107 protein-coding genes, 3 tRNA genes and 2 pseudogenes (1 of these 112 cut by a window edge) are annotated in these 106,126 nt (G+C 71.3%); 66 read left to right on the top strand and 46 right to left on the bottom strand.

Annotation, left to right across the window (positions count from 1 at the left end; translation table 11 throughout):
- Both AB0N27_RS18610 and AB0N27_RS18605 read right to left on the bottom strand, forming a co-directional pair.
- Positions 1 to 184: hypothetical protein (locus AB0N27_RS18610; protein ID WP_364370583.1), on the bottom strand; the 184-nt coding region annotated here is incomplete at its 3' end.
- A 482-nt stretch (positions 185 to 666) separates the two neighbouring features.
- Positions 667 to 921, bottom strand: a complete 255-nt coding sequence (locus tag AB0N27_RS18605; protein WP_364370580.1) for a hypothetical protein — start codon at positions 919 to 921, stop codon at positions 667 to 669.
- A gap of 120 nt (positions 922 to 1,041) precedes the next feature.
- On the opposite strand from AB0N27_RS18605, the gene AB0N27_RS18600 reads away from it, so the two are divergent.
- The 6 genes from AB0N27_RS18600 to AB0N27_RS18575 all read left to right on the top strand — a co-directional run bounded on the left by AB0N27_RS18600 (position 1,042) and on the right by AB0N27_RS18575 (position 6,422).
- On the top strand, positions 1,042 to 1,506 hold the full coding sequence (locus AB0N27_RS18600) for a PRC-barrel domain-containing protein (protein WP_364370577.1): 465 nt from the start codon (positions 1,042 to 1,044) through the stop codon (positions 1,504 to 1,506).
- A 273-nt stretch (positions 1,507 to 1,779) separates the two neighbouring features.
- Positions 1,780 to 2,838 carry a tryptophan--tRNA ligase gene (gene trpS, locus AB0N27_RS18595; RefSeq protein ID WP_364370574.1) on the top strand — a complete coding sequence of 353 codons (1,059 nt, stop codon included), beginning with the start codon at positions 1,780 to 1,782 and terminating at the stop codon, positions 2,836 to 2,838.
- Positions 2,839 to 2,893: 55 nt separating this feature from the next.
- Positions 2,894 to 4,105 (top strand): low temperature requirement protein A, encoded by a 1,212-nt coding sequence (locus AB0N27_RS18590; RefSeq protein WP_364370571.1) that lies wholly within the window; start codon positions 2,894 to 2,896, stop codon positions 4,103 to 4,105.
- Positions 4,106 to 4,203: 98 nt separating this feature from the next.
- Positions 4,204 to 4,548 (top strand): YciI family protein, encoded by a 345-nt coding sequence (locus AB0N27_RS18585; protein WP_364370850.1) that lies wholly within the window; start codon positions 4,204 to 4,206, stop codon positions 4,546 to 4,548.
- Between the two features lie 32 nt (positions 4,549 to 4,580).
- Positions 4,581 to 5,804: a sigma-70 family RNA polymerase sigma factor gene (locus tag AB0N27_RS18580; protein WP_364370568.1), complete on the top strand. Its 1,224-nt coding sequence runs from the start codon at positions 4,581 to 4,583 to the stop codon at positions 5,802 to 5,804.
- Positions 5,805 to 5,831: 27 nt separating this feature from the next.
- Positions 5,832 to 6,422, top strand: coding sequence for an HAD-IA family hydrolase (locus AB0N27_RS18575; protein ID WP_364370565.1), 591 nt, complete (start codon positions 5,832 to 5,834; stop codon positions 6,420 to 6,422).
- 4 nt (positions 6,423 to 6,426) lie between these two features.
- Here AB0N27_RS18575 and AB0N27_RS18570 read toward each other — a convergent pair whose 3' ends face one another.
- The 4 genes from AB0N27_RS18570 to AB0N27_RS18555 all read right to left on the bottom strand — a co-directional run bounded on the left by AB0N27_RS18570 (position 6,427) and on the right by AB0N27_RS18555 (position 12,162).
- Positions 6,427 to 7,398, bottom strand: coding sequence for an NADP-dependent oxidoreductase (locus AB0N27_RS18570; protein WP_364370562.1), 972 nt, complete (start codon positions 7,396 to 7,398; stop codon positions 6,427 to 6,429).
- Between the two features lie 102 nt (positions 7,399 to 7,500).
- Positions 7,501 to 8,568, bottom strand: a complete 1,068-nt coding sequence (locus AB0N27_RS18565) for a DUF916 domain-containing protein (protein WP_364370559.1) — start codon at positions 8,566 to 8,568, stop codon at positions 7,501 to 7,503.
- A gap of 91 nt (positions 8,569 to 8,659) precedes the next feature.
- Positions 8,660 to 10,639 (bottom strand): metallophosphoesterase family protein, encoded by a 1,980-nt coding sequence (locus AB0N27_RS18560; RefSeq protein WP_364370556.1) that lies wholly within the window; start codon positions 10,637 to 10,639, stop codon positions 8,660 to 8,662.
- Between the two features lie 143 nt (positions 10,640 to 10,782).
- Complete coding sequence (locus tag AB0N27_RS18555) at positions 10,783 to 12,162, bottom strand: HupE/UreJ family protein (RefSeq protein ID WP_364370553.1); 1,380 nt, start codon at positions 12,160 to 12,162, stop codon at positions 10,783 to 10,785.
- 21 nt (positions 12,163 to 12,183) lie between these two features.
- Here AB0N27_RS18555 and AB0N27_RS18550 point away from each other — a divergent pair, with 21 nt between their 5' ends.
- On the top strand, positions 12,184 to 12,846 hold the full coding sequence (locus AB0N27_RS18550) for a hypothetical protein (RefSeq protein WP_364370550.1): 663 nt from the start codon (positions 12,184 to 12,186) through the stop codon (positions 12,844 to 12,846).
- A 272-nt stretch (positions 12,847 to 13,118) separates the two neighbouring features.
- Entirely contained in the window at positions 13,119 to 14,351 is a 1,233-nt protein-coding gene (locus AB0N27_RS18545; RefSeq protein WP_364370547.1) for a GH25 family lysozyme, read from the top strand.
- A gap of 48 nt (positions 14,352 to 14,399) precedes the next feature.
- On the opposite strand, the gene AB0N27_RS18540 is transcribed toward AB0N27_RS18545, so the two are convergent.
- The gene (locus tag AB0N27_RS18540; RefSeq protein WP_364370544.1) at positions 14,400 to 14,978 is read right to left on the bottom strand and encodes a DUF3455 domain-containing protein; all 579 of its coding nucleotides are present in this window, start codon (positions 14,976 to 14,978) and stop codon (positions 14,400 to 14,402) included.
- Positions 14,979 to 15,393: 415 nt separating this feature from the next.
- On the opposite strand from AB0N27_RS18540, the gene AB0N27_RS18535 reads away from it, so the two are divergent.
- Positions 15,394 to 16,506 carry a ricin-type beta-trefoil lectin domain protein gene (locus tag AB0N27_RS18535; protein WP_364370541.1) on the top strand — a complete coding sequence of 371 codons (1,113 nt, stop codon included), beginning with the start codon at positions 15,394 to 15,396 and terminating at the stop codon, positions 16,504 to 16,506.
- Positions 16,507 to 16,549: 43 nt separating this feature from the next.
- On the opposite strand, the gene AB0N27_RS18530 is transcribed toward AB0N27_RS18535, so the two are convergent.
- Both AB0N27_RS18530 and AB0N27_RS18525 read right to left on the bottom strand, forming a co-directional pair.
- Positions 16,550 to 17,206, bottom strand: a complete 657-nt coding sequence (locus AB0N27_RS18530) for a GyrI-like domain-containing protein (protein ID WP_364370538.1) — start codon at positions 17,204 to 17,206, stop codon at positions 16,550 to 16,552.
- A gap of 7 nt (positions 17,207 to 17,213) precedes the next feature.
- Complete coding sequence (locus AB0N27_RS18525) at positions 17,214 to 17,633, bottom strand: VOC family protein (protein ID WP_364370535.1); 420 nt, start codon at positions 17,631 to 17,633, stop codon at positions 17,214 to 17,216.
- 160 nt (positions 17,634 to 17,793) lie between these two features.
- On the opposite strand from AB0N27_RS18525, the gene AB0N27_RS18520 reads away from it, so the two are divergent.
- Positions 17,794 to 18,534 (top strand): DUF1963 domain-containing protein, encoded by a 741-nt coding sequence (locus AB0N27_RS18520; RefSeq protein ID WP_364370532.1) that lies wholly within the window; start codon positions 17,794 to 17,796, stop codon positions 18,532 to 18,534.
- Between the two features lie 201 nt (positions 18,535 to 18,735).
- Here the strand turns inward: AB0N27_RS18520 and AB0N27_RS18515 are convergent, their stop codons facing one another.
- The 3 genes from AB0N27_RS18515 to AB0N27_RS18505 form a co-directional block, all read right to left on the bottom strand.
- Positions 18,736 to 19,230 (bottom strand): hypothetical protein, encoded by a 495-nt coding sequence (locus AB0N27_RS18515; RefSeq protein WP_364370529.1) that lies wholly within the window; start codon positions 19,228 to 19,230, stop codon positions 18,736 to 18,738.
- A gap of 187 nt (positions 19,231 to 19,417) precedes the next feature.
- Positions 19,418 to 19,490: transfer RNA gene (locus tag AB0N27_RS18510), tRNA-Arg, on the bottom strand.
- Positions 19,491 to 19,525: 35 nt separating this feature from the next.
- A tRNA-Ser gene (locus AB0N27_RS18505) sits at positions 19,526 to 19,616 on the bottom strand.
- A gap of 850 nt (positions 19,617 to 20,466) precedes the next feature.
- On the opposite strand from AB0N27_RS18505, the gene AB0N27_RS18500 reads away from it, so the two are divergent.
- Complete coding sequence (locus AB0N27_RS18500) at positions 20,467 to 21,108, top strand: hypothetical protein (RefSeq protein WP_364370526.1); 642 nt, start codon at positions 20,467 to 20,469, stop codon at positions 21,106 to 21,108.
- On the opposite strand, the gene AB0N27_RS18495 is transcribed toward AB0N27_RS18500, so the two are convergent.
- Positions 21,069 to 21,839, bottom strand: coding sequence for a CPBP family intramembrane glutamic endopeptidase (locus AB0N27_RS18495; RefSeq protein WP_357987744.1), 771 nt, complete (start codon positions 21,837 to 21,839; stop codon positions 21,069 to 21,071). The two genes, AB0N27_RS18500 and AB0N27_RS18495, sit on opposite strands and share 40 nt — an antisense overlap.
- Positions 21,840 to 21,985: 146 nt before the next feature.
- Here AB0N27_RS18495 and AB0N27_RS18490 point away from each other — a divergent pair, with 146 nt between their 5' ends.
- Positions 21,986 to 23,101 (top strand): globin domain-containing protein, encoded by a 1,116-nt coding sequence (locus tag AB0N27_RS18490; protein ID WP_364370521.1) that lies wholly within the window; start codon positions 21,986 to 21,988, stop codon positions 23,099 to 23,101.
- Positions 23,102 to 23,170: 69 nt separating this feature from the next.
- On the opposite strand, the gene AB0N27_RS18485 is transcribed toward AB0N27_RS18490, so the two are convergent.
- A complete protein-coding gene (locus tag AB0N27_RS18485) occupies positions 23,171 to 24,700 on the bottom strand; it encodes a peptide deformylase (protein WP_364370518.1) in 1,530 nt (509 codons plus the stop codon).
- A 314-nt stretch (positions 24,701 to 25,014) separates the two neighbouring features.
- On the opposite strand from AB0N27_RS18485, the gene AB0N27_RS18480 reads away from it, so the two are divergent.
- Complete coding sequence (locus AB0N27_RS18480) at positions 25,015 to 25,797, top strand: IucA/IucC family C-terminal-domain containing protein (RefSeq protein ID WP_364370515.1); 783 nt, start codon at positions 25,015 to 25,017, stop codon at positions 25,795 to 25,797.
- A 7-nt stretch (positions 25,798 to 25,804) separates the two neighbouring features.
- Here AB0N27_RS18480 and AB0N27_RS18475 read toward each other — a convergent pair whose 3' ends face one another.
- A complete protein-coding gene (locus AB0N27_RS18475) occupies positions 25,805 to 27,640 on the bottom strand; it encodes a hypothetical protein (RefSeq protein ID WP_364370512.1) in 1,836 nt (611 codons plus the stop codon).
- A gap of 212 nt (positions 27,641 to 27,852) precedes the next feature.
- Here AB0N27_RS18475 and AB0N27_RS18470 point away from each other — a divergent pair, with 212 nt between their 5' ends.
- Positions 27,853 to 28,563, top strand: coding sequence for a class I SAM-dependent methyltransferase (locus tag AB0N27_RS18470; protein ID WP_364370509.1), 711 nt, complete (start codon positions 27,853 to 27,855; stop codon positions 28,561 to 28,563).
- Between the two features lie 63 nt (positions 28,564 to 28,626).
- Here AB0N27_RS18470 and AB0N27_RS18465 read toward each other — a convergent pair whose 3' ends face one another.
- A complete protein-coding gene (locus AB0N27_RS18465) occupies positions 28,627 to 29,169 on the bottom strand; it encodes a YbhB/YbcL family Raf kinase inhibitor-like protein (RefSeq protein WP_357987758.1) in 543 nt (180 codons plus the stop codon).
- A 144-nt stretch (positions 29,170 to 29,313) separates the two neighbouring features.
- Here AB0N27_RS18465 and AB0N27_RS18460 point away from each other — a divergent pair, with 144 nt between their 5' ends.
- The gene (locus AB0N27_RS18460) at positions 29,314 to 29,463 is read left to right on the top strand and encodes a hypothetical protein (RefSeq protein WP_364370504.1); all 150 of its coding nucleotides are present in this window, start codon (positions 29,314 to 29,316) and stop codon (positions 29,461 to 29,463) included.
- A 1-nt stretch (position 29,464) separates the two neighbouring features.
- Here the strand turns inward: AB0N27_RS18460 and AB0N27_RS18455 are convergent, their stop codons facing one another.
- Together AB0N27_RS18455 and AB0N27_RS18450 are read right to left on the bottom strand one after the other, a co-directional pair.
- Positions 29,465 to 30,121, bottom strand: a complete 657-nt coding sequence (locus tag AB0N27_RS18455) for an HAD family hydrolase (RefSeq protein WP_364370501.1) — start codon at positions 30,119 to 30,121, stop codon at positions 29,465 to 29,467.
- A 16-nt stretch (positions 30,122 to 30,137) separates the two neighbouring features.
- A tRNA-Ser gene (locus tag AB0N27_RS18450) sits at positions 30,138 to 30,224 on the bottom strand.
- A 162-nt stretch (positions 30,225 to 30,386) separates the two neighbouring features.
- Between AB0N27_RS18450 and AB0N27_RS18445 the strand changes: the two genes are divergently transcribed.
- On the top strand, positions 30,387 to 31,364 hold the full coding sequence (locus AB0N27_RS18445) for an NAD(P)H-quinone oxidoreductase (RefSeq protein WP_364370498.1): 978 nt from the start codon (positions 30,387 to 30,389) through the stop codon (positions 31,362 to 31,364).
- Here AB0N27_RS18445 and soxR read toward each other — a convergent pair.
- Positions 31,347 to 31,805, bottom strand: coding sequence for a redox-sensitive transcriptional activator SoxR (gene soxR / locus AB0N27_RS18440; RefSeq protein ID WP_364370495.1), 459 nt, complete (start codon positions 31,803 to 31,805; stop codon positions 31,347 to 31,349). The two genes, AB0N27_RS18445 and soxR, sit on opposite strands and share 18 nt — an antisense overlap.
- 47 nt (positions 31,806 to 31,852) lie before the next feature.
- Between soxR and AB0N27_RS18435 the strand changes: the two genes are divergently transcribed.
- On the top strand, positions 31,853 to 32,548 hold the full coding sequence (locus tag AB0N27_RS18435) for a transketolase (RefSeq protein ID WP_364370492.1): 696 nt from the start codon (positions 31,853 to 31,855) through the stop codon (positions 32,546 to 32,548).
- 5 nt (positions 32,549 to 32,553) lie between these two features.
- A complete protein-coding gene (locus AB0N27_RS18430; RefSeq protein WP_364370847.1) occupies positions 32,554 to 33,447 on the top strand; it encodes a transketolase in 894 nt (297 codons plus the stop codon).
- Here AB0N27_RS18430 and AB0N27_RS18425 read toward each other — a convergent pair.
- Positions 33,433 to 34,140 carry a glycosyltransferase family 2 protein gene (locus AB0N27_RS18425; RefSeq protein WP_139587811.1) on the bottom strand — a complete coding sequence of 236 codons (708 nt, stop codon included), beginning with the start codon at positions 34,138 to 34,140 and terminating at the stop codon, positions 33,433 to 33,435. The genes AB0N27_RS18430 and AB0N27_RS18425 overlap by 15 nt on opposite strands.
- Positions 34,141 to 34,264: 124 nt before the next feature.
- Between AB0N27_RS18425 and AB0N27_RS18420 the strand changes: the two genes are divergently transcribed.
- Complete coding sequence (locus AB0N27_RS18420; RefSeq protein ID WP_364370488.1) at positions 34,265 to 36,418, top strand: glycosyltransferase family 39 protein; 2,154 nt, start codon at positions 34,265 to 34,267, stop codon at positions 36,416 to 36,418.
- Between the two features lie 164 nt (positions 36,419 to 36,582).
- Positions 36,583 to 38,184 carry a ricin-type beta-trefoil lectin domain protein gene (locus AB0N27_RS18415; protein WP_364370485.1) on the top strand — a complete coding sequence of 534 codons (1,602 nt, stop codon included), beginning with the start codon at positions 36,583 to 36,585 and terminating at the stop codon, positions 38,182 to 38,184.
- A 40-nt stretch (positions 38,185 to 38,224) separates the two neighbouring features.
- On the opposite strand, the pseudogene AB0N27_RS18410 reads toward AB0N27_RS18415, so the two are convergent.
- The 6 genes and pseudogenes from AB0N27_RS18410 to AB0N27_RS18385 form a co-directional block, all read right to left on the bottom strand.
- Positions 38,225 to 38,825: pseudogene (locus AB0N27_RS18410) on the bottom strand (hypothetical protein).
- A gap of 56 nt (positions 38,826 to 38,881) precedes the next feature.
- Positions 38,882 to 40,276 carry a HAMP domain-containing sensor histidine kinase gene (locus AB0N27_RS18405; RefSeq protein ID WP_364370482.1) on the bottom strand — a complete coding sequence of 465 codons (1,395 nt, stop codon included), beginning with the start codon at positions 40,274 to 40,276 and terminating at the stop codon, positions 38,882 to 38,884.
- Positions 40,277 to 40,400: 124 nt separating this feature from the next.
- Positions 40,401 to 41,093 (bottom strand): response regulator transcription factor, encoded by a 693-nt coding sequence (locus tag AB0N27_RS18400; RefSeq protein ID WP_364370479.1) that lies wholly within the window; start codon positions 41,091 to 41,093, stop codon positions 40,401 to 40,403.
- Positions 41,094 to 41,171: 78 nt separating this feature from the next.
- Positions 41,172 to 41,684: a hypothetical protein gene (locus AB0N27_RS18395; RefSeq protein ID WP_364370844.1), complete on the bottom strand. Its 513-nt coding sequence runs from the start codon at positions 41,682 to 41,684 to the stop codon at positions 41,172 to 41,174.
- A gap of 112 nt (positions 41,685 to 41,796) precedes the next feature.
- Positions 41,797 to 42,804 carry a phosphotransferase gene (locus AB0N27_RS18390; protein ID WP_364370476.1) on the bottom strand — a complete coding sequence of 336 codons (1,008 nt, stop codon included), beginning with the start codon at positions 42,802 to 42,804 and terminating at the stop codon, positions 41,797 to 41,799.
- A 46-nt stretch (positions 42,805 to 42,850) separates the two neighbouring features.
- The gene (locus AB0N27_RS18385; protein ID WP_364370473.1) at positions 42,851 to 44,023 is read right to left on the bottom strand and encodes an acetyl-CoA C-acyltransferase; all 1,173 of its coding nucleotides are present in this window, start codon (positions 44,021 to 44,023) and stop codon (positions 42,851 to 42,853) included.
- A 79-nt stretch (positions 44,024 to 44,102) separates the two neighbouring features.
- Between AB0N27_RS18385 and AB0N27_RS18380 the strand changes: the two genes are divergently transcribed.
- Positions 44,103 to 44,531: a PH domain-containing protein gene (locus tag AB0N27_RS18380; RefSeq protein ID WP_364370470.1), complete on the top strand. Its 429-nt coding sequence runs from the start codon at positions 44,103 to 44,105 to the stop codon at positions 44,529 to 44,531.
- Positions 44,532 to 44,535: 4 nt separating this feature from the next.
- On the opposite strand, the gene AB0N27_RS18375 is transcribed toward AB0N27_RS18380, so the two are convergent.
- Together AB0N27_RS18375 and AB0N27_RS18370 are read right to left on the bottom strand one after the other, a co-directional pair.
- A complete protein-coding gene (locus AB0N27_RS18375; RefSeq protein ID WP_364370467.1) occupies positions 44,536 to 45,447 on the bottom strand; it encodes a rhomboid family intramembrane serine protease in 912 nt (303 codons plus the stop codon).
- A 94-nt stretch (positions 45,448 to 45,541) separates the two neighbouring features.
- A complete protein-coding gene (locus AB0N27_RS18370) occupies positions 45,542 to 46,072 on the bottom strand; it encodes a peptidylprolyl isomerase (RefSeq protein ID WP_364370464.1) in 531 nt (176 codons plus the stop codon).
- Between the two features lie 84 nt (positions 46,073 to 46,156).
- Here AB0N27_RS18370 and AB0N27_RS18365 point away from each other — a divergent pair, with 84 nt between their 5' ends.
- A complete protein-coding gene (locus AB0N27_RS18365) occupies positions 46,157 to 46,924 on the top strand; it encodes a hypothetical protein (RefSeq protein ID WP_364370461.1) in 768 nt (255 codons plus the stop codon).
- Positions 46,925 to 46,988: 64 nt separating this feature from the next.
- On the opposite strand, the gene corA is transcribed toward AB0N27_RS18365, so the two are convergent.
- The 4 genes from corA to AB0N27_RS18345 all read right to left on the bottom strand — a co-directional run bounded on the left by corA (position 46,989) and on the right by AB0N27_RS18345 (position 50,581).
- A complete protein-coding gene (corA, locus tag AB0N27_RS18360) occupies positions 46,989 to 48,137 on the bottom strand; it encodes a magnesium/cobalt transporter CorA (RefSeq protein ID WP_364370458.1) in 1,149 nt (382 codons plus the stop codon).
- Between the two features lie 310 nt (positions 48,138 to 48,447).
- Entirely contained in the window at positions 48,448 to 49,542 is a 1,095-nt protein-coding gene (locus AB0N27_RS18355; RefSeq protein ID WP_364370454.1) for a PLP-dependent aminotransferase family protein, read from the bottom strand.
- Positions 49,543 to 49,648: 106 nt separating this feature from the next.
- A complete protein-coding gene (locus AB0N27_RS18350; RefSeq protein ID WP_364370451.1) occupies positions 49,649 to 50,107 on the bottom strand; it encodes an ester cyclase in 459 nt (152 codons plus the stop codon).
- Between the two features lie 81 nt (positions 50,108 to 50,188).
- On the bottom strand, positions 50,189 to 50,581 hold the full coding sequence (locus AB0N27_RS18345; protein WP_364370448.1) for a CBS domain-containing protein: 393 nt from the start codon (positions 50,579 to 50,581) through the stop codon (positions 50,189 to 50,191).
- Positions 50,582 to 50,696: 115 nt separating this feature from the next.
- Between AB0N27_RS18345 and AB0N27_RS18340 the strand changes: the two genes are divergently transcribed.
- The 5 genes from AB0N27_RS18340 (at position 50,697) to AB0N27_RS18320 (ending at position 54,472) form a co-directional block, all read left to right on the top strand.
- Positions 50,697 to 51,146 carry an NUDIX domain-containing protein gene (locus AB0N27_RS18340; RefSeq protein ID WP_364370445.1) on the top strand — a complete coding sequence of 150 codons (450 nt, stop codon included), beginning with the start codon at positions 50,697 to 50,699 and terminating at the stop codon, positions 51,144 to 51,146.
- Positions 51,143 to 51,910: a hypothetical protein gene (locus AB0N27_RS18335; RefSeq protein WP_364370442.1), complete on the top strand. Its 768-nt coding sequence runs from the start codon at positions 51,143 to 51,145 to the stop codon at positions 51,908 to 51,910. Before AB0N27_RS18340 ends, AB0N27_RS18335 begins: the two co-directional genes overlap by 4 nt.
- Positions 51,911 to 51,988: 78 nt before the next feature.
- The gene (locus AB0N27_RS18330) at positions 51,989 to 52,720 is read left to right on the top strand and encodes a phosphocholine cytidylyltransferase family protein (protein WP_364370439.1); all 732 of its coding nucleotides are present in this window, start codon (positions 51,989 to 51,991) and stop codon (positions 52,718 to 52,720) included.
- Positions 52,708 to 53,775, top strand: coding sequence for an iron-containing alcohol dehydrogenase family protein (locus AB0N27_RS18325; RefSeq protein WP_364370437.1), 1,068 nt, complete (start codon positions 52,708 to 52,710; stop codon positions 53,773 to 53,775). Before AB0N27_RS18330 ends, AB0N27_RS18325 begins: the two co-directional genes overlap by 13 nt.
- A complete protein-coding gene (locus AB0N27_RS18320; protein WP_364370435.1) occupies positions 53,750 to 54,472 on the top strand; it encodes a CDP-alcohol phosphatidyltransferase family protein in 723 nt (240 codons plus the stop codon). The genes AB0N27_RS18325 and AB0N27_RS18320 overlap by 26 nt, the downstream gene beginning before the upstream one ends.
- 293 nt (positions 54,473 to 54,765) lie before the next feature.
- Here the strand turns inward: AB0N27_RS18320 and AB0N27_RS18315 are convergent, their stop codons facing one another.
- A complete protein-coding gene (locus AB0N27_RS18315; protein ID WP_364370433.1) occupies positions 54,766 to 56,034 on the bottom strand; it encodes a glycosyltransferase in 1,269 nt (422 codons plus the stop codon).
- 80 nt (positions 56,035 to 56,114) lie between these two features.
- On the opposite strand from AB0N27_RS18315, the gene AB0N27_RS18310 reads away from it, so the two are divergent.
- The 14 genes from AB0N27_RS18310 (at position 56,115) to AB0N27_RS18245 (ending at position 73,533) form a co-directional block, all read left to right on the top strand.
- A complete protein-coding gene (locus tag AB0N27_RS18310) occupies positions 56,115 to 56,975 on the top strand; it encodes a DNA-formamidopyrimidine glycosylase family protein (RefSeq protein WP_364370430.1) in 861 nt (286 codons plus the stop codon).
- 264 nt (positions 56,976 to 57,239) lie between these two features.
- Positions 57,240 to 58,811 (top strand): sugar transferase, encoded by a 1,572-nt coding sequence (locus AB0N27_RS18305; protein ID WP_364370841.1) that lies wholly within the window; start codon positions 57,240 to 57,242, stop codon positions 58,809 to 58,811.
- A 38-nt stretch (positions 58,812 to 58,849) separates the two neighbouring features.
- Positions 58,850 to 60,076, top strand: coding sequence for a histidine kinase (locus AB0N27_RS18300; RefSeq protein WP_364370427.1), 1,227 nt, complete (start codon positions 58,850 to 58,852; stop codon positions 60,074 to 60,076).
- The gene (locus tag AB0N27_RS18295; RefSeq protein ID WP_364370424.1) at positions 60,073 to 60,831 is read left to right on the top strand and encodes a LytTR family DNA-binding domain-containing protein; all 759 of its coding nucleotides are present in this window, start codon (positions 60,073 to 60,075) and stop codon (positions 60,829 to 60,831) included. The genes AB0N27_RS18300 and AB0N27_RS18295 overlap by 4 nt, the downstream gene beginning before the upstream one ends.
- A 65-nt stretch (positions 60,832 to 60,896) precedes the next feature.
- Positions 60,897 to 61,559, top strand: a complete 663-nt coding sequence (locus AB0N27_RS18290) for a DUF5701 family protein (RefSeq protein WP_364370421.1) — start codon at positions 60,897 to 60,899, stop codon at positions 61,557 to 61,559.
- A gap of 142 nt (positions 61,560 to 61,701) precedes the next feature.
- Entirely contained in the window at positions 61,702 to 63,777 is a 2,076-nt protein-coding gene (locus AB0N27_RS18285; RefSeq protein WP_364370419.1) for a carboxypeptidase regulatory-like domain-containing protein, read from the top strand.
- A 167-nt stretch (positions 63,778 to 63,944) separates the two neighbouring features.
- Positions 63,945 to 64,622: a response regulator transcription factor gene (locus AB0N27_RS18280; protein WP_364370415.1), complete on the top strand. Its 678-nt coding sequence runs from the start codon at positions 63,945 to 63,947 to the stop codon at positions 64,620 to 64,622.
- Complete coding sequence (locus AB0N27_RS18275; RefSeq protein ID WP_364370412.1) at positions 64,619 to 65,692, top strand: HAMP domain-containing sensor histidine kinase; 1,074 nt, start codon at positions 64,619 to 64,621, stop codon at positions 65,690 to 65,692. The genes AB0N27_RS18280 and AB0N27_RS18275 overlap by 4 nt, the downstream gene beginning before the upstream one ends.
- A complete protein-coding gene (locus AB0N27_RS18270) occupies positions 65,689 to 67,434 on the top strand; it encodes a DUF4153 domain-containing protein (RefSeq protein WP_364370409.1) in 1,746 nt (581 codons plus the stop codon). The genes AB0N27_RS18275 and AB0N27_RS18270 overlap by 4 nt, the downstream gene beginning before the upstream one ends.
- Positions 67,435 to 67,484: 50 nt before the next feature.
- Entirely contained in the window at positions 67,485 to 67,892 is a 408-nt protein-coding gene (locus AB0N27_RS18265; protein WP_364370838.1) for a hypothetical protein, read from the top strand.
- A 1-nt stretch (position 67,893) separates the two neighbouring features.
- A complete protein-coding gene (locus tag AB0N27_RS18260; protein WP_364370406.1) occupies positions 67,894 to 69,534 on the top strand; it encodes a cation acetate symporter in 1,641 nt (546 codons plus the stop codon).
- A 158-nt stretch (positions 69,535 to 69,692) separates the two neighbouring features.
- A complete protein-coding gene (locus AB0N27_RS18255) occupies positions 69,693 to 70,850 on the top strand; it encodes a hypothetical protein (protein WP_364370403.1) in 1,158 nt (385 codons plus the stop codon).
- A gap of 251 nt (positions 70,851 to 71,101) precedes the next feature.
- The gene (locus AB0N27_RS18250; protein WP_364370400.1) at positions 71,102 to 71,866 is read left to right on the top strand and encodes an ABC transporter ATP-binding protein; all 765 of its coding nucleotides are present in this window, start codon (positions 71,102 to 71,104) and stop codon (positions 71,864 to 71,866) included.
- A complete protein-coding gene (locus AB0N27_RS18245) occupies positions 71,851 to 73,533 on the top strand; it encodes an ABC transporter permease (protein WP_364370397.1) in 1,683 nt (560 codons plus the stop codon). Before AB0N27_RS18250 ends, AB0N27_RS18245 begins: the two co-directional genes overlap by 16 nt.
- Here AB0N27_RS18245 and AB0N27_RS18240 read toward each other — a convergent pair whose 3' ends face one another.
- Entirely contained in the window at positions 73,534 to 73,740 is a 207-nt protein-coding gene (locus tag AB0N27_RS18240) for a DUF397 domain-containing protein (protein WP_364370394.1), read from the bottom strand. It lies immediately after the preceding gene.
- Complete coding sequence (locus tag AB0N27_RS18235; RefSeq protein ID WP_364370391.1) at positions 73,737 to 74,522, bottom strand: helix-turn-helix transcriptional regulator; 786 nt, start codon at positions 74,520 to 74,522, stop codon at positions 73,737 to 73,739. Before AB0N27_RS18235 ends, AB0N27_RS18240 begins: the two co-directional genes overlap by 4 nt.
- Before the next feature lie 561 nt (positions 74,523 to 75,083).
- Between AB0N27_RS18235 and AB0N27_RS18230 the strand changes: the two genes are divergently transcribed.
- From AB0N27_RS18230 to AB0N27_RS18175, 12 genes are all read left to right on the top strand, one after another.
- Entirely contained in the window at positions 75,084 to 75,836 is a 753-nt protein-coding gene (locus AB0N27_RS18230; RefSeq protein WP_364370835.1) for a flavin reductase family protein, read from the top strand.
- 170 nt (positions 75,837 to 76,006) lie between these two features.
- Positions 76,007 to 76,372, top strand: a complete 366-nt coding sequence (locus tag AB0N27_RS18225; protein ID WP_364370388.1) for a DUF485 domain-containing protein — start codon at positions 76,007 to 76,009, stop codon at positions 76,370 to 76,372.
- The gene (locus AB0N27_RS18220; RefSeq protein WP_364370385.1) at positions 76,350 to 78,041 is read left to right on the top strand and encodes a cation acetate symporter; all 1,692 of its coding nucleotides are present in this window, start codon (positions 76,350 to 76,352) and stop codon (positions 78,039 to 78,041) included. The genes AB0N27_RS18225 and AB0N27_RS18220 overlap by 23 nt, the downstream gene beginning before the upstream one ends.
- A gap of 79 nt (positions 78,042 to 78,120) precedes the next feature.
- Positions 78,121 to 79,098, top strand: a complete 978-nt coding sequence (locus AB0N27_RS18215; protein WP_364370382.1) for an NAD-dependent epimerase/dehydratase family protein — start codon at positions 78,121 to 78,123, stop codon at positions 79,096 to 79,098.
- A 66-nt stretch (positions 79,099 to 79,164) separates the two neighbouring features.
- A complete protein-coding gene (locus tag AB0N27_RS18210) occupies positions 79,165 to 80,391 on the top strand; it encodes an LCP family protein (RefSeq protein ID WP_364370379.1) in 1,227 nt (408 codons plus the stop codon).
- Positions 80,392 to 80,540: 149 nt separating this feature from the next.
- A complete protein-coding gene (locus AB0N27_RS18205) occupies positions 80,541 to 81,806 on the top strand; it encodes an LCP family protein (RefSeq protein WP_364370376.1) in 1,266 nt (421 codons plus the stop codon).
- A 202-nt stretch (positions 81,807 to 82,008) separates the two neighbouring features.
- The gene (locus AB0N27_RS18200) at positions 82,009 to 82,944 is read left to right on the top strand and encodes an LCP family protein (RefSeq protein ID WP_364370832.1); all 936 of its coding nucleotides are present in this window, start codon (positions 82,009 to 82,011) and stop codon (positions 82,942 to 82,944) included.
- Positions 82,945 to 83,002: 58 nt separating this feature from the next.
- The gene (locus AB0N27_RS18195; RefSeq protein ID WP_364370373.1) at positions 83,003 to 83,338 is read left to right on the top strand and encodes a rhodanese-like domain-containing protein; all 336 of its coding nucleotides are present in this window, start codon (positions 83,003 to 83,005) and stop codon (positions 83,336 to 83,338) included.
- Between the two features lie 10 nt (positions 83,339 to 83,348).
- Entirely contained in the window at positions 83,349 to 84,137 is a 789-nt protein-coding gene (locus AB0N27_RS18190; protein WP_364370370.1) for a glycerophosphodiester phosphodiesterase family protein, read from the top strand.
- Positions 84,138 to 84,192: 55 nt separating this feature from the next.
- On the top strand, positions 84,193 to 85,647 hold the full coding sequence (locus AB0N27_RS18185) for a PAS domain-containing sensor histidine kinase (RefSeq protein WP_364370367.1): 1,455 nt from the start codon (positions 84,193 to 84,195) through the stop codon (positions 85,645 to 85,647).
- 61 nt (positions 85,648 to 85,708) lie between these two features.
- On the top strand, positions 85,709 to 86,125 hold the full coding sequence (locus AB0N27_RS18180) for an ATP-binding protein (protein WP_364370829.1): 417 nt from the start codon (positions 85,709 to 85,711) through the stop codon (positions 86,123 to 86,125).
- A 61-nt stretch (positions 86,126 to 86,186) separates the two neighbouring features.
- Complete coding sequence (locus AB0N27_RS18175) at positions 86,187 to 87,068, top strand: DUF5926 family protein (protein ID WP_364370364.1); 882 nt, start codon at positions 86,187 to 86,189, stop codon at positions 87,066 to 87,068.
- A gap of 6 nt (positions 87,069 to 87,074) precedes the next feature.
- Here the strand turns inward: AB0N27_RS18175 and AB0N27_RS18170 are convergent, their stop codons facing one another.
- Entirely contained in the window at positions 87,075 to 88,292 is a 1,218-nt protein-coding gene (locus AB0N27_RS18170) for an arginine deiminase (protein WP_364370361.1), read from the bottom strand.
- A 167-nt stretch (positions 88,293 to 88,459) separates the two neighbouring features.
- Between AB0N27_RS18170 and AB0N27_RS18165 the strand changes: the two genes are divergently transcribed.
- The 5 genes from AB0N27_RS18165 to pheA all read left to right on the top strand — a co-directional run bounded on the left by AB0N27_RS18165 (position 88,460) and on the right by pheA (position 91,900).
- Entirely contained in the window at positions 88,460 to 89,200 is a 741-nt protein-coding gene (locus AB0N27_RS18165; RefSeq protein ID WP_364370358.1) for a hypothetical protein, read from the top strand.
- A 169-nt stretch (positions 89,201 to 89,369) separates the two neighbouring features.
- Positions 89,370 to 89,828, top strand: a complete 459-nt coding sequence (locus AB0N27_RS18160; RefSeq protein ID WP_364370356.1) for a hypothetical protein — start codon at positions 89,370 to 89,372, stop codon at positions 89,826 to 89,828.
- A gap of 75 nt (positions 89,829 to 89,903) precedes the next feature.
- Positions 89,904 to 90,293 (top strand): ACT domain-containing protein, encoded by a 390-nt coding sequence (locus AB0N27_RS18155; RefSeq protein ID WP_364370354.1) that lies wholly within the window; start codon positions 89,904 to 89,906, stop codon positions 90,291 to 90,293.
- A 130-nt stretch (positions 90,294 to 90,423) separates the two neighbouring features.
- Positions 90,424 to 90,933: a hypothetical protein gene (locus AB0N27_RS18150; RefSeq protein WP_364370826.1), complete on the top strand. Its 510-nt coding sequence runs from the start codon at positions 90,424 to 90,426 to the stop codon at positions 90,931 to 90,933.
- 10 nt (positions 90,934 to 90,943) lie between these two features.
- Positions 90,944 to 91,900, top strand: a complete 957-nt coding sequence (gene pheA, locus AB0N27_RS18145; protein ID WP_364370351.1) for a prephenate dehydratase — start codon at positions 90,944 to 90,946, stop codon at positions 91,898 to 91,900.
- A gap of 54 nt (positions 91,901 to 91,954) precedes the next feature.
- On the opposite strand, the gene AB0N27_RS18140 is transcribed toward pheA, so the two are convergent.
- The 3 genes from AB0N27_RS18140 to AB0N27_RS18130 all read right to left on the bottom strand — a co-directional run bounded on the left by AB0N27_RS18140 (position 91,955) and on the right by AB0N27_RS18130 (position 93,713).
- On the bottom strand, positions 91,955 to 92,677 hold the full coding sequence (locus AB0N27_RS18140; protein ID WP_030487734.1) for an AIM24 family protein: 723 nt from the start codon (positions 92,675 to 92,677) through the stop codon (positions 91,955 to 91,957).
- Positions 92,678 to 92,779: 102 nt separating this feature from the next.
- On the bottom strand, positions 92,780 to 93,127 hold the full coding sequence (locus AB0N27_RS18135; RefSeq protein ID WP_364370823.1) for a metallopeptidase family protein: 348 nt from the start codon (positions 93,125 to 93,127) through the stop codon (positions 92,780 to 92,782).
- A gap of 154 nt (positions 93,128 to 93,281) precedes the next feature.
- Positions 93,282 to 93,713, bottom strand: coding sequence for an OsmC family protein (locus AB0N27_RS18130; protein WP_364370347.1), 432 nt, complete (start codon positions 93,711 to 93,713; stop codon positions 93,282 to 93,284).
- Positions 93,714 to 93,844: 131 nt separating this feature from the next.
- On the opposite strand from AB0N27_RS18130, the gene AB0N27_RS18125 reads away from it, so the two are divergent.
- The 3 genes from AB0N27_RS18125 to AB0N27_RS18115 all read left to right on the top strand — a co-directional run bounded on the left by AB0N27_RS18125 (position 93,845) and on the right by AB0N27_RS18115 (position 96,440).
- Positions 93,845 to 94,567 carry a hypothetical protein gene (locus AB0N27_RS18125; protein WP_364370344.1) on the top strand — a complete coding sequence of 241 codons (723 nt, stop codon included), beginning with the start codon at positions 93,845 to 93,847 and terminating at the stop codon, positions 94,565 to 94,567.
- A gap of 239 nt (positions 94,568 to 94,806) precedes the next feature.
- A complete protein-coding gene (locus AB0N27_RS18120) occupies positions 94,807 to 95,628 on the top strand; it encodes an HAD family hydrolase (RefSeq protein WP_364370340.1) in 822 nt (273 codons plus the stop codon).
- Positions 95,628 to 96,440 (top strand): HAD family hydrolase, encoded by an 813-nt coding sequence (locus tag AB0N27_RS18115; protein ID WP_364370337.1) that lies wholly within the window; start codon positions 95,628 to 95,630, stop codon positions 96,438 to 96,440. The genes AB0N27_RS18120 and AB0N27_RS18115 overlap by 1 nt, the downstream gene beginning before the upstream one ends.
- A gap of 9 nt (positions 96,441 to 96,449) precedes the next feature.
- Here the strand turns inward: AB0N27_RS18115 and AB0N27_RS18110 are convergent, their stop codons facing one another.
- Positions 96,450 to 97,052: a bacterial proteasome activator family protein gene (locus AB0N27_RS18110; RefSeq protein WP_357984605.1), complete on the bottom strand. Its 603-nt coding sequence runs from the start codon at positions 97,050 to 97,052 to the stop codon at positions 96,450 to 96,452.
- Between the two features lie 84 nt (positions 97,053 to 97,136).
- Between AB0N27_RS18110 and AB0N27_RS18105 the strand changes: the two genes are divergently transcribed.
- Together AB0N27_RS18105 and AB0N27_RS18100 are read left to right on the top strand one after the other, a co-directional pair.
- The gene (locus tag AB0N27_RS18105) at positions 97,137 to 97,934 is read left to right on the top strand and encodes a prolyl oligopeptidase family serine peptidase (protein WP_364370333.1); all 798 of its coding nucleotides are present in this window, start codon (positions 97,137 to 97,139) and stop codon (positions 97,932 to 97,934) included.
- Between the two features lie 82 nt (positions 97,935 to 98,016).
- Positions 98,017 to 99,204, top strand: a complete 1,188-nt coding sequence (locus AB0N27_RS18100) for an ABC transporter substrate-binding protein (protein WP_364370330.1) — start codon at positions 98,017 to 98,019, stop codon at positions 99,202 to 99,204.
- A gap of 75 nt (positions 99,205 to 99,279) precedes the next feature.
- On the opposite strand, the gene ddaH is transcribed toward AB0N27_RS18100, so the two are convergent.
- On the bottom strand, positions 99,280 to 100,113 hold the full coding sequence (ddaH, locus tag AB0N27_RS18095) for a dimethylargininase (protein WP_364370327.1): 834 nt from the start codon (positions 100,111 to 100,113) through the stop codon (positions 99,280 to 99,282).
- A 59-nt stretch (positions 100,114 to 100,172) separates the two neighbouring features.
- Here ddaH and AB0N27_RS18090 point away from each other — a divergent pair, with 59 nt between their 5' ends.
- Both AB0N27_RS18090 and AB0N27_RS18085 read left to right on the top strand, forming a co-directional pair.
- Positions 100,173 to 100,634 (top strand): Lrp/AsnC family transcriptional regulator, encoded by a 462-nt coding sequence (locus AB0N27_RS18090; protein ID WP_354814963.1) that lies wholly within the window; start codon positions 100,173 to 100,175, stop codon positions 100,632 to 100,634.
- Between the two features lie 60 nt (positions 100,635 to 100,694).
- Positions 100,695 to 101,651 carry a zinc-binding dehydrogenase gene (locus tag AB0N27_RS18085; protein ID WP_364370323.1) on the top strand — a complete coding sequence of 319 codons (957 nt, stop codon included), beginning with the start codon at positions 100,695 to 100,697 and terminating at the stop codon, positions 101,649 to 101,651.
- Here the strand turns inward: AB0N27_RS18085 and AB0N27_RS18080 are convergent.
- The 3 genes and pseudogenes from AB0N27_RS18080 to AB0N27_RS18070 form a co-directional block, all read right to left on the bottom strand.
- Positions 101,648 to 102,745, bottom strand: coding sequence for a hypothetical protein (locus AB0N27_RS18080; protein WP_364370320.1), 1,098 nt, complete (start codon positions 102,743 to 102,745; stop codon positions 101,648 to 101,650). The two genes, AB0N27_RS18085 and AB0N27_RS18080, sit on opposite strands and share 4 nt — an antisense overlap.
- Positions 102,746 to 102,796: 51 nt before the next feature.
- Entirely contained in the window at positions 102,797 to 103,072 is a 276-nt protein-coding gene (locus AB0N27_RS18075; RefSeq protein WP_364370317.1) for a DUF6457 domain-containing protein, read from the bottom strand.
- A pseudogene (locus AB0N27_RS18070) lies at positions 103,069 to 103,686 on the bottom strand (NTP transferase domain-containing protein); the annotation flags it as partial. The pseudogene AB0N27_RS18070 and the gene AB0N27_RS18075, both read right to left, overlap by 4 nt.
- Positions 103,687 to 103,757: 71 nt before the next feature.
- Between AB0N27_RS18070 and fdhD the strand changes: the two are divergent.
- On the top strand, positions 103,758 to 104,612 hold the full coding sequence (gene fdhD / locus AB0N27_RS18065) for a formate dehydrogenase accessory sulfurtransferase FdhD (RefSeq protein ID WP_364370314.1): 855 nt from the start codon (positions 103,758 to 103,760) through the stop codon (positions 104,610 to 104,612).
- Here the strand turns inward: fdhD and AB0N27_RS18060 are convergent.
- A complete protein-coding gene (locus AB0N27_RS18060) occupies positions 104,602 to 105,315 on the bottom strand; it encodes a GAP family protein (RefSeq protein ID WP_364370311.1) in 714 nt (237 codons plus the stop codon). The two genes, fdhD and AB0N27_RS18060, sit on opposite strands and share 11 nt — an antisense overlap.
- A gap of 142 nt (positions 105,316 to 105,457) precedes the next feature.
- Positions 105,458 to 106,126 carry the 3' portion of a DUF4192 domain-containing protein gene (locus AB0N27_RS18055; protein ID WP_364370308.1) on the bottom strand. The gene runs 378 nt beyond the window's last position, so the window shows 669 of its 1,047 coding nt (coding positions 379–1,047); its start codon lies off the right edge, out of view; the stop codon is at positions 105,458 to 105,460.

Below are 106,126 nucleotides of genomic sequence, written 5' to 3'. Positions count from 1 at the left end.
CTCCAACAAAAAATTGTGGAACAGCTGTCCCGGCAACAAACAAATGTTGCCAAAGGAATCCCAACCAGCCAGAAAAACTGACCAGTCCGGGGTATAAATCATAATTGGCACTGGCTTTACAAGCACCCTGTTGAGTTCTCAAAGAACAACCACACACCGAACCAAACACCACACTCAGTGGCACCAGCCCGAGGCTTTTCTGCTCTGCGTCCCCGCCGCTCTCGCGCCGGGGACTTTTACTACGTTACCTCACCGTCTTCACCGTGTCAAACCGTGTGTCCCGGTCTGTCATGCTTCGTACGGGTTGGCGCCGGCGCACTCACGCAGCAGCGAACCGCTGCGTCAGGTCGTCGGATTTGGCAGGCCGGCCGCTTGCGGTTTCCCGCAGGCTCGCCCGGTGCCCTGCCGGTCGTGAACCTTACCCGGTCGGTTCCGCTGCGCCAAATCCGCCTCGCGGCAGATCAGGCGAGCCCCGCCCGGACCGTGTCCCGCAGGAGCGAACCCCTGCCTGACCCGGCTGCCAGTCCGTTCCGGTGCTCCAGGATCTTCGTCCCGTTTGCCCCGTTCCGCGCTGGCAGAGAGAAAGTTACGCGTCCACGGGTTTGATCGTCAAATCGACGGGTAGCGTCCCGCGTCACACTCCTGCTGTAACGACGTTTTCGCAGTTCAGGATGCGGCGTTGCGGCGGACGGCCAGCCATGAGCGGATGCCGAGCACGCCGACCGTCGTACCGATGACCAGCGAAGCAGCGATCAACAGCGCGTGCACCCAGAGGAAGCTGGTGGGCGTGCCGTCTCCGACCGTGCCGGCCGACCAGGCCCGTGGGTCCTGCCAGATGGCCACCGCGAATCTCGGCCAGATCACCCAGGCCCAGATCCCGACCCCGACCAGGAAGACAGACCACCCGCGCGACAGCACCATGGCTGCCGAGTATGCCAGCGGTGCTGGTCACCGGGCCGGACGGCGACCCGGCTCGTTTCGGCACCGCCAGGCTGGGCACTGAGTAGCGGGACAGTGAAAACCGTCCCCGGAGGTGCCCCCGTGCAACCCTCGATCTTCAATCCCTGGGCCTGGCGTGACCCGTCCGCTCTGGCCGGCGGGTACACGCAGACCACTCCCTCGACCAGCCCGCCGGACGACCCGGGCGATGGGCGTGAGGGCCCGGACGCACCCGGCCCGGGTACGCCCGTCGACCTGGTCGGCTACCAGGTCCAGGCGAGCGACGGGCGGATCGGCGCCGTCGACGAGGCGAGTGACGAGGTGGATGCCGGCTACCTGGTGGTGGACACCGGGCCGTGGATCCTCGGTCGCAAGGTGCTGCTGCCCGCGGGCACGGTGGTCCGGGTGGACCACCAGGACCGTGCCGTACACGTCGACCTGACCCGGCAGGAGATCAAGGACGCGCCGCCGTTCGATCCGGAGTCGGCCGACCCGGAGTACCGCGACCGCGTCGGCAGGTACTACACGGACCACTACCTGCCCCGCCAGGAGAGGCACCGCGGGTAATGTGAGGTAGTGGTCCGGGTGAGCAGCTGCGAGCCGGAGGCGGTCGATCTGGTCGACGGCCTCCCGCTCGGTGTGGCGCCCCGGTTCGCATCCAGCTCCGGTGATGGCCGTGAGCAACTCCTCGATGTCCTCCGTGCCGGTGGTCTGCGGTTCCGCGCCGGCGCGCGATGGCGGGCGACCAGCTGAGTCGATCCCGCTGACCGAGAGGGCCAACCCGCCCCGCTCGGCGCGCGCCCACGCGTGACCCACCTTCCGCACGAGAGGCACACCACCATGTCCGTCGCACGCATGCTCACCGGCGACCGGCCCACCGGTCGCCTGCACCTTGGCCACTACGTCGGCAGCATCGCCAACCGGGTGCGCCTGCACCACCGGTACGAGAGCTTCTTCATCATCGCCGACCTGCACATGTTGACCACCCGAAACCGCCGCGAGGACATCGACCAGGTCTCCGCCAACGCCCGCGAGATGGTGACCGACATCCTCGCCGCCGGCGTCGACCCGGCGCGGGCCACGTTCTACCTCCAGTCGGCCATCCCGGAGGTGGGCGACCTCAACACCCTCCTGCAGAACCTGGTGACGGTGCCCCGGCTGGAGCGGGTGCCGTCGCTCAAGGACATGGCCCGCGACGCCGGCAAGGAGGAGATGCCGTACGGCTTGTTGGGTTACCCGGTGCTCCAGGCCGCGGACATCCTCTGCGTCAAGGGTGAGGTGGTCCCGGTCGGTCGGGACAACGCCGCGCACGTCGAGGTGACCCGCGAGATCGCGCGCCGGTTCAACCACCTCTACGGTCCGGTCTTCCCGGTGCCCGAGCTGATCCAGGCAGAGACACCCAGCCTGGTGGGCACCGACGGGGCGGCCAAGATGAGCAAGAGCCGGGGCAACGCGATCGCCCTCTCCGACGATCCGGCGACGGTGCGTCGGAAGGTGCTCGGCATGTACACCGACCCGAACCGGGTTCGGGCGGACGTACCGGGGACCGTGGAGGGCAACCCTGTCTTCGCGTACCACGAGGTTTTCAACCCGGACCGGGACGAGGTGGCGGACCTGGCCCGCCGCTACCGGGAAGGGCGGGTCGGCGACGTGGAGGTCAAGGAGCGGCTGGTCGTCGCGTTGGAGTCGTTCCTGGCGCCGATCCGGCAACGTCGGGCGGAGATCGAGGCCGACCGGGGGCTGGTCGACCGGTTGATCGTCGAGGGCACCGAACGGACCCGGCTGGAGGTCCGCCGGACCCTGGTGGAGGTACGACGGGCGATGGGGTTGACCGGCGCGTACCAACAGGTGCGGCGGCGAGCCGAGCGCAGCCGGCGCCGGACGGAGGCGTCGGCCTGAGCGGGCCGCAGGTGATCCCCGTCGGCGAGTGCCGAAGCTGGCGCAGAATGCGGAGATGAGGGGCATCTTCGACGTTCGTCCGGTGCCGACTGGTGACCGGCACCGGACGACGATGTTCGAGATCTTCTTCGACCTGGTATTCGTGTTCGCGCTCACCCGGGTCATCACGTTCATGGCACAGCCGCCGACGGCGCTCACCCTCGCCCAGGGGCTGCTCCTCCTGCTGTTGTTGATCTACTCCTGGGGCCCGTACCTCTGGTTGGGGAACCTGGTCCGCGCGGACGTCGGGCCCGCCCGCGCGGCCACCCTGCTGGCGATGGCGGCGATCTTCGTGGCGGCGCTCGTGTTGCCGGAGGCCTGGCGGCAGGGTCCGGAACTCCTCGACGCGCCCCTCGTGCTCGCCCTGGCCTACCTGGCCGCCAGGGCGGTGCAGCTCGTCGTGCTGTTCTGGGCGAGCGTCACCGATCCGCCGCTGCGCTCGACCCTGCGGTTCTTCGCCGTGCCGGTCACCGCGGCCTGGCTCCCGCTCGTCGGCGGCGCGCTGCTCGGCGGCGTCGCCCAGACCGTCCTGTGGACGGTGGCGCTCCTGATGGACATCGGGGGAGCCCGCGTCGCCTCCGCCTACCGCCCCTGGCCACTGCGCAGCCTGGACCACTTCACCGAGCGGTTCGGGCTGGTGCTCATCATCGCGCTCGGCGAGGCGCTGATCGCCGCCGGCACCACGACGAGGTCGATGGCGCCGACCGGAACCGCCCTGGTCGCAGCCCTGCTCGGCCTGGTCATCACCGTCTGCCTGTGGTGGTTGTACTTCGACCGGCTGGCGCCCGCCGCGCGGAATTCCGTACTGCTGGTGCCTGACGAACGGCGTTCCGACGTGGCCGGCGACGCGTACGGTCTCGCGCACGCCCCTCTGATCATCGGCGCCATCTACGTGGCACTCGGCATCGAGCAGGTCCTCGGCACCCTCGCCGACGAGCCGTCGCATCCCACCCGGTTGAGCTGGGCCGCCGCCACCGCCCTCTACGGCGGGGCCGCCCTCTACCTGCTCGCCCGGCTGCTCTTCCGCCGGCTGACCCTGCGTACCGTGCGTCGGGGGCAGGTGGTGGTCGCCGTTCTGCCGCTCGTCCTGCTACCTGTCGCGCGGTCCCTGGACGCACTTGCCGAACTGGCCCTGCTCGCCCTGCTCCTGATCGCTGTGACCTGGTACGAGCGGCGCGTCGACAGACGCGACCCACATGTCGAATCGGCGCGGCCGGCGCGGCCGTGAAAGTTCCGGAGGCCGTGTCGATATCCCCGGTGGCCGTTCGTCGTCATGCTGTACGGCGGACCGCCCGCCGCGCCGAGAGGAGCCGAGACGTGAAGTACATGCTGCTGTTCATGAGCCCCGCGACCGACGGGGAGGCCGGCAACGGGTGCACCTTCGAGGACTGGATCCGGTACGACCGGGAGATGAAGGACGCGGGGATCTGGGTGTCCGGGCACCCCCTGCAGGACCTGACCACCTGCACGACAGTGCAGGTCGGCCCGGACGGCGAGCGCGCGATCACCGACGGGCCGTTCGCCGAGACCCGCGAGGTGCTCGGCGGGTACGACATCATCGACGTGCCTGATCTCGACGTCGCGCTGGAGTGGGCGGCCCGCAGCCCGGGTGCCACCGGCGGCGCGTCGGTGCAGGTGCGGCCGGTCGCCGAGATCGAGGTCGAGGTCTGACCGGGGCGGGTGCGGAGGCGGCAGCCGGGTCCGTGGAGGCGGTGTTCCGCGAGGAACACGGCCGGCTGCTCGCCTCGCTCGTGCACCGTTTCGGCGACCTCGACCTGGCCGAGGAGGTCGCCTCCGAGGCGGTCGAGGCGGCGCTGGTGCGCTGGCCTGTCGATGGTGTCCCGAGCCGGCCCGGCGCCTGGCTGCTGACCACTGCCCGCCGTCGGGCCGTCGACCGGCTGCGCCGGGACCGGGTGCTGGCGACCCGCCTGGCCGTACTCCAGGCGGAGGCCGAGCGGGCCGACCCCGCGCCGCCTGCCGACGCGGACCCCGACCTGCCCGACGACCGGTTGGCGCTCTTCTTCACCTGTGCCCACCCGGCTCTGCCCGCCCAGGACCGTGGGGCGCTCACCCTGCGCTTCCTCGCCGGTCTCACCACGGCGGAGGTCGCCCGGGCCTTCCTGGTCCCGCACGCCACGATGGCCCAGCGTCTCGTCCGGGCCAAGCGGAAGATCCGCGATGCCCGCATCCCGTTCCGGGTGCCGGGCGCCGACGAGCTGCCGGGGCGTCTGCCCACGGTGCTCCAGGCCGTCTACTCGATCTTCACCGAGGGGTACGCCGCCAGCTCCGGCCCCGATCTCCAGCGCACCGACCTCGCCGAGGAGGCGATCCGGCTGGCCCGGATCCTGCGCCGGCTGCTGCCCGCCGAGCGGGAGGTCGCCGGTCTGCTCGGGTTGCTGCTGCTGGTCCACGCCAGGCGTGCCGCCCGTACCGGGCCGGACGGGGCGGTGGTCCTCCTCGACGACCAGGACCGCACACGCTGGGACCACGCGATGATCGACGAGGGGCGGGCGCTGGTCCTCGTGGCGTTGACCGGACCGGCGCCCGGGCCGTATGGGGTGCAGGCCGCCATCGCCGCGCTGCACGACGAGGCCGCCGACGTGGCCAGCACCGACTGGCCTCAGGTGGTGGCGCTCTACGACGTGCTGCTCACCATGGTCCCCTCGCCTGTCGTGGCGCTGAACCGGGCTGCCGCCGTGGCGATGCGCGACGGGCCGGACGCCGGGCTCGCCCTGCTGGACGGGTTGGCCGACGATCCACGTCTACGTGGCTACCACCTCTATCCGGCGACCAGGGCGGACCTGCTGCGTCGGCTCGGCCGCCACGACGAGGCCGCGGCGGCGTACCGCAGCGCGTTGGCGCTGGTGGGGACCGAGCCGGAGCGGGCGCACCTGCTGCGCCGGCTGGCATCCGTCACCGGCGACTGACCGGACCCGCCGCTGTACCCTTCGCCGATGAGTCTTCCCCTGCCACCAGGCGAGTTCGCGGCGTACCTGTTCGACTGCGACGGCACGATCGTCGACTCGATGCCGCTGCACTACCTGGCCTGGCAGCGGGCACTCGAGGAGTGGGGCTGCGAGTTCCCGGAGGACCTCTTCTACGCCTGGGGCGGCCGTCCGACAGCCGACATCATCGTCGAGCTGAACGAGCGGCACGGCCTGGCCATGCCGGTGGCGACAGTGGTGGACAGCCGCGAGCGCATCTACCAGGAGTTGCTGCCGCAGCTCGCCGCGGTGCCCGAGGTGGTGGAGCACATCCACGACGCGCACCGGCGGGTGCCGTTCGCCGTCGTCTCCGGCAGCTCCCGGGCGTCGGTCACCGCCTCCCTCGACGCGCTCGGTCTGCTGGACCGATTCGACGTGCTGGTCTGCGCGGAGGACTACACGCGTGCCAAGCCCGACCCGGAGGCGTTCCTGCTCGCGGCCGAGCACCTCGGCGTACCGCCGACGTCCTGCCTGGTCTTCGAGGACACCGACCTGGGCATCCAGGCCGCGACGGCGGCCGGCATGGCTTCGGTACGCGTGCCGCAGCAGCGCACCCGCTGAGTGCTCAGGCCACCGTCAGCAGGAGCTTGCCCAGGTAGGAGGTCTCCAGGCGCTGGTGTGCCTCCCGCACCTTGCCGAGCGGGAACGTCTCCGCCACGTGCACGACGAACGGTCCCGCCTCGATGAGCTCGTTGAGGCGCTGCAACTGTCGGGGGCTCGATTCGCCGTCGTAGGCCCGGACGACGACACCGGGTCGCTCCTGCGGCTCCGGCCGCACGCCGTGGGCGTACGCGACCACTCCACCGTCGACGAGTGCCTCGGTGAGCCGGTCCAGCGTCTCACCGGCGGCCATCGCGAGGATGGCGTCCACCCCGGCCGGTGCCGCGTCGCGGATCCGGGCGAGCACGTCGGTCATGTCGCCGTGTCCGTCGAGGGACACGTCGGCGCCGAGGCGGGTCACCAGTGCGACGCCGTCCGCGCCGGAGGCCACGGCGATCACGTTGAGCCCCTGCCGCTTGGCCAGCTGCACGGCGAGGTGGCCCTGACCGCCGCTCGCGCCGAAGATCAGCAACCAGGCGCCGGGCGACAGGCTGAGCGCGTCGAGCCCGGCGAGCGCGGTCAACGCGTCGGTCGACATGGCACCTGCGTGTTCCGCGGGCACACCGTCGGGCACCTTCGCCGCGTACTGCGCCTGCACCGCCGCGTACTCGGCGTAGAAGCCGCCCTTGGGCCGGGCGGTGGCGGAGGCGTAGACCAGGTCACCCACCCCGACGTTGGTGACCCGACCGCCCGCCGCGACGACCGTCCCGGCACCGTCGGAGCCGGGCACGATCGGGAGGTCGGAGCCCTCCGGCACCAGGATGCCCTGCCGCTCGTACACGTCCCACACTCCGACGCCGGCACTCAGGACCTTGATCAGCACCTCGTCGTCGGCGATGTCCGGCACCGGCAACTTTCGTAGGGTGATCACCTCCGGCCCGCCGAACGCGTCGAAGGCGGCAGCCTGCATCTGCTCGGGCACGTCCCCGTCAACCATGTGGATTCCCTCTCCGGGCCGGCGTCACCGTCGCAGCATGCCGGCTCGCGGCCCGGCCCGGCCGGGTGCCGGCTGGCGTTCACCCATCAGGACGACCGACGATCAGGACGTCTGCGGCTCCCGACCGCCCAGGGCCTGCGCGACGGCGTCGCGGACGCGGGCGTCCTCGCGCGCCGTGCGCCGCGCCCTGCTGCGGCGGCGGTACAGGTACGCCCCGACGACCACGGCGATCAGCACGACGAGCACCAGGAGCAGCATCCACGGCAAAGCCCAGCCGTGCGCGGTCACCTGGACCGGCTTGAGCGAGGTGGTGGAGCCCGACGCGTCGGTGAGCAGGGGAGTGACGGTGGCGGTCGCCGCGAGCCGGACGGCGGGAGCCACGTCGCGTACCGGCACTGTCACGTCCCAGCTCTCACCCGGGAGCAGCTCCGGCGGGGCGGCGACGTCACCGGCCCGGACCCGCAGCACGCCGAACGGACCGGAGACCGAGACCGCCTGCTGCCCGGACAGCGCGGCGTTGCCGACGTTGTGGATCGTGTAGGTGATGGTGGCGTCGCCCCTGCCGAACGGGTTGGACGTGCCGTCGTACGTCACGTGCAGGTCCTCGATGGCGAGGTTCGGCTTCAGCTCGCCGCCGACCCGCAGCTTGATCCGGATGCCGAGCCGCCTGTCGACGTTGATGCCCTCGGCCTTATCGGCCTGCGTCAGCGTGGTGAGGATGCCGCCGACGTAGTCGCCGGGCGTGGCGTTGTCCGGCACGCTGATCGTGAACGGGACCTGCGCCGTCTTCCCGGGCTGGACCACCACACTCCCGGCCTTCGCCTTCACCCAGGCACCGACCGCGACCGACTTCCTGTCCCTGGTCAACAGGTCGAGTTGACCGGCCTCGGTCGTGAAACCGTCGGCGGCGTACACGGCCAGGGTCAGCGGCGCCGGGCCGCGGTTGGCCACGACCATGGCGTCCTCGACCGCGCCACCGGGATTGACGTTGTAGCTGTAGCTGGACCGGGCTTCGCCGTAGCCGTTGGAGGCCGTCCGGACCGTCCAGGCGACGTTGCCGTCCGTCGCCGAGGCGGGGCCGGCGCCGACACCGACGACAGCGACGGCCGCGAGCACTGACAGTGCGGTGGTACGGAGGAGTGTCTTCCAGCGGGTTACGGACGGATACATGTCGGTTCCTTGAGGTGATCTTGGGAGGGTCGCACATGGGTGGCGGGGCAGGCCCCCGAAGGTGCCCACCCCGCCGGATGGAACGGTTAGGTCAGCTGCTCAGAGCAGTGATCGTGAGGGTGGTCCGGTAGCTGCCCTTCGCGATGCTGTCCGGGATCTTCAGATCCAGGTCGGCACCGAGCTTGGCGCCACCACGCGGGTGACCCTGCGCGGCCGCGCCGAGACCGCTGGAGACCGAGAGGCCCTTGCCCTGGTCGTCGTAGGACGACAGGACCGCGGCGCCGGCCTCGGCACCCGCGCCACCGTCGAGCACGTACGGGGTCCAGCCCAGGTAGGAGCCGGAGAACGTCTTCCCGGCGTCCTGGAAGTCGCCGACGCTTGCCGAGATCGACCACGGGGCGAGCGAGCGGCGGCTGTCCGTCACGAGGATCGGGTTGATCTTGCCGGTCGCCTCGAAGTAGGCGCCGTCACGCTCCTGCGCGGTACCCAGGTCGACGAGGCCGTTGTAGCCGTCGATCGTCCAACCGAACTCGCCCGGAGCCGGGTTCGGCACGTTGACCTGGATGGACTGGCCGTCACCGTGGAACGGGTGCACCGTCACGTTGTCGACGATCGAGCCGACCGGCTGGCCGTCGGGGGTGTTGACGCAGGAGAGGCCCTTCTCGACCGCCGCGTTCGGCGCCGCGCAGGTGCCGCTGCGGACGTTCGCCAGGACCAGCTTGTCGCCGCGCACCTGCACCTTGACGTAGCTGCGGACGTGCTCCTGGTTCTGCACGGAGTTGTACCAGTACTTGTCCGGGTCCAGTGGGTCCGGACCGTTGCCGCGGATGCCCGTTCCGGTGCTGTCCGGCTTCTTGATGTCGTAGTACTTCGAGCCGGAGGCCGAGTTGGCCGTCACGTAGATGACGCCGCCCGGGCCGGGGAACACGTCCGCGGCACCCGGCTTCTCGGCCGGGTTCTCCTTCTGGCCGTTCTTGATCGAGTAGCTACGGGAGTAGCTGTGGTCGTGACCCTGGAGCACCATGTCGATGCCGAGGTTGGAGAACGCAGTGGTGAAGTCCTCCCGACGCTGCTTGTTGTCCGTGTCTGTCGCGTGGCTGGCCGGCGAGTAGATGGAGTGGTGGTAGACCAGCACCTTCCACTTGGCCTCGGAGCCGTGCTTGTTGACCACGTCGGTGATGTACGCGACGTGCGCGGCGTCGCCTGCGTTGCTGCCGTCGGTCGGCAGCTTGTAGCTGTTGCTGTTGATGTCGATGAACAGCACGTCCTTGTAGACGAACCAGTAGTCACCACCGGACTTGGTGCCCGCCGGGTTCCCGTTGTCGTAGTACGGGGCGGTGCGGTCGGTGTTCGGGGTGAAGTGGTGCTGCTCGTAGGACTTGCCGCCGACGTCGTGGTTACCGATGGTGGCGACGACCGGGTACTGACGCAGCTGGTCGGGCGCCATGAACGAGGTCCACTGGCCCTCGTCGTTCGCGGACTCGACGTGGTCGCCGCCGGAGACCAGCAGCTCGGCGTTCGGGTTGGCCGCGGTGGCCACCTTCAGGGTGTCCTCCCAACCGGCCTGGTCCATCAGCCGGTCGCCTGAGGAGCCGATCTGGGGGTCACCGAAGAAGAGGAAGTCGTAGTCGCCCTCGAAGTCCTGCGTTTTGAAGGCGTACGTCGGGGACCAGCTGCCCTCGGCGCCGACCCGGTACGAGTACGCCGTGTTCTCCCGCAGGTTGCTGATCGTGGCGTGCCGGTTGAACCCGGTGGTGGAGGTGTTCGCCGCGCCGACGGCGTCGAAGCTGAGCGCGCCGGCCGGGAACTCGCCGTTGACGATCTCGGCGGTAGGAGCGAGCTGGATCTTCTGCGCGGTGTCGGCGGAGGAGTACCAGGTCACGATGCGCTGGGTCTCGTTGGCGCCGACGCCGAGGATCACGCTGCTGATCGTGGTGGGCTCGGCCGCGCTCGCGGTGGCCGTCAGGCCGGTGCCGAGGGCCGCGCCCACTCCCAGGAGGCCGGCTGCGACCCCGGCGACCAGGCGCCGCCGCACGAGCGCGGAGGCCCGTGTCGAGGTGCTCAATGTCATCGACATTGTTCCCTTTTCAAGTAGAGAAATGGATGTGTCTTCGCCCGACGCCGGGGAAGCAGATCCACGCTTTCGCTGCCCGATGAACCTGTCATGAACGTGATCTTGCGAAACACTGCACTTCACGAACTACTTAGCCCTACTCAGGACCCGGATACGCGCTGCACGAACCAGATGATCCCCATAGTGGACACCGCTGCCGAAACAGCTCCGGTCGCCCAGAGACCGGCTTTCGGCGCACGGCGGCGGAGCACGAGCAGCAGCGGAAAGACGACGGCGATAATCGACAACTGGACGACCTCGATGCCGACGTTGAACACCAGCAGCGACCACAGCAGGGTCCACGACCACGCCTCGTCGATGCCCAACGCGCCGGCGAATCCCAGGCCGTGCACGAGGCCGAAGCAGAACACCACACCGAGGCGGATCCAGCCGGCCCGGTCCAGGCTGACGTGACTGTGGCCGGCCGCCTTGAGGTCGGCCGCGTGCGTACCGCGCCGCCAGATCCCCCACAGGTGCCAACCGGCGACGACGGCTATCGACAACGCGATTACCGGCTCCACGACCGCCGCCGGCACCTCGACCAGACCGAGAGCCGCGAGCATGAACGTCACCGAGTGCGCGAGCGTGAAGCTGGTGGCCGCGAGCACGATCTCGCGCAGCCGCCGCGACCCGGCGATGAGCGCCAGCAGGAACAGGATGTGGTCGATTCCGGACAGCAGATGCTCGGCGCCCAGCAGGAAGAACTCCCCGAAACGCTGGTACCAGGCCTGCGCGGTCGAGAAGGACGGGTGGGCGGCGTCGAGCGCCGCGCTGCCCGAACGACCGTCGATCTCGTACGTGGCGATCGTCTTGGTGCCCTTGACGTAGCCCTCCCCGTCGGGGAACAGAGCGCTGCGTACCCCGTGCTCGTCGGCCTGCCCGGCGCAGGCCCAGTCCAGCAGCAGATTCGCGTACGGCACGCCGTCGCGCTCGCCGATCGTCGTGTCGCCCACCTGGGTCGGCCGGCAGGTAGTGCCCTCCGACGTCACCGAGAAGCGGTCGGAGACGTACCTCAGGACGGTCGGGGCGTGAGTCTTCAGGGCCGCCGCCTGGGCGGTCGGGTCGCCCGCCTCGAACGCGGCAGTTCCCGTCCGGAAGAGCGGATCGTCGTCGCCCGAATCGGCGGCAGACACGACGAGAAGGTCGTATTCGAGTTCCACCGCCGTGCGGATGTGACCCTCGTCTCCCGCCGAGATTTTCGCGTACACGGTCGACGAGAAGCCGTGCGCGGACGCCGCCTGGCCGCCCAAAAACGGGACAACCGCTGCGGCAATTCCGACAGCGGCGACGATTACGGAACGGCGGACGCGCCCTGACATGCGACTCCCTCGGTTGGCCAGTGCACGTTGCACGGCGTGGGTGAACGCCAGCCAGCCCACCGACGAACCGCCGGAAAACAACGACCCCGAACGGCCATCCACAGATATGTGGCGACCGGAACTGAGATAGGAATACGAGGCAGTACGCGCACCCTCCCGCACCCACTCGAAAGGACGACCGCCTTGCGCCCCCCGCTCCGGGCCGTCGCCATACTTGCCGCGACCGCCGCGCTGATCGCCGGCTGCGACTCCGGCGACGACTGGTCCCAGCCGCACCCCGAGCCCTCCGCCATCGGGACTCTCGGCCCGGGATTCGTCGCCCCCTCCACCACACCCGCTCCAGAGGCGACGATCACGCCGCAGCCCGGCTCATGGGCCGGCGTCCACCCACCGAGGGGCTACCGGGTGGTGTTGCTGACGGCCGGCGACGACAACCCGACCAGGGCGCTCGGGACGGCCGTGAAGGAGTGGGCCGACGACGAACACGTCGACCTCAGGACGATTGTCGTCGGCAACACGCACGACGCCATCTCCAGCATCGCCAGGGCCATGGAGATGGGCCCCGACCTCATCGTCAGCGCGGGCAACGACCTCATCGACCCCCTCGCGCTCGTCACCCCGAGCCACCTGGACGACAAGTTCCTGGTGGTCGGTGCGGAGTTGGCCGAGCCAACGCACAACGTCACGGCTGTCGACTGGGACGGGGCGTCGTTCCGTGGTGAAGGGCTCGGCGCGTCCTCGACGTACGACGCGGCGTCATTCACCGCCGAGCGCTGCGCGGCCGCCATCCGGGCGGGCGTGGCGGCGGTCCTCAACGACCTGACCGGGATCGTGGTCTGGCTCTGACGAGAGACCCGGTGCGGGGGCGGATACATAGACCATCTTGAAACGCGCGGGAGCACTCCCGCAACATGCGGCACGTGCTCGGGATTTTTTCGGCGCTTATCGCTCGTATCGGACGGGGTGGCGCGGCTTTCCATCGACAGGGGATACTCCGCGAGCCCGCTTCGACGGAGCCGTCCCGCCTCGCCGCACCGGTGCCGGGCACAGGCGTCGCGGCCTTCACCGCTACGCCGACGGTCACCTCGACCTTCCGAGCAAGGAGTACCCACCTCACCATGCCAAGAAGATTGCTCTGTGCGCTGGCCTCCGCCGGGCTCGCACTCAGTACGGCGCTCGGCGTACCGCAGCCTGCACATGCCGCGGGCCCAGCTCCCGACGGCGGCGGCCGGGCCAACGCCGGCGTCGCCCCCGGCGCCCGCGCCACCGCCGCCTCCCCGTACGCCACCATCCCGGTCGGCTACACGGTCCGTGGCGTCGACGTCTCCAGCCACGACCACAACCTCGGCCCGATCAACTGGTCGCAGGTGGCGGCCGACGGCGCGAAATTCGCGTACGTCAAGGCGACCGAGGGACGGACGTACCTCAACCCGTACTTCGCCGAGGACTACGCGGCGGCCAAGGCGGCAGGCCTCCTCGTCGGCGCCTACCACTTCGCCAGGCCGGACAGTCGAGACCCGATCACCGAGGCGAACTACTTCATCGACAACGCGCAGTTCGCCGCGGACAGCCAGACGCTCGTGCCCATGGTGGACATCGAGTGGCCCTACTGGGATGGGGCACCGACCTGCTACGGGCTCACCCCGACCGAGATGTCGGGCTGGATCCGGTCCTTCACCGACCAGGTCAAGGCGCGCATCGGCCGGCCCGTGATGATCTACACCAACACGAACTACTGGAACCCGTGCACCGGCAACGACGCGTCCTTCGGCGCCAACCCGCTGGACATCGCCGGCTACACGACCACCCGCCCGCCCCTGCCGTCCGGCTGGACGACGGAGACCATCTGGCAGTACGCCGCCGGTAACCCGAGCAATCCCGGCGACTACAGCCAGAACGTGTTCAACGGGACGTACGAGGACCTGACGCGACTCACCGGCGCCCCGATCGCCGCGCCGCCGCTCGCCCTCCGCTCGTGGACCAACGGCAAGTACGTCTCCGCGGACGGCCGGGGCACCCTCCCCCTGATCGCCAACGGGCCGACGATCGGCACGTGGGAGAAGTTCACCCTCATCAACAACGCGGACGGCAGTGTCAGCCTGCGCGCCAACATCAACGGCAAGTACGTTTCGGCGGACGGCAGGGGCACCCTCCCGCTGATCGCCAACGGGCCGGCGATCGGCACCTGGGAGAAGTTCACCCTCATCACCAACGCGGACGGCAGTGTCAGCCTCCGCGCCAACATCAACGGCAAGTACGTCACCGCCGCCAACAAGGGCGCCCTGCCACTGATCGCCAGCGCGCCGACCATCAGCACGTGGGAGAAGTTCGACAGGTTCGCCGCCGCCTGAGGCACCGCTGCTGCCCGGCACTTGCCGTGCCGGGCAGCGGCGAGGCGGTTACCGCTTCGCGGCCCAGAAGACGTACACCGCGCCGTACGGCACGGCCGCCGTCTCGCCGTCGGTGCAGGCGCCGGCCGGGGCGACACCTCCCGAGGTCAGCAGACGGCTGATGTACGCGACGTTGCCGAGCATGCCGGTGCCGCTGTGGCTGTCCACGGTCAGCAGCAGCTCGGGGATCGTTCCCGTACGCGGACTCTCGGCGGTCTTCTTCGCCGTGATCGACGAGTTGTCGCGCTGCGACTGCCAGCTCGGGCCCTTGAAGTGGTGGACCCGGCCGCCCGTGCCGACCAACTGGGCCTCCGGCACTGACGCACCTGTGAACACCCCGCCGGCGCACGTGTAGGTCTGCGTTCCGCGAGTGACGACGTACGCGCCGACGGGGCGCAAACCCGCCGGCGGCTTGATCGCCGAGGCGATGTGCGGGATGTCCACCCGGCGGGCGTCGGCGCCCACGGCGGCCGGCGCGGCCACCTCGGCGGCGGACGCCTGGTGGGTTGCGGCGCCGATCGCGGCCACGACGCCGGCCATGCCGATGGCCGCGAGCGCCCGAACCCGGGAGCGAGACGTGCTGAGCATGCGATTCCTCCGATTCAGGCAGGCGCACCTGCGCCCACGTGAGCCTTTACGGACCGGGATCGCACAACGATCAATGAGCCGCCGAATCTGATCGATCGTTCATCTGATGCGGATGCCAGGAATCGATCAACCGGCGGAGTTCGACAATTCCGACGGCGTCGAAAGTCAGTGACGAGGACCACCGCCCGTCAGGATCGGCCGATCGATCACCGCGCCACCAGCATCGGGGGTCGGTCGAGGTAGACCAGATCAGCCCAAGGAATCTACACTCATCTGTGTTAACGCTCACACTCGTCCCAGTGCTGAGGCAGTACCACCGCGCCGACCTGTAGATCGGCGCGTGCCGGGCGATGCCCGGCGGCCTACACAACGGCCCTTGCCCTCGGCCAGCTCGACCAACCCAAGGGGAGAAAGCATGCGAACGAGGGCACGATGGCTCGTGGCACTCGCCGCGCTCGGTGTAGTGGTCGCAGGTGTGGTGACACCTACCGGCCCGGCCAGCGCGGAGTCCAACGGCGGGGTACGCGTGATGCCGCTCGGCGACTCCATCACCGAGGGCACCCAGGTGCCCGGCGGATACCGCATCGGGCTCTGGCAGCGCCTCGTCGCCGGGCGATACACAGTGGACTTCGTCGGATCGCAGTTCAACGGGCCGGCGAGCCTGGGCGACCACGACCACCAGGGGCATCCCGGCTGGCGCATCGACCAGATCGACGCGAACATCGTTGGCTGGCTGAACACCCAGCGTCCGCAAACCGTCCTGCTGCACATCGGCACCAACGACATCCTGCAGAACTACAACGTGAGCAGCGCACCGAACCGGCTGTCCACGCTTATCGACCGCATCACCACCACCGCGCCCACCGCCGAGGTGTTCGTGGCGCAGCTCATCCCGCTCGCCAACAGCAACCAGGAGAACGCCGTCCGCACCTTCAACGCGGCGATCCCCGGCATCGTGCAGAGCAAGGTCAACGCCGGCAAGCGGGTACACCTGGTCGACATGCACAGCGCTCTCACCACCGCCGACCTGATCGACGGCGTCCACCCCACCGCCACCGGCTACGACAAGATGGCCGCCCGCTGGTACAGCGCCCTGCAGTCGGTGCCCGGCAGCATCGGCAACCCCAGCAGCGGAGGCGGACAGACCACCGCGATCGTGGGCGCGCTGTCCGGTCGCTGTGTCGACGTCCCCGGCTCCTCCACCACCAACAGCACGCAGGTGCAGTTGTGGGACTGCCACGGCGGCACGAACCAGCAGTGGACCTACACGTCCGCCAAGACACTTACCGTGTACGGCAACAAGTGCCTCGACGCCGCCGGCTACGGCACCTCGCCGGGTACCCAGGTCACCATCTACGACTGCCACGGCGGGACGAACCAGCAGTGGAACGTCAACGCGAACGGCACCATCACCGGAGTGCAGTCCGGCCTCTGCCTGGACCCCGTCAACCAGGGCACCGGCAACGGCACGAAACTCGTCCTCTGGACCTGCACCGGTCAGACGAACCAGCAGTGGAGCCGCCGGTAAGGCGCGGGACCGAACGGACACCACCGCCGCCGCCGCGCACGCGCTAGCTACCTGAAGCGTCGTGCGGGGCGGCGGGGGTGACCGGCTGCCGGAGGATGGTGCGCTGCCTGTCCGGTGCGACCCTGCGGAAGTCGCTGAGGTAGATCTCGTGGTGTTTTCCGGCCATCCGGAGCCGGTTGGCCGGGATGTACTGGTGATGCAGTTCTGCGAGTACGTCGGCCTCGTCGTCGAAGGAACCGACGTGCAGCGTCTGCACGCACCGTCCCTCGGACAGCGCTCCGAGACGGACGTCGTCGATACGCGCAGGTCGGCCCTTGGCGCCGGCCTCGCGGATGGCGGTGGCGACCATCGACTGGTCGATCCAGTCGGGGACCATGAGCATCAACGTCCAGTGCCACCGCGCCTTGTGCCGTTCCGTGGTGAAGGACGCCATGTCCTCGGCCCACCACAGACCCTCCAGGGGCGGGACGACGTAGTCGCGTCCGAGGTCGCGCTTGCTGGCGAACTTCAGCCGGTACGCCGCCGGGTAGAGCGCCTCGATCGCCTCGGTGAAGGCCTGCGAGGTATTCGGGTCACCATGGCCGTCGACCATGAGGTACCGCATGTCGGGGACGTCGACCATCCGGAACCGGCCCCGCCGCGCCCGGTAGGCGTCAAGCGTCCTCTTGAAGTCGATCTTGCCAGCGGGCCTGTCGGTCATGGATCACTCAGCCGGCCAGGCCGTTGTCGGCGAGCCACTGCGGGTCCGGTGCCACCATCTGCAGGACCTCCACCAGCAGCCCGTCGGGACCGGCGACCTGGAAACGGCGCTGCCCCCACGGCTCGGTCACGAGCGGCAGGGCCACCTCCAACCCGGCAGAGCGCAGGCGTTCGAACTCCGCGTCGACGTCCTCGACAAGGAACGCCAGCAGGGTGCCGACCACAGCCCTGCCCCGGGTCGCCGCCGGCCACGATTCGTGGTCGCGCTGCACGAAGTCCAGGCTGACCTCCGGATGATCAGGGTGTTGGGTGCTCACGTACCAGCCCAGATCGATCAATGCCTTGAACCCGAAGTGCTCGGCGAACCATCCGGCGCTGTCGGCCGGGTGCTTCGCCGCGACGGCCATCCCCAGCAACGAGAACTGCATACGTGCCCCTCCCCTGGTCCACTGACGATTCGAGCACCACGGTAGACATCGCCGACGGCACGGTCGATGGAAACCGTCGGGTGAGGGTCGCGATGGATGACTTGTGCGGCCGTCCCGTCCGCTGTGGATCCTGTCGGTCCTCCCGTGCACAATGCCCACTGTGGATCTTCGTGATGAGTTTCGTGAGGCCGCCCGCAAACGTGACGTGCCGGAGGACGCCATCGAGTGGTGGCTCCAGCTCGCCCGCCCTGTCCTGGAGTTGAACACCCGGTGCGAGGGTCCGGTGGTCGGCTACTTCGGCGGCAAGCCGGCCCTGCCCGAAGGGGTAGAGTGGCCGGCGCGCATGACGTACCTCGCCAGCCTCGACCTCTCCGCGATCCCGGCCGGATCGCACGACATCAACCTGCCCTCCGACGGGCACCTGCTGTTCTTCTCCGAGCCGGACATCACGCCCGAGGCGGAAGTCATTTACGTGCCGGCGGGCACGCCCGTCACCGAACGGGAGCTTGAGGAGGACTCGTACCGCAAGGAGTGCGAGAGGTTCCCGCTTTACGGCTTACGTGGATGGGACCTCCCGTTCAACCGCGAGGACAGCGCGATCGACATCGGCGAGAGTCGGTACGACGAGGAGGTCTTCAGCGACATCAAGTGGTATCTGACGGGTGACAACGACACCCTGTGCACCATCGGCGGCTACGCCGATCGCGCCACAGGTGGAGGTGAGCACGGCCTGGAGTCACCCGAGGAGGAGACGCTCCTGGGCTACCTGTTCGTGGACGAGCGCCTCGGGGGCGAGGGCTTCTGCCGCGACGGCACGATGGTGGGCTGGATTCTGGACAACGAGGATCTGGCGGGGCGCAGGTTCGACAGGGCCAGGACGGTGTCCGACTTCAACGGCTGACGGCGTACGGCTCAGCGCCTTCCGCCCTGGCGCGGTGCGGACGGACCGCCGGGTCCGGTGGAGCAACCGGGTGGGTGCGGAAAACCGCACCCACCCGGTTGCGGTAGGCCCACTGAGGTCGGTGGTCGACCTCATGATTCACGCCACCGCGACTCCTCGCATACCTGCAGCCGCGCTGCGCCTCCTCAAAACAGGCAGGGGCTAGAGTTTGATCTTCACTCCCGCCGCTTGGCAGGCCTTCTCCAGGATGGTGTTGGCCTCCTCGAAAGCCGGCTTGGCCGCCTCTACTGCCGGGTCAGCGGATTGCGCGATCTTCTGGGAATCGGCGGCCACCTTCTGCATCGCCTTGGCCACCTCAGAGTCGCTACCGTCGGACGCCGAGCGCAGCGCCTCGGCGAACTCTTTGAGGCCTTGCTGAATATCGGAGGCGGAAGGACCCTCGCCGCCGCCCTGCATGGCTTGGACCATCTGCCCGGTCAAGACGGTGTCAGCCCGATCCACCGCCTCGCAGAGTTCCTTGTCGGTGCCGGCCGCCGCGCCTGCCTTCTTGTCCGCCTGCGATACCGCGGGCGTCGGCGCAGCGGGAGGGGCCTGCCAGACGGCATCGCCCGACCCTGTGTCGCCACCCCCGCACGCCGTGCTCCCCATCGCTAGAACACCGACAAGAACGGCAGACATCACTCTGGCATGAGACATGGCGCGTAACACTACTCAAGCGTCATGACTTGGTCACCACCCGCCGGTTGGGGCAGCGGGCACGTCCGCTCGTCACGGGTCCGCGGCCGAATGACGGCGGCCCTGGATCGGCTGGGAATCAGAGCCGGACAGGAGAAAGATCAAGGCCGCGACCTACGTTTCCGTAGGTCGCGGCCTTGATTACTTGTGCGCCCGAAGGGACTCGAACCCCTAACCTTCTGATCCGTAGTCAGATGCTCTATCCATTGAGCTACGGGCGCTCGTGCTCAGCCAGTGTACACACCCGGCTTTCGCGCGGAGACTCCGGGATTCGAACCCGGGAGGGGCTTTAAGACCCCAACCGCATTAGCAGTGCGGCGCCATAGACCAGACTAGGCGAAGTCTCCCTGGTGGCCCGCAGACCACCGCGCCCGAGGATACAGGTCGCCACCCACCGGGGGCAAAACGACTTCCGGGGTACGCCGACCGGGGTGGCACGCCGCTGGGTTTCGCGGCTGTGCGGGGACGTGATCGGGACTACGCTCCATCGATATGCAGGAGCAGCCGCCCAGCGAGCCGACCCGTCGAGAGCCTGCTGAGCGGGCGCGTCGGCGCTCGGCACGGGCCACGTTCACGCCGCCGACTGCGGCCGAGCCGCCCACCGACGAGGCGTCCCCGCCAGCGGTTCCGGCGAGCCCGCGTCCGCGCCGGGCCAAGGCGGCACCGGCCGTGCTGTTCCAGCCACCGGAGCCGGACCGCGTCCTACCCCGACAGCCGGACAGCACGCCAGCCGACACCGACGCGGAGGGCCCGGCACCCACCGGCGCGAAGGCGGAACCGGCGGCCCGGCCAGCGAAGGCACGGGCTCCCCGGGCCCGGAAAGCCACCACGGAGGCGGTGGCCCTCACGGCACCGACACCACAGCCGCCGCCCACGGATGCGACGCCGCTCACACCGGAGCCGGTCCCGAGCCCGCGCAAGCGCGCCGCAACCCCGCGCAAAGCCACCACGCCCGAAGCCACCCCTCCCGAGGCCACCCCTCCCGAGGCCGCCCGGCCCAAGGCCACCCCGCGCAAAGCCACCACCCCGCGCAAAGCAACCACGCGCAAAGCCACGGCACCCGGAGCCATCGCATCCGTAGCCACCACGCCGAAGACGCGGACCCCGCAACCCGCACCGGAGCCCGGCCCAGAATCGGCGTCACCAGCCACCCGCGGGACTCTTGTGCCGCGTACCCCGGAATCTGACCTGCGCGCGGTGACCGCGCGCGTGCTCGACCACCCGGGCTTCGCTCCGGAACTGCTGGCGTTGTCGGCGGTGGAGGCGCTCGGCCCCGGCGCGGCCGACTGGGCCGAGCGGCTGCGTGCCCGCTACCCGGACGCCTCGGCGGACGGCCTGGCCCGGCTCGCGACCCGGCGGTTCGTGCGGTCGGCGGGCGCCGGAGGGGCGGCGGCGGCGCTCGCCGGGTTCTTCGCACCGCTGGCCGAGCTGGCCTCGGTGCTCTGGACCCACTCGAACCTGGTGCTGCACCTGGCGGCGGCGTACGGCAGGGACCCGGCGCATGCCGACCGGGCCGTCGACCTGCTGGTGCTCACCCAGGTGCACCCGGATCCGGAGAGCGCGCGTGCCGCCTTGGACGCCGCCCGGGCGGCCGACGACCCGGTCGAGGGGGCGTGGCCGAGGGCGGCGGAGGCCGCGTGGCGACTGGCGGCGCCCCTCACGGCGCAGGCTGGCGGCTGGGTGGCGTTGCGGCTGGCGGCCCGGTTGCTGCCGGGCGCGGCGGTGCTCGCGGCGGCTCTCGGCGACGCGGCGGCGGCGGACCGTCTCGCGGCCCGGGCGGTGGCCGCCTACCGGCCGCGTCAGAGCCAGTCGAACCACTCGCGGGGCAGCAGCGCGTAGCCGACGAAGGCCACCACGTCGAGCAGGGTGTGGGCGATGACCAGCGGCATCACCCGCCGGGTACGCAGGTAGAAGAGGCTGAAGACCACGCCCATCACGGCGTTGCCGACGAACGCGCCAAAGCCCTGGTACAGGTGGTACGAGCCGCGGAGCAGCGCGCTGGCCGCGACGATCGTGACCAGCCGCCAGTGCAGCTGACGCAGGCGGGTGACCAGGTAGCCGACCACGATCACCTCCTCCAGCACGGCGTTCTGCACGGCGGCGAGGATCAGCACCGGCACCGCCCACCAGACCTGCGGCAGCGCGGCCGGCACCAGCGTCGCGTTGAGGCCGAGCTGGGCCGCGACGAAGAACAGCGCCAACCCGGGCAGGCCGATGAGCGCGGCGAGGCCGGCGCCGCGGGCCAGGTCCTGGCCGGGCCGCCGGGCGTCCAGGCCGAGGGTCCGCGCCGGGTCGCCGGGGTCACGGCTGAGCAGGTGTACGGCGAGCAGCACCGGCAGTAGCGCGAACACGATGCCCAGGAGCTGGTACGTCAGGTCCAGCCAGGGGCGGGCCGACGCCGACGTGTTCAACGAGGCGGTCTGCCTGGAGAGCGGTCCCTCGGCGGTCAGCTTCGCGATGATCGAGACCACCGCGTAGACCGCGGACTGGCCGAGGGACAGGCCGAGGACCAGCAGCGTCTCGGTCCCCAGCAGCCGGCGGGACACCGGGCGGGTCAGCTCAACGGTCACCGCACCACTCTGCCCGACGGGGTGCCCCGCTGGCAGGGCCGACCGGCCGGCGTGAACCGATCGCACATTCTGTGCGACCGGTCGGCACTCTCCGTGGACATTCTGTGGGCGCCCGATCCGCTGCCGTCTGGAGAAGGAGCACCCCCGTGGATGACGTCGCGCGGCTGCTGAAGGAGAGCTGGACCCTGGTCGAGGAGGACCGGGACCGGCTGAGCGGGCACTTCTACGCCCGCCTGTTCCTGCTCGACCCCGCCCTGCGTCAGCTCTTTCCGGTGCAGATGTCGGGCCAGGGCGACCGCCTGCTGGAATCGATCATCACGGCCATCCACACCGTGGACGACCCGGAGAGCTTCGACGAGTTCCTCCGGGCGCTGGGCCGTGACCACCGCAAGTACCACGTCGACGACAGGCACTACGCGACGATGGGCGTCGCGCTGCTGGACGCGCTGCGCAGCACCGCCGGCGACGGCTGGAACCTCGAGTACGACCAGGCGTGGCGGGACGCGTACGCGGCGATCTCGGCGAAGATGGTGGCCGGTGCGGCGGCGGACGACAACCCGCCGTTCTGGCACGCCGAGGTGCTGACCCACGAGCGGTACGGCCCGGACACGGCCGTGCTGACCTGCCGGGCGTTGCAGCATCCGCTGCGTTGGCAGGCCGGCCAGTACGTGAGCGTCGAGGTGCCGCGGCACCACCCCCGGGTGTGGCGGACGTACTCGGTGGCGAACGCCCCGAACGACGACAACGTCCTGGAGTTCCACGTGCGGACGCCGGGCGCGGGCTGGGTGTCAGGTGCGCTGGTCCGCCGGGTACAGCCGGGTGACCTGCTGCGGCTCGCCGCGCCGATGGGGTCGATGACGCTGGACCGGTCGTCGGAACGGGACATTCTCTGCGTGGCCGGCGGGGTGGGGCTCGCGCCGATCAAGGCGCTGGTGGAGGAGTTGGCCACCTACAACCGCACCAGGTGGGTGCACGTCTTCTACGGCGCCCGGCAGGCGGCGGACCTGTACGGCCTGGCCGGGTTGCAGGAGCTGGTGGCCGTACACCCGTGGTTGTCGGTGACGGCGGCGTGCAGCGAGGACCCGGACTTCGACGGCGAGGTGGGTGACATCCCCGACGTGGTGGCCCGGTACGGCCCGTGGACCACCCACGACTGCTATGTCTCCGGCTCGGCCCGGATGGTCCGCGCCACGCTGCGGGTGCTGGCCGCGGACGACGTGCCGCCGCCGCACATCCGCTACGACACCTTCGGCGACCTCTGAACGTTCCTCCCCCCACACCGGGGCGCGTGCCCCTGCCCCCTGGGGCGCGCGCCCCGGTCCCCTCGTCTGTCAGTACCGCCAGGGCCGCCCGGTCTCCCGGTATTCCTCGACCGGCACGAGCGGCACGCCTGGTGCCATCCGGTCGACGTAGAGCCGGCCCTCCAGGTGGTCGATCTCGTGCGCCACGAGCCGGGCCATGCCGAACTCGAACGAGGTGATGATCCGGCTGCCGTCCCACTGGGCGTGTTCCACGTCCAGGCGCAGTGGTCGGGGCACCAGACCCCTGTGGTCGAAGAAGGAGAGGCAGCCCTCGTACTGCTCGTCGGTGTCCGGGTCGGCGTCGACGACACGGGGGTTGAGCAGTATCACCGGCTCGGCTGAGCGGTCCGGAGGTCGCACCGCGGCCACCGCGCGGCCGACGCCGAGCTGCTGGGCGGCGACACCCACCCCCTTGCTGAACGGGTGCAGTTCGTCGAGCCGGGCCAGGACTGCGGTGAGCCGGTCCACGATGTCGCGGGCGGCCTGCTCCTCGGCGGGCAGGTCGAACGGGCGGGCCCGTTGGCGGAGCAGGTCGGCGCCGCGCTGGACGATGCCGATGCCGCGCATCCGGTCGCTGGGCCGGACCCGTACGCCTGCGGTGTCGACGTCCGGCTCGGCGTCGGGGCGGGCGCGGAAACGCCACTGCATCCGGTAGCGCGCGTTGAGCGGAGGCTCGTCGGTCTGCCAGTCGAAGATCGCCCGGTCGCCGTCGTCGTGTCGCTGCGGCGCGGTACGCAGCGGCCCCTCCTCCGCCGAGAGCGAGGTCTCCACGCCCCAGACCTGCGGGTCGAACGCCGCCGGCAGGTCCAGGCGTACGGCGAGGTGCCGGGTGGGCAGCCGGACGGCCCGCTGGAACCAGGGGCCCCACTTCTCCTGCCCGACGCTGTACGCGTACTCGATGGTGGCCCGGTCGCCCGGGTAGAGCGGGAAGCGCCGGTCACCGTTCTCGAAGAGCAGCCAGATCTCCTTGAACGCGTCCCTGTCGTGTTTGGCCCGCCAGTGCATCGGTTCCGGGTCACCGCCGCCGTCGTCGCGCCGGGCCTGTAGTTGCAGCTCGGCGAAGGTGAGGGGGTGTTCCCGGTGGTGCCGGTTGGAGCGGCCGGGGTCGTTCGGGTACCTGTCGACGGCGACCCGGACGAGGTAGCGGGTGACCGGTTCGGTGCCTGCGTTGTACAGCTCGCGGCGGATGACGCACCGGTAGCTGTCGACCGTGTGCGTGAGGGTGGCCGTTTCCCGCTCCACGACGAGGCCGGTGCCGGGTGGCAGCCACTGGCCGGGCAGGTGCGACTCGCGCGGCGGTTGGCCGGTGCGGGCGTGCCTGACGTCGTCGTACTCCCGGAAGCGCTGCCAGATCGCGCCGCCGGCCTCCAGGACCGCCTCGGCGCGGCGGGCGAAGTCCTCGGTGGGGCGGTGCCGGCGCCCTTCGACGTGGCTCACGTACGACGGGTCGAACCCCATCAGGATCGCCAGTTGCTTCTTGGACAGCCCTCGCCCGGTCCGCTGTCGGGCAAGTTCGGCCGCGAAGGAGTCGGCAGCCCGATCGAGGGGTGAGATCGTCATCGGCTTCCTCGTGGCCGGGAGTATCAGTTTCACGTTCCGTGGCGAAGCGCACACGCAACTGGCACTTTGTCGACACACTGCTTGACAATTCACCGAGGTACGTCGATCCTCTTGGCGTTTTTCGGGGCCGATGAGGGGTAGTACGCGGTGGCGGCAGGTCAGGAACGTGGCCCGCGCCTCCCGATCCGACCGAGGTGAGGCTTCCCTTAGACCGGCGGGCATGGTTAGGCTAGCCTTAGTCAGGACGGCAGTTGTCGTCCGCCGGGGCACTCCCTCGGCCACTCGGACGGGGGACGACTCAGGTGACAGCGGTGATGCCGAGGCGGGACGTGGTCTCCACGCCGCTCGCTCCCGTCACCGCGGCCCTGCGCTCGATGTTCGGTACCGACGACCTGCCCGGGCTGGCCCGTGGCCTGCTGGTCGACGACGAGTTCGGCTGGGCGCCCGCCACCACCCTGATCGACGGCACCCGGCTGCCGGAGCTGCTGCGCGCCGCCGCCGTCCGCTGGGGCGGCACCCCGCACGCCTGTGCGGCGCTGGCCTGGAAGTCGTACAGCTACTGGACGGCGCTCCCGGTCGTCCTCGGCTGGGCCTCGGCCCGCCGGGTCCCCCTGCTCGACCCGGCCGACGTGCTGATCCACTTCGAGGACCACAGGCCGTTGCTCACCCTGGGTCTGCGCCGCGGCACCACAGTCGCGGTGCTGCCGAGCGACCCGCTGGCGCTCGCCGGCCTGCCCGAGGTCCGCGTCGTCGCCGACGAGGCCGAGTTGCTGGCCGTGTTGCGGGCCTCCCTGCTCGACGCCCACCTGGCCCCGCTGATCACGGCGATCCAGGCGGAGGTCCGGATCGGCACCCGGACGCTTCTCGGATCGGTGGCCTCCGGCATCGCGCACGGCATCCTGCGCGCGGCGGACGGGCTGCCCGGCTCGACGGTGCAGAGCATCGACACGCTGCTCGGCGCACTGGACCTGGCCGACCTGGTCGAGCTGGTGCCGGGGCCGACGGGCGAGCCGAGCGTGCAGCGACGCACCTGCTGCCTGGCGTTCACGCTGCCCAGCCCGAAGGTGTGCCAGGGCTGCTGCGTCCGCCAGGGCTGACCGTCGGTCAGTCGGTAAACGACCGCACGTCCCACACCCACACGCCGCCGGTGAAGACCGGCTGGATCCCGGTCAGCTCGGTCATCCCCCGACGCAGCGCCTCCTCGTGTTCGTGCGGCCCGAGGATGACCACCCCGGCCCGCCAGTAGCGCAGGTCGTCGACGGCCTTGACCCTGCTCTGCGGGGTGATCGGTGGCACCGCGCCGGTGCGCCTGATGGTGGCGAAGAAGCTGCTTGTGGGGCGCGGCGGCGCACCGAACAACGCGACCTTCGGCGGCTCCGCGTTCGGTCGGGTGTCCGGGCCCAGGAAGTAGCCACGGGCCAACGGCATGTCCTGCCGGGTCGCCGCTGACCAGCGCAGCGGCTCTGCGTAGTTGGTGTCCGGCAGCGGCAGGGTCACCACGCTGCGTCCACCCGCCACGTACGGCCGCCACGCCCCACTCGTCACGAAGCCCGGGACCGGGTCCAGGCCCACCACTGGCAGCGGGGTGGGCAGGATCGGCAGCAGCGCCATCGTGAGCACCGTGGCGGTGGCGAAGCGGATCTGCGGCCGGGCCGCCGGATGTGCGCGGGCCAGTTCGCGGGCACATTCGGCGCCGTACGCGAGCAGCACGCCGACGATCGGTGTGATCGCCAACGCCCACCGGGTCGGCACCACCGAGTGCAGGATCGGCAGGTTCTCCAGCACGGCCCAGGGAGCCGGCACTCCGGTGCCCCGACCGTCGAAGCGGACCTCCCGGCCCAGGGACAGCACAGTGAAGAGCAGCCCGAGCGCGCCCAGCGCGAGCACCACGATCGAGCGGCGCATCCACCAGACCAGGGCGATCACCAGCACCACCAGCGCCCAGCCGAAGAAGCTGTTCTCCTCGGTGGGGTTCTTGGCCAGGCCCGCCGCCGTACGCGGGCTGCCGGCGAGGGACTCCCGGGAGTACGCGACGAACGAGGCGAGGTCGCTGGAGTAGCCGCGGATAAGGCGGGACAACCCGGAGTACGCGCCCGGGCCGAAGAACTGCACGTACAGCGGGTACGCCAGCAGCACGCCCGCGACCACGGCGGCGACGGCCAGGCCGGCGAGGAACGGCCGGGCCCGGGACCGCAGGGCCGGTCGACCGAGGGCGAGGACGCCGACGACCACGCCGATACCGATCGCGGTCATCAGCAGGATCTCCAGGTTGATGAACGCCTGCCAGACGATCACCAGCGCGAGCAGGACGCCGTTGCGGAGCCAGCGGCCCGGCTCGCCGAGACGCAGCGTGCGCCAAATGATCAAGGGGACGACGAACTGGGACACGATGTTCGGGTGCCCGTTGGCGTGCGACACCATGGCCGGCGCGAACGCGCAGAAGCCGGCACCCAGCCAGGCCGGCCCTCGGGCGCCGATCACGACTCTGGACAGCAGGAAGTACCAGGCGGTGGCGGTGGCAATCATTCCGACTGTGAGAAAGGCCAGGAAACTCGCTCGCGGCCCGAGCAGCAGGGTGACAGGCGTCATTGGCAATGAAATGGATAATACGGACGTATTCGCCATCAGGTTCACGCCGTCCGGCACGTTCATCCGGTCCGAATGGAACGGATAAGCGAAATGCGTCACGACCCGTGCACCGTGCGCCATCATCCATTCGAACTGCGACTGGTCGGAGCGGTTGTCCCGCACCCCGCTGCCCGGGTCCAACCAGAGCCGCCCGGTCACCCAGAAGCCCAGCGCCACGAAGCTCAGCACCGCGAGCACGTCGGTCCGCTTCCCCTTGCGGCGCAACGAGGTGTCGCCGTCGCCGGGCGCGACCGACTCCCCACCGGGCACGGCCGGGCCGTTGCCGGGCGCGTCCGGTTCAGGAGTAGTCATGACAATTCGTAGGGTAGCCAGCGTATGGCTCTGCCGTGACATGTTTCGGGGTACTGCCGTACTATGTGCCGGGTTCGCCGACCGCCGATCACGTGCCCACCCCCCGACCACAATTCGGCTACCCCGATGCCCCGATTCTTCTGCCGTCCCAGTGGATGATTCACTCTGTCGGTCCAGGCACGGGTCGAGTTCATATCGTGAGGAATCGACGCATGGCAGAAATCACTGGGGATCAGCGCGTCCAGTCCGAGGTGCTGGAGGGCCTGGCGACAGCTGTCAACCACCGCCGCTGGTTCGTCGAGCTGGCGGTTCCGTACCTCGGCGACGACCCGATCGAGATCGGCAGCGGTCTCGGTGACTACGCGCTGGAATGGTCACAGCGGCTGCCCCGGTTCACCGCCACGGAGGCCGACCCGGACCGGCTGGTGCAGCTCAAGGAGCGCCTCGCCGACCAGCCGAGCATCGACGTCCGGCAGATGCTGCTGCCGCACGACGCCCGGGGCACCTACAGCGCCGCGGTCTCGTACAACGTGCTGGAGCACATCGAGGACCACGTGGGCGCGCTGCGCAGCATGCGCGACCTGGTCCGCCCCGGCGGCGCCGTGATCATCATCGTGCCGGCGTTCCAGTTCGCGATGAGCCCTGCCGACATCGCCACCGGCCACGTCCGCAGGTACACGAAGAAGACCCTCCAGGCGGCGATGACCGAGGCCGGCCTGACGGTGGAGAAGATCCACTACGCGAACGCCCTGGGCCTGATCGGCTACTTCATGGCCACCAAGGTCTTCCGGCTGATGCCGAAGGAGGGCCCGATGGTCAAGGTGTACGACACAGTCGTCCTGCCCGCCACCAAGGCAGCCGAGCAGGTCGTCCGCCCCCCGTTCGGCCAGTCCGTCTTCGCCGTGGCCCGAGTCCCCGCCTAGCTCCCATCCCCGCGATCTTGCACTCGCCTTCATCGAAGGAGGTGCAAGATCGCGGGGTACCTGTCACTCCTTGATCTGGTACGTCGGGCGGATGACCGCTCTCGCCAGGGTGTGGAAGGTCAGGTTGAAGCCGACGTAGGCGGGGCTCGCGTCGGGGGTCAGGTCCAGGCGGTCCACGTCCAGGGCGTGCACCGCGAAGACGTACCGGTGCGGGCGGTCACCGGGCGGCGGCGCCGCGCCGCCGTACCCCTGCTCGCCGTAGTCGTTGCGGACCGAGAAGGCCCCACCGAGGTCGGTGCCGGCCGCGCCGCCCGCGCCGCTCGGCAGTTGGGTGACGTCCACCGGCACGTTCACCAGCACCCAGTGCCAGAAGCCGCTGCCGGTCGGCGCGTCGGGGTCGTAGCAGGTGACAGTGAAGCTCCTGGTCTCGGCGGGGAAGTCCGACCAGGTCAACTGCGGGGAGACGTTCTCACCACCGGTGCTGCCGTGCGCGTGCCGGGCGTCCATCGGCTCGCCGTTCTGCACGTCGTCGCTGGTCAGCGTGAACGAGGGCACCGTCGGCAGCAGCTCGTACGGGTCCGGGGCGATCGGTCGTTCCAGGGTCATCGGTACTCGTTCCTTCCGGTGTGCGGAGATGCCAGCCCCTTCATACCCGCTTCACGACAGATGAGAGACCGAAAGTTCCGGGTGTCCGGAGTCACGCGGGAGCGCTATCGTTGTCACCCTGCAACGTTCCACGGGGGGAATTCTTTGGCACGGGTCTGGCGGGATTTCCTGGTCGCCGTCTTCAGCGCGCTGCGAAAGCCCGACGAGCAGGCGCTCGCCGAGGAACGCCGGCGCGCGGTCGAACGCCTGGCCGACAAGACGATCCGCGAGAACCGGCGGGACGAGACGGACTGAGCTAACCCCCGGCCGCGTTGTGCGTCGCGACCAGGCCCGGCAGCTCGTCGAGCGAGCCGATGCGGAACAGGCACCGCTGCGACACGTCCGGCATGTCGAGGATGTGGCCCCACGGACCACGCCGGATCAGGCACGCCTTCATGCCGGCCTCCATGGCCGGGCGCGCGTCGTTGTCGGGCCGGTCGCCGACGTACAGGATCGACGACGCGTCGCCACCGCCCTCGCGGACGACCCGCTCGAAGAAGGCAGGTGCCGGCTTCGCCACGCCCCAGCCGTCCGACGTCCCGATCATGTCCACAGAGAGGTCGAGGTCGCGCAGGATGCCCTCGGCACGGGCCGGCTGGTTGCCGGCCAGGCCGACGAACAGACCCTGGTCCTTCAGGGCCGTCAGGCATGCCCGCGCGTCCGGGTAGAGATCCTCCTCGGCGAACAACTCCGGCTGGCCGGCGGCCGCCCGGCGCTCAAGCTCCGCCGGGAGGTCGAAGTCGGGCCGGAAGGCCCGGAACGTCTCCCGATAGTCCAGGCCACGGGCGATCACGGCACCGAAGACCGCCGAGAACGTGTGCCGTGGGACTCCGAGCCAGTCCGCCCAGGTGGCGAACTCGCGGGACTCGTCCAGGATCGTCCCGCCGACATCGAAGAGCACCGCTTTGATCATGCGCGGATCATAGGTGCGGAGGGTGTGGGATTCGAACCCACGAAGACATCGCTGCCTTACCGGTTTTCAAGACCAGCGCCATCGGCCACTAGGCGAACCCTCCCGGGCCGCCACCCGTAGGTGTACGACCACGCATAGTCTGCCACGGCTCGCTCCAGGCGGCCCGGCGTCCCTCCCCGATGCGCCGACCAGGCGCTCCGGCAGGTCCACAGTGGGCCATGGGGTGCGCCTGCGGTAGGGGGCCGCATCGGGTAAGACTGAGCCCATGCGAGCCATCACGATTCCCGAGCCCGGTGGTCCCGACGCGCTGGTCTGGGCGGAGGTGCCCGATCCGGAGCCCGGCCCCGGCGAGGTGGTGGTGGACGTACGGGCCGCCGGGGTCAACCGCGCGGACCTGCTGCAACGGCAGGGTCACTACCCGCCGCCGCCCGGCGCGTCGGAGTATCCCGGGATGGAGTGCTCCGGGGTGATCAGCGCGGTCGGGTCTGAAGTGACCGGGTGGACCGTCGGGCAGGAGGTGTGTGCGCTGCTGGCCGGCGGCGGGTACGCCGAGAAGGTGGCCGTACCGGCCGGGCAGTTGCTGCCGGTGCCTGCGGGCGTCGACCTGACCGACGCCGCGGCGCTGCCGGAGGTGGCCTGCACGGTCTGGTCGAACGTGGTGGGCGTGGGCCGGCTCAGCTCGGGTGAACGGCTGCTGGTGCACGGCGGGGGCAGCGGGATCGGCACGTTCGCGATCCAGTTCGGGTCGGCGCTCGGCGCGACGGTCCTGGCGACCGCGCGGGCGGCCAAGCATCCCCGGTTGCATGAGCTGGGCGCTGCGGTGACTATCGACTACCGCAAACAGGACTTCGTCGAGGAGGTCCGGCAGGCCACCGACGGCCACGGCGCGGACGTGATCCTCGACATCATGGGCGCCTCCTACCTGGGCCGCAACGTCGCCGCGCTGGCCACCGGCGGCCGCCTCGTGGTGATCGGGATGCAGGGTGGGCGCAAGGCCGAGCTGGATCTCGGCGCGTTGCTGGCCAAACGGGCGAGCGTCGCGGCGACCGCGTTGCGGTCCCGTCCGCTTGCCGAGAAGGCGGCGATCGTCCGGGGCGTACGCGACGAGGTGTGGCCGTTGATCGAAGCCGGCAGGATCCGCCCGGTGGTGGACCGGCGGCTGGCGATGGCCGAGGCGGCGCAGGCCCACCAGCTTGTCGAGTCGAACGATCACGTGGGCAAGGTGCTACTCACCGTCGGATGACACCGGCCTGGGCAGCATCAGGCGCGCCCCCGGCCCCTCGCCGGCCAGGGCGTCCCCCGGGTTGTTGAGGGTGCAGCGTTGCAGGGACAGACAGCCGCAGCCGATGCAGCCGTCCAGGTCGTCGCGGAGCTTGGTGAGAAGCCGGATCCTCTCGTCCAGCCGGCCCCGCCAGCTCGCCGAGAGCCGTTCCCAGTCCTGCGGGCTGGGCGTACGGCCCCCGGGCAGTGATTCCAGCGCGGCCCGGATCTCGTCGAGCGAGACGCCGACCTGCTGCGAGATCCGAATGAAGGCGACTCGCCGCAGCTCGGCGCGGGCGTACCGGCGCTGGTTCCCGCCGGTGCGGTCGGCGCGGATCAGCCCGAGCCGCTCGTAGTAGCGCAGCGCGGACGGCGCGACGCCCGATCGGACGGACAACTCGCCGATCGTCAACAAATCCGTCATCACCCGGTCCTTGAGTTGAAGCGCACTTCAAGTCAGAGAGTAGTGGCATGGCCACCACACTCACCACCGACAGCACCGCCGCGCTCCCCGCGCTGATCCGCCGGCTGACCGGCGACGAGAAGCACGCGCCAAGCGCCCACTCGACCGTCGGCGTGCTCCAGGTCCTCTACGACCGGGTCCTGCGGATCACCCCGGACACCGCCGACGATCCGGAGCGCGACCGGTTCCTGCTCTCCAAGGGCCACGGACCGGTCGCCTACTACGCGGTGCTCGCCGCACACGGCTTCATCCCGGACGACTGGCTCGACGACCTCGCCGGCCCGGGGAGCCGACTGGGCCACCACCCGGACCGGACGCTCGTGCCGGGGGTCGAGATCGGCTCCGGCTCCCTGGGCCACGGTCTCGGCCTGGGCGTCGGCACCGCACTCGGGCTGCGGGCCCAGGGCCTGCTCAAACCCCGGGTCTACGTGCTGCTCGGCGACGCCGAACTGGACGAAGGCTCCAACCACGAGGCAATCGCGTACGCCGGCGCGACAGGCCTGGGCAGCCTCACCGCGATCGTCGTCGACAACTCGTCGACCACCCACGGTTGGGCGGGCGGGATCGCCAGCCGGTTCACCGTGAACGGCTGGACCGCCGACACGGTCGACGGCCGGGACCACACCGACCTGTACGTGGCGCTGACCGGGCACCGGCCCGGCCGGCCGCACGTCGTGGTCGCCCGCGTCGAGAGCAGGGGATGACAGCCATGCGTGCCGCCTTCATCGACACCACCACAGCCCTGCTCGACGAGGACCCCCGTACCGCCCTCGTGCTGGCGGACATCTCGGCCAGCCAGTTCGCGCCTGCCGGTGCCCGGCACCCGGACCGGGTCCTCAACGTCGGCATCCGGGAACAGCTCATGATCGGCGTGGCCGGCGGGCTCGCCCTGACCGGGATGCGCCCGATCGCGCACTCGTACGCGACGTTCCTGGTCGACAGGGCGTACGAGCAGATCAAGCTGGACCTGGACCACCAGGGCGTCGGCGCGGTGCTGGTCAGCATCGGCGGGTCGTACGACGGGTCGCGGGAGGGCCGGACGCACCAGTCACCCGGGGACGTGGCGCTCTTCGACTCCCTCGGCGGCGCGTGGACGGTACGCGTGCCCGGCCACCCGGACGAGGTGGCGCCGCTGCTCCGGGCCGCCACGGCCACCGACGATCCGGTCTACCTACGGCTCGGCGAGCAGCGCAACGCCCGGGCGTACCCGGACGCCGACCGGCTGCGGGTGCTGCGGCGGGGCGGGGTGGACGCTCCGCTCGTGGTGGCCGTCGGGCCGATGCTCGATCCCACGCTGGCGGCGACCGAAGGGCTGGACGTGACAGTGGCGTACACCCACACACCCCGCCCGTTCGACGTGGCCGGGCTGCGCGCGCTCGCCGGGACGGAGGTGGTGCTCGTCGAGCCGTACCTCGCGGGGACGTCGAGCGCGGTCGTCGGCCGGGCGCTCGCGGACGTGCCGCACCGGCTGCTCACCCTCGGGGTCGGCCGGACCGACCTGCGACGGTACGGCGATCCCGCGGACCACGCCCGGTGGCACGGCCTGGACGCCGAAGGGCTGCGGCTGTCGCTCGACGCGTTCCTGGGGTCAGTTCGACGATGAGACGGCGGGACGGCGGCGGGCGCGTTCGCGACCGAGGATCCAGATCGCCTCGACGCCGTCCTTCCAGGTGATCTTCTTGCCCTCTTCGCGGCCACGGGCCCGGTAACTGATCGGCACCTCGTACGGGCGGATGCGGCGGCGCAGCAGCTTGCCTGTCACCTCGGCCTCCATGCCGAAGCCGCGCGAGCGCACCCCCAGCGACCGGTAGAGCGCCACAGGCATCAGCTTGAAGCAGGTCTCCAGATCACCGATGTACGAGTTGAACAGCACATTGGCCGCCATCGTGACGCCCTTGTTGCCCATCACGTACCAGAAGCTGTAGGCACTGTGGCTGCCGAAGGTGCGATTTCCGTAGACCACTGTCGCGCGCCCGTCGAGCACCGGGTCGAGCAGTTTGGGGATGTCCTGCGGGTCGTACTCCAAGTCGGCGTCGAGGATGACCATGTAGTCGCCCTCGGCGCTGTCCACCGCGGTCTTGATGGCCGCGCCCTTGCCGGCGTTGCGCTGGTGGGTGATGACGCGCAGGCGAGCGTCGTCGGCGCGACCGAGGATCTCACCGGTGCCGTCCCGGCTGCCGTCGTCGACAACGACCAGCTCGATCTCGCAGGGATAGTCCACCGCCAATGCCTGCTTGAGGGCATCCGCGATGCGTTCTTCCTCGTTGTAGACCGGCATGAGGATCGAGAGCTTCACGGGAATCTCCACGGTGGCGACAACACGTCGGGCATAGCCTAGCCTGGCTGGTCAGCTCGACGCTGGCCGCCATCGTCGGGCGGTCGGCGTGGCGGACTCAGGCGGATGGTGTTTACTTCCGGCCATGTCGGCTGCCGGCTCCCTGCTCGCGGCGGTTCCCGCCGCCTCGGTGCTCCTGCTCACCGTCGCGACGAGGCCGCGCGGGGTCGGTGCGGTGGCCCCACTGCGGCTGGCAGTGGTACGCGCCGCCCTGCTCACCGGAGCGTACGCGGTGCTCGTCGTCGAGGTGCTCGGCGCACTGCACGCGTTGAGCAGGGCGGCGTTCACCATCGCCTGGCTGCTATTCCTGGCGGTCGCCGCGACCGCCGCCGGATTGCGGTGGCGCCGGGCTGACGAATCCGCGCCGCCACCCACCGCCGCACCCCGGCCGGTGCCGGTCGGCGCCGTGGCGTCCGGCGGTGGACCCGACGCACCCGCCCCGGTCGTCGCCGACGGCGCTCCCGCGCCGACCCGGACCGACAGGTCACCCGCCGGGCTGCTCGGCGTGGCGGTCGACACCTGGCGAACGGCCGGCCGGGGCGAACGGCTGCTCGCCGGCGCGGTCGCCGGGCTGGTCCTGGTGGAGCTGCTTATCGCGCTGCTTGCCGAGCCGAACAACTTCGACTCGCAGACGTACCACCTGCCCAAGGTGGAGCACTGGGTCGCCCAGGGTGACCTGGACTTCTGGGCCACCGCCATCCACCGGCAGGTGACCATCCCGCCGGGCGCCGAATACCTGCTGCTGCACCTGCGCCTGCTCACCGGCGGGGACGCGCTGCACAACCTGGTGCAGTGGGCCGCCGGGGTGCTCTGCCTGCTGGTGATCGCGCGGATCACCGCGCAGCTCGGCGGTGGCCGGCGGGCCCAGCTGCTCACCGCGTTCGTGCTGGCGAGCACGCCGATGGTGGCCCTCCAGGCGACAAGTACGCAGACCGACCTGGTCTGCGCGGCGTGGGTGGCCTGCGCGGCGACCCTCGTGCTGGACGGCCTGCGTCGACGGACCGGCTGGGGCACGCTGCTCGCGCTCGGGGCCGCCACCGGTCTGACCGCTGTGACGAAGACAAGCGGCCTGATCGCGGTGGGCCCGCTGCTGGTCCTCTGGGGGCTGGCCCAGCTCCGCCTGGTCCTGGCCGACCGAGCACCGGCGCGGGCCGGCGGTGTGGCCCGTACGGTAGGCGGTTCGGTACTGATCCTGCTTGTCGCCGCGGTGGTCGTCGGCCCGTTCCTGGCCCGGGTGACCGCCGAGTTCGGGCACCCGCTGGGGCCGCCCCGGTTGCGCGAGTCCATCCCGATGGAACGGCACGATCCGGCGTCGGTGCTTGTCAACGCGCTGCGGATCGGGCACACGGCGTTCGACACACCGTTGGCGCCGCTACGCCGCGCCGGCGCGGAGGCGATCATCGGCGGCGCGGACGTCATAGGCGTCGACCCGCAGGACCGGGCGATCACCTTCGGTCGGGAGATCTTCCCCGAGCCCGCCTGGTATCCGGACGAGGACCGGGTGGCGTTCCCGATCGCCGGGGCGCTGGCGATGATCGGCGTGGCCGTCGCGCTGGCCCGGCCCCGCCGGATCGACTCCGGGCAGGTCGGGCCGCTGCGCGCGTACGCGGTGGTGGCGCTTGCCACGGTCCTGCTGCACACCGCGATGATCAAGTGGCAGCCGTGGGGCAACCGGCTGATCCTCTACGCCCTCGTGCTCGCCGTGCCGCTGGCCGGGCTCTGGCTGGACGCGCTGCTTCGCCGGCACGCCCCAGCGACGGCCGGGGTGGCGGCGCGACGCTCGATCGCCACGCTCGCGGCGGTCACCGTGCTTGCCACCTCGGCGCTGGCCGGGGTGCTCGCCCTGTCGTACGGCTTCCCGCGCCGGCTCGTCGGCGCCGGCTCGGTCTTCACCACCTCGGACTGGGACACCCGGTTCCTGCGCCGGCCACAGTGGGCCGACGAGTTCCGGTGGGCCGCGGCGTCGGTACGCGACAGCGACGCCCGCCGGATCGGGCTGGTGCAGCAGAACGACAACTGGGAGTACCCGTGGTGGCTGCTGCTGCGCCAGCCCGACGGGGGCTCACCGGAGCTTGTGGCGTTGCAGTCGGTGCTGCCGGAACGACCTCCGGCCGACCCGGCCTCGGTGGACGCCATCGTCTGCACCGGCAGCAGGCCGGCCTGCGCCAAGCTCGTTCCGGCCGGCTGGCGGCTGGAGTTCCGCGACTACGTCGGCTACGCGCTGCCGCCCGGCCGCTGACCGCACCCGACAGGAAGACACCGCCGCGCCGCCCGGATCGTCTGATCCGGGCGGTTCCGCATCCCGCGCGCAAGGATCCGAAGCGCATTCACATCCGTTGATCGGCACGTTACCGTCTGGTAACTCAATCGACGTCCCGCGATTGAGCCGAAAGGAGTGCGTCGATGCCTGTTACCCCCGCCAGGCCCGGACGCGCGACCCGACGGCGGGCCATCACCGTCGCCGTCGCCGTCGCCGCTCTCGTCCTGCCGATGCTCGTCGGACCGGCAGCCCCCGCTGCCGCCGCCGACCGACCAGCCGTCCAACCACTCCCCGCCAACCTCGAAGCGGTCCGGGCCGCCGAGGCCACCGCCCTCTACGGCAGCCCGGCGATCCGCCCAATCGAGCAACGGCGTACCTCCCTGATCACCATGGGTGACAGCCAGATCTCCGGGGAGGGGGTCGGCAACTACGTGCCCGGCACCCACCAGGACGGCAACTGGTGCGACCGCTCGTACGACCAGGCGGTGTTCCGCACCGGCATCCCGTCGGACGCGCGCTACAACATCGCCTGCTCCGGCGCGACACCGTGGAACCTGATCGCCGGCGGCCCCACCCAGCACAACGAACTCAACCAGGGCGACTACCTGGGGATCAAGGCCCGCAACACGCACGTGAAGCTGATCTGGGTCGTCGTCGGCGCGAACGGCGACGGCACCATCCAGTTCGGCCCGGTCGCCACCGACTGCGCGATCAGCCGGGTCTTCCTCCAGGGCAACTGCTACCCCGACTACACCGACCAGTGGACGATCCGCACCGACGGCAGTCGCCGGGCGGTTGCCGACGCCCTCACCGACATCCGGCAGACCATGACCAGAGCCGGCTACCTGCGTACCGACTACGAGCTGGTGCTCATGTCGTACCCGAGCCCGGCCAGCCCGGACGTGGAGGACAACCCGAACTTCCCGGGCTGGTACTCGGGCGGCTGCCTGCTCTATCTCGCCGACGCCGCGTTCGCCAGGAACAAGGCGGTGCCCCTGTTCGAGTCGGCGCTGCGCGCTGCGGCCTCCCAGACCGGCACCCGCTACCTGGACGCCAGCCGACTCTTCCACGGCCACGAGGTGTGCACCGACAACACCTCGGTCCGCGGCCTCAACATCGAGGTCGGGATCTGGAACGAGAACGCCGCACGGCAGTCGTTCCACCCCAACGCCCGGGGCCACGGCATGTTCGCCCAGTGCATCACCCAGTTCTGGAACTCGGAACAGCAGCAGGCCACCTGTGTCGACCCGGCCAGCACCGGCGCCGGCGTGCTCTACTCCGGTCTGATGCAGTTCAAGCAGGTACGCAACCTGGCTACCAACACCTGCGTCGACGGCAATGGCTACGACTCCCGCAACGGCACCGCCCAACAGTCGTACGGCTGCCACGGCGGGCGCAACCAGGGCTTCTGGTACGACTCGACCAGGCGGTCACTGCACTCGGAACTGTCCCACGACCGCTGCCTCGACGTGGCCGGCGGATCGATGACGGCGGGCACGGCTGTCAACATCTACGACTGCAACGGCACTCCCGCCCAGCAGTTCGCCTTCGCCGGCAACCAACTCAAGCCGGTGAGCGCCAGCACCCTCTGCGTGGCGTTCGACAACCCGTCGTCGGGCACTCCCCGGCTGCGGTTGGCCGCATGCTCCAGCAGCACCCGGCAGCAGTGGTCGTTCGAGGCCCGTACCGCCGCCAACCCGGTCGGCTACGGTCACGACGACTTCATCGGCTCGCGCGTCTACTGACGCGAAAAGGGGGCCCTGGCACCGGCCAGGGCCCCCTTTCTCACTTGGCGCGGGGGATGAGGATGAGCCGGGCCGCGCCCTTGTCGCCGTCCTTCGCCCCGGCGACGCCGAGCGTCGTACCGACCTTGACGTCGCTGACCCGCACGGTGGCCCGATGCTCGACGACCCGCAGGTCGTCGCCGAAGGTCCAGGTCACGGTGAAGCCGTCGGTGGACTTGACAGTCATCGAGTCGCCGTCGATCGCGGTCACCTCACCACGCTGCACGGCGACGGTCTGCGTACCGCCGTCCTTCGTCTTCACCACTGCCTCACCGTGCAGGGTGTTCCTGCGCAGCAGCACGCGGGCCTGGCGGCGCTTGCGCCACTCCTCGCCCCGCTTCTGCTTGGCCTTGTCCTGCTGCGGTGGGGGAGGCGCCGGGCGTCGGGGTGGCCGGCGCGGCGACGGTCCGCACGTCAAGCTCGTCGGCGTCGAAACCCATCGCGGCCAACGCCTGACCCTCCACCCCCATCGCCGCGGCGACGTCGACGGCGGCGTCCCGGGCGGGCTGGCTGGCCACCTCGGCCGCACCGCAGCCGCTGACGCCGAGCGCGACCGCCGCGAGCAGGGCCGTGGTGCCTGTGGCGAAACCCCAACGTGGCATGACTGTTCCTCTCGTCCGTGGAGTCCTCAGCCTTCCCCCGGTCCACGAGCGGAGCGTCAGGCCGATGTTCGGGCCAGGTAAGGATCACCGGGCAGCCGGACCGTGAAGGCCGCGCCACCCTCCGGGGCGTGGCCGGCGACGATCTCCCCGCCGAGTCGACGCACCAACCCGGCGGCCAGCGCCAACCCGAGCCCGCTGCCCACCTTGCGCACCCCCCGGTAACGCTCGTGCAGCGCGCCCCGCTCGAACGCCACCGCCAGGTCGTCGTCGGTGAAGCCGGGTCCGCCGTCGCGGACCTCCAACACACCGCCGGCGGCCGGGCCCGCACCGGCCGGCCGGACCGCGAGCACCACAGGCGCACCAGGGGGTACGACCCGCAGCGCGTTCTCCAGCAGCCCGTCCACCACCTGCCGGATCCGACCCGGATCGGTGTACGCGGGCACCGGCTGACCCGGCGTCTCCACCCGGAACGCCACGCCCACCGCCGCGCACCGGCCGGCCCAGGTCGGCTCGGCGTCCACGGCCAGCCGGGTCAGGTCCACCGACACCGGTTCGAGGGGAAAGTCGGCGGCCTCCAGCCGGGCCAGCGCCAGCAGGTCACCGATCAGCCGGTCCAGGTGTTGCGCCTCGGCAAGCATCGTCCGGCCGGTGTCGACCGTGTCGTCCGCGCCGAGCACCCCGTCGGAGAGCGCCTCCGCGTACCCCCGGATCGCGGTCAGCGGCGTCCGCAGCTCGTGCGAGACGGAGAGCAGGAACTCCCGCTGCCGGCCCTCGCTGGTGGCCAGGGCTGCGGCCAGGCCGTTCAACGCCTCGGCCAGGTCGGCGACCTCGTCCGGCGGCTCGACCGGTACCCGCACCGCGCGGTCACCGGCGCGCAGCCGGGCGGCGGCGGTCGCCGCGACGCGGATCGGGCGGGCCAGGCGGCGGGCCAGCAGGAGACCGGCCACCACACCGGCGGCCAGCCCCGCCAGCAGCGGCAGCCAGAGGCTGCGCAGCACCTGTGCCCACAGCCCGTTCGCCGACGAGCGGGAGAGCACCACTCCGTTGCCGCCCGGCAGCGCCCGACCCTCGACCAGGGCACGCCGGCCGTTGACCGCGCGGCGGGCCGACACGTTGCGCCCCTGCTCGATCCGCTGCACCACCCGGGGCGGCAGCCCCGGGCGGTCGACCGCCCCACGCCGGATCAGGTACGCGTCGATGCCCTGGTTGCGGAGTTGCTGGATGAGCCGCTCCTCGTCGGCCGTACGACCACGGTCCAACCGGGTCCGCAGCACCTCGGCGGCGAGCCGGGCCTGTGCGGCGAGCGCCTCCTGGTCACGGCGCTCGGCGCCACGGATCGCCAACGGCACCGCCACGATCGCGGTGACCAGCACCGACACCAGCGCCACAGCGCAGGCGACAAGCACCGCCCGGGCGGTGAGCGTCCGGCCGAACCGGCTGCGCCGCGGCACGGCCCCGGCAGACCTCGCCGATCTTGCACTTCCTGCCTGTGCAAAAGGGATGAACCTCGCGAAAGGGCGACAGAAAGCGCAAGATCGGCGCAGAGGGGCCGGCGAGGCGACGCGTACCTGGTGCTCAGGCATCGACGGCGTACCCCACGCCGCGATGGGTCCGGATGACACTCGCCGGGCCGAGCTTCGCGCGTACCTGGGCGACGTGCACGTCGACGGTGCGGGTGCCGGCGTGCGCCGCGTAACCCCACACCCCGGCCAGCAGCTCCTCACGGGTGAAGACCCGCCCGGGCCGGGCCATCAGATGCGCCAGCAGGTCGAACTCGGTGGAGGTGAGCTGCACCGGCGCGCCGTCGGCGGTGACCGTCCGGCGGGCCGGGTCGAGGGTCACCGGGCCGACGACGCGCTGCCGGTCCGCGCCCTCCGGGCCGCCGGCCGAGCGGCGCAGCACCGCACGCACCCGGGCGACCAGCTCACGGGGGCTGAACGGCTTGGTCACGTAGTCGTCGGCGCCCAACTCCAGGCCGACGATCCGGTCGACCTCGTCGTCGCGGGCGGTGAGGAAGATGACAGGCGTCCAGTCGCCGGCCTCCCGCAGCCGCCGGCAGATCTCCGTGCCAGGCAGGCCGGGCAGGGCGATGTCCAGGACGCAGGCCACCGGGCGCAGCCGGCGGGCGGCGGACAGGCCGGCCGCGCCGTCACGCTCCAGGTGTACGCCGAACCCGTCCCTGGTGAGGTACAGCCGGACCAGGTCGGCGATGGCCGGCTCGTCCTCGACCACGAGGACGAGCCCGCGGTGCGGCGGGTCGACTGTCACCGGCCCATGATTGCCGACCCGTCGCGTCGACGCGATCGGTACGTGTTCGAGTTTGGTAAAGGCCCGCGCGGTGTGGCGTCAGCGCGCCACGGCGGGACGGAACACGCCCGCTCGGGCGGTCGCCGGTGTGTCGCTGATCGTCGCGACGACCCGCTCGCGGGGTGTCCGCAGGCGGGTCCGGAATGCGTGGTTCAGCAGCGCGTCGAGCTGCCACACCCGCTTCGGGTGGGCCGTACGGATCAGGAACCGTTCCCGGATCCCGTCGATCGCGGTGGCGGCCAGCTCGACCGAGTGCAGCCGCGGGTCGGGGCTCCAGGTGACGTTGCTCAGCTCGCGCAGCTCGGTGTTGAGGTGCAGGCGCAGCCGGTGCAGCAGGCGGGTCTGCTGGGTCACCACCAGCCGCCGATGGGTGAGCAGCAGAAGATAGTCGCCGGTGACCGGGCGGTCGGGGCGGCTGCACCTGGTGACCAGGATGGTGGCGTCACCGGAGCCGACGCAGCGACGGAAGACAGGCATGTGCCGGCTGAGGGTCTGCACTGCCAGGCCGGCCTCGGCGGCGGCCGGGAGGAACGTTCGGGAGAAGACGTCCATGACCTGCCCAACGACGCCCCCCGGCGGGGTGACGTGGGTCACGCCTACTTTTTGGAAGTTCCACGCGGCCTGTCGCACTGGCTGTCCGACTTCCGACCGGGACAGATCATGGTCAGGCGTCGGACCGGAGCGGATCGCCCGCGAACAACTCCTCGAGCCATCCCGGCACCGCGTCGGCGTAGTCGGTGCGGGACTCGTCCACGGTGTCCAACGCCCGCCGCCAGGAGAGCGACCGGCTGACCGGGGCCAGGCCGATCGCGAGGTCGGCGGCCTCGACCAGGGTACGGCGGTCGTACCTGTCGGTCCACGCCTCCAGGTACGCGTCGCGCAGCCGCGTCAACTGGGCGTCATCGGCCGACAGGCTGCTGGCGTACCGGATGGAACGCAGGGTCACCAGCAGCGTGCCGAACGGGTGCGCCACCGAGGCGTCACCCCAGTCGAAGAAGCGGTAGCCGGCGTCGCCGGCGAAGACGTTGCCGTCGTGCAGGTCGTCGTGCTGCACGGTGGCCGGAATGCCGATGTCGGCGAGCCGCCGGCACCGCTCGGCGTACGACGGCACCTCGGCGCGCAGCCGCTCGTGCTGGTCGGGGGTGAGCCCGCCCTCGGCTCCGATCAGCAGCGACCCGTGGTCGTCGAGCAGTTCGGCGAACAGACCGGCCAACACCTCGGGTCGGTGGTCCGGCACGCCGCCGGCGACCAGCCCGTCGACGCGCGACGCGCTCGCCAGTTGCAGTGCCGCGTACCCGGGCAGCGCCCGCTCCCAGTGCGCCGGGTCGGGGTCGCGCGCCAGCACGTCACGCAACGACTCCCCGCCGTCAGGCAGCAGTGACCAGCCCTGCTCCGGGTCCACCGCGATCGGGGTCAGCACCCGGTCGGGCGTCAGCTCGGCGAGCGCCGAGATCAGGAACGCCTCGTGCACCGTCCCCGGATTGTTCGCCTTGAACCAGACCGGGCCGTCGTCAGTGGGCACCCGCCACACCAGCGACCAGGGGCGTACCCGGGGTTCGACAGGCCCGGTCACCCGCCGGCCGACCCGGGTCAGCTGCTCGTCGACCCAGAGCCGGGCCCGCGTCCGCCACTCCTCGCAGGAACTCTCGGGGGCGCGATCGATCGTCGTCACGAAGGGGACCCTAGGCGGCCCGGCCGGGTCCGGCGAGACGTTTTCCTCAGACCAGCTCGACGATCGTGGCGTTGGCCATGCCGCCGCCCTCGCACATGGTCTGGAGCCCGTAGCGGATCTCGTTGTCGCGCATGTGCTGGAGCATCGTCGTCATGATCCGGGCGCCGGAGCCGCCGAGCGGGTGCCCGAGGGCGATCGCGCCGCCGCGCGGGTTCAGCCGCTCCGGGTCCGCCTCGGTCTCCGCCAACCAGGCCAGCGGCACCGGGGCGAACGCCTCGTTCACCTCGTACACCCCGATCTCCTCGATGCCCAGCCCCGCGCGGCGCAGCGCCTTCGCGGTGGCCGGGATGGGCGCGGTGAGCATGGTGACCGGGTCGTCGGCGGCGACCACTGCGGTGTGGATGCGGGCCAGCGGGCGCAGGCCGTGCCGGCTGGCCCACTCGGAGGTGGTCACCGCGAGGGCGGCGGCGCCGTCGGAGATCTGGGACGCCGAACCGGCCGTCACCACGCCGTCGGCGCGGAACGGGGTGGCCAGCTCGCCGAGCTTCTCCAACGAGGTGTCGCGACGGATGCCCTCGTCGGCGGCGAACTTGCCGCCGTCGCCGAGCGGTACCGGTGCCAGCTCCGGGTCGAACGCCCCGGCGTCCTGCGCGGCGGCGGCCTTCTCGTGGCTGGCAAGCGCGTACTCGTCCAGCTGGGTACGCGAGAAGCGCCAGCGGCGGGCGATCAGCTCGGCGCCGACGCCCTGGTTGAACGGCAGCGGCGCGTCGTCGGCGAAGCCCTCCACACCCCGGTAGCGGTCGCGGATCTGGTCGCTGAACGGCATCCCGCCGGCCACGCTGGAACCCATCGGCACCCGGGTCATCGACTCCACCCCGCCGGCGACCACGAGGTCGGCCTGGCCGGAGAGGACTGTGGCGGCGGCGAAGTGCAGCGCCTGCTGGCTGGAACCGCACTGCCGGTCCACTGTGGTGCCGGGAACGGTCTCCGGCCAGCCGGCCGCGAGCACCGCGTTGCGGGCGATGTTCCAGGACTGCTCGCCCACCTGGGACACACAGCCCCAGAAGACGTCGTCGACCTGCGCCGGGTCGAGCCCGGTGCGTTCGGCGAGGGCGCGCAGCACGTGCGCCGAGAGGTCGACCGGGTGGACGCCCGCGAGACTGCCCTTGCGCCGCCCGACCGGGGTGCGTACCGCGCCGACGATTACCGCGTCACTCATGTTTACCCCTCGGTAACTTGGGTGCCCCGATCCTACGTCGTCGGTGGACCGGTCGTCCGCACCCGGGCATGCTGGGCGCATGGAGGAGATTTCCACGGTCCGGCAATGGCGGGTGCCGGCGGGCCTGCCGGCGGCGAAGCTGGCCGGCGCGGTCCTGCTCGTCGCGCTCGGGCTGCTCTTCGCCGACGGCGACCCGGTGCGGGTGGCCGTGGCCGCCCTGGCCGCCGCCGCGGTGGCCGGCTGGGCGGTACGCGACCTGGTCGCGCCGGTCCGGTTGGCCGTGGCCCCCGACGGCCTCACAGTCATCCGGGGCTTCGCCGGCCGGCGGCTGCTGCCCTGGTCGGCGGTCGAGGCGATCGCCGTGGACCGCCGACCCCGGTTCGGCCTCACCAGCGAGACCCTGGAGATCGACGCTGGCGACTCCCTGCACCTGTTCGGCAGGTACGACCTGGGTGCCAACCCGGAAGAGGTCGCCGCCGAGCTGCGTGCCGCCCGCCCGAACCCCTGACCTGTCAGCCGAGCAGTTGCGCCGTCCGGAAAAGGACCAGGGCGAGCAGGATCAGCAGGATGACCACACCGCCCGCGACCTGCACCAACGTGCGCCGGCCACGTGGCGCGTACGCGAGCACGAGCGCCATCAGCGCGCCGACCGCCAGGCCACCCAGGTGACCCGGAATGGAGATGCCCGGCACGGTCAGCGTGAACACCAGGTTGATCACCAGGATCGGGATCACCTGGGAGATGTCCCGGCCCAGCTTGCGTTCGATGATGATCAGCGCGGCGAAGAGGCCGAAGACCGCCGTCGACGCGCCGGCCGTGGCCGAGTTCTGTGCGCTGAACAGGTAGGCGGCGACGTTACCGCCCAGGCCCGCGATCAGGTAGAGCGCGCCGAAGCGCAGCGGCCCGAGGTTGGCCTCCAACGACCGGCCGAGCACCCACAACGCCCACATGTTCAGCAGCAGGTGGATCACGCCGTAGTGCAGGAACATCGCGGTGACCAGCCGGTACCACTCGCCGTCGGCGATGCCACCGAGCGTGCCGTCGGGGAAGACCGCAAGCCCCAGCACTGAACCCCAGTTGGTCAGCGGGGTGCTGCCACCCATCAGCCCGCCGAAGCCGGAACCGCCAACCGCCGCGTCCCCACCCCGGTCCGAGGCGATGGACAGCAGCATGAGCAGCACGTTCAGCGCGATGATCGCCTTGGTGACGTAGCCGTGCCGGCCGGCGGCACCGCCACCGAAGGCGGTACGCGCCGGCCGCACACTGCGACGTCCCTCGTTGACGCACTCCGGGCACTGGTGCCCGACGGACGCGTCCCGCATGCAGTCCGGACAGATCGGCCGGTCACAGCGGGTGCACCTGACGTAGGTCTCCCGACCGGGGTGCCGGTAGCAGACCGGGGTGGTCGGCGGGGACTCACTCACCGGGCCGACCCTCCGTCCGCCACCGCGCGGTCCACCGGCACCGGCCGTGCTCCGGAGCGCTCAATCATGCGAGCAAAGGTACCTCGCCTGTCGGTCAGGAGGCAGATCGCTCGATCTCGACCCGCTCGATGACGACGTCCTGCAACGGACGGTCGCTCGGGCCGGTCGGGGTGCTCGCGATCGAGTCGACGACCTTCACCGACTGCTCGTCGGCGACCTGCCCGAAGATCGTGTGCCTGTTGTTCAGGTGTGGCGTCGGCGACACGGTGATGAAGAACTGCGAACCGTTGGTGCCCGGTCCGGCGTTCGCCATGGCCAGCAGGTACGGCCGGTCGAAGCGCAGCTCCGGGTGGAACTCGTCGGCGAACTTGTAGCCCGGCCCGCCCCGGCCGGTGCCGGTCGGGTCGCCCATCTGAATCATGAAGCCGCTGATCACGCGGTGCGAGATGGTGCCGTCGTAGTACGGCCCACTGCCCGGCTGACCGGTGCGCGGGTCGGTGTACTCCCGGTTGCCCTCGGCCAGGTCGATGAAGTTGCGGACCGTCTTCGGAGCGTGGTTCGGGAAGAGCTCCAGCCGGATCGGGCCAGCGTTGGTGTGCAGGGTGGCGTAGACAGCCTCGGCCACGGGTACTCCTCACTCGTTGGTCAGTTCCATGCGGATCCTCCCATGTGCCCGATCTGGCATCGCGGAGGCATCCGAAGGTGGAGGATGACGAAGGAACAACTCCCAGGAGGTAGGACCGTGTTTGGATTCGGGCGGCGTAAGTCCCAGGGGCAGCTGGCCAAGGCCGAGCTGAACCAGAGCATCAGCCACCTGATGCAGGCAGCCAACCACGCCGCGAAGGGCGCCGGCGCGACAGTCAGCCCGCGGGTCCAGGTGGCCCGGGGCTACGTCGGACCGGCCGCGATGAAGGTGCGTGACCGCGCGTCGACCGGCTGGGGGACGACACTCACCACGTTGGCACCGCTGGCCGCGGCGGCCCGTGACGGCGCCGCGCAGGCAGGGCCGCTGACCAGGAAGGCCAAGTCGAAGACCATGCGGATCACTGGTAAGAAGAAGCAGCCGCGCCGTCGCGGCTCGATGATGACGGGCCTGCTGGCCGCGGGTGCCATCGCCGGCCTGGCCGGCGCGGTCGCCCTGCGTCGCCGCCGGGAGCAGCAGGAGTGGGCCGAGTACGACCCGACCCGCACCCTGGAGCCGATGCGCGACGAGGTGGACTCCATCGAGGTCCGCACCCCGTCCACCGCCAAGGGCAGCGACGGTTCCGCCATCTCCGGAATGACCGGTGCCGGCAGCTCGGCGGTCGCCGGCGGCGACAGCGCCAGCACCACCGGCACGGCCAAGCCGACGGGTGTCCGTCCCACCGACAAGGTCCCGGCCGTCGCCGAGGGCGCCACGGACGTCTCCGGCCGTCCGGCCGACGACCTCACCAAGGCGCTGGGCAAGGACACGGCCCGCACCAACGGTCGCCGCTGACCTCAGCGGCAGCGCATCGAGCGCCGGCGACGCGGGATTCCCGCCTCGCCGGCGCCTTCGCGTGTCAGAGCCAGCCGTTGCGCCGGAACCAGCGGTACAACGCCAGCGAGACGCCGAGCATCAGGGCCAGCACCACCGGATAGCCGTACGTCATCTTCAGCTCGGGCATGTTCTCGAAGTTCATGCCGTAGATGCCGGCGACCCCCGTCCAGAACGCGGCGATGGCCGCCCACGCGGCGATCTTGCGCATGTCGTTGTTCTGGTCGACTGTGACCTGGGCCAGCCGCGCCTGGAGGATCGAGTTCAGCAGATCGTCGTACGAGTTGACCTGCTCGACCGTGCGGCTCAGGTGGTCCTGCACGTCCCGGAAGTACTTGCGGATCTCCTTCGGCACGTCCCGGTTGACCTGCGAGGTCACGTTCATCAGCGGTCGCTGCAACGGGACCACCGCCCGCTTGAACTCCACAAGCTCCCGCTTCATCTGGTAGATCCGCTGGATGCGCCCGTGGCTGTTGCGGTCGAAGACCTCGGCCTCCAGCTGGTCCAGGTCGTCCTCAAGCTGCTCGGCCACCTCCAGGTAGAGGTCGACCACCCGGTCGGTCACCCCGTACGCCACCGCCCACGGGCCCTGGAGCAGCAACTCCTGCTTGGTCTCCAGGTCGGCGCGCACAGGCGAGAGCCGGCAGGCGTCCCCGTGCCGGACGCTGATCAGGAAGTTCGGGCCGATGAAGAGCATCACCTGGCCGGTCTCCACGACCTCGGAGGTCTCGGTCAGCTCTGTGTGCTCGCAGTACCGGGCGGTACGCAGCACCAGGAAGCTCACCTCGCCGAAGCGCTCCAGCTTGGGTCGCTGCTCGGCCTTCACCGCGTCCTCGACGGCCAGCTCGTGCAGGCCGTAGGTCTCCGCGATGGCTGTCATCTCGGCCAGCTCCGGCTGGTGCAGGCCGATCCAGACGAAGCCGTGCTCCTCCCGGCGGGCCGCCTCCAGCGCGTCCGCGTACCCCCAGTCGCCGGGCTGCCGCTTGCCGTCGATGTAGAGCGCGCAGTCGACCACGCCACTGCGCCCGCTGCCGGCGGGGGTGGGCACGGGTGGCGAACCGTCGGCGTTGAGGATGCGGGTCATCGCGCGTACCGGGGACGGCCACGCCCTGGGTCGGAGGACCCGACCGGTGTGCGACGGTGTGGTCCGGCCCTGCCCGGTCCGATCTGTCATCGTGTCACCTCCCCGCGCTCGACTGCGGCTTGCAGGCTACGCCGCTCGCGGCCGGAGGCCCGTGTGACGGCCGTCGCTCGGGGCGGCGCCGGGCGGGCCGGGCCGCATCGGGGGGTGCGGGGACGACACGGCCCACCCGGCGCCCGTGGGGGCGGGGGGTTGTGCTGCACGCGTCACCCTGGCGTGGAATGGCCGGACGGACCTCCGCTGCGCCGGACGGTGACGCTCGCAGCATTGTGGGCCGCCGGCCGCCCGGGCGGGAGTCCCGGGACGGCCGGCATCGTCGTTCTGTCGGGAACCCGACAGAATTTCAGCTACGGACCGCCTCGACGGCTTCCGCGAGGCGACGGACCCCCTCGTCGATGCGGTCGGCGGTCACCGCCGAGAACGCCAGCCTCAGCGCGTGCCGCCCACCGTCCAGGACGAAGTCGCTGCCCTTCACCACCGCGACGCCACGCTCCGCCGCCGCCGGGGCGAGCCGGTCGACCAGTACTTCCTCCGGGAACTCCACCCAGAGGAAGTAGCCACCGTCGGGCTCCACGAACCGGGCCTGCGGCAGGTGCCGGCGCAGCGACTCGGCGAGCACCCGGGCGCGCTCGCCCAGCGCCGCCCGGACGGTCTCGATCGACCTGTCGATGTCGCCCGACACGCAGAACTGGTGCACGATCGCCTGGGACACCATGCCCGGCGAGATGTAGAGGCTCGTGGCGTTCTTCGCGATGTCGGCGATCAGATCGGCCGGGCCGACCAGGTAACCGACCCGCACACCCGGGCAGACCGTCTTGGTGAAGCTCGACGCGTGCACCACCACGTTGCGGGTGTCCAGCGAGAGCATCGACGGCAGCGCCTCGCCACGGAAACGGATGTCCGCGTACGGGTCGTCCTCGAAGATCGTGAACTCGTACTCGGCGGCCAGGTCGAGCAGCTCCCGCCGCTTCTCCAACGACAGCGTCATGCCGGCCGGGTTCTGGTAGTTCGGGATGACGTGCGCGAGCCGGGGACGGACCCCGGACTCCAGCAACTTGCGCAGCTCGGCCGTGTCCAGACCGTCGGGCTGGACCGAGATGCCGTGCAGCTCGCTGCCCATCCGCTGGAGGTTGAGCAGCGTCCGGTCGTACGTCGGGCGTTCCACCACCACCGCGTCACCCGGCCGGACCAGGTGGTCGAAGAGGAACGCGTCGGCCTGGAGCGATCCGTTCGTCACCAGCACCTGGTTGGCGTCGACTCCGTGCTTCTCGGCGATCCACCTGCGCAGCGGAACGTAGCCGACGGAGGTGCCGTACGCCGTGACGCCGGCGGGGTCGGCGTCGAAGGCGCGGACGGCGGCGGCCTTGAGCCCCTCGACATCGACGATGTCCAGCGAGGGAGCCCCACGGGCGAAGGAGATCAGCTGCTCGGCGGTCATGGATGTTGAGCGTACGGGCGGCGGCGGGGGGCGCGCGGACGGCACGGCGATGTCCGCATCCTGAGCCACCGGGTCGGGTGACCCGCCTTGGCCGGACGGCGACAGATCAGACCGGAAGGGCGAGCGAGTCGTGCTGCGAAGCCCGGGAAAGCCCGTCCAACCGCACGCCGAGCGCGTCCAGGAGCTGGCTCCAGTCGAAGTAGGACCGCCAGGAGACGATCAGCCCCCGGCGGGCCCGCACCATCTCGGCCACCTCCCAGCTCACCTGAAGGCCGGTGGGCGCGACGGTGCCGAACGGCGAGTGCAGCGTGCCGGTGTGGGTGCCGCTCCACCGCACCTCCACAGCCGCGCCGCCGCCCGTACGCACCGAACCCAGCGGATCGACCCGCAGGTCCGCGAAGGCGCCGGTCCAGGTGCGCAGGAGCGCGGGCAGCTCGATCGGCCGGACCGTCACCCCCGGCATCGAGTAGAACGCCTCCGGGGCGTAGAGATCCGGCAGTCGGGCCACGTCCCGGTGCAGGAGCATGGCGTACTGCTGTTCGACCAGGCGCTCCGCGTCACGCATCGGACCCTCCCCCACGGGCCACGGCATCTCCATGCCCGTGAGGGATACCTACCCGTCGATCCGCCCCGGCACACCACCCGGTCAGCCGGTGGCGACCGCCTGGTCCTCCGCCCACACCCGCATGATGTCCCGCACCGAGATCACCCCGGCGACCTCACGGCCGTCCAGGACCACCAGGTGCCGGAAGCCGCCCCGGGCCATCGCGGCGGCCGCCTCGGCCACCGTCCAGTCCGGCCCGGCGTAGACCACGTCCCAGGTCAGGTGGGCGCCTGTGCGTTCCACGTCGCAGTCCAGGCCGGCGCCGATGGCCTTCAACACGTCGCGTTCGGTCATGATCCCGACTCCCTCGGAATCCGGGTCGATCACGACAGCCGACCCGACACCGCGGGCCGACATCATCCGGGCCGCCTGGCGGAGCGTGTGCTCCGGACCGACGACGAGGACCTGGCTGGACATGGCTTCCCGTACCTGCATCACACATCACCCCTTTGGGACGGTGGGCACTCGGTACCGACATCGTGGTCTGTGGATGTTTCCGGGACAAGACCGGGCATCGTCGCGACGCCGTACCGCTCGCTACTGTCAAACGGTGTCCACCGAGCCCCTGCGCTGTGCCGGCGCGCTGATCGTCGACCACGACGGCCGCATCTTCTTCCAGCGCCGCTCACCACACCGGCGCCTCTTTCCCAACTGCTGGGACATCGTCGGTGGGCACCTGGAGCCGGGCGAGGAGATCGACGACGCGCTGGCCCGGGAGATCACCGAGGAGACCGGCTGGGTCCTCTCCCACGTCCTCGGGCAGGTGGGCGAGTACCACTACGTCGGCGACGACGGGCTGGCCCGGACCGAACACGACTTCCTCGTACGCGTCGACGGCGACCTCGGCCACCCGAGGCTGGAGGCGGGCAAGCACACCGAGTACCGCTGGCTCGCCGAGCACGAGGTGACAATGCTCGACGAGAACCGCGACGTGAACGACGGCCTGATCCGGCGGATCGCGGAGGAGGGCTTCGCCGTCCTGCGGTCGATCGGTCTGTGAACACCGTCGAGCTGACGCCGCACCGGTTCGCCGGCCTGCTCACGCCGGCCGTGGACCGGACGTTCCGCGCCGGCATGCTTGCCGGCCGCGACGGCGGCGGCGCCGAACTGAGCCAGCGGTACGGCGGGCCCACCGCGACCGGCTTCCTGGTGGACCTGCGCACCCGGCTCGCCGCACCTGGCGGCACGGTCGACGGGCCGGGTTTCGCGGCGATCACCAGGTACGGCGACCCGGTCAGCGCCCGACGCGCGATGGACAAACACGTGGCGCACGGCATGATCCACCGCCGGCCGGACGGCGCGCTCTCCGCCACCGAACGGGGTGCCGCCTTCCTCGCCGAGCTGTACCAGGTGCACGCCGAGGTCACCGAGGAACTGTGGGCGGGCCACGACGAGCGGGTGGCGCGGTTGGTGGCGTCACTCGGCCGGGTGCTGGCGTACGCCCTGGTGCTTGCCGACGAGTCGGGCACCCCGGACGGCTCGGCCTTCACCGCGCTGGCACCCCCGTACGAGCCGGACGGCACCGGGCCGGGCGTACTGCTGCTCAACCGCCTGGGCGCGCTGCGCCACCACCGGGCCGACGCGCACGCCGCCGCCTGGACCGCCGCCGGGCACACCGCGTCGAGCGTCGCCGCGCTGCCGGTCGGCCCCGAACGGCTCGCCATCGAGCTCGAGACCGACCGCCGGGCCGCCGGGCCGTACACCGTGCTCAGCGCCGACGAGCGGCTGACGATGCTCGCCGACCTGGCCGCGCTGCCCGGCTGACCGGTTGGCCAGAGCCGCCCGGGCACCCGGGGCTATCCTCCAGCGGTGACGGGGAGTCGGACCAAGGAGGATGTCGCGATGATCGGAATGGTCCTTGCGGCCGGGGCGGGGCGCCGGCTGCGCCCGTACACCGACACCCTGCCCAAGGCGCTGGTGCCTGTCGACGGGGACACCACGATCCTGGACATCGCGCTTGGCAACCTCGCCGAGGTCGGGCTCACCGACGTCGTGATCGTCGTCGGCTACGCGGCGGACGCCGTCCGCGAGCGGCAGGCCGACCTGGAGAAGAAGTACGGGGTCACGCTCACCCTGGTGCACAACGACAAGGCCGAGGAGTGGAACAACGCCTACTCCCTCTGGCTGGCCCGCGAGTACTTCGCCCGCGGCGTGCTGCTGGTCAACGGGGACACCGTGCACCCGGTGAGCGTGGAGAAGACCCTGCTCGCCGAACGCGGCCCGGGCATCCTGCTCGCGGTGGACACCCTCAAGCCGCTCGCCGAGGAGGAGATGAAGACCACCTTCGACGCCGCCGGCCAGCTCACCCGCATCACCAAGATCATGGACCCGGGCGAGGCGTACGGGGAGTACATCGGCGCCACGCTCATCGAGCCGCAGGTCGCCGACGCGCTCGCCGACGCCCTGGAGGCGACCTGGCGGCGGGACCCCAACCTCTACTACGAGGACGGCTACCAGGAGTTCGCCGACCGGGGTGGCGAGGTGCGGGCAGCTCCGATCGGCGACGTCCCCTGGGTGGAGGTCGACAACCACGCCGACCTGGCCCGCGCCCGGGAGATCGCGTGCCGCTACTAGCGCGGAGCATCCTCACCCCGCTGCACATCGACGTACGGCGGGGGGCGGTCGCCGACCTGGCCGCGATCCTGGCCGACGGGCGGATCTCCGCCGGCGGTGACGTCGCGGTGGTGGTCGGCCCCGGTCAGGGCGCCCAGATCGCCGAGCTGATCCGACCGTCCCTGCGCTCGGCCGACGTCTTCACAGTCGCCGGGGCGACCCTGGACGCCGCCGACGACCTGGGCGGCAAACTCCGCGCCCGCTCGTACGACGCGGTGGTCGGAATCGGCGGCGGCAAGACCATCGACGTGGCCAAGTACGCGGCGACCCGCCGAGGGCTCCCCATGGTGTCGGTGGCCACCAGCCTCGCCAACGACGGGATCGGCTCACCGGTGGCCAGCCTCATCACCGACGGGATCAAGGGCTCCTACGGGGTGCACATCCCCATCGCGGTGATCGTCGACCTGGACTTCGTGGAGAGCGGCCCGGACCGGCACAACCGGGCCGGCATCGGCGACGTGATCAGCAACATCAGCGCGCTCGCCGACTGGGAACTGTCCCGGCAGGTACGCGGCGAGCCGATCGACGGGCTGGCCGCGTCGCTGGCCCGGGCCGGCGCCGAAGCGGTGCTCAACCACCCCGGCGACATGACCGACGACGCGTTCGTCACGGTGCTCGCCGAGGCGCTGATCTCCAGCGGCCTGGCCATGGCGGTCTGCGGCACCAGCCGACCGTCCAGCGGCGGCTGCCACGAGATCATGCACGCCGTCGACTCGCTCTTCCCCGGCACCGCCTCACACGGCGAGTTGGCCGGACTGGGCGCGCTGTTCTGCACCTGGCTGCGCGGAGACCCGCGCCGCTTCGGGGAGATGTCGGCCTGTCTCGCCCGACACGGACTGCCCCGGCTCCCCGCCGAGGTGGGGCTCACCGACGACCAGTTCGTGGAGGCTGTGCAGTTCGCGCCGCGTACCCGACCGGACCGGTACACCATCCTCGAACACCTCGACCTGTCGCCTACCGAGACGCGGGAGCGGCTGGCAGACTACGCCGGTGCAATCCGCGACCAGCTTGGCTGACCCCCGTCCCACCGTCGCCGACTTCCACCGGGTGAACCGGGGCGGAGGCCTGTTCAGCGAGTCCATCAGCCAGTGGCTCGGCGCCGTCTTCGCGCTCGTCGCCCAGCGACTCGGGCTGCCGCCCACCGCGCTGACCATCACCAACCTCGTGCTCGGCCTGGCCACCTCGGTCAGCGTCGTGGCGCTCGCCGGGCCGGTCGCCGCTGGCGACGTACCGGCCTGGGTGGTGGGCCTGCTCGCCCTGCTCGGCTGGCAGATCGCGTACTCCCTGGACTGCGCCGACGGGCAGCTCGCCCGGGTGACCGGCCAGGGCAGCGCGGCAGGCGCGCGGATCGACATCCTCTGCGACGTGGCCGCGCAGATCGCCCTCGTGGCCGCGCTCGCCGCCACCGCCGTGGCGCAGGAGCCGTCGACCCCGACCTGGCTGGTGGCGACCTTCGCCGGCACCTGGATGGTCAACCTGGTCACCTCCGTGATGCAGTCCGGCCCCAACGCCGCCAGCATGGTCACCTCGACGTCGCTGCCGGTACGCCTCGTGAAGCTGGTCCGCGACTACGGCGCCGTGATCTTCGTTGCCGCGGTGGTGCTCGCGGTGGCCCCCGCGCTGGTCCTCTGGGTGCTTGTCGCGTTCACGATCGTCAACGGCGGCTTCCTGCTCGCCAGCATCGCCTTCTCCGCCCGCGCCTCCCTGCGCTGACCGCCGCCCCACGGCGCGCAAGATCCGCACAACTTCTCCGAAGTTGCTGCCTCCGAGGTGCCGGAGGCGACAACATCCCTGATGTTGTGCGGATCTTGTCGACCGACGCCCGGGCTGGGCGCTCCGGCGGGCGGCAAAGGGACGCCGCGCGATCAAGATCGCGCTCGATCCAGGAAAGAGGGCCATCCCGCCGCCCCGAGGCCACTACTTCCTGGATCTAGCGCGATCTTCGCGACGCGACCCCGCAGGGCGGAACGGCCACGCCCAGGGGAACGGCGCCGCGCGGCGGAGGGTCAGGCGGGGTTGGGTGTGCGGGCCATGCCGGCGTAGATGTCGATGAGCTGCTTGGTGACCACGTCGGGGTGGAAGGTCCGCTCGTAGCGGGCGCGGGCGGCCAGGCTCAGCCCGGACGCGCCGGCCCGGGCCACCGGCAGGGCGGCGGCCAGCGCGGCAGGTTCGGGGGCGACCACCCAACCGGCTTCACCGGAGCCGATGCCTGCGGGCATGGCCGGCCCGTCACGCCCGGCGACGGCCGAGGCGGTCTCGGCGGGGCCGGTGCCGGCGGGTTCGTGTGGGGCGTCCGCTCCGACGAGGTACGGGATGCCGCCCAGCGCGGTGCCGAGGACCGGCCGGCCGCTGGCCAGCGCCTCGATGATCACGGTTGGCAGTACGTCGTGCCACATGGAGGCGGCGATGACGACGGCGCTGGCTTCGACGGCGGCGCGTACGCCGGCCCGGTCGAGCTGGCCGAGGTAGACCACGTCGGGCCGCTCGGCGGCTGCGGCCTCCACCAGCGGGCGCAGCTCCCCGTCGCCGGCGATCCGCAGGGTGCCCAGTGTGCCCACCGGGTGCCGGCGCCAGGCGTCCAGCAGCAGGTCGGCGCCCTTCTCCGGGGAGAGCCGGGCCATGTACAGGAAGCCGTCGCCGAGCGGCGCGGGCCGGCCGGGGTCGGGTACGGCGTTCGGCTTCACGACGATCCGGTCGTCCGGAATGCCGTACTCGCGGAGATGGTCGGCGATCGCGGTGGTGAGCGCGACGTACCGGTCCACCGACCGCCAGGTTCCCCGGTGTACGGCCAGGGTGGTCGCCATCAGCGCGCTCTGCGCGGCCGAGTCGCGGTAGCAGCGGTGCTTGATCGCCGGTACGCCCAGCGCCCGGCCCTTGCAGTCCTGGCAGATCACGCCGTCGCGGAAGTAGATCCCGGAGGAGCAGACCTGCCGGTAGTTGTGCACCGTCTGCACCACCGGCACGCCGTGCCGGTGCGCGGTCCGCACCACCCAGGGCGACAGCAGGGGGTACGGGTTGTGCAGGTGCAGGGCGTCCGGTCGGTGCTCGGTGAGGAGCCGGCTCAGGTCGTGCTGGGCGCGGGGTGCCCAGATCGGGGAGATCGGCAGCAGCGCCTTGGCCGCCTTCGACATCGACGGGATCTCGTCCGAGCTGCGGATGAACGGCAGCACCTCGACACCGGCAGCGGTGAGCTGAGCGATCTCCGAGTCGACGATCGTGTTCTCGCCGGAGGGCTGGGCTTCCCGGTACCGGTTGTGCGCCACCACGATTCTCACGCAGCTTGCCTCTCGTTCGCGATTGCGGGACTCGCAAGCTCATTCCTCACGCTCACGGGAAAGAAGGCTACCGTTGTGTCGTGCCCGAACTACCGGAGGTTGAGGCGCTCGCGGGTTACCTGCGGCAGCGCGCGGTGGGCCGGCGTGTCGACCGGTTGGAGGTCGCCGCGATCAGCGCCCTGAAGACGTACGACCCGGCACCGACCGAGGTCACGGGTCGGGCGGTGGTCGACGCCCGCCGACACGGCAAGTTCCTGGACGTGGTGTTCGAGGGGGATCTGCACCTGGTGGTCCACCTGGCTCGTGCCGGCTGGCTGCACTATCGAGAGGCCTTCCCGGCCGGCACCCCACTTCGTCCCGGTAAGGGGCCGATCGCGCTGCGCGTACGTCTCGACGACGGGTCCGGCTTCGACCTGACCGAGGCCGGTACGCAGAAGAAGTTGGCCGCGTACCTGGTCAGCGACGTGGCGGCGGTGCCCGGGGTGGCCAAGCTGGGGCCTGACGCGTTCGCCGCGGACCTGCCGACGTTCGCGGAGCGGCTGCGCAGCCGGCGGGGGCAGGTCAAGGGGGTGTTGACCGACCAGTCGGTGCTGTCCGGGGTGGGCAACGCGTACTCGGACGAGATCCTGCACGCCGCGAAGCTGTCCCCGTTCGCGATCACCGACCGGCTCACCGACGGGCAGCTCGCGGCCCTGCACGCGGCGACCCGGCAGATCCTCGGCGATGCCGTGGAGCGGTCCGTCGGTCAGCGGGCGGCGGAGCTGAAGGGTGAGAAGCGCTCGGGGCTGAAGGTGCACGCCCGTACCGGGCTGCCCTGCCCGGTGTGCGGGGACACGGTGCGGGAGGTGTCGTTCGCCGACTCCAGCCTCCAGTACTGCCCGACGTGTCAGACCGGCGGCAAGCCGCTCGCTGACCGACGGTTGTCCCGAATCGTACGGTGAGTGACACCACGCGCCGACTACAGAGCGGAATCGACCCGACTGAGCCGAAGCTCCGGTCCACCGTTCTCGCCACAGGCGTATCCATCGGTATAGTGGCCCGGTCCCCGGCTTCTGAAATGGTGCGGAGCCGGCCAGATCCCGCCGGCACCATCAGTCGCCAATCTCCTTCGGGGCGGCGACCGGTCGGAGCCCGCGTGGGAGACTGGGACGGTGGGCGACCCGGGCCCTCACTGCGAGTGAGCGGCACGTGTCATGCGGGAGGACATGGGTGAGGTGACGGCAAGCCTCCAGCGCCCGGTATCCAACGAAGGCCGGAGCAGACTCGTGCGGCACGTCGACAGCTTCGAGATCCAGCCGCCGACGCCGCCGACGCACAACGGCGTCCCCCGGTCGGCGTGGGCCAGGGCGCGTCGCCGCGTTTCCCGCTGGCACCGCCCCTACATCGCCATCCTGCTCGTGCTCGACTTCGGCGCGGCGGCGTTCGCCAGCTGGATCGCGATCCAGCTCTTCGACCAGGCCGCCTCCGGCTTCTCCGGCACCAACCAGGACCCGACGTGGTTCCACACGATCTCCTACCTGCTGCTCCCGCTGGGCTGGGTGGTCATCCTCTGGAGCAACCGGGCGTACGACAGGCGCTACCTGGGGCTCGGCCCGGACGAGTTCAAGCGGGTGATCCGGGCGTCGGTGACGGTCGCGGCGAGCGTCTCCTTCCTCGCCTTCGCGACGAAGACCCAGCTTTCCCGGTACACGGTCGGCACGGCGCTGGTCGGCGCCACGGTGCTGATCCTGTGGGGCCGGTTCGTGGCCCGCTGGGCGCTGCACTACATCCGCCGCCGGGCCGGCCAGGCCGCGCACCGGATGGTGCTGGTCGGCACCCTGCCGGAGTGCCTGGAGGTCTACGCGGCGGTCACCCGCAGCCCGGCCGCCGGGCTGGTGCCTGTCGCCATCCACATCACCGACGGGTACGCGGCGGCGCGGGGCATGCCGACGCCGGTGCCGGTGTACGCCGGCCGTGACGTCCTGGCCCTGGTCCGTGAGGTCGGCGGGGACACCATCGCGGTCTGCGGCTCGGCAAGCGCGGAGCCGGGTGAGCTGCGCCGGCTGGCGTGGCAGTTGGAGGGTTCCGGCGTCGACCTGGTGGTCGCACCGCAGCTCACCGACATCGCCGGCCCCCGGGTGCACATCCGGCCGATCGAGGGTCTGCCGCTGCTGCACGTGGAGGAGCCGACGCTCTCCGGGCCGGCGTTGCTGGCCAAGAACCTGATGGACCGGGTCGCGGCGGGTCTGGGCCTGCTGGTGCTGATCCCGCTCTTCCTGGCCATCGGCCTGGCGATCCGGATCTCCGACCCCGGGCCGGTCTTCTTCCGGCAGCCCCGGGTGGGGCACGAGGGGCGCACGTTCCGGGTGTGGAAGTTCCGGACCATGTACGTCGACGCCGAGGACCGGCTGGCCAGCCTGGTCGACCGGAACGAGACCGACGGCATGCTGTTCAAGATGAAGCAGGACCCGCGGGTCTTCCCGGTCGGCCGCTTCCTGCGGGCCTCGTCGCTGGACGAGCTGCCCCAGTTGATCAACGTGCTGTGGGGCGAGATGTCGCTGGTCGGGCCGCGCCCGCTGCCTGCCGACGACGGTGACTTCCTCGGCGACGTACGCCGCCGGCTGCTGGTCCGCCCCGGCATGACCGGCCTCTGGCAGGTCTCCGGCCGCTCCGACCTGTCCTGGGACGAGTCGGTGCGACTGGACCTCTACTACGTCGACAACTGGTCGCTCGCGTACGACCTGAGCATCCTGTGGCGCACCGTCGGGGTGGTGCTCGCCCGCAAGGGCGCGTACTAGGGGTTGGCGCGAAGGCCCGCACCGGCGAGGATCGCTGCGTGGGTGGCAACCTTTCGGCAGTGGTAGGCGTCGTCTCACTTGTCACCGCGTTGGCCGCGGCTCTGTGGGCGGTGCTGCGGTTGCGTGCCCGCCGGGGCATCGCCACCGCCACCCAGCGGGCCACCTACGAGGTGCTGCACACCGCCGGCCTGGCCGCCGAGCCGCTGCGCGCCGGGTTGAGCGAGGCGGGCGCGGCGAAGGCCGTACGCCATCTGCGGGCCCTGGTGGGCGCGGTCGGGCTGGCGCTCACCGACGCCGACCGGCTGCTCGCCCTCGACGGGCGCGGCACCCACCACGGGGAGCAACTGCTCGCGGCGGCCGGGCGGACGGTGGCGTCGGGGCGTTCGACGGTGCTCGGTGAGCACGAGTTGCGCTGCGACCGGGTCGACTGTCCGATCCGGGGGGCCGTGGTGGCGCCGTTGCAGGGCGCGGACGGCCGGGTGGTCGGGGCGCTTGTGGCGATCGCCGACAGCGCTCCGGCGCCGGGGCTGGTGCAGGCCACCCTGGAGACGGCGCACTGGGCCGGTAACCAGCTCGCCCTTGCCGAGCTGGACTCGTCGCGGGAGCGGCTGGCCCGGGCGGAGATCCGGGCGTTGCGGGCGCAGATCAGCCCGCACTTCATCTACAACGCGCTTACCGCGATCGGCTCGTTCGTCCGCACCGACCCGGAGCGGGCCCGGGAGTTGATCCTGGAGTTCGCGGAGTTCACGCGGTACTCGTTCCGGGCGCACGGGGAGTTCACCACACTCGCCGAGGAGCTGCGGTCGATCGACAGGTACCTGACGATCGAGCGCGCGCGGTTCGGTGACCGGTTGCAGGTGCGGTTGCAGATCGCCCCGGAGGTGCTGCCGGTGACGCTGCCGTTCCTCTGCCTCCAGCCGCTCGTGGAGAACGCCGTCCGGCACGGGTTGTCCCGCAAGCCGGGCACGGGCATGGTGAGCATCGAGGCCCGGGACGCGGGCGCCGAATGCCACATCACCGTGGAGGACGACGGAGTGGGAATGGACCCGACCACGTTGACCGCCGGCATCGCCGAGCTGGCGCGCGGCGCCGGTGACCCGGGCGACGACACGGGCCAGCACGTCGGCCTCTCGAACGTCGACGAGCGGCTGCGATCGGTCTTCGGTGACCGGTTCGGCCTGGTCGTCGAGACGGGACTGGGGTCGGGTACGAGGGTGAGCATGCGGGTGCCGAAGTTCCACCCCGGTGTGCGGGCGGGCTCGTGACCACGGGGTTCCTCCGGGTGCTGGCGGTGGACGACGAGCCGCCAGCGCTCGACGAGTTGGCGTACCACCTGCGTGCCGACCCCCGGGTGGCCCGGCTGCACACGGCCGGGGACGCCACCGAGGCGCTGCGGCTGCTGCGCGACGGCGACGTGGACGTGGTCTTCCTGGACATCCGGATGCCCGGCCTGGACGGCATGGAACTGGCCCGGGTGCTGCGCCGCTTCGCGCGACCACCGGCGATCGTGTTCGTCACCGCGTACGACGACGGTGCGGTGGACGCCTTCGACCTGGGCGCCACGGACTACGTCCGCAAGCCGGTCCGCGCGGACCGGCTGGCCGAGTCGCTGCGCCGGGTGATCGGCTCCCGGGTGGTGCCGTCGCATCCGGCGGCGCTGGGCCGGGCCGAGGAGGACCCGACAATCCCCATCGAGTTGGCAGGCACCACCCGGATGCTGCCCCGTTCGGCGGTGCGGTGGGTGGAGGCGCAGGGCGACTACGCGCGCCTGCACACCGCCGAGGGCTCGCACCTGGTGCGGGTGTCCCTGGCGACGCTCGCGGAGCGGTGGGCCGACGCCGGTTTCGTCCGGGTGCACAGGTCGTACCTGGTGCAGTTGAAGTTGATCGCGGAGTTGCGGCTGGTGAACTCCGGATACGTGGTGGTGATCGACTCGACCGAGCTGCCGGTGAGTCGCCGGCACACCCGGGAGCTGAAGGACAAGCTGGTCAGGGCCGCGAAACAGGACTGGAACCGTTGAGCCGGGAATGAGACGACCACTGTCGTACGTTGTACGCTAGTCCGTACGACAACCGGGAGGCCACCGTGTCCGAAATCCCCTTCGACGCCGCGACCGAGTTCGACCGCCAGCTGGACGAGCTGGTGCGGTTGGGCTACCCGGCCCTCGCCGGGCTGACCGAGACCGCCTTCCGCGACCTGGTCACGCCGCTGCGCGCCAGGGCGGTCCAGGGTGCCGCCGGCCTGCCCGCCCCCACCGACGCGCGGGTGCCGTTCCTGCTGGTGATCACCCGTGACCTGGCCGGGGTGCAGGAACGCCTGGGGCTGACCACGCTTGCCGGCAAGCGCAAGCCGGGCGTCCTCGACCGGAACTACCCGGCGGACGACCTGCCGCGCTTCGACCCGATCAAGGAGCTGGAGGTGCCGGCCGGGCCGGCGTACCTGCTGTTCGACGTCGACCGGGGCGAGGAGTTCCGCAACCTGCCGCCGGCCACGGCCATGGAGGGCATGACCGCCCAGGACCGGTTGCCACTCAGCATCGACGAGGGGATCGCCTTCATCACGCTGCACCCGGCCGCGCTTGCCAGCAACAGGTGCTTCTCGCTGGTCGGCTCCCGGTGCGGCGACAAGCGGGTGCCGGCACTCTGGATCAGTCAGGGCGCACCGAAGCTCGGCTGGTGCTGGTACGGCAACCCGCACACCTGGCTGGGCTCCGCGTCGGCCCGGCCGGAACGCGTCGGCCTGGACTGATCGTCAGTCCACAGCGGATGGCCGCCGGTTCCACACGCATCGCCGGTGACCTATCCTCCGTGTGCCGGTCCCGTACGGGGCGCAGGGTCGGTGCGGGCGGAGCCTGCTCAGGCCGCCCCACCACCCTCACATTGGGACATCGATGCAGCTATCCCCAGCCCGCCGCGCCCTGCTGGCCGGTGGCGTCGTGGCGGCACTCGTGCTGCCCGGCGCCACCCCGGCCCAGGCCGCCGACACGGGCGCGGTCAGCGGACGACTGACCACCAACGCCGGCACCGCCGCCGCCGAGGTTCTCGTACAGGTCTACCCGGCCGACGGGTACGAGAGCGTCGGTCAGACCAACACCGACGCCGACGGCAACTACACGGTCTCCGGGCTGCCCGCCGGCTCGTACACGGTGGGCTACTTCCCCTGGACGCAGCCCGAGCAGTACCACCACCGCAAGGCGATGATGTGGGACGCCGACCCGGTGACCGTCGCCGCCGGTGGCACCACCACAGTCGACGAGCAACTCTTCGGCACCGGCACCCTCAGCGGCCGGATCGTCGACAACGCCGGGCAGCCGGTGCGGGACCTGCTCATCAACGCGAACGAGGTCGACACGTACAACTGGGCGGGTGGTCTCACCGACGAGGACGGCCGGTTCACCATCAGCGCGCTGCCCGGCCGCTACCGGGTGAACTTCAACCCGATCGAGGGCTCCTACCAGACCCAGTACGTGCCTGGCGGCCTCGACGAGGAGAGCGCCACCATCTTCCAGGTCGCGGCGGACTCGGCGGTCGAGGTCAACGAGACGGTGCTGCCGGTGGGCGGCCTCTCCGGGCGGTTCACCACCGCGACCGGAGCGCCGCTGGCCAACGCCTCGGTCGACATCAGCACCGCCAACATGTACGGCGGGACGTGGACGCAGACCAACGCGAACGGCGAGTTCGACGTCCAGGTGCTCCAGGGCTCGTACAAGGTCGGGGTGGTCGTCGGCGAGCGGCAGCAGTACTACCGGGGCAAGCTGACCGCCGAAGAGGCCAACATCGTCCAGGTACGGGGCGGGCAGCAGACGACAATCGCGGACAGCCTGCTCGGCACCGGCTCGGTCGCCGTCACCGCCGTCGACTCGGTCACCGGTGCGCCCGTCGCCAACTTCTGCGTCGACTCGAGGTGCAGCAACGGCAGCGGCACGGTCACCGTCACCGGCCTGCCCCAGGGCCGCCACGACCTCTACCTGTACGCGCCGGACAAGCTGCACTTCTCCCGCGACGTGACAGGGGTACGCGTGACGGCGAACGGCACCACCTCCCTCACCGTGAAGATGCGGCCGGGTGCGGTCATCACCTCCACCATCGTCGACAAGCAGACCGGCGCACCGGTGCGGGACGTGTGCCTCGACGCATACCTGCCCAAGCAGGCGTCACTGCGCGACGGCTACGGCGAGTGCAGCGACGGCAACGGCCGGATCCAGGTCGGCCCGCTGGTCGGCGGCACCTACAAGCTCTTCGCGCTGCCCCAGGAGGGCGTCTACGGCCGCCAGTGGGTGGGTGCCGAGGGCGGCACCGGCGACGAGCGCCAGGCCGTCGACGTGGTCGCTACCGTGGGACAGGTGACGACCGGCCCGACCGTCCGGCTGGACCCGGCCGGCACGGTCACCGGCACCGTCACCGACTCGACGGGCAAGCCGCTGAGCAGCGTCGACATCTCGGTGCTTACCGGTCACCCCGGCATCGGTGTGCAGGACGCCAGCACCGACAAGCGCGGTGTCTACACCATCGACAGGCTCGGCCCGTACGCCTGGCCGCTGGTGTTCACCGGGCAGCCGTGGGCCAGCGAATGGTCCGGCGACGCGACGAGCCGCTTCACCGCCACCCCGGTGACCGTCACCGCCGGTGCGGCAGCCACCCAGGACGCCCAACTCGACCAGGGTGTCACGCTGACCGGCACGTTCCGTACCCCCGACGGCACCCCGTACGTCGGCGGGTACGCGATCGCCCGCAGCGTCGACACCGGCGACATCGCGGGCAACGGCTGGATCACCGACGGACGGTTCGAGATCCGGCTCAAGGGACCGCAGCGGGTGTTCTTCACCTACAACGCGTACCTGAGCGAGGCCCAGCAGGTCGACGGTCGCTACCTGGTCACCCAGCCGGACGGCACCCGCAAGCTGGAGCGGTTCACCGTCCCGGCCAGCGGCAGCATGTCCGTGGACCTGGTCGTACCGATCGGCTGACGATGCGGTGGAGCGGGGCCGGTGGCGTTGCCACCGGCCCCGCTTCGTCGGGTGGCCGGAGACCCGCCCGTATCCACCGGCGTTATCCACAGGCTTGAACTGTTCTCCACAGGTTGTTCACAACGTCACCCACCGATCTCCACGGCGGCTCAATACAGTCAGGCCCCATGAAGGAACGCCGGGTCCTGGTCGTCGAGGACGAGCGCACCATCGCCGAGTCGGTAGCCGCCCGACTCCGCGCCGAGGGTTTCGTGGTGGAGATCGCCACGGACGGCCCCAGCGCGGTCGAGCGGTTCCGGACCGGGCAGCCGGATCTCGTCGTCCTGGACGTCATGCTGCCCGGCTTCGACGGGCTGGAGGTGTGCCGGCGGATCCAGGCGGTCCGGCCGGTGCCGGTGCTGATGCTCACCGCCCGCGACGACGAGAACGATCTGCTGGTCGGGCTCGCGGTCGGCGCGGACGACTACCTCACCAAGCCGTTCTCGATGCGCGAGCTGGCCGCCCGCGTACACGTGCTGCTGCGCCGGATGGAACGGGCCGCGACCCCCGCCCCACCCGCCATCCGCCTCGGCGACATCGAGATCAACGAAGCCGAGCGGCGGGTCCGCCGGGCCGGCGCGGACGTGCACCTCACCCCGACGGAGTTCGACCTCCTGCTCCACCTCGCCGGGCGGCCCCGCACGGTCCTGCCCCGGGAGCGGCTGCTCGCCGACGTGTGGGGTTGGGCCGAGGGCACCGGCACCCGCACTGTCGACAGCCACGTCAAGGCGCTGCGTCGCAAGCTCGGCGCCGACCTGATCCGGACCGTCCACGGCGTCGGGTACGCCCTGGAGGTGCCCGCGTGACCCACCAACTGGCGGACTGGCTGGACCGGGTGCTGCCCCGCCCACTCGACCCGGTCCGCTCGATCAAGATGAAGCTCGGCGTCCTGCTGGTCGCCTCGTGGGCCGTGGCCATCGGCTACTTCTGGTACGGCATCGGCTGGCTCCCGCCGGGCACGTCGATCACGGTCATCTGCATCGCGCTGGTCACCTCACAGGTGCTCGCCCACGGGATGACCTCACCGCTGCGGGAGATGACGGCCGCCGCCGGGGCGATGGCTCGGGGCGACTACACCCGTCGGGTACGCGCGACGTCCCGGGACGAGGTCGGTGAGCTGGCCCAGGCGTTCAACAAGATGGCCGAGGATCTGCACGCCGCCGACCAGCGCCGACGCGAACTGATCGCGAACGTGTCGCACGAGCTGCGGACGCCGATCACTGCGTTGCAGGGCGTCCTGGAGAACATGGTGGACGGGGTGGCCGAACCCGAGCCCGCTGCCCTGCGGGCGGCGCTGTCCCAGACCGAACGACTCGGGCATCTCGTCGCCGACCTGCTCGACCTGTCCCGCCTGGACGCCGGGGTGGTGCCGCTGCGACGGGTACACATCGACGTGGGGGACTTCCTCGACGAGGCGGTGGAGCACGCCACAGCCAGCGCGTCCGGCGCCGGCCTGGACGTGCGCTTCGAGCTCCGTGACCTGCCGGAGCCCCTGACGGTGCGCGCGGACCCGTGGCGGCTGCACCAGGTCTTCGCAAACCTGCTCGACAACGCGGCGCGGCACAGCCCACCCGGCGGCACCGTGCGGGTCAGCGCCGAGGAGCACGGCGACCAGCTCCGCTTCGAGGTGAGCGACGAGGGCCAGGGCATCCCGCCGGCCGAGCGTTCCCGCGTGTTCGAGCGGTTCACCCGCGGCGACCGGTCGGCGGGCGGCGGAACCGGGCTGGGCCTGGCCATCGCCCGCTGGGTCGTCGAGTTGCACGGCGGTCGGATCGCTGTCCTGGATCCCGTCGGACCGCACCGGGGCGGCCGGCCCGGCTGCCGCATCCAGGTCACCATCCCCGGTGACTCCTCACACCGAAGAGAGGCCGCATGACCAGCCCCGGCAGCAATCCCGTCCCGGCCACCGGGCCGACCGACCCGCAGGCCACCCCGCCTGCCCGACCGGGTCCGGCTGCCCCGTTGACCGCCTCCCCTCCGTACCCGGGGCCGCTCGCACCGGCTCTGCCGAGGCCACCGTCGCTGATCGAGCGGCGCTGGCCGGGGCCGCCCGGGGCCGCCCGCCCGCTGGTCCTGGCGGCGTTGACGGCGGCGGCGGTCGTCGGCGCGTCGACGCTCACGGTGGTCCGTCCCGGCCTCGGCTGGCTGGCGGCCGCGCTGGCCGCCGTCGCCGCCCTCGTGACCGCCGGCGTCGTCAGTTCCGGGACGCCGTCCCCGGCCACGGCGGCCACCGCCCTTCCCGATGCCGAGGGGGCACCGGGAAGGGCGGCGACCGACCGTCCGGATGCGCCGAAGGCACCAGGCCCGACCGCCGCCACCCGTCCCGATGCCACGGGGGCACCGGGGCGGGTGGCGCAGGCCGCCTGGGCCACCGCGACTGTCGCATTGGTCGGCGTCGGCACCGTCCGGGCCGCCGGCTGGCTCTTCGCCCTCTGCCTGCTCGGCGCCGTGGTGACCGGGACGCTCGCGGTGACCGGCGGGCGGAGTCCGCTCGGGATGCTGCTCGCCGCGACGCTGCCGCCGGCCGCGACGGTACGGGCGCTCCCGTGGGCGGCACGCGGGCTGCGCAGCCGCCGTACGGCGGGGTCGGGGATCGAGGTCGGACGTGTCGTCAGCAGCCTGGCGATCTCCGCTGGCCTGCTTGTGCTGTTCGGGCTGCTCTTCTCCTCCGCCGACGCGGTGTTCGCCGACCTGGTCACCGGCCTGCTGCCCGACATCTCGCCGCCCGGGATGATCGGTTGGGTGTTCCGCCTGGCGCTTATCGGCGGAGGGCTGCTCGGTGCCGCGTACCTGGTGAGTCGCCCGCCCGACCTGGAGGGCCTGCGGGCGGAACCGGGCCGACCGGCACACCGGCTGGAGTGGACGATCCCGCTGGTGCTGCTCGACGCCCTGTTCGCCGTGTTCGTGCTTGTCCAGTTGACCGTGCTGTTCGGCGGGTCGGGGCACGTGCTGCGTACGGCCGGGCTGACCTACGCCGAGTACGCCCGAGGCGGGTTCTGGCAACTGCTCGCCGTCACCGGGCTCACGCTGCTGGTGATCGCCATCGCCGCCCGTCGGGCACCGAAGGCCAGCCGGGCGGACCGGCTGCTGGTCCGGGTGCTGCTCGGCACACTCACCGCTCTCAGCCTGGTGATCGTCGCCTCGGCGCTCTACCGGATGCAGGTCTACGCCGACGCGTACGGTGCCACCCGGCTGCGACTCCTCGTGGCGACCACCGAGTTGTGGCTCGGGCTGCTCTTCGTCCTCGTCGGGGTGGCCGTGGTGCGGCTGCGCGCCGAGTGGCTACCCCGGTTGGTGATCGGCACCGCGGTGCTGGCGCTGCTCGGGTTGGCGCTGGTCAACCCGGACCGGCTGATCGCCGAGCGGAACGTGGACCGCCATCTCGACACCGGCCGCCTGGACGTCAGCTACCTGTCGGGGCTCTCCGCGGACGCCGTACCGGCTCTGGACCGGTTGCCCGAGCCGATGCGGACGTGCGCGCTCAGGGAGATCGCCTTCGAGCTGCCCCGGGACGGCTTCTGGGCGACGAACCTCGGCCGGGAACGAGCCCGTCCGGTCCTCGACCAGGTCCGGACGACAGGCAGCACGACGGGTTGTCTCGGTCTGAACCGCTGGTGAGCGCTGGCGCTTGACAATCGCGCCGAGCGGGCAAGACTGCCGGGGTGGCCATGCAACTCCCTGACGTGGGGTCGGGCGGTGCGGTCCCGCCACCCCGGCGGGCCCGGATCGTGTTGGCCGACATCACCAGGCAGGACAGCCGCGCCGAACGGACCCGCGCCGAACTGGCGCAGCAGACCCAGGTCGGTGAGGCGCTCGTCCGCGGCCTGGTCCGGGCCCAGCTCGCGTTGGCGCTGCGGCTCTCCCTGGTGGTGGCCATCGGGCTGGGCGGGCTGCCCTGGCTGTTCGCCATCGCGCCGTCGCTGGGCCGGACCACTGTCGCCGGCGTCAACCTGCCGTGGCTGCTGCTCGGGGTGGCGTCGTTCCCGTTCCTGATCGGCGTGGGCTGGGCGTACGTGCGGTGGGCCGAACGCAACGAGCAGGACTTCACCGACCTGGTGCAGCGGCCGGAGCGCTGAGGTGGCCAACGACTTCGTGGTCCCGGCCATCGTCGCGGTCACCCTGGTGACGGTCGGGATCGGCTTCTACGGGCTGCGGCTGGCCCGGACCACCTCCGACTTCCTGGTGGCGTCGCGGGCGATCAGCCCGACGTGGAACGCCGCCGCCATCGGCGGGGAGTACCTGTCGGCGGCTAGTTTTCTAGGCGTCGCCGGCCTGGTCCTCAAGTACGGCGTGGACGTGCTCTGGTATCCGGTCGGGTTCGCCGCCGGCTACCTGGCTCTGCTGCTGTTCGTGGCGGCGCCGCTGCGGCGCTCCGGCGCGTTCACCCTGCCGGATTTCTGCGAACTGCGGCTGGGGTCCCGTCGGCTGCGCATCCTCGCCACCGCCTTCGTGATCTTCATCGGTTGGTTGTACCTGGTGCCGCAGCTCCAGGGCGCCGGTCTCACCCTGGCCACTGTGGCCGGCTCCCCGTACCCGGTCGGCGCCCTGCTGGTGGCCGCCGTGGTCACCGCGAACGTGGCGTTGGGCGGGATGCGGGCCATCACCTTCGTCCAGGCGTTCCAGTACTGGCTGAAGTTGACCGCTCTCGCCGTACCGGTGATCTTCCTGGCGTTGCAGTGGCAGGCCGACGGCCGCCCGGCGGTGACCCCGCCCGACGGGCCGACGTTCCGGACCGCGACCACCGTCGTGGTCGAGCACCGCGCGACCCTCACGCTTCCCGACGGTGAGATTCGGGAGGTACGCCCCGGCGACGAGCTGTCCTTCGCCGCGGGTGACCCGGTGCCTGACGTGTCAGGGGTGGCCACCGAGGCCGGTGACTGGCTGCTGCCCAGCGCCGCCGGTGACGACGACCGGGGCCTGTTCGGCACGTACTCGCTGATCCTTGCCACCTTCCTGGGCACCATGGGGTTGCCGCACGTGCTTGTGCGCTTCTACACCAACCCGGACGGCGCGGCGGCCCGCCGGACCACGCTTGTGGTGCTGGCACTGGTCGGCGTCTTCTACCTGCTGCCCACCCTGTACGGGGTGCTCGGCCGGATCTACACGCCGCAACTGCTGCTCAGTGGGCAGACGGACGCGGTGGTGGTGCTGCTGCCCGGCGCGGTCCTCGGCGACGGGCTGATCGGGCAACTGCTCGCCGCGCTTATCGCGGCGGGCGCGTTCGCCGCCTTCCTCTCCACCTCGTCCGGGCTGCTGACAAGCGTCGCCGGGGTGATCTCCACGGACGTGCTGGGTCGCGGCTCGGTACGCGGCTTCCGGCTGGCCACGGTGATCGCCGGCGCCGTGCCGACGGTGCTGGCGCTGCACGTCTCCGGGCTGGACGTGTCGCAGGTGGTCGGGTTGGCCTTCGCGGTCGCCGCGTCGAGCTTCTGCCCGCTGCTGGTGCTCGGCATCTGGTGGCGCGGCCTGACCGACGTGGGCGCCGCCGCCGGCGTGGTGGTCGGCGGCGGCGCTGCCATCGGTGCGGTGCTGGTCACCGTGCTCGGCCCACCGCTGTCCGGCTGGCCGGCCACGCTCATCGCGCAGCCGGCCGCCTGGACGGTGCCGTTGGCCTTCACCGTGATGGTCGCCGTGTCGATGGCCACCCGCAGACGGGCCCCGGCCGACGTCGCGGCCACCATGCTCCGCCTGCACACCCCGGAAGCCCTCCGGATGTAACGCTCATTTTCGATCTCCGACACGCGAAGATCCTCGAGTCAGCTCAAGCCCGGGCACCGACTTCGACGCAGGCCGTAGAACCCCGAACCGGGGCTGGAGTTGTCTTTTCGCGGGAATGACTATGGCGATGCATTGACATCGGTCGTCATAGTGAGGCAATGACGTCGAAAGGCCAGCCCTCGGGTGGGCGGCGCCGGGCGCGGCTGAATTGGCGGGGGCGGGCCGCCGGTGCGCTGGTCGGTCTGGCGGTTGCGATGACCGGCAACCTGATCAGTGAGGACTTCGGCTACCCCGCAGTAGCCGCCGCCCTGGTCGGTGCCGCCGTCCTCGCCGCTTCCACCTGGGTACGTCAACTGCCGACGCAGGCACCGCTGGTGCGCTACGTCATCCGGCTGCTACTGCTCGCCGCAGCGGTCGCGGCAGTAACGGCCGCGCTGGGGCCGCAGGCCTGGGCACCATGGGCGACCATCATCGCGGCACTGCTGACCATCGCGGTTGTGCTCATCCCCGTCGACGCCCTCACCGCTCTCGCATTCCTATTCGGCACCGCGTTCATTGGCACCGGAGTGGCGTACATCGGCGCCGTGGCGGTTCCCTTCCTCCTGACCGAGGGCAGGCCCCTGGACGGCGTTGTGGGCATCGGCGTCAGCATTGTGGCCATCGGCGTCGGGTGCGTTTTCCTGATCGGCGGAGACACCCCGGGCGGCGCTATGGCCATACGCGCCCAGGTGGCGAACAAGGATGGCACCTTCCTGGCCGGCGGGAACCGTTACGTGGCCATCGCCGTCGGGCTAGCGGGCATCGCCATGGGGATTCCCCTGCTGACCGTCGGGGACTCTCTGGGCGGAACTGCGGCCCTCGTCGGTGGCGTGGCGTTCATCGGCTATGGAATTTTCCGCCGCCTCGCTGGCGCTGCGGCGATCGTCGTAGGCGTGGCGTGCATCCTCCTCGGGTGCGCCTGGCTGGCCGACACGGGCATCCTGCTCGGTGGGGCGGCCATCGGCATGGGTGTGGCGCAGATCGGTTTTGGGGTTAGCCACCTGATCTACCATGGTCCGCCTCCGCAATGGCGGGACTGGTGGACGAGGATGACCACCGCGAGTCAGCACCCAGCGGGTGCGGAGCCGGACGGGCCTGGGCAGAACGATCCAGCCCAGAGGACGGCACCGACGAGTGGGACATCGACGGCCACGGTCAGCTCGCCTCGATCATCCCGGTCTGGCTCTGGTGTAACCGGCAACCCTCGAACGAGCGGCCGTCAAGGCTCGCCCGGGTCACCGCGGACGGGGCAACGTCCCCGTCGTCGGCGTCGATGACCACGTGGGTGCGGCGAACCACGCGACCGCCCCATCACCCGTTCCAGGGCCGGGACGGATGCGGTGGGCCGCTCCTCCCACAGCGTCGCCATCCCGCGCGCGGATAGGTCAGGGTCGGCTGCCGCGGGACACCGTCCGCGCCGACAGCAGCCCTACTTCCTTCGCGCATCCCGGGCCGTACGACTCCAGGATGACTCCTGTCCGTCTCGCGCTGGAGGACGGAACTGGCGGGGGCCCGATAACGTCGCCTCATGACTGTTGAGCACCCCGCGCTCGCACTGCGTGGCCTGGCCAAGCGGTTCGACGGCACGATCGCGGTGGCCGGCGTCGACCTGGACGTCCCTGCCGGCTCCTTCTACGGCCTGCTCGGCCCGAACGGCGCCGGCAAGACGACCACCCTGTCGATGGCTGTCGGGTTGCTGCGGCCGGACGCGGGCTCGGCCTGGGTGCTCGGGCACGACGTGTGGCAGGACCCGCTGACGGCCAAGCGGCTGCTCGGCGTCATGCCCGACGGGGTACGACTGTTCGACAGGCTGACCGGTGCCGAGCTGCTGGCGTACCACGGGTTGTTGCGGGGGATGGACCCGGCGGTGGTCGACCAGCGGGCCGCGGAGCTGCTGGACGTGCTGGCGCTCGGCGACGCCGGCCGGACGCTCGTGGTGGACTACTCGGCGGGCATGAAGAAGAAGATCGGCCTGGCCTGCGCGCTGCTGCACGGCCCTCGGCTGCTCGTACTGGACGAGCCGTTCGAGGCGGTCGACCCGGTCTCGGCCGCGCTGATCCGCGACATCCTGACCAGGTACGCGGCCGGCGGTGGCACTGTGGTCTTCTCCAGTCACGTGATGGAGGTCGTGGAGCGGCTCTGCTCGCACGTGGCGATCCTCGCCGGGGGCACGATCAAGCGGGTCGGCACCCTCTCCGATGTGCGCGGTGAGCGTTCGCTGGAGCAGGTCTTCGTCGAGGTGGTCGGCGGGCGTACGGCGACCGGTGAGGAGCTGTCGTGGCTCTCCCGGTGAGCACGGCACCGGAGCGGCAGGTCTCCGCCCGGCACTTCGTACGGCTCAAGTTGCGGGTGATGGGCAACAGCTTCCGGGGCCAGGGCTGGCGTGTCGCCCTGTTCGTCGGTGGCGCGTTTGTGGGGCTCTGGTTCGCCGTCAGCGGGTTCTTCCTCTTCGCCGCGCCCGGCATCTCGGGCAACGGCCGGTACGCGGTGTTGATCGCGGCGGCCGGCGGTGGTCTGCTGGTGCTCGGTTGGCTGCTGCTCCCGCTTGTCTTCTTCGGGGTCGACGAGACGTTGGATCCGGCCCGGTTCGCGCTGTTGCCGCTGTCCCGACGCACGCTTGTCACAGGCCTGTTCGCCGCCGCCCTGGTCAGCGTGCCGGTGCTGGCGGTGCTCGTGGCGTCGCTCGGGCTGGTGCTCACCGCCGGGGCGCTGGGAGGTTGGTCGGCGGCGGTGGTGGCAGTCGTCGGGGTGGTCTGTGGGTTGCTGCTCTGCGTGGCCGCGAGCCGGGCGGTGACCAGCGCCTTCGCCACCATGCTGCGCTCGCGTCGGGTACGCGACCTGGCGGCCGTGCTGCTGGCGGTGGCCGCCGCGCTGCTCGGGCCGTTGCAGGTGTTCGGCATCGCGGCGCTCCGCGAGGCGGACTGGGCCCGGCTGACCGGGTTGGCGACGGTCGTCGGCTGGACGCCGTTCGGGGCACCGTGGACCGCCGGCATCGACGTGGCGCAGGGTCGGATCTGGGCCGCACCGGTCAAGCTGCTGATCACGGTGGTGACGATCGGTCTCCTGCTGCTCTGGTGGTCGCGGTCGCTGGAGTCGGCGATGGTGGGCGCGGCGAGTGCCGGCAAGGCACCGGTGCGGCGCGGGGCGACCGGTGCCGCTGTCGGCCAACTGTTCCCCCGGATCGCCGGTTGGGTGCGCCGGGACCGGTTCGGTGCGCTCGTCGCCCGGGAGGCCCGCTACTGGTGGCGGGACGCCCGCCGCCGGGCGAACCTGATCACGATCGCCGTGGTGGGCATCTTCGTACCCGTGATGATCAATCTTGGTGGCGGCGGGCTGGCGAGCGGGGAGGGCCTGACGACGAGCGCCAGCGACACCTCACCGGTGCTGGTCACCCTCTCGATGCTCTTCGTCGGCGTACTCGCCTCGGTCACCCTGGCCAACCAGTTCGGCTTCGACGGCAGCGCGTACGCCGCGAACGTGGTGGCCGGCGTACCGGGCCGGGTCGAGCTGCGCGCCCGCATGACCGCCTTCTCGCTGTACGTGCTGCCGATGCTTGCGGTCGTCGCAGTGGTCCTGTCACTTGTGCTCGGTCGGCCGGGCTGGATCGGGCTCACGCTCGGCAGCCTCATCGCCACCTACGGCGCGGGGCTCGCGGTGAACAGCTTCGTCTCGGTGTTCGGGGCGTACTCGCTGCCGGAGACGAGCAACCCGTTCGCGATGAACAGCGGCGCCGGTGTCGCGAAGGGGATGCTCACCCTGCTCGCCATGGTCACTTCTGCGGTCGTGGCGGTGCCGATGGTGGTGGCAGCCGCGCTGCTCGGCGGTGCCTGGCTCTGGTTGGCCCTGCCGGTCGGCGTCGTGTACGGGCTGGGCGCGGCGCTGCTCGGCGCGTACCTGGCCGGCGACGTACTGGACCGACGCCAGCCGGAGCTGCTGGCCACGGTCACCCCGCGCCGCTAGCTAGCCGGCGCGGCGGCCGGGGGTACGGGCAGCGTCGGCGAGGAAGCCACGCCACGCGTTCGGAGCGAAGGCGAGGACCGGACCGGAGCGGTCCTTGCTGTCCCGGACCAGCACCACGCCAGGCAGGTTGTCCGCCACCTCGACGCAGTTGCCGCCGGAGTCGGTCGACCGGGTGGAGGTGCGCCAACGCGGCTCAATCATCGTCATGGTGTCACCTTCAGCTTCCGGATCAGATCCTTTGAGGCACTTGTCGAGAGCGCTTCGCCGAGCAGACTATCCCATTTGCGATCAATCAATCGGAGCATTTCCGGGTCGTCCATGACGTGTCCGCGAGCGGCATTCTCCAGGTAGAGCACGCTGTCCCCGTCTGGCAGATCAGCGAACACGAAGCCGCCGCCGAGGCCGACATGCTCACCGACGTCCAGTGGAATGACGTGCAATCTCGCGAACGGGAGTTCTGCCACCTCAAGCAGGCGGCCAAGCTGGGCGTTGAGCACGGCGTGGCCGCCCACCGGCCGGTGAAGTCCCATCTCGTCCACCAGGAAAACGCACATTGGCGGTTCTTCCCTGGACAGCAGCAGTTGGCGTTCCAGACGAACCGCGACAAGCTCGTCAACCACAGCCGGCGAATGCAACCCGCCGGCGGAGATGACGGCGCGGGCATATTCCTCGGTCTGGAGGATGCCGGGCACGAGACATGCCTCGAAGGCACGCAGACGTGTCGCCCTTTGCTCGTATCCACGCCAGGGGACAAACCAGGATGGGCCGCGGTCCTGGTCGGCAGCCTTGAGAAGTTCGGCGAGGAGGCCGCCGGTGGCGAGGGCTTCGTCGGCGGCGACCGCGAACTCCATTGTCGGCCGACGTCGGCCGGTTTCGATCGCCGCCACCGTGGAGGGACTCCACCGGGTGGCCGTCGCCAGCGCCTCCTGGGACATGTCGGCACCGGCCCGGGCGGCCTTCAACGCCCGTACCCACATTTCGACGTTCATCCTTACCTCTCCGGTAAGTACGTGACCGCGTTGCGTAGTAAGCCCTGGAATCCTCCCTTCTTCGGGCCCTCCCGTCCAGGGTGGAGGACGCGCGGCCCGGCCGGTGGAGGCGACGTCCCGGCGACCGGGTCCTGCGTCGGGCCGCCCCGGTCATCCCCCGATCGGGGCGGCCCTCGTCGACCGGGAGGAGATCAGCCATGTTCGGGTTCGTCCGGGGCAGGAACGCAGCGCGGTGGTCGTACCGGAGAAGGAAGCCGGCGCCGACCGCGGCGCCGGGCGCGGAGAGGCCGCCGGGCGTGCCCGCTCGGCCGCCCGCGTGGGCGGACGGGCCGACGGTGGCCCTGCCGCGACCGGGCCGCGCGGGTTGGCTCACGCCAGCGCAGACCTGGCGCGCGAACGGTGGTCGGTGGTGAGCGCCCCCGCCAACCGCTCGTCGCCAAGATCCGCGCAACATCAGGGTTGTTGCTGCCTCCCACGTGTCGGAGGCAGCAACATCCGGGAAGTTGCTCGGATCTTGGCATGGGGCGCCGGAGGTCGCTGGTGAGCCGGCCGCACCTGCCGATGCGGCCGCTCTGGCGGTGTCGGGGTTGTGGTGCCCTCTGGCCGTGCCAGCCGGCGCGGCTGGCGTTGCTCGCCGAGTACCGGCACGACCGCGTGGGGCTGCTCGTCTACCTGGGCGCTCTGATGGCGGAGGCCGGTGACCAGCTCGCCCGGCTCAACGGGAGACCCGCCGATCTGCACGAGCGCTTCCTGGGCTGGGCACGCGGCCGGGGCGGCACAATGTTTCACGTGAATCATGAGCCGGGTGCCGAGATCCACCACACCGATCCGTTCGCGGTGCCGACCGGGCAGCGGTCACCGGTACGACGGCTGCGCGGTCGTCTCGCCGCACCTGTCACGCTCTGGACGGCACCGGGTCCGGCGGGGCTGACCGTCTCGTCCACCCTTGTCGCCGAGGGCGAGCCGGACCGGCTGCTCGGCCTCATTGACGCGGAGTCCGACCTGTGGGCGGCCACCGAGGACGCGGGACGGTTCGCGGTCGCGCCGCTCGGCCCGCCGCACCGGCAGCTCGCCGACCGGTTCGCCGGGCTGTTCCCCTCCCCGGGCGGCCTCTTCGCCACCGGGACGTGGACCGACACGCCGTACGGGCCGGTGCCGGGGGACGCCGGCGGCTGGGTGGGATGCCGGCTGGACAGCGCCCGGGAGTACGGGTGGGCGCTGCTCGTGGAGGCCACCATCGAGGCGGTCGACCTGGCCGAGGACACGTCTCCACTGCTGCACTACAGGGGTCGCTACCACGAGCTGCCGGGCTGAGGGCCCTACCGGATCGACCGGTCACCGGGGTGATCTGGGTCACTTGGCGCAGCGAGGCAACCGTTCGGCGCACTCGGCGACCGGTGTCGATCTCAGCCTTCCCCGCCGAGGAGTGCGCTCTCTACGGTGCGCGAAACTCCCCTGACGCCTGTGAAGGTGGTGATCCACAAATGTCCACGGACACACCCGCTCCGGCCGCTTCCCAGTCGGACAAGTACCTGGCCGTACAACGGTCGGACGAGTTCGCCGGGCTGCGGCGTGCGTTGCGCGGCTTCGTCTTCCCGATGACCGTCGCGTTCTTCCTGTGGTATGCGCTCTACGTCATTCTCTCCGCGTACGCCCGGGACTTCATGGGCACGAAGCTGTTCGGCAGCAACATCAACGTCGCGCTCGTCTTCGGCCTGCTCCAGTTCGTCTCCACGTTCCTGATCGCCTGGCTGTACTCCCGGTTCGCGGACCGGAAGATCGACCCGGTCGCCGACCGGATCCGTGCCGAGATCGGGGAGGTGACCCATGAAAACGGTCCACGCGGCTGATCTGCTCCTCGCTGCCGAGGCGGGCAACCACACCGCCCGCAACCTGACCATCACGCTGTTCCTGGTGTTCGTGGCGGTCACCCTGGCCATCACCATCTGGGCCAGCCGGCAGACGAAGACGGCTACCGACTTCTACGCGGGTGGCCGGTCGTTCTCCGGCTTCCAGAACGGCATGGCGATCGGCGGCGACTACATGTCGGCAGCCTCGTTCCTCGGCATCGCCGGCATCATCGCGCTCTACGGCTACGACGGCTTCCTCTACTCGATCGGCTTCCTGGTCGCCTGGCTGGTGGCCCTGCTGCTGGTGGCGGAACTGCTGCGCAACTCCGGCCGGTACACGATGGCCGACGTGCTCGCCTTCCGGATGCGCCAGCGTCCGGTGCGTACGGCGGCCGCCGTCTCCACCATCACCGTGTCGATCTTCTACCTGCTGGCGCAGATGGTGGGCGCGGGCGCGCTCGTCGCGCTGCTGCTCGGCATCAAGCCGGGGACGACCTTCCTCGGGATGGACGCGGCGACCGCCAAGGTGGCCACCATCATCATGGTCGGCGCCCTGATGATCATCTACGTGACCGTGGGTGGCATGAAGGGCACCACCTACGTGCAGATCGTCAAGGCGTTCCTGCTGATGAGCGGCGCGCTGCTGATGACCCTGCTGGTGCTGGCGAAGTACAAGTTCAACCTGTCGTCGCTGCTCGGCGACGCCGCCGCCTCGTCCGGCAAGGGCAGCGCCTTCCTCGAACCAGGTCTGCGGTACGGCGTCGAAGTGGCGGGCAACGCGACACAGACCTTCTACAACAAGGTCGACCTGCTGTCGCTGGGCATCGCCCTGGTGCTCGGCACCGCCGGCCTGCCGCACATCCTGATCCGCTTCTACACCGTGCCGACCGCCAGGGCGGCCCGCAAGAGCGTGCTCTGGGCGATCGGCATCATCGGCACCTTCTACCTGCTCACCCTGGCCCTCGGCTTCGGTGCGGCGGCCCTGGTGGGCAGCAAGGCGATCACCGAGCAGGACAAGGCCGGCAACACGGCTGCGCCACAGCTGGCCGAGGCGCTCGGCATCGACTTCTTCGGCGGCGACCTGGGTGGTGCCGCCCTGTTGGCGATCATCGCGGCGGTCGCCTTCGCCACCATCCTGGCAGTGGTCGCCGGGTTGACCCTTGCCTCCTCGTCCAGCCTGGCGCACGACTTCTACGCGAACGTCATGAAGAGGGGCGAGGCGTCGGAGCGTCAGGAGGTACGCGTCGCCCGGATCTCCGCCCTGGTGATCGGCGCGATCTCCATCCTGCTGTCGATCTACGCGCAGAACCTGAACGTGGCGTTCCTGGTGGCGCTGGCCTTCGCGGTGGCCGCCTCGGGCAACCTGCCGGCGATCCTCTACAGCCTGTTCTGGCGGCGGTTCAACACGTCAGGCGCGGTGTGGGCGATCTACGGTGGTCTGCTCTCGGCCGTACTGCTGGTGTTCTTCTCGCCTGTGGTCTCGGGCGCGGCGACCTCGATGTTCCCGGACCACGACTGGCAGTGGTTCCCGCTGTCCAACCCGGGCATCCTCTCCATCCCGTTCGGCTTCCTCTGCGGATGGATCGGCACGTTGATCTCGAAGGAGAACGACGAGGCGAAGTACGCGGAGCTGGAGGTGCGCGCCCTCACCGGTTCGGGCGCTCACTGACACTCCCGACGGGCCCCCGCCGACGCCACGCGTCAGCGGGGGCCCGTTCCCGTATCCGGCGATCGGTAGGCTGACCGGCATGAAGGTTGCTGAGCGCTTCGGTCCCGGTCACCGCGTCCTCGTCACCGGCGGCGCCGGTTTCGTCCCGTCGCACCTGGTGGACGCCCTGATCGCCCGCGGTTGCACGGTGGTGGCCCTGGACAACTTCGTCACCGGCTCCAAGGAGAACGTCGCCCACCTGCTCGACCGCCCCACCTTCACGCTTGTCGAGGCGGACATCTCCGATGGCCTGCCGACGCACCACCCGGCCCTGGCCGAGCGGTTCGACGCGATCCTGCACATGGCCTCGCCGGCCAGCCCCACCGACTTCGCCCAGCTTCCGGTGGAGATCCTGCGGGTCGGCTCGGTGGGCACCCTGCACCTGCTGGAGCGCGCGGTCGCCGACGGCGCCCGGTTCCTGATGGCCTCCACCTCCGAGGCGTACGGGGACCCGAAGGAGCACCCGCAGCGCGAGACCTACTGGGGCAACGTCAACCCGATCGGGGTGCGCAGCGTCTACGACGAGGCGAAGCGCTTCTCCGAGGCGGCCACGATGGCGTACCACCGCTACCGCGGGCTCGACGCCGCCATCGTCCGGATCTTCAACACGTACGGCCCGCGGATGCGCCCGGACGACGGTCGGGCCATCCCCACCTTCATCTCCCAGGCACTGCGCGGCGAGCCGATCACCGTGCACGGCACCGGCAACCAGACCCGGTCCATCTGCTTCGTCGAGGATCTGGTGCGCGGCATCCTGCTGCTGCTCGACTCGACCGAGACCGGCCCGGTCAACTGCGGCACCGAGCACGAGCTGACCATGCGGCAACTCGCCGAGTTGATCGTGTCGCTCTCCGGCAGCAGCTCGCAGGTGACCTACATCACCCGCAGCGCGGACGACCCGGAGATGCGCCGCCCGGACCTGACTCTCGCCCGGGAACTGCTCGGATACGAGCCGACAGTGGCACCCGAAGACGGCCTGCGACGCACGATCGAGTACTTCCGGGCGCGGCTAGGGTAGCCGCCCGGCCGATCGCTGAGTGTCGCCTGAAGGCGGCGGTGGCTCCCACTCCGTACCCTGAGTTACATGTCAGCGACATCGTCTGCCGGCGTTCCGCACCCGTACCTGCACCGCAGCGCCGGGCGCGCCTCGGTGCCCAGCCCCGACCGGGGCGCCTCCGGGCGTGCCCGCCCGACCGAGGCGCGCTGGTACCCGTCGCCCGAGGATGAGCAGCCCGGTCCCGGCGGTCCCGGTGGGCCGAAGGGGCCCGGCAGGATCGGTGGCTCCGGTGGGTCGGGTAGGCGCGGGCCCCGGCCACGCTGGGGGCGGATCGGCCTGGTGGCAGGCGTGACGGTGCTGGTCCTGGCGCTGCTCGGCGGCCTCGGCGCGTGGCTGTACGCCCGCAACCTCGACGGCGACCTGGCCCGCACCGACCCGTTCGCGGAGATCACCGGCGGTCGTCCGGCCAAGCCCGTCGAGGGCGCGCTGAACATCCTGCTGGTCGGCAGCGACTCCCGGGACCCGGACGCCCCTGTCGACAGCAAGAGCCAGTGGCGTGCCGACACGGTCATCGTGATGCACATTCCGGCCGACCACCAGGAGGCGTACCTGGTCTCCATCCCGCGTGACCTGTACGTCCCGATCCCGGAGAGCGCCGGCGCGGACTGCGGCTCCGGCCAACGCGCGAAGATCAACGCCGCGTTCGCGTTCGGTGGGCTGCCGCTTGCGGTACGCACCGTGGAGTGCTTCACCGACGTCCGGATCGACCACGTGATGGCTATCGACTTCGGCGGCTTCAAGGAGGTCACCGACGCTCTCGGCGGGGTCGACCTGAAGGTGGAGCGGACCATCACCTCGATCCACAAGCCGTACCGGACGTTCACCAAGGGCACCAACCACATGGACGGCGCGGAGGCGCTGGACTGGATCCGGCAGCGCAAGCAGTTCCCGGACGGCGACTTCGCCCGCATGCGGCACCAGCAGGAGTTTCTCCGCGCGCTGATGGACAAGGCGGCGAGCACCGGCACGCTGGCGAACCCGAAGAAGCTCAACGACTTCCTCCAGTCGGTGACCAAGGCCGTAACCGTTGACCAGGGTTTCTCGGTTACAGACATGGCGCTGCAGTTCCGAAATCTGCGCGGCCAGAACCTCACCTTCGTGACCAGCCCGAACTCGGGCAGCGACACGATCAACGGCGAGTCGGTGGTGGTCTCCGACCGGGAGAAGGCGTTGGCGATGTACCGGGCCATGGCGGCGGACACCATGGCGGACTGGGTCAAGGCCAACCCGCCGAAGGGCAGCGACGGCGGGTAATCAGACGCCCACCGCGTGGTCCATCGAATAGCGACGATAGACCGAATCGCGCAAAATGCCGTCCGGATGGACCAGTGATGAACTCGCCAAGTCGAATCGATGTACGTACAGTGGGTGCCGCCCCCTCCTGATCACGAGCTGGAGCACGAATGCCGGTTCAGGCCAGTCGTCGCCCTTCGTCCACCGGGTCCGCCGCCCCCAGCGGGCGGATCGCCGCGTCCATCCCCGTGCAGCCGGGCCGCTCAGGCGGCGGGTCGGGCGGGCGGCCGCCCGGTGACGGTGGCGGCGCGGGCCGGTCGGGCGGCAGCGGGCCGGCGAAGAAGCGGACCCGGCGCAAGGATCCCCTCTGGGCCCGGCTGACCGTGATCTTCGGTGCCGTGCTGATGCTCAGCAGCGGGATGGCGATCGTCGGCGGCAAGGTGCTGATCGGGCAGGCGACAGGCGACATCGCCCAGCGCAACCTGCTGGGTGAGGCAGGCAAGTCCGACGCCGAGGGCGGGGCGAGCCTGGACGGCCCGATCGACATGCTGCTGCTCGGCGTGGACGCTCGCGAGCGCTGGGCCGCCGACGACGTCCGCTCGGACAGCATCATCATCCTGCACATCCCGGCCTCGCACGACCAGGCGTACCTGATCTCCATCCCGCGGGACACCCAGGCGCAGATTCCGCCGTTCAAGAAGAGCGGCTTCACCGGCGGCACCGACAAGATCAACGCAGCGTTCCAGGCCGGCGCCCGCAACGGCGGCGGCTGGGAGGGCGGCGCCCAGCTGATGGCGCAGACCATCAAGCGGCTCACCGGCGTCAGCTTCGACGGTGCGGCGATCATCAACTTCGGCGGGTTCAAGAACGTCATCGACACCCTCGGCACCGTGAAGATCTGCGTGAGCCACGAGGTCAAGTCCAAGCACATGTCGTTCGTCGACGGCAAGCCGATGTGGAACGCCGACGCCAAGAAGACAGGCAAGCGGATGACCCCGGTGGTGCACAAGAAGGGCTGCCAGGAGATGGAGGGCTGGGCGGCGCTCGACTACGCCCGGCAGCGCTACGGTCTTCCCGGTGGCGACTACGACCGCCAGCAGAACCAGCAGCAGCTGATCAAGGCGATGGCCCGCAAGGCCACCGACGGCGGCACGCTCACCAACCCGGCGAAGCTGAACCAGCTGATCAAGGCGGCGGGCAAGGCGTTCGTGCTGGACACCGGTGGCGCCAAGATCGAGGACCTGATCTTCACCATGCGCGGGGTGACCGCGAACGAGCTGACCATGCTGAAGACCAACAACGGCACCTTCAACAGCAACGGCGCGGGCGCCGAGGCGTTGAGCCCGGAGACCATGGAGATGTTCCAGGCGATCAAGCAGGACAAGCTGGCCGAGTTCATCTTCACCCACCCCGAGGTGATCTCCACTCGCAAGTGACTGCCGAAGTCGCGGAAACGCCGCGACCGGTCGGTCACCGTCCGTAGTCTGACGTGAGTAGGTTTCACGTATCGGCTGCGGGGAGGCGGTCACGTCCAGGTCCGGACGCAACGCGGCAGGTCCGGCCGGCTCGGCCGTACCCGCCCGGTCCCGTCGCGCCCGCGGCCCACGGATCCTGCTCGGCATCGGCCTGGCCCTCGTCCTGCTGGCCGGGCTCGCCCTGGTCGGCCTCAAGACACTCAGCAACAGGTACGACCGCACGGTCACCAAGGAGCAACTGCTCGACTCCGGTGCCCGCACCGGCCGGACCGACCTGGACGGGCCGCTCAACTACCTGCTGGTCGGCTCCGACCGCCGTCCCGGTGACAGCGGGCCGGACCAGCGCTCCGACACCATCCTCATCGTGCACGTACCCGCCGGGCAGCGGGAGGCGTACCTGGTCTCCATCCCGCGTGACCTGCTGGTCGCCATCCCGCCCGCGAACGGCTTCGCCGGCGGACCGGACAAGATCAATGCCGCGTACGAGCACGGCGGCGGCGGGGAGGCCGGCACGAGACTGCTCTCCACCACCCTGAACCGGCTCACCGGCATCCGGTTCGACGGCGCCGCGCTCATCGACTTCAACGGCTTCCGGAAGGTCATCGACCTGCTCGGCGGCGTGCGGATGTGCGTTGACACCCCGGTCCGCTCGATCCACACCAACCGGGTCTTCCCCACCGGCTGCCAGCAGATGAACGGCGCGCAGGCGCTGGACTACGTACGGCAGCGCTACGACCTGCCCGGCGGCGACTACGACAGGCAGCACCACCAGCAGCAGCTCCTACGGGCGATGCTGGACAGCGCCGGTAGGGCCGACCTGCGCAGCAACCCGATCAAACTGGACCAGGTGCTGCGGGCCGTTGGCGGCTCGTTGACAGTCGACACCAACGGCGTACCCCTGGAGGACCTGCTCCTCGCGCTGCGCGCGCTGCCGCCCGACGGGCTGCGCGGCGTCCAGGTGCCGTCGTCGCCGCAGACCATCGACGAGGTGTCGTACGTGGTGCTGGACAACGGCGGCAACGGGCTCTTCGAGGCCGTACGCGGGACACGGGTGCCCGCCTGGGCACAGGCCAACCCGCGCTGGGTGTCCCGGTTGTGACGGTGTCGACGGCCCGGTCGGTGCCGATCCGGCCGGCGAGGATCTAGTGTTGCTTCCTGTGTTCGGACCCCAGGTTCCCACCGTGCCCGTGACCGAGATCGCCGACGACACCTACCTGCTGGACGTGCGGGAGGACGACGAGTGGGCGGCCGGCCATGCCCCCACCGCCCACCACCTGCCGATGATGGAGCTGCCGGTCCGACTGGCCGAGGTGCCCACCGACCGGGACGTCGCGGTCATCTGCCGTTCCGGCGGGCGGTCCGCCCAGGTCGTCGCCTACCTGGTCAACAACGGCTGGGAGCAGGTGCGGAACGCCGACGGCGGGATGCGCCAGTGGGCCGCCGTCGGCCGCCCGGTGGTCGACGCGAACGGGCAGCCCGGCCAGGTCATCTGAGGCGGCCGGAATGGGCGGACCTCTGGTCTTCGCGCACCGCGGCGCCTCGTACGACCTTCCGGAGCACACCCTCGCCGCGTACCTGCGCGCCCTCGACGAGGGTGCCGACGGCCTGGAGTGCGACGTCCGGCTGACCCGGGACGGGCATCTGGTCTGCGTCCACGACCGGCGGCTGGATCGCACCAGCAACGGTCGCGGGCTGGTCAGCGCGCGTACCCTCGCCGAGTTGGAGGCACTGGACTTCGGCTCCTGGCATCCGGGCAGCGCGGCGGACGGCGACCTGCCGCCTGACGATTCGCACACCCGGCTGCTGACCCTGGCCCGGCTGCTGGACGCGGTGCTCGCCGCCGGCCGGCCGGTCCGGCTGCTGGTGGAGACGAAGCACCCGTCCCGCTACGGCTCGGCCGTGGAGCGCCGCCTGGTCGACCTGCTGCGCCGGTACGGGCTGGCCGACCCGGCGCCTGACGACCCGGTCCAGGTGACAGTGATGTCGTTCTCCCCGCTGGCGATCCGGCGGATCCGCGAGCTGGCCCCGACGCTGCCCACGGTGCTGTTGCTGGAGGTGCTGCCGCGTCTGGTGCGGCCCGGTCGTCTGCCGTTCGGCGCCCGTATCGCGGGGCCGGGCATCGGCCTGGTCCGGGCCCGTCCGCAGTTGCTGCCCGCGCTGCGCGCGGCCGGCAACCAGGTGTACGTCTGGACGGTGAACGAGCCTGCCGACCTGGAGCTGGTGCTGGCCGCCGGGGTGGACGGGATCATCACCGACCGGCCGGCGCACGCCCTGGCCCGGCTGGACCGGTGACCGGCAGCGACCGGCGGGGGTGCCCAAACGCCTGCCGACCGGGCAGACTCGGCCCATGCCGGAGCGAATCGACTTCCCCGCTCTCATCGCCGGCCACACAGTCGTCATCGAGATGATCAATTCTGGTGATGCCGGGCTGCCGGTCCTCACCCAGCTGCTCCGGGTGGCCCAGCCGGCGCTCGGCGCGACAGGGATGGCCTTCGTCGAGTTCGGCCCGACCGGCGGCCGGGTGATCGCCGCGACCGGCACGGTGGAGTGGACCCTCGGCCGGCCGCTGACCGTCGACGACCCGGACACCGTCTGCCTGCTCTCCGGTGCACGGGTACGTCAGGTCCGGGTGGCGAACCTCAGCGGCAAGCTGGGCGGCGAACTGGCCGGCAGCGGCCTGCGCCGGATGGTGGTGTCCCGGGCGGAGATCGGCGGGCACACCGTCGGGAGCCTGCACGCGTTCTACCCGGACGACGACGAGCAGGACGCCGAGCGGCAGGGGGTGGTCGCCTACCTCGCCTCCTGCGTCGCGCACATGTACGGCGATCAGAGCGGGCTCCCGGTGCACGGCGACGGGCCGGTCGTGGCGGCGCTCGCCGACGGGCTTGCCGTTGTCGACAGGGACGGTCACGTCCGCCTCTGGAACCCGGCCGCCGCGCAGGTCACCGGTCGGGAGGCCGAACAGGCGCTGAGCCGTCCGCTTCCGTTCCCGCTGCCGCCGTCCGGCCAGGTCCGGGACCACCGGCTGCCGGACGGGCGCTGGCTGCGGATCACCTCCGGCGAGCTGCCCGGCCCCGGCGCCCTGCGGGTGGTGACCTTCCGCGACATCACCGACCAGCAGCGCCGGGACCACGACCGCGACCTGTTCGTCGCGGTGACCAGCCACGAGCTGCGGACGCCGGTCACCGTGATCAAGGGGTACGCGGACACCCTCACCGACCACTGGGAGTCGCTCACCGACGCGGACCGACGACAGGCGGCGCGGGTGATCGGGCAGCGGGCCAACGAGCTGGCCCGGCTCGTCGACAGGCTGCTCTCCTCGGCCGCCGAGGCGGGCCCCGGGGACGACCCGCCCACCCCGTTCGACCTCGGTGAGGCGCTGCGCGTCGCGGTCGGCGACCTGCCGGCCGAGCTGCGCCGCCGGCTGGTGCTGCGTCTCCCGTCCGGCCTGCCCAAGGCGCTGGGCCACCGCGCCAGCCTGACCACCGTGCTTACCGAACTGACGACGAACGCGGGCAAGTACTCACCCCCGGACTCACCGATCGAGATCACCGCGGGGGTGGACGGTCAGCTGGTGGCGTTCCGGGTCAGCGACCGGGGCATCGGCATCCGCCCCGACCACGTGGAGCGGGCCTTCGACAGGTTCTGGCAGGGGGAGTCCGGCGACCGGCGCGGCTACCCGGGTGCCGGGCTCGGGCTCTATCTCGTCCGCCGGATCGTTGAACAGCAGAATGGATGGGTATCCCTACGTCCGAGGACCGGCGGCGGTACGGTCGCAGAGGTGCGGCTACCGCGCGGTTGACCGACGGTGGCGCGACGTGGAGGCGACGGTGGCGACGGCAGCGAGGGAACGGGCGTGGTGTGTGGTGGTCCCGCACCACCCCGCTGGGGCGCGGCTGGCCCGGCACCGGCTCGCCGACGAGCTGGGTGAGGTCGTACCCCCGGCTCTCCTCGCGGATCTGATCGCGGTCCTCGCCGAGCTGGTGGGCAACGCGGTGCGGCACGCCCGGCCGCTGCCGGGCGGCGTGGTCCGGGTGGCCTGGCGGTTGCGGCCCTCGCTCGAGGGTCCGCGGATCCAGTTGCGGGTGACCGACGGCGGCGCGGCCGGCGGTCCGCGGCTGCGCACGGCCAGCCTGGAGGCGGCGGACGGGCGCGGCCTGCACATCGTGGCCGGCCTGGCCACCCGCTGGGGCGTGGAGCGCGACGGCATGGGTCAGCGTGTCTGGGCGGAGTTCGACCCGACGCCGACGACCCGGTCCGACCTCGTGGCGGCGGGCTGAACGACGCGTCGGGACGGGTCCGGCCCACGACGGCCCGGTTGGGCCTCTAGGCTGTGACGCCGTGAGCAAGCGTCGAAAGAGCCAGCGCGCCGACACCGCCCCCCGCCGGGACAAGGTGCGGGACATCTTCGTCCCGCGACCGTTCGAGGGGCTGGTCGACGAGCCCGAGTGGATCGCCCTGCGCGAGCTGGTGCCCGCCGCGTCGGCGCCGCTGCGGCTGACGCCCGCCCTGATCGACGAATTCGGGGACCGGCCGGCCACGGTGGCCACCGTGCTGCCGATGGCCGCCCCGGCGATCACCAAGCCGGACGGCCGGGTGCTGATCGGTCTGCAACGCCACCAGCAGTCCGGCGACGTCTCGCGGGACCTGGCCGAGGCGCTGCTGTGCGCGTTGCGGACGGAGCCGGGCGACGAGGTGGCCGTTCCTCCGCTGCCCGGCCCCGGCCCCCGCCTCCAGGACATCCTGGTGGACGGTCCGCTGGAGATCAGCATGCACGAGGGGTTCGAGTTCTGGCTCGACCCCGGCGCGGCGGACGACCCGACCGTCCAGGCGTCCCTGGAGCGGGCGAACGCCGCCATCTACCCGACGGTGCGGCTCAGCGCGGCGAAGGCCGCGTACTGGTGCCAGGTGCCGGAGAAGGCGCACGTGCGCTGGGTGCTGCCGGAGGACGAGGACGCCGCCCTGGACGCGCTTGCCCGCCTCGGCGCGGCCGGTACGCTGACGCTCGGCGAGCAGACCAAGTTCGCCGGCATGTTCCGCGCGCACGGTCGACTGGTGCCGGTCTGGGATCTGCCGGAGGAGACTCCGGCGACCGACTGGGAGGACCCGGTCGCGCAGTTCGCCAAGCGGTACGCCGAGGCGCTGGCCGCCACCGGCCCGCTTGACGCCGCCGGCCGGCGGGCCCGGCAGGGGCTGCTCGGCCGCCAGCTCACCCTGCGCTGAGCGCGCTCACCCGGCCACCGGCAGCGGATCGCGGGAGATCGGGCAGGACATGCAGCGGGGGCCACCCCGCCCCGAACCCAGCTCCGATCCGGCGATCGGGATCACCTCGATGCCGGCCCGCTCCAGTTGGGCGTTCGTCTCGGTGTTGCGTTCGTAGCCGACGCAGAGCCGGGGCGCCAGGGCGAGGGTGTTGTTGCCGTCGTCCCACTGTTCGCGTTCGGCGGTGACCGGGTCCAGTCCGGTGTCGATGACCCGGAGCTGGTCCAGGTCCATCGCGTCGGCGGCGGCCCGCAGGAACGGCGCCGGGCCGTCCACCCGGGGGTCCTCGCCGTCCGCGCCGGCGATCACCGTGTACGCGGAGAGCGTGCTGGCGATGTTGGGATACATCAGTACGGCGTCGGCGTCGACCATCGTGCACACGGTGTCCAGGTGCATGGTGGCGCGTTCCTGGGCGATCGGCACCACCAGGATGGTGTGGGCGAGCCCGGCGGCGAAGACCTGCCGACCGAGGCGTTCCGCTCCGGCCGGGGTGGTCCGTTCGCCCACGCCCACGGCCAGCACCCCGGGCGCGAGCAGCAGGACGTCCCCGCCCTCCAGGTGCTCCAGGTTCGGCCGGTAGACGAACTCGGTGCCGGCGAAGCGCGGATGGTGGCGGTAGATGGCCTCGGTGAGTGTGGTCTCGCGGCGGCGGGCCGGCATGGCGAGGCTGGTGACGCCGACCCGGTCGCCGATCCACAGCGACGAGTCCCTGGTGAACAACAGGTTGGGCAGCGGGTCGATGACGAAGTCGTGCCGGTCCATCAGGGTGTAGACCAATCCGCCCGGCCGTTCCGAGCTGATCCGCAGCTCCTCGTGGGCCAGCCCGGCGATGAGCACGTCCGCCAGGGCCGCCGGGTCCAGGTAGGAGAGGTGGTCGGCGACGCGGGCGCGCAGGGTGTCTCCGAGCCGCCGCGAGCGCAGCACCTGCTCGGTGAGTTCGGCCCGGGCGTCCGCCACGGCCAGCGTCTCGGTCAGCAGGGTCGCCAGGTAGAGCACCTCGACGCCGCGTTCGCGAAGCGCGGCGGCGAACGCGTCGTGCTCCTCCTGGGCGCGTCCCACCCAGGGGATCGCGTCGAACAGGAGCGAGTCGTTGTTGCGGGGGGTGAGCCGGGCCAGTTCGGGGCCGGGCCGGTGCAGCAGTACGGTGCCGAGCCGGCCGACTTCGCTGTCGACGTATTGGGTCACTCGAGCAGCGTAGGGCAGGGTTTGGCGGCATCCGAGAAAAGAACTGTGGATGAATATGGCATTCATCCGTACTCACTCCGGCGCTCCGGCTTGCCGAACACCGGGAGTGGCAACGTAGGGTAGTGAGGACATAACTTCGAGGGACCTTTTGCCGGAGGTCGACGACGATGACTGTCTTTCCCGCACGACGAGCCGTACCGTCCGCTCGGGCACTGCCGCCCGTCGCGGTGCCCCACCCCCGCGTCGAATCGCCCGGGGCTCTCGCACCGGTCCGACCGACACCGCTCGAATGGGCACGTCGTCGTCGCGCCGAGCGGGGTGCCCGGCGGTTGGAGGCGGCCGGCGCACGGGCGCTGGGCCAACTCGACCATCTTGGGCCAGCCTGGCACGTCATCGAGTGGCCCCGCACCGACGCGACGGACATCCTGCTCGACCGCACCCAGGACGAGCGCGCCGGGTTCCTCGCCATCGGGCCGAGCGGCCTGTTCGCGGTGACGATCGCCGACCACGGCCGGGCCCGTGTGCTCGTCGCCGGCGACGTGGTGCAGATCAACGGCAAGCGGCCCCCGTACGTGGCCGAAGCCCGCCGGGACGCCAAGCGCGCCAGCAAGGCCCTGTCCGACGCCGTGGGGCTCCCGGTTCCGGTCACGCCCGTGCTGACCTTCGTCGGCTCGGGCGTGATCAGCGTCTACGGCCTTCCGAAGGACTGCCTGATGGCCACCCACCGGGAGCTGGACCGGCTCCTCGTGGCCGGCGGGAGCCGGATCAGCCCGGCCACCGCCGAGAAGCTGTCCCGGGTCGCACAGCACCCCGGGACCTGGCTGAACGGCACGTACCGTCCAACGGCCGACTACCGGTGGTACGAGGAGGGCCGAACGGCCGCTGACAAGCCGGCGCACCACCGGTAACGTCACCGGCGACGCCACGCGGCTCCGGTCCCCCCCGTTCACCCCACCGGCTCCCGCGCCGTCACCGGCCTCCCCGGCCCAGTCCGGGTGGTCGGCGACCCGGTGCGCTCGGCGGTTCTGTCGGTGACCCGCTAGCGTGGACAGTCCGTCGGTGTACATAGGAGGCTCGGTGGCCCACGTCGAACTTTCGCTCTCCGAAGTGTTCGTGCCAGCGGCGCGGGCCTCGACAGAGCCGGAGCTCGGCAACTTCGGCCAGTGGTCCTCGACGGTGTGCCGGGCCGACGAGCCCTGCCTGCTGATCGACGCCGACACACGGGTGGTGGCGATCTCCACGGCCGGCTGCGAGCTGCTCTGCCTGGGCGAGCCGGACGGCCTGATCGGGCGGCCACTGCTCGACGGCGGGCTGCGCCTGCTCGACTTCACCGCCAACCGGGGCGAGCTGACCGAGGCCGAGATCGACAAGATTCCGCCTCTGCTGGCGCTCTCCTCCGGCCGTCTCGCCCGCGGTCTGCTCCGGGTGCAGGCCGCCTCCGCGGACAGCTCCGACGCGACAGTCGACGCGATCTCCACGCCAGTGCACGCGCACGGCGCGGTGGCAGGCTCCCTCACCTTCTTCTCCGAGGTCTGACCTGCGGCGGAGTGTGTCGTTCGCCGCAGGCGACAATGCTGGGGCCGGTCGGCACCGAGACCGTAGGGTGCCCTCATGCTCGATATCGCTCTGCTGCCGGGGGAGTACGCCGTGTGCCGCCTGGCGGCCGACGCCGCCCTGCCGGAGCATCTGTCGAGCGGGCTGGGCCGCGCCGACGTCATCACCGTGAGCTGGACCGCCGACGGGATCTCGGTGATCTGCCCCGCCGACCGGGTGCCCGCGCAGGCCGTCGTGGAAACGGCGTGGCGGTGCCTACGGGTCGCCGGCCCGGCGGACCTGCCCAGCACCGGCACCCTTGCCGCGCTCGTCGACCCGCTCGCCGAGGCCCGGGTCAGCGTGGTCACCTTCTCCACGTTCGACACCGACTACGTGCTGGTGCCGGCCGTCCGGCTGGCCGAGGGCCGGGCCGCGCTGGAGCGCGCCGGGCATCGCGTCCTCGGCTGAGCTTCACCCGACCGGCCGCTCCCCCTACGATGGGCTCGGCCACCCCGGCCGAAGAATTCTCCGATGTCCCGAGGATCGGCCCGTGCCGTTCACCCCGCTCCCCCGCGCGTCGCGGGCGACGACCCGTACCCTGCCGTGGGTGCTCGCGCTGCTCGCTCTGTCGACCGGCTGCGGCGCCCCACCCGGACTGGCGACCCCGGACGCGCAGCCCAGCACGACCGGCTCCCCGACGGCAGCGCCGACACGTACCCCGGCCGCCACGCCCAGCACCGTGCCGTCCGTCCCGCCCCTCCGCACGCCGTCGGCCACCCCGGACGCCGGGCTGGTCGCCACGCCCTGCCGGAACGGGCCCACCGGGCAGCGGATCGTGCAACTGCTGCACGGCCGGGCCGGCGTGCTCCCACCCAGCGTGCGGGTCCAGGTCCGCACCGGGCCGCTCTGCGCCGCCGACTGGCAGTACACGGTGCTGGAGGTGACCGGGCACGAGGAACTCCAGGTCGTCACCCGAGGCCGGCCGACCGCGCCGGAGCTGGTCACCGCCGGCACCGACGTGTGCACCATCGAGGTACGCGCCACCGGGCCGACCGGGATCCGGACGCTCGCCTGCGACGCCGGCCCGGTCGTCGGGCCTGGTGCGTAGGCTTGTCGACATGCCGGGAACACCACCGACGCGCTTCGTCTACCTCGGTCCGGAGGGCACCTTCGCCGAGCAGGCCCTGCGCACCGTCCCCGCCGCCGAACGCGGCACCCGTACGCCCGCCCGCAGTGTCGGGGAGGCGTTGGACCAGGTCCGGGCCGGGGACGCCGACGCCGCGCTGGTGCCACTGGAAAACTCGATAGGCGGCGCGGTGGGCGTCACCCTCGACGAGATGGCCGAGGGCGCACCACTGGTGATCACCAGGGAGGTGATCCTGCCCGTGGAGTTCGTGCTCGGAGCCCGGCCGGGCACCTCGCTGACGTCGGTCCGCGTCGTCGCGGCCCATCCGCAGGCGTCCAACCAGTGCCGGGGCTGGCTGCGCGACCACCTGCCCGACGCGGTGGTGGTGGACGTGCTCTCCAACGGTGCGGCGGCCGCCGGCGCCGGTTCCGGCGAATACGACGCGGCCATCTGCGCGCCCATCGGGGCAACCCGGCACCGGCTCACCGTGCTCGCCGACAAGATCGCCGACCATCCGGACGCGGTGACCCGGTTCGCGCTGGTGTCGCGCCCCGGGCCACCCCCGCCGCCGACAGGCGACGACCTCACCTCGCTCGCCGTCTACATCGCCCACGACCGGGTCGGTGCCCTGCTGTCGGTGCTCATGGAGTTGGCCGTCCGGGGGGTCAACATGACCCGGATCGAGTCCCGGCCGACAGGTGAGGCCCTCGGCCGGTACGTCTTCTTCCTCGACTGCACCGGGCACGTGGCCGACGTACGGCTGGGCGAGGCGTTGCAGGGTCTGCGCCGGGTCTGCGCCGAGGTGCGTTTCCTGGGCTCGTACCCCCGGCACCGCTGGACGCAGGCGGCTGCCGAACGGCCGGTGCCGGCCCCGGCCGGTCTGTCCGACGCCGACTACGCCGACGCGGCGGCCTGGCTGGCCCGGCTGCGCACCGGCGAGTTGACCTGACGGCGCGCGGACGCGGGCGTCCCCGGTCACCCGGGAACGCCCGCGGCGGTGTGCTCAGCTCAGCAGACCGCCGAGCAGACCGCCCTCCTGCTGCTGCTGACCGCTGCCCATGACCGGCGGCTCCTCGGACGGCTGAACCACCACGAAGCCCTGACCGGCGAAGCTCATCGTGAACGACTCCCCGGTACGACGGCCCAGCAGCGTGCCGAGGCCGAGCTGCTCGGCGCGGTGGTAGCCGGTCTGGAGGTTTGCCGACCAGCAGACGGCGGCCTGCGGGTCGACGTACGTGGGCGCGTCAACGTTGAGCACCACAGGGGTGCCCTTGGTGGTGATGGCGATCCGGCCGTACCCGCTGAACACGCAGTTGAACAGACCGGACGAGGACGCCATCCCGGCCCCGCCGACCATCCTGATGTCGTACTGGAGGGTGGAGTCGAAGGCGAGCACGCTGGACCCGTTGATGGAGAGCGCGTCGCCCGGCTCCAGGTCGATGATGTGCACGTCCTTGGCCAGCTCGGCGAGGAAGACGTCACCCTGACCGGAGACCTTCATCAGCGGGACGCCCTCGCCGGTGAGCTTCTGCTTGAGGAACTTGCCGAGCCCACCCGAGCCCAGCGCCTGGAACTGGACGTTGCCCTGGTAGGCGACCATCGACCCGACCCGGGCCATCGCCTCGCCGTTGAGCTCGATCTTCAACATCTTGGAGTTCTGCAGCCGCATGCCGGGCTGCGCGGACTCCTTCTCCAGATTCTCCGCGGAGAACAGCTCGCTGCGCATGAAAGGGCCTCCTGAATAGTGTCGCGTTCGCTGCACCGACGGTAGGCGACCGCGGCAACCGCGGGCCGTCAGCCGAGCGGCGCGGCGAGTCGGCCCCGGGGTTCAGCCCCAGCCCAGCGCGTGCAGGCGCGCGTCGTCGATGCCGAAGTGGTGGGCGATCTCGTGCACGACCGTCACCGCCACCTCGTCGATGACGTCCTCGTCGTTGTCACAGATCCGCAGGATCGGGTGGCGGTAGATGAAGATCCGGTCCGGCAGTACGCCGGCATAGTCCCAGCCGCGGTCGGTGAGCGCGTGCCCCTCGTAGAGGCCGAGCAGGTCGGACTCGCCCGGCGGCGGGTCGTCCTCGACCAGGATGACGACGTTGTTCATCAGGCCGAGCAGCTCTTCGGGCACCTCGTCGAGGGCTTCGCCTACCAACTCCTCGAAGCGCTCACGGCTCATCTCCACCGGCACCTCGCCCATTGTGCCCGACGCGGAGGCACCCGGCCCGGGTCCTGGTTGACGACCGGGGCCCGCGCGTCCACGGAAAGAGGGAGAGCGGCCGCCCGTGGCCGGGCGGAAGCTCCCCTTCCCGTGAACGCGCGGTGTGCGGTCGTCCGGCTCAGGAAGCCAGGCGCGCGGTGAGGGTGATCTCGGCGCCCGGCGAGAGCAGGCGGGAGATCGGGCAGTTGGCCTTGGCGCTCTCGGCGAGCTTCTGGAACTCCGCGTCGTCGATCCCCGGCACCTGGCCGACGGTCTCCAACTCGATCCGGGTCACGGTCATCCCGGCGTCGGTCTTGTCCAGGTGGACCTTGGCGGTGGTCTCGACCGAGGTGGGGGTCGAGCCGGCGTCGGCGAGAGCCTTGGAGAACGCCATCGAGAAGCAGCCGGAGTGCGCGGCGGCGATCAGCTCCTCGGGGTTGGTGCCCTCGCCCTCCTCGAAGCGCGACTTGAACGAGTAGTTGCCCGACAGGCCGCCCTTACCGGTGCGGACGGTGCCGGAGCCCTCGGTGAGGTTGCCCTGCCATTGTGCTGAAGCGGTACGGATTGGCATGAGCAGAACGCTAGCGGAAAGGTGACCGTCGAGCGACCGACCGGGACCGACGCCCACCCTGCGATTCCGGTCACCAACCGCTGACTGTGCCATGATTCGACGCAGGCCCGTGACCGGCGGAGGGATGGCCGATGTCCGAGGAGCTGCCGATCCCCCGGCAGGGCGACCCGCCCGACGGCCCGGCCGTGATCGAGTGGGGCGGCGACGACGATCCGGCCCCGCCCCGGCGGTTCGGGCGGTCTTTGGCGGGCCTCACCCGGGATCCCCGGCTGCCGCTGCTTGCCGCCGGTCTCGGGGCGGTCGCCGGTGTCGCGTCGATGGTGGGTGAGTGGCTGGTCATGACCCTGCCCAACGGCGGCCCCGAGGGCAACAGCTCGATCGAGGTGCCGGCGGGCGTGAACGAGATCGGCGGCTTCGGCGTCGGTTATCTGGTCGGGCTGCTCCTGCTGGTCTGCACCGTGGCGCTGGCGCTGGGGGGCACGGCGACCGTCCGGACGAACGCGCGGTTGGTGGGCCTCGCCCTGGCCGGCGCGCTTGTGGCGCTGCTTGCCGCGGCCACGGCGACACTCAACGACCCCGGCCAGCGGAACTTCTTCTACTCGCCGCAGGACGGTTTCCGGGCCGAGTACGGCAGGGGCCTGGTGATGGCGTTCGTCGCCTGCGTCCTGTTCGCGGTGGCCCTGCGACTGGCGCCGACGGCATCCGTGGAGGACGACCGGGCCATGGGCGGGCCAGGGCTCCTCTGGCCCCGCCGCCGCCACCGGGACCCGGTCGAGGACGAGGAGGGCCTGCGCGCCCCCTCCGACCTGACAGTCACCCCCACGACCCCGTTCACCCACCCCCAGAACCCCTGACCGCACGCGCCGATCCTGCACTTGCCGCGCCGGCGGAAAGCCACCGAACGGCAACCAGAACCGCAGGATCGCGGGGCGTTCGGAGGACATGCCACAGGCACCTGGCGTTGGGGTCCGATTCGCCGGGAAGTCATGGTTGGAGGCCGTTTCGCGAGGTACGGTTGCTGCCCGCCGTCACGCCGGGTCTCTGCACCAGGACCGCACGGCTGGCTGCGACGGCGGCGGGCGAAGGAGGAACGATGACCCGCCCGGGACTACCCAAGCTGATCGCGACAGACCTCGACGGGACGCTCGTCCGCAGCGATGACACAGTCTCCGCGTACACCCATCGGGTGCTCGACCGGGTGCGGGCCGCCGGAATTCCGGTGGTCGGCGCGACCGGACGCGGCCCGCGGTTGACCGAACTGACCCGCAACGACATCCGGGCCGCCGACTTCCTGGTGATGGCCGGCGGTGGCCGGGTGGTCGACCAGAGTGATCCGGCCGGACCCGTCGTGCTGCGCGACGAGCGGCTGCCCGCCGAGGTGCTGGCCCGCCTGCTCACCGACCTGGAGGCCGAGGTCGGCCCGCTGACGGTGATGGTCGAGGCGTCCGACGAGCACGACGCGCCGCTCTGGGGCGACTACCACGAGAGCTGGCCCTACCAGGACCGGTTCGAGGCGCGCACCCGCGACGAGTGCCTCTCCTGCGATGTGATCAAGGCGTTCGCCCGGACCGCCGACCACCACGTGGACGAGTTGCTGGCGGTGGCCCGCCGGATCATCCCGCCGCAGGTGGCCACGCTCACCCAGGCCGGGCTCGGCTTCGTGGAGATCTGCCCGCCTGATGTGGACAAGGCGACCGGACTGACAGTTGTGGCGCAGAGCCTCGGGGTGGACCCGGCCGACGTCCTGGTCTTCGGTGACATGCCCAACGACCTGCCGATGTTCGAGTGGGCCGGGTGGTCCCGGGTGGCTGTCGCCAACGCGCACCCCGCCCTGCGCGCCGTCGCCGACGAGGTGACCCTTCGCAACGACGACGACGGAGTGGCCGTGTACCTGGACCGGCTACTGTCCCGGTGATGGGAGAGACACCCCGCCTGATCGCCACCGACATCGACGGCACGCTGATCCGCGACGACCACACAGTCAGCCCGCGCACCGCCGACCTGATCGCGCGGATCTCCGCGCGGGGCACGCCTGTCGTGCTGGTCACCGGCCGCCCGGTCCGCTGGCTCAAGATGGTGTACGACCAGCTCGCCGAACCACTGCCGGCGGTCTGCGCCAACGGCGCCGTGGTCTACGACCCGTTCGCCGACGAGGTGGTGCGGGCCGATCCGCTCGCACCACAGCACCTGGCGGAGGTGGCCCGGCGGCTGCGCGCCGAGGTGCCCGGGATCAGCTTCGCAGTGGAGATCCTGGACAGCCGGGAGATGCGGCACGAGGCGCACTACCCGCTGCGCTGGGACGCCGACGCCGACGGCATCAGACCGGTCGAGACGCCCGAGGAACTGCTCTCGGTCCCTGCGGTCAAGCTGCTGGCCCGCGCCGGCGAACAGGACCCGGACGCCTTCGCCGAGCTGATCGCCGCGGCGGTGGCAGGGCTGGCCGAGGCGACGCACTCGTCCTCGTCAGGCCTGGTGGAGATCTCCGCCGCCGGGGTGACCAAGGCCGCCGGCCTGGCGTGGTACTGCGAGCGGCTCGGGATCGCCGCCGAGGACGTGCTGGCCTTCGGCGACATGCCCAACGACGTACCGATGCTGACCTGGGCCGGGCGGGGTGTGGCGGTGGCCAACGCGCACCGCGCCGTCCTGGCGGTCGCCGACGAGGTGACGACGGCGAACACCGAGGACGGCGTGGCGGCGTACCTGGAGAAGGTCTTCGGGTTGGGCTGAGCGGGTCGTCTACAGGTACTGGCCGGTGTTGTGACCCTCGCCACCACCGGGCTGGCCGATGCCCGGCATCCCCGGTACGACGCCACCGGGGCCGCTGGGCAGCGCCTGCCGGCCACCGCGCATCTGCTCCAACTGGACCCGGGCGGCCATCTGCTGGGCCACCAGGGCCGCCTGGATGCCGTGGAACAGGCCCTCCAGCCAGCCGACGAGCTGCGCGTGCGCGATCCGCAGCTCACCCTCGCTCGGGGCCTTGTCCTCGGTGAACGGCAGCGAGATCCGTTCCAGCTCGTCGCGCAGCTCGGGCGCGAGGCCCTCCTTGAGTTCGACGATCGACCGCTCGTGGATCTCCCGCATCCGGTTGCGGCTGGCGTCGTCCAGTGGGGCGGCCTTGACCTCCTCCAGGAGCTGCTTGATCATGCTGCCGATCCGCATCACCTTGGCCGGCTGCTCGACCAGGCGGGTCGGGTCCTCGCCCTGGCCCTCCTCGGTCTGCATGGTGCCGATCGGTCGGCCGTCCGGGCCCACCACCACCACGGTGCCGGACTGGCCGGAGTCGTCGGGGCCGGGCTCGTCGTTGTGTCCAGCGGAGCGCGCTTCGGTCATGGGGTCCATCTTTACCCAGCGGACGCGAGCCATGCCTCCCGGGACCGACTCCCGGGGCCGAACCACCCGGGCGGGGCGCGCTACCGTCGCGCCATGCCTGCCGACCCGCGTGCCGTGCTGACCCGGCCCGCCCCGGAGCCCGACCACACAGTGGCGTACGGCGATCACCCGGACCAGGTTGCCGACCTGCGGTCCCCGGCGGGCACCGGACCGGCGCGGCCGCTGGTCGTCGTGGTGCACGGCGGCTTCTGGCGGGCCGAGTACGACAGGCGGCACACCGGTCCGCTGGCCGCCGCGCTCGCCGCACTCGGCTATCCGGTGGCGCAGCTGGAGTACCGGCGCACCGGGCACCCCGGCGGCGGCTGGCCGGGCACCCTGACCGACGCGCTTACCGGCATCGGCGCGCTGCCCGCACTGGCCGCCGAGGTGCTGCCCGACCGGGTCACCCGGGCGGCTCCGATCCTGCTCGGGCACTCCGCCGGCGGCCATTTGGCGCTGTACGTGGCGGCCACCGCGCCGAGCACGGTGGCCGGGGTGCTCGCCCTGGCCCCGGTGGCCGATCTGGGCGAGGCGTACCGGCGGGATCTCGACTCCGGCGCGGTGGCGGCACTGCTCGGGGGCGGCCCGGCGGACGTTCCGGACCGGTACGCGACTGCCGATCCACGAATGTTGGTACCCATACGAACACGGACAGTAGTCGTTCATGGGTCGGAGGATCAGCAGGTTCCGGTAGCGATGAGCCGTGATTTCGTCGCGGCAGCTCATGCCTCGGGATCCGATATCTCCCTTCTTGAACTGCCCGGACACGAGCATTTCGGGCTGATCGACCCGCAGTCCTCGGCCTGGCCCCGAATCGTCGACGTGTTGCGGTCCCTGCACGATGATCAATAGCCATTGACGCAGCGTCGCGGAGCAGGTAGAACGCCGGAGGGGCCGTGTGTTCTGCCCTGCAACGCTCCTGGGAAGGAACTCGGTGTCGCAGATGAATCGCAGGCGGGCGCTCCAACTCCTGGCCGCGCTCGGTACCACCGGATTCGCCGCCGGTTGCGGCTCCGACACCGACGCCCAGTCCGCCGCCGACCGGAGCCCGATCAAGATCGGTCTGATCACGCCACAGGCCGGCGGCTTCAAGAGCATCGGTGACGACATCACCAACGGCTTCCAGCTCTTTCTGGACATGCACGAGCAGCGGTTGGGCGGCCACCCGGTCACCCTGCTCACCGCCGACGAGGGCGACAGCGCCAAGACCGGCAAGGCCGCCGTCGACGACCTGCTCAAGCAGGGCGTGCTGGCGCTCACCGGGGTCGTCAACTCGGCAGTGATGGTCGGCATCCGGGACACCGTGGAGCAGGCCAGGGTCCCCCTGATCGGCTCCAACGCCTCGCCGAGCAGCCTCCAGAGCGTCTTCTACATCTGGCGGACGTCCTACGTGCTGGACGAGGCCGGCCGGGCGCTGGGCCGCTACCTGCGCGACCAACTGCCGGCCAACGGCCGCGTCGCGATCATCATGCCGGAGAACGTCGGCAGCCCGGACGTGGTGCGCGGCTTCCGGCAGGAGTTCGGCGCCACCGACCCGCGGATCGCCGACCCGGTGACCTACACCACCGCCAACCCCAACCCGGGGAAGACCGCGTTCGCCGTGGACATCAACAAGGCGCTGGCCAAGAAGCCGACGGCGGTCTTCTGCTTCTTCGCCGGCAACGCGGCTGTGGAGTTCATCAAGCAGCTGCGCGAGGAGTACTCCGGCCCCGTCTACGCACCCGGCTTCCTCACCGAGGGCACCGTGCTGGAGAACCTCAAGGACAACGCGCTGGGCATCCAGACGGCGCTCAACTACTCGGCCGACCTGAACAACACGTCCAACCGGGTCTTCGCGTCGGCGTACCGCAAGAAGTACCAGGTCACCCCGACCACCTACGCCATGGCGTCGTACGACGCGGCGCAGGTGCTCGACCAGGCCATTCAGCTGACCGGCGGGAAGCCGACGCCGCAGCAGGTCAACCTGGCGCTCGGCAAGATCGGCCAGATCGACAGCCCGCGCGGGATCTGGCAGTTCAACCAGCCGCGTACCCCGCAGCAGAAGTGGTACCTGCGAGAGGTGCAGCGCGACGGCCAGGTCATGTCGAACGTGCTGATCAACGAGCTGGCCACGCTGGGCTGACCGCCCGCGCCCGCAGCAGCAGGGGCCGGCCTCCCGTCGGGAGGTCGGCCCCTGTCGTACGCGGCAGAGTTCGGGTCAGTGCCGCAGTTCGGCGATGCAGCACTTCACGCTGCCGCCGCCCTTCTTCAGCTCGCCCAACTCGACAGGGACGGGGTGGTAGCCGGCGGCCTTGAGCTTGCCGGCCAGCCGGGTGGCCTCGCTGTTGAGCACGACGTTCGCGCCGTCGCTCACCAGGTTGAGCCCGAAGGCCATGGCGTCCTCGTCGTCCGCGAGCACGGCGTCCGGGAAGAGCTGGGTCAGCACCCGCTGGCTGGCCGCCGAGAACGCTCCGGGGAAATAGACGACGTTCGCGTCGTCGATGGCGGCGAGCGCCACGTCCAGGTGGTAGAACCGCGGGTCGATCAGGCGCAGCGACACCACCGGCCGACCCAGCGCCTCCTGCGCCTCGGCGTGCGCCGGGACCTCCGTGCGGAAGCCGTGACCGGCCAGGATCAGGCCGCCGTGCGCCTCCGGCACGTACGCGAAGTCGCCCTCGCCCTCGTTGGTCTCGCTCGGGGCGATGAACCGCAGGCCCTGCGCCTCGTAGAAGGCGTGGTGAGCGGCGGCCTCGGCGGCCCGCTGCTCGTGCTTGAAGCGGGCGCCGTAGACGCTGCCGTCCACCATGAACGCGCCGTTGGCGGCGTAGACCATGTCCGGCAGGCCCTGCTCGGGGGTGAGCAGGTGCACGTCGTGGCCGAGGCCGACAAGCGTCTCGCGCAGCCGGTCCCACTGCTTGACGGCCAGATCCCGGTCCACCGGGGTGGTCACGTCCATCCACGGATTGATCGCGTACTCGACCGCGAAGTACTCGGGCGAGCACATGAGATATGTCCGCTTTCGCGAGACTCGCTGCTGGTTCACGGTCACCAAGAGTAGGTACCGTGGAACTTTGGTAACAGCCACAACCGTTGCTTCCCAGAGGCGGAACGTTGCAGATAGACGCGGTAGACCAGCGGATCATTGCGTTGCTCGTCGCCGACGCCCGTGCGTCGTACGCCGACATCGGCACGCGGGTGTCACTCTCCGCCCCAGCGGTCAAGCGCCGCGTCGACCGGCTGCGGGCCACGGGCGTGATCAGGGGATTCACGGCGGTGGTCGACCCGGCCGCCGTCGGCTGGACGACCGAGGCGTTCGTCGAGCTGTTCTGCGCCGGTCGGACCACCCCGGCGCAGATCGGCGTGGCCGCCCGTCGACACCCGGAGGTGGTGGGCGCGTACACCGTCTCCGGCGAGGCGGACGCGCTGGTGCACCTGCGCGCCGCCGACATCGCCCACCTGGAGGCGGCCCTGGAGCGGCTGCGCGCGGAGTCCTTCGTGACGTCCACCCGCAGCACCATCGTCCTGTCCCGGCTTGTCGAGTCCCCGGGCGTCGGCCCGTCCACCGGGGCTTGACCTCAAGCCGCGTTGAGGTGTTGGACTCGTGTCGGCCTGGCACGACGCGAGGGGGACTTCATGCGGGCGATCTGGTTACGTGAGTTCGGTGGGCCGGAGGTGCTGGTGCCCGGCACCGCACCCGACCCGACGCCCGGCCCCGGCCAGGTGTCGATCGACGTCGCCCACGCGAACATCACATTCGTCGAGACCCAGCAGCGCTCCGGCCGGCCCGGCCCGTTCCGGGTCACACCCCCGCTGATCCCCGGCAACGGCGTCGGCGGCGTGATCACCTCCGTCGGGCCGGACGTCGACCCGGCGCTGGTCGGGAACCGGGTGGTCAGCTCCACCGGCGGCTCCGGCGGGTACGCCGAACGCGCGGTCGTGGACGCGGCAGCGCCGATCGAGGTGCCCACCGGCCTGCCGCTCGACAAGGCGGTGGCGCTGCTGGCCGACGGGCGTACCGCCACCATGCTCGTCGACGCCGTCGGCGTACGCCCCGGCGACCGGGTGCTGGTCGAGGCCGCGGCAGGCGGCGTGGGCAATCTCCTGGTGCAGTTGGCCGCCCGGGCCGGTGCCCGGGTGATCGGCGTCGCAGGCGGGCCCCGCAAGGTGGACCTGCTGCCCGGGTTCGGTGCCGACCTGGCCGTCGACTACCGCCGGCCAGGCTGGGCCGAGCGCGTCCGGAACGAGATGGGCGGTGTCGACGTGGTGTTCGACGGCGTCGGGGGAGACATCGCCGCGACGGCGTTCGACCTGCTGGCACCCGGTGGCCGCATGGTCAGCTTCGGGCTGGCCAGCGGCGCCTGGTCCCCCATCTCACCCGAGGCCGCCACGGCACGACAGGTCACGCTGGCCCGGCCGGACGTGCCGCCTGAGCGCCTGCGGGCGTACACCTGGCGGGCCCTCGCCGACGCGGCGGCCGGCCGGCTACGACCGCTGATCGGGCAACGCTTCCCGCTGGAGCGCGCCGCCGACGCGCACGCCGCCATCGAGGCGCGCGCGACGGTCGGCAAGACGCTGTTGGACGTCTCCTAGAGGTACATGCCGGTGCGGTGGTCCGACTCGTCGCGGCGGACCGGCTTGTCGCCCTCGCCGAAGAACCGCTTGCCGCCGAACTCTCCGTGCAGGCGGTCGTCCAACTCGTCGGCGAGGCCCGTCATCACCTGCACGGCCAGCATCAGATGCGTCGCCTGGAAGTTGCGGCCGAACACCGGGATCGACGCCCAGACCGTGTCGTCGGCGCAGTACAGCCGCCCGATCGGCATCCGGTTGGTCAGCTCGGAGAGTTTGACGTAGAGCCGCTCGGTCGGCTCCACCTCGGTCAGGACCGGGGAGAAGACGTCCACGAGCGGCGGGTTGTCGCGCACCCGGACGAAGACCATCGCCGAGCCGGCGCGGATGGTGATGTCGCCGTCCGAGTCGATCTGCAACCGGTCGGTGTCCGACTTGAGCATGGTGGACACGACCGTACGCACCCGCTCGGCCAGGTCGAGCACGTCGTCCCGCTCCACCTGGGCGGCGGCGGCCTCGGCCAGCGCCTCCTCCAGGTCGGCCTCGACGTCGGCGTCCGGGCCGAACTCGCTGCGCGCGGTGCCCAACGCCTCCACCGCCAGCGGCTCGCCCTCGGCGTCGTGCACCAGATAGACGAGGAACGCCGGGTGCGGTGCGCCGTAGACGTCCCGCAACGTCCGGGCGAGCAGCGCGGCGATCCGGGGTGCCTCCGCCGTCGTACCGTCCAGCCCGAAGGCGTTGCCCGAACCGGTCACCACACCCGGCGGCGACCAGCCGAGCGCGATCATGTCGGCCACCGCGGCGCGGTCCAGCCGGTAGCCCGCAGGCAGCGCGGCATTTCCGACCGCCCGCGCGGAAAGGCCGCCGGCATCGTCCACGTCCACGCTTATCGAGTAGACGGCGTCCCCCGTACCGGAGGCGGTCGGATCCAGGGTCAGTTCGAGGTGCGCGCCCGCGGGCAGCTCCGGCAGACGTACGGCCAGGGCGCGGGCGAACTCCTGCCACGCCTCGGTCACCTTGGCCCGCAGGTCGGTGCTGCTGGGTTCGTCGAGCAGAATCGAATCCGCCGCTCCGCCAGGCAGCTCACCGTCCGGCGCCGAGGGGTGGTCAGCCGTCATGATCGCCTCCGTCCGTCACGGCCACCCTACCCACGCCGTGCGGCTGTCGAATCAGGCCGGACCGGGATCGGACATCGAAGGGCGGTCGGCGCCCAGCTCGACCGGCCAGCCGGCCGCGAGGGCGCTGAGGCGGGCCGCGGCCTCCGCCGGGTCGGCGCCCCGCCCCACCGCCAGACCGAGCAGGTACGCGCTGACCGGCGCACCCGGCCGCAACACCTGGTGGGCGACGTCGCGGGCGACGTCCAGCACCGCCGACACGGGCACCTGGGTCGCGTCCAGGTCCAACTCGGCGCAGGCCGCCGTGACCCAGTCGTCCATGACCGTCATCGCACCCACTCCTCCGCCCGGCGTACGTCCTCGTCAGTGTCGCAGTCGAACCAGGGCGGCGGGCCGGCACCGGCCCAGGGCACCTCCCCGACGAGGAGGCCGCCCAGCAGCGCCCGTACCGATGCCCCGACCAGGTCGCCGCGACGTTCCACCGCCAGCCGGTCCAGCCCCGCGCGCAGCGCGGCGACCCGCCACACCCCGCACAGCGACTGCCGCCTACCGTCGGCGTCGACGAAGCACACCCCGTCGAGCTGCCGCTCTTCGTCGAGGTGGGTCAGCAGGTCACCGATCGCCGCCCGGGTGAGCAGCGGCAGGTCGGCGGCGAGCAACGCGACAACCGTTGTGCCGGGATCGAGCAGCGCCAGGCCCGCCGCCGCCGCGGCGACCGGCCCCCCACCGGCAGGGGCCTCCCGGGTGACCCGCACGCCGGGCGGGACGGCCTCGGCCGGGCCGACCAGCACGCGCGGCGCGGCATCGGCGACGGCAGCCAGCACCCGGTCACGCATCGACCGGCCGCCGACCGGAAGCGCGGGCTTGTCCACCCCACCCATCCGGCGGGCTGCCCCACCCGCGAGCACCACTGCGGCGTACGACCCCATCCGGTCACGGTAGCGGTGCCGCCCCCGGTCGGTGGCCGATGCCTGTGCGTGTGCGGACGTACCGCTGCGGGGTGCAGGATGGCGGGATGGGACGGGCGACTGATCGACGGGGCGTACTCCGGATCGACCTCGACGCGGCGGCCGACGGACGCGGAGCCGTCCGACGGCCGGACACCCTCGCGGTGGAGGAGCCGCTGGAGATCCGGGTCGGTGCCGCCGGCCCCGGCCGACGCCGCCCCCTCGCCGTCACCATGCGTACGCCCGGCGACGACCTGGACCTGGCCATCGGGTTCCTGCTGACCGAGGGGCTCATCCGGTCGACCGACGACGTGCTGACCGCCCAGCTCTGTGCCGGCGCGGAGACGCCCAACACGTACAACGTGGTGGACGTGGTGCTCGCCCCCGGCGTACCGGAACCGACCACCGACCCGTCCCGGAACTTCTACACGACCAGTTCCTGTGGCGTCTGCGGCAAGGCCAGCATCGATGCGGTCCGTACCCGGTCGCTGTTCCCGGTCTCGGCGGACCCGCTCACCGTGCCGGCCACCCTCCTCGCCGAACTGCCCGACCGGCTGCGCGCCGCCCAACGCGGCTTCGACCGCACCGGCGGGCTCCACGCGGCGGGTCTGTTCACGCCCTCCGGCGACCTCGTGGTGCTCCGCGAGGACGTGGGCCGGCACAACGCGGTGGACAAGGTGATCGGCTGGGCGGTGCGGGAACGCCTACTGCCGCTGGCGGGGCACCTGCTGCTGGTCTCCGGCCGGGCCAGCTTCGAGCTGACCCAGAAGGCGTGGATGGCAGGCCTGCCGCTGCTGGCCGCCGTGTCCGCGCCGAGCACGCTCGCCGCCGAGCTGGCCGAGGAGGCGGGCATGACGCTTGTCGGCTTCCTGCGTGGCAACACGATGAACGTCTACGCCCGACCCGAGCGGGTCACAGTCTGATCACCAGCTCGTCCATCAGCCCCAGCCGGAGCACGGCGTCGCGGGCCAGCAGGAACCCGGCGATGCCGAGGATCCAGCCGAGCATGCCGCCGGAGTGCCGCACGATCCAGGCGTTGAGCCGGCCCAGCACCGGCTCGACAAGCCTCGGCCACGCCAGCCGCGCTCCCAGCAGCAGCACCGCCGGCACCACCATGACCAGGCAGTAGCCGGCGAGCAACCCGACGATCTGCGCCGCGCCGAGCCCGGAGGTGGTCAGCAGGCCGACCGCGCCGAGGTACGGCAGCATCGTCGCCACCTCCGCGAGCGCGGCGAGCAGCGCCAGCCCCACCAGCCAGCGCGTGGAGGAGTCTCCGGAGGTCGCCCGGTCCCGCCACCGCAGCACGCCGCCGCCGCGCGGACGTCGTTTGCCGTCGTAGCGGAAGCTCAACGCGAACAGCCCGACCCCGAGAGCGAGTTGCGCCCAGAGCACCGGCCGGTTGTCCAGCGCCCCGCCGAGCACGTCGGCCAGCCGGCTGCCGCCCACGACGAGCAGCAGCCCGACCCCGAAGTAGAAGACGACGATCGTGCCGAGGTAGACGAGGATCCGCCGGGCGTTGATCCTCCCGGGCGCGAGCAGCAACCAGACCGGGATGAAGAGGGTGCCGATGCTGGTGCTGTCGACAAGTGCCAGGCCGGTGAGCGACAGCAGCAGTCCGACACTCATGTGCGGCGTTCACGTGGTGAGGGCATCTGCTGATTCTGCGGCGAGGTGACGCCGGATGACTCGCCCCGTGGGACGAACGTCCACTACATCCTTCGACGGACCACACCGGGGCGTGCGGGGTGTCGGCGCTGCGCGACGCGGGTCAGCCCCGGCCACGTCGACGCCTCTTGCGAGGCCGGACCACCCCGGGCATGCCGACCGACGGCCAACCATCCAGCTCGGACGGGGGCACCCCGCGCCGCAGCAGGTCATCCAGGAGCAGGGCGAGCGAGTAGTCAGGAGTCAGACTCAGCGTGCGTTCCAGCGCCACCGCCGCCAGCGCACCCTGCCCGGCTCGCCACGCGGCGAACGCCAGCAACGAGCCCGGCGCCGCGGTCAACTCCGGGTCGGCCCGACGCAGCACGTCGGTCCAGAGAGCGATGTCCCGATCCCGACCATCGGTGCGCTCCCACGCGTGGTCACGGATCGGCAGATGGGTCAGCAGCACGCTCAACCAGGCCACCTCGTCGTCGTCGAGTCGTACGCCCCGCCCCTGCGCGCGCTGCGCCTCGCGGACCGCCGCCACCCCTGCGGAGCGCACGGCCCGACCGCCGAGCAAATCGCTCGCGGGCGCCTGCCCGGCCAGCTCGGTCAGCCTCAGCCGGGCGCGGGCGGTGGCGGCGCGGGCCGCGGCCCGGGCGTCGCCGGACACCGGTGCCACCTGCGCCACGAGGGCGGCCCGGTCCGGCAGGGCGACCTGGCCGGCGAACACCGCCGAGGCGGTCACCTGGTTGGCCGAGGCGTCGTGGCGCCGGCCTTCGGGAGGGCAGCA

The organism is Micromonospora sp. NPDC093244 (assembly GCF_040683695.1).
Taxonomy (GTDB): Bacteria; Actinomycetota; Actinomycetes; order Mycobacteriales; family Micromonosporaceae; genus Micromonospora.
This window is presented reverse-complemented; position numbering and strand designations above follow the sequence as displayed.

Coding starts and splice junctions, on each gene's coding strand:
- AB0N27_RS18280 (WP_364370415.1), top strand. CDS start 63,945: ATGAAGGAACGCCGGGTCCTGGTCGTCGAGGACGAGCGCACCATCGCC.
- AB0N27_RS18105 (WP_364370333.1), top strand. CDS start 97,137: ATGCCTGCCGACCCGCGTGCCGTGCTGACCCGGCCCGCCCCGGAGCCC.
- AB0N27_RS18110 (WP_357984605.1), bottom strand. CDS start 97,052: ATGGACCCCATGACCGAAGCGCGCTCCGCTGGACACAACGACGAGCCC.
- AB0N27_RS18535 (WP_364370541.1), top strand. CDS start 15,394: ATGCGAACGAGGGCACGATGGCTCGTGGCACTCGCCGCGCTCGGTGTA.
- AB0N27_RS18250 (WP_364370400.1), top strand. CDS start 71,102: ATGACTGTTGAGCACCCCGCGCTCGCACTGCGTGGCCTGGCCAAGCGG.
- AB0N27_RS18255 (WP_364370403.1), top strand. CDS start 69,693: ATGACGTCGAAAGGCCAGCCCTCGGGTGGGCGGCGCCGGGCGCGGCTG.
- AB0N27_RS18430 (WP_364370847.1), top strand. CDS start 32,554: ATGCGTGCCGCCTTCATCGACACCACCACAGCCCTGCTCGACGAGGAC.
- AB0N27_RS18565 (WP_364370559.1), bottom strand. CDS start 8,568: ATGTATCCGTCCGTAACCCGCTGGAAGACACTCCTCCGTACCACCGCA.
- AB0N27_RS18265 (WP_364370838.1), top strand. CDS start 67,485: ATGCAACTCCCTGACGTGGGGTCGGGCGGTGCGGTCCCGCCACCCCGG.
- AB0N27_RS18395 (WP_364370844.1), bottom strand. CDS start 41,684: ATGGACGTCTTCTCCCGAACGTTCCTCCCGGCCGCCGCCGAGGCCGGC.
- AB0N27_RS18420 (WP_364370488.1), top strand. CDS start 34,265: ATGTCGGCTGCCGGCTCCCTGCTCGCGGCGGTTCCCGCCGCCTCGGTG.
- AB0N27_RS18060 (WP_364370311.1), bottom strand. CDS start 105,315: ATGAGTGTCGGACTGCTGCTGTCGCTCACCGGCCTGGCACTTGTCGAC.
- AB0N27_RS18560 (WP_364370556.1), bottom strand. CDS start 10,639: ATGACATTGAGCACCTCGACACGGGCCTCCGCGCTCGTGCGGCGGCGC.
- AB0N27_RS18475 (WP_364370512.1), bottom strand. CDS start 27,640: ATGACTACTCCTGAACCGGACGCGCCCGGCAACGGCCCGGCCGTGCCC.
- AB0N27_RS18465 (WP_357987758.1), bottom strand. CDS start 29,169: ATGACCCTGGAACGACCGATCGCCCCGGACCCGTACGAGCTGCTGCCG.
- AB0N27_RS18190 (WP_364370370.1), top strand. CDS start 83,349: ATGGGCGGACCTCTGGTCTTCGCGCACCGCGGCGCCTCGTACGACCTT.
- AB0N27_RS18240 (WP_364370394.1), bottom strand. CDS start 73,740: ATGACGATGATTGAGCCGCGTTGGCGCACCTCCACCCGGTCGACCGAC.
- pheA (WP_364370351.1), top strand. CDS start 90,944: ATGCCGGGAACACCACCGACGCGCTTCGTCTACCTCGGTCCGGAGGGC.
- AB0N27_RS18115 (WP_364370337.1), top strand. CDS start 95,628: ATGGGAGAGACACCCCGCCTGATCGCCACCGACATCGACGGCACGCTG.
- AB0N27_RS18540 (WP_364370544.1), bottom strand. CDS start 14,978: ATGCTCAGCACGTCTCGCTCCCGGGTTCGGGCGCTCGCGGCCATCGGC.
- AB0N27_RS18225 (WP_364370388.1), top strand. CDS start 76,007: ATGTCCACGGACACACCCGCTCCGGCCGCTTCCCAGTCGGACAAGTAC.
- AB0N27_RS18285 (WP_364370419.1), top strand. CDS start 61,702: ATGCAGCTATCCCCAGCCCGCCGCGCCCTGCTGGCCGGTGGCGTCGTG.
- AB0N27_RS18350 (WP_364370451.1), bottom strand. CDS start 50,107: ATGCGTGACGCGGAGCGCCTGGTCGAACAGCAGTACGCCATGCTCCTG.
- AB0N27_RS18605 (WP_364370580.1), bottom strand. CDS start 921: ATGGTGCTGTCGCGCGGGTGGTCTGTCTTCCTGGTCGGGGTCGGGATC.
- AB0N27_RS18130 (WP_364370347.1), bottom strand. CDS start 93,713: ATGCCAATCCGTACCGCTTCAGCACAATGGCAGGGCAACCTCACCGAG.
- AB0N27_RS18545 (WP_364370547.1), top strand. CDS start 13,119: ATGCCAAGAAGATTGCTCTGTGCGCTGGCCTCCGCCGGGCTCGCACTC.
- AB0N27_RS18525 (WP_364370535.1), bottom strand. CDS start 17,633: ATGCAGTTCTCGTTGCTGGGGATGGCCGTCGCGGCGAAGCACCCGGCC.
- AB0N27_RS18230 (WP_364370835.1), top strand. CDS start 75,084: ATGCGGCCGCTCTGGCGGTGTCGGGGTTGTGGTGCCCTCTGGCCGTGC.
- AB0N27_RS18435 (WP_364370492.1), top strand. CDS start 31,853: ATGGCCACCACACTCACCACCGACAGCACCGCCGCGCTCCCCGCGCTG.
- AB0N27_RS18235 (WP_364370391.1), bottom strand. CDS start 74,522: ATGAACGTCGAAATGTGGGTACGGGCGTTGAAGGCCGCCCGGGCCGGT.
- AB0N27_RS18445 (WP_364370498.1), top strand. CDS start 30,387: ATGCGAGCCATCACGATTCCCGAGCCCGGTGGTCCCGACGCGCTGGTC.
- AB0N27_RS18515 (WP_364370529.1), bottom strand. CDS start 19,230: ATGTCTCATGCCAGAGTGATGTCTGCCGTTCTTGTCGGTGTTCTAGCG.
- AB0N27_RS18455 (WP_364370501.1), bottom strand. CDS start 30,121: ATGATCAAAGCGGTGCTCTTCGATGTCGGCGGGACGATCCTGGACGAG.
- soxR (WP_364370495.1), bottom strand. CDS start 31,805: ATGACGGATTTGTTGACGATCGGCGAGTTGTCCGTCCGATCGGGCGTC.
- AB0N27_RS18590 (WP_364370571.1), top strand. CDS start 2,894: ATGAGGGGCATCTTCGACGTTCGTCCGGTGCCGACTGGTGACCGGCAC.
- AB0N27_RS18355 (WP_364370454.1), bottom strand. CDS start 49,542: ATGACCGCCGAGCAGCTGATCTCCTTCGCCCGTGGGGCTCCCTCGCTG.
- AB0N27_RS18120 (WP_364370340.1), top strand. CDS start 94,807: ATGACCCGCCCGGGACTACCCAAGCTGATCGCGACAGACCTCGACGGG.
- AB0N27_RS18480 (WP_364370515.1), top strand. CDS start 25,015: ATGCCGAGGCGGGACGTGGTCTCCACGCCGCTCGCTCCCGTCACCGCG.
- AB0N27_RS18380 (WP_364370470.1), top strand. CDS start 44,103: ATGGAGGAGATTTCCACGGTCCGGCAATGGCGGGTGCCGGCGGGCCTG.
- AB0N27_RS18215 (WP_364370382.1), top strand. CDS start 78,121: ATGAAGGTTGCTGAGCGCTTCGGTCCCGGTCACCGCGTCCTCGTCACC.
- fdhD (WP_364370314.1), top strand. CDS start 103,758: ATGGGACGGGCGACTGATCGACGGGGCGTACTCCGGATCGACCTCGAC.
- trpS (WP_364370574.1), top strand. CDS start 1,780: ATGTCCGTCGCACGCATGCTCACCGGCGACCGGCCCACCGGTCGCCTG.
- AB0N27_RS18385 (WP_364370473.1), bottom strand. CDS start 44,023: ATGAGTGACGCGGTAATCGTCGGCGCGGTACGCACCCCGGTCGGGCGG.
- AB0N27_RS18470 (WP_364370509.1), top strand. CDS start 27,853: ATGGCAGAAATCACTGGGGATCAGCGCGTCCAGTCCGAGGTGCTGGAG.
- AB0N27_RS18365 (WP_364370461.1), top strand. CDS start 46,157: ATGACGAAGGAACAACTCCCAGGAGGTAGGACCGTGTTTGGATTCGGG.
- AB0N27_RS18485 (WP_364370518.1), bottom strand. CDS start 24,700: ATGACGATCTCACCCCTCGATCGGGCTGCCGACTCCTTCGCGGCCGAA.
- AB0N27_RS18080 (WP_364370320.1), bottom strand. CDS start 102,745: ATGACGGCTGACCACCCCTCGGCGCCGGACGGTGAGCTGCCTGGCGGA.
- AB0N27_RS18345 (WP_364370448.1), bottom strand. CDS start 50,581: ATGCAGGTACGGGAAGCCATGTCCAGCCAGGTCCTCGTCGTCGGTCCG.
- AB0N27_RS18530 (WP_364370538.1), bottom strand. CDS start 17,206: ATGACCGACAGGCCCGCTGGCAAGATCGACTTCAAGAGGACGCTTGAC.
- AB0N27_RS18185 (WP_364370367.1), top strand. CDS start 84,193: ATGCCGGAGCGAATCGACTTCCCCGCTCTCATCGCCGGCCACACAGTC.
- AB0N27_RS18165 (WP_364370358.1), top strand. CDS start 88,460: ATGACTGTCTTTCCCGCACGACGAGCCGTACCGTCCGCTCGGGCACTG.
- AB0N27_RS18125 (WP_364370344.1), top strand. CDS start 93,845: ATGTCCGAGGAGCTGCCGATCCCCCGGCAGGGCGACCCGCCCGACGGC.
- AB0N27_RS18575 (WP_364370565.1), top strand. CDS start 5,832: ATGAGTCTTCCCCTGCCACCAGGCGAGTTCGCGGCGTACCTGTTCGAC.
- AB0N27_RS18155 (WP_364370354.1), top strand. CDS start 89,904: ATGCTCGATATCGCTCTGCTGCCGGGGGAGTACGCCGTGTGCCGCCTG.
- AB0N27_RS18330 (WP_364370439.1), top strand. CDS start 51,989: ATGATCGGAATGGTCCTTGCGGCCGGGGCGGGGCGCCGGCTGCGCCCG.
- AB0N27_RS18140 (WP_030487734.1), bottom strand. CDS start 92,677: ATGCGCAGCGAGCTGTTCTCCGCGGAGAATCTGGAGAAGGAGTCCGCG.
- corA (WP_364370458.1), bottom strand. CDS start 48,137: ATGACAGATCGGACCGGGCAGGGCCGGACCACACCGTCGCACACCGGT.
- AB0N27_RS18075 (WP_364370317.1), bottom strand. CDS start 103,072: ATGACGGTCATGGACGACTGGGTCACGGCGGCCTGCGCCGAGTTGGAC.
- AB0N27_RS18570 (WP_364370562.1), bottom strand. CDS start 7,398: ATGGTTGACGGGGACGTGCCCGAGCAGATGCAGGCTGCCGCCTTCGAC.
- AB0N27_RS18210 (WP_364370379.1), top strand. CDS start 79,165: ATGTCAGCGACATCGTCTGCCGGCGTTCCGCACCCGTACCTGCACCGC.
- AB0N27_RS18270 (WP_364370409.1), top strand. CDS start 65,689: ATGACCAGCCCCGGCAGCAATCCCGTCCCGGCCACCGGGCCGACCGAC.
- AB0N27_RS18305 (WP_364370841.1), top strand. CDS start 57,240: ATGGGTGAGGTGACGGCAAGCCTCCAGCGCCCGGTATCCAACGAAGGC.
- AB0N27_RS18220 (WP_364370385.1), top strand. CDS start 76,350: ATGAAAACGGTCCACGCGGCTGATCTGCTCCTCGCTGCCGAGGCGGGC.
- AB0N27_RS18205 (WP_364370376.1), top strand. CDS start 80,541: ATGCCGGTTCAGGCCAGTCGTCGCCCTTCGTCCACCGGGTCCGCCGCC.
- AB0N27_RS18085 (WP_364370323.1), top strand. CDS start 100,695: ATGCGGGCGATCTGGTTACGTGAGTTCGGTGGGCCGGAGGTGCTGGTG.
- AB0N27_RS18585 (WP_364370850.1), top strand. CDS start 4,204: ATGCTGCTGTTCATGAGCCCCGCGACCGACGGGGAGGCCGGCAACGGG.
- AB0N27_RS18415 (WP_364370485.1), top strand. CDS start 36,583: ATGCCTGTTACCCCCGCCAGGCCCGGACGCGCGACCCGACGGCGGGCC.